Here is a 110,896-nt window from a genome sequence, read left to right on the forward strand (position 1 = left end):
ACCTGAACAAGGTCCGCAACATCGGCATCATGGCGCACATCGATGCCGGCAAGACGACGACCACCGAGCGCATCCTGTACTACACCGGTATCAGCTACAAGATCGGTGAGGTGCACGACGGTGCCGCCACGATGGACTGGATGGAGCAGGAGCAGGAGCGGGGTATCACCATCACCTCGGCTGCCACCACAACGTTCTGGAAAGACCATCAGATCAACCTGATCGACACCCCCGGCCACGTCGACTTCACCGTCGAGGTGGAGCGCAGCCTGCGCGTGCTCGACGGCGCCGTTGCCGTGTTCGACGGCAAAGAGGGCGTCGAGCCGCAGTCCGAGCAGGTATGGCGGCAGGCCGACAAGTACGAAGTCCCGCGCATCTGCTTCGTCAACAAAATGGACAAGATCGGCGCTGACTTCTACTTTTCCGTGAGGACCATGGAGGAGCGCCTCGGCGCCAACGTCATTCCGGTCCAGCTGCCCATCGGCGCGGAGAGCGAGTTCGAGGGCATCGTCGACCTGGTTGAGATGAACGCCAAGGTGTGGCGCGGCGAGACGAAGCTCGGCGAGACCTACGACACCATCGAGATCCCGGCGGATCTGCAGGAGAAGGCCGACGAGTACCGCACGAAGCTGCTCGAAGCGGTCGCCGAGACCGACGAGGCGCTGCTGGAGAAGTATTTCGGCGGCGAGGAGCTGACGGTCGAGGAGATCAAGGGTGCCCTGCGCAAGCTGACGATCACCTCTGAGGCGTATCCGGTTCTGTGCGGCAGCGCATTCAAGAACAAGGGCGTTCAGCCGATGCTCGACGCGGTGATCGATTACCTGCCCTCGCCGCTGGACGTGCCGGCGGCCACCGGTCATGCGCCCGGCAAGGAGGACGAGCTCATCGTCCGCAACCCGTCGACGGACGAGCCGTTCTCGGCGCTGGCATTCAAGGTCGCCACGCACCCGTTCTTCGGCAAGCTGACCTATGTCCGGGTGTACTCCGGCAAGGTCGACTCCGGTTCGCAGGTCATCAACGCCACCAAGGGCAAGAAGGAACGGCTGGGCAAGCTGTTCCAGATGCACTCCAACAAGGAGAACCCGGTCGAGTATGCGTCGGCCGGTCACATCTACGCGGTGATCGGGCTGAAGGACACCACCACCGGTGACACCCTCAGCGACCCGAACCAGCAGGTGGTGCTGGAGTCGATGACGTTCCCCGATCCGGTGATCGAGGTGGCCATCGAGCCCAAGACCAAGAGCGACCAGGAGAAGCTGTCGCTGTCGATCCAGAAGCTCGCCGAAGAGGATCCGACCTTCAAGGTGCACCAGGACGTCGAGACCGGCCAGACCGTCATCGGCGGTATGGGCGAGCTGCACCTCGACATCCTGGTCGACCGGATGAAGCGCGAATTCAAGGTCGAGGCCAACGTCGGCAAGCCGCAGGTGGCCTACAAGGAGACCATCAAGCGCAAGGTCGACAAGGTCGAGTTCACCCACAAGAAGCAGACGGGTGGCTCCGGCCAGTTCGCCAAGGTCCTCATCTCCATCGAGCCGTTCAGCGGCGAGGACGGTGCGACCTACGAGTTCGAGAACAAGGTCACCGGTGGACGCATCCCGCGCGAGTACATCCCGTCGGTGGATGCCGGTGCGCAGGACGCCATGCAGTACGGCGTGCTGGCCGGCTATCCGCTGGTGAACCTGAAGGTCACTCTGCTCGACGGGCAGTACCACGACGTCGACTCGTCTGAGATGGCGTTCAAGATCGCCGGCTCACAGGCACTGAAAAAGGCTGCGGGACAAGCGCAGCCGATCATCCTGGAGCCGATCATGGCCGTCGAGGTCACCACGCCCGAGGACTACATGGGTGAAGTGATCGGCGACCTGAACTCCCGCCGTGGCCAGATCCAGGCCATGGAGGAGCGCAGCGGTGCCCGCGTCGTCAGGGCGCATGTGCCGCTGTCGGAGATGTTCGGCTACGTCGGCGACCTTCGGTCGAAGACCCAGGGCCGGGCGAACTACTCCATGGTTTTCGATTCCTACGCTGAAGTTCCGGCGCAGGTGTCGAAGGAGATCATCGCGAAGGCGACGGGTCAGTGAGAATCGAGGGCCGCCAGGCCCGAGGCTCGGAGCTGATCCGGAGTCGAGCAATGTACTCAGCGAAGGCGACGGGTCAGTGAGAATCGAGGGCCGCCAGGCCCGAGGCTCGGAGCTGATCCGGAGTCGAGCAATGTACTCAGCGAAGGCGACGGGTCAGTGAGAATCGAGGGCCGCCAGGCCCGAGGCTCGGAGCTGATCCGGAGTCGAGCAATGTGCTCAGCGAAGGCGACGGGTCAATGAGAATCGACCTGTTGGCGCCGCGGCGAACAACAACTGCAAAGATCAACACTGCTTTACACGAAGCACCAACAAAGTCCAGGAGGACATAGAAGTGGCGAAGGCGAAGTTCGAGCGGACGAAGCCGCACGTCAACATCGGGACCATCGGTCACGTTGACCACGGCAAGACCACGCTGACTGCGGCTATTACGAAGGTTCTGCACGACAAGTTCCCCGACTTGAACGAGGCGTCGGCCTTCGACCAGATCGACAACGCGCCCGAAGAGAAGGCGCGTGGTATCACGATCAACATCTCCCACGTGGAATACCAGACCAACAAGCGTCACTACGCACACGTCGACGCCCCCGGCCACGCGGACTACATCAAGAACATGATCACCGGCGCGGCCCAGATGGACGGTGCGATCCTCGTGGTCGCGGCGACCGACGGCCCGATGCCCCAGACGCGTGAGCACGTACTGCTCGCCCGTCAGGTCGGCGTGCCCTACATCCTGGTGGCGCTGAACAAGGCCGACATGGTCGACGACGAGGAGCTCATCGAGCTCGTCGAGATGGAGGTCCGCGAACTGCTGGCCGCCCAGGAGTTCGACGAGGACGCCCCGGTCATCAAGGTGTCGGCGCTGAAGGCACTCGAGGGTGACGAGAAGTGGATCAAGTCCGTCGAAGAGTTGATGGACGCGGTCGACGAGTCGATTCCCGACCCGGTCCGCGAGACCGACAAGCCGTTCCTGATGCCCGTCGAGGACGTTTTCACGATCACTGGTCGTGGCACTGTCGTCACCGGCCGTGTCGAGCGTGGCGTGATCAACGTCAACGAGGAAGTCGAGATCGTCGGCATCCGTCCGGACACCACCAAGACGACCGTCACCGGCGTCGAGATGTTCCGCAAGCTGCTCGACCAGGGCCAGGCAGGCGACAACGTCGGTCTGCTGGTTCGTGGCGTGAAGCGTGAGGACGTCGAGCGCGGCCAGGTTGTCGTGAAGCCCGGCACCACCACGCCGCACACCGAGTTCGAGGGCAGCGTCTACATCCTGTCCAAGGACGAGGGCGGCAGGCACACGCCGTTCTTCAACAACTACCGTCCGCAGTTCTACTTCCGCACCACCGACGTGACCGGTGTGGTGACGCTGCCGGAGGGCACCGAAATGGTGATGCCCGGCGACAACACCGACATCTCGGTGAAGCTGATCCAGCCCGTCGCCATGGACGAGGGTTTGCGCTTCGCGATTCGCGAGGGCGGCCGTACCGTCGGCGCAGGCCGGGTCACCAAGATCGTCAAGTGACCGTCTGACCTAGTACGCAGAAGTGGCGCTCACCCGAAAGGGTGGGCGCCACTTTGCATTTGGAGTCAACTTCAGTCACGCCGGCGTTCCGGCGCCAAAGTGCGATTATCGCACGCCATTTCGCCGCTGCCTCTCGGAAACCGGCGGAGCCGCCCCCTGATTCAGCACCGCACACTGCGGCCTACGCGGCGCCGCGTCCCTCCACGCGCCAAGTGTCTTGATGCGACCTTGATGCGACGAAAAACTTGTTTGCTCACCCGAAAATCCGTCAGCTCAAACACAAAAACCTGAACGCTACCTGAGTGGCGACGGTCAAAAATGGGAGTAGCACACTACCAGACATGTTACGAGCTAATTACGAAAACGACGACTATGTCTAGATGAGACAAAATTGACGTTCGTGTCTAACATAGCCGACTGACGCACTCGCTAATAACAGCACCCCTCCAATTCAATCCTGTCAGAGCCTGACATACATGATAATCGCAGGTCAAGGGCGTCATTTACGTTGCGTTTTGTTAACCGGACCGCGTTTGCCGACCTCCGACCACGATTTTAGCTAATTCCGCACATACCGAAGCGTAAATTACTTCGTGTGATCCTTGACACACCACCTAGCAAAGCTCTAGTGTCTCGTTTCGCAACTTATCAAATTCACAGCTTCATCCGAGAGGTGGGACGAGGATGAGCGAGAACACAGGTGCAGTCGGTCCACCGACCGCACAAAGACCCAGGACGCACGGATCGTCGCCCGGACAGCCGATGGTCGCCCGCGTGCTAGCAGCAGGGGGTGCAGCCCTCTGCATCGGATTTCTTGCCGAAATGAATACGCCGGATGCCGATGCGCTGGCGATCCTGCTTCCGTCGGGTAACGGCAACGCGACTCAAATCAACATCCTCGAAGGCAATGTCTTCAATCCGCAATTCGGTGCCGGCGGGAACTCGAGCATCACCCAGACCATCGGAAACATCATCTTCGGGCAGGGCAACCACAGCTCGTCGCAGGGCTCTTCCGGCGGTGGAATCTTCGGGCCGATCGCCCTTGGCGGGGCGAGCGGCAACGGAAATGTCACCCAGATCAACATTCTGTCCTTCAACATCATCAACCCGCAGCTCAGCCTCAACGGGACCAACAACAGCCACAACACGACGATCAGCAATGTCGCGGTGGGCAACGGAAACTTCAGCAACAACAACTCGTCGGCGTCAGGCGGGTCGTCGATGATCGGGGGGGCGGTCGGCAACGGCAACACGCGGCAGCTCGCCCTGTTTTCGGGGAACATCTTCAATCCGCAGTTCTCGTTCTTCGGCGACAACATCAGCAACAACACCGCGATCAGCAACGTTTCGTTGTTCAACGGCAACTTCAGCAACAACTCGTCGACGGGCGATGGCGGTGCCGGATCCGGCTTTCTCGGCGCGCTGTTGGGCAACGGCAACACCAATCAAACCGCGGCAGGCGTCTCCAACATCATCAACCCGCAGTTCTCCTTCCTCGGCAAGAACTGGAGCAACAACAACGCCACCACCAACCTCTCGGGCGGTAACGGCAACTTCAGCAACAACCAGGGATCGACGAGCGGCAACAACGGGACCGTCGGCGGTGCGAACGGCAACGGCAACACAGCCCAGACCGCCTATTCCGCCGGCAACAACATCAACGAGCAGTTGCGTCTAGGCACCTGGTTCCCAGGGATGCCACTTCCCGCACCCCCGCCGGATGCCGTCAACTCGGGTGACGTCGTAGCCCAGGGCACCAACGCGACAAACACATGGCTACCCGGCGTCTCGGTCAACGTACCGGCGCCCGTCGATGAACTGATCCTCCAGGGGAACACCGTCGTCGGGGGCACGAATGCCAGTGTCGCCGGTGCCAACACCTCGAGCACGGCGGGCAACACCAATCGTCCTCGTCCGCTCAGGAACATCGTGAGCCAGGTCAGGGGCGCGGTCGAACGCGCGGCAGACGGTGTCAACAACGCGCTCGGGATAGCCAAGCCCGCGACGAGCGGGAGCCAAACCACGAATCAGCCGGCGAGCAGTGATGCGCCGAGCAATGACAGCCCGAGTGGAGGGTGATGCGCTACTCGAAAAACCCGGGGTGGGAACGGGACTGCAGCAGACTTCGGTAGCCGATCACACCGATCTTATTCAACGCCAACACATCTGACATCTAGCGGGACAAGTCAATATAGAAAAAGGAGCTCAAGAAAATGGGTAAGCATCGTCAAGCACGCGTCGCGAAGCTGAATCGCGCACTGGCGATCGGCGCCGTGGCGGGGGCAACAGCAATCGGGTTCGGTGCCCTTTCGTCTGTGAATGCGCCTGAGGCACACGCCGACTGGTGGGCGCTGATTGCGGGACCGGGCAGCGGCAACGCCAGTGGCAACGAGGGCGTCGGTTACGGAAACGCCAACGGCAACCTGAACGACAACAACCTGTTCATCGGGGGCCAGAACGGCAACGGCAACACGACCCAGACGACGTGGGGTTCTGGCAACAACATGAACACCCAGACGAACCTGTTCAGCCCGGTCACCGGCGGCTCGGCCACCAACACCGGCAATGTGACAGCCACCGGCGGCGACAGCACCGCGACGTCGACGCACACGGTCACTGGCAACGGCAACTTGACGGGAAATGTGCTGGGCCAGAACACGTCCACGTCGACTTCCGGAAACCTCGGTGGCGCGTTGGCCAACGGGGGAAGCAACACGAATAGCAACAGCCAGACGCAGACCGCGAACCCCACTAACACCGCAAACGGAACTGCCGACAGCAGCACTAACGGTAGCTGCAACGCCGGGCTTGGCTGCGACAACGGAGGCGGAACCGCCACAGGCACCGGAGGAGACCAGTCCAATTCGAACCTCAACACGGCAGACAACACTCAAACAACGGGCAATACCGAAACGACCGCGACCAACCAGCAGATCTCAGGTGCCAATTCCAGTGCCAATAACAATTCGAACACACTCAACCAGACCGGTGGCAACTACACCGTGAGTGGGTCCGCCACCAGCGGCACCGGCGGTTCGGCCAACGGAAGCATCAGCAACTCGAACACGGTCGGCGGCAACATTTCCCACAACACGTCGAACACGAACACGTCGTCGGGCAACGGCAACAACAGCACAAACAGCACCGGCAGTGGCAGCGACAGCACCAACCACAACGGCGGTGGCAACACCAACAACTGACCAGCTCCAAATCCGGAAACCCATCAACAGAGGAGTTCAGACAAAATGGGTACTCATCGCAACTCGCACAGCGCGAAGTTGAATCGCACGATCGTCTTCAGTGTCGCCGCCGGCGCAACAGCCATCGGGTTGGGTGCGTTGTCCGCCATGACCGCGCCTATTGCACAAGCCGATTGGTTCGGCGGGGCGAGCGGGCTCGGCAGCGGCAACGTCAGCGGCAACGACCTTTTGGACGACAACGGCAACGGCAACGGCAACGACAACTACAATAACAACAACCAGTTCATGGGTGGCGTACACGGCAACGGCAACGTGAACCAAACCACGTGGGCCTCGGGCAACACCATCAACAACCAGTTGGGCGTGGGGTTCCTCAACCCAGTGGGCGGCGGCATCGCGATCAACGCGGGCGCGACGGCCTCAATCGGCGGCTTCAGCACGGCGATCTCCGCACCGGTGACCGCCCTCAACGGCACCAACATCGGCGGGACACTGGCGCTCAACGCGGCAACCTCGGCGTCCGCCAATCTCGGTGCGGCGGTGGGTCTGGGTCTGGGCGGCTCGAACGTCGGCCTCCAGGCGCCGGTGGCAGCGCCCATCAATGCGGGCGCCGCCGTAGCGCTGAGCGTGGATGTCATGGTCCAATGCGCAGCCCTCGGTGTCTGTCTCAACGGAGGTGGAAGTGCCAACGCCACTACTGGCGCCCAAACCAACACCGGCCCGCTGAACGTTGCTTCGCAGACCCAGAGCCAGGGGACCGTTACTGTGACCGCAACGAACTCACAGGTGTCGAGCTCAGCGGCGAACTCCAACGGCAACATCACGCAGACGAACCAGGTCGCAGGCAACACCACCGTCAGCGCCGGCGCGGCGAGCGGCACTGCGGGTAGCGCCAACACCAAGGTCAGCACGACGGCGACAGCCGGCGGCAACGTTGCGCAGAGCCCGTCGTCGAGCAACACGCAGTCGGGCAGCGGCAGGAACAGTGCCAACACCAGCGGCAACAACACCGACACCAACAACACCAACGGCGGCGGCAACACCACCAACCGCAACAACGGCGACTGACGGCCCTCGAAACCACAATCCAAAGGACAAAGGAGCTTAAGAAAATGGGTACTCATCGCAAGTCAGCGAAGCGCAATCGCACGGTCGCCGTCGGTGCTGTCGCTATCGGGTTCGGTGCGTTGGCCGCCATCACGGCGCCCGCCGCACAGGCCGATTGGTTCGGGTTGCTGAACGGCCCGCTCGGCGGGAATGGCAGCGGTAACGGCACGTTGTCCGGCAACGGCAACGACAACGGCAACGGCAACTACAACAGCAACATCCAGTATCTGGGCGGAGTGCACGGCAACGGCAACACCACCCAGTCGACCTGGGCCTCAGGGAACAGCATCAACAACCAGCTGACCCTGGGGGTTTTCAACCCGGTGATCGGCGGCATCTCGGCCAACCTGGGCGCGACAGCGGGCGTGGGCGGCTTCAGCACCGCGATCGCGCTGCCGGTCACCGTGGGCAACGGCAGCAATGTGGGATTGACGGCCGGCCTCAACCCGGCGACCTCGATCTCCGCCAACGTGGGTGCAGGGGCGGCGCTGGGTGTCGGCGGTTTCAATATCGGCGTCCAGACACCGATAGCGGCTCCAGTCAATATCGGCCTCGCTGGAGCGGTATCGGCAGCTATCTGCGGCCTTTGTGACGCGGTTATCGATGTCGACAATGGCGACGGCGATGCAACTGCTACAACGGGAACTCAAACCAACGGGACGCTCAATCAAGTGGGCCAGCAGCAAACAACGGGCGCGACTAACGTCGGTGCGGCCAATACCCAGACGTCGAGCTCGGCCGCGAACTCCATCGGCAACATCACGCAAACCAACCAACAATCCGGTAATACCACGGTGACAGCCGGTGCCACGAGCGGCACCGCGGGTTCAGCCAACGCTCGCACCACGACGAACGGCGTTGCTGGCCAGAACGTCGCTCAGAGCCCGTCGAGGACGAACGACTCGATGGACGCCGGCACCAACAGCACCAACCATGTCGGCAACGACGGCAGCAACAACAACAACAACGATGGCGGGAACACCACCAACGACAACTAACCGGTTAGAAGGACGGAACGGCGCTCACCCCCCACCGGGTGAGCGCCGTTTCTTATTGTGCTCTTCAATAGTTCGCTAGTCCATGGTCAGAACCATGCGGAACCGCGCGGCCCCGCTCATCATCTTGTCGTAGGCGGCCTGCGCCTCGGACAGCGGCATCGTCTCGATCATCGGCCGGACACCGGTGAGCGTCGAAAAGCGCAGGGTGTCCTCGGAGTCCTGAGATGTCCCGGAGGCGTGGCCCTGAACCGACGTCGACCCAGGAATGATGGCGACCGGTGGCACCTGGATCGCCTCTGGCGAAACACCGACGACGACGAGCTGTCCACGCGCCTTGAGGCCGCCGAGGGTAGGTGACATGGCGTTTGGTGCGGTGATCGTGGCGAGGACGACCGTTGCGCCGCCCAGTCTTTTCAGCTCCGCCGCGACGTCACACGCCTTGGAGTCGAGATAATGATGTGCGCCAAGCCCTTTCGCCAGGGGCTCCTTATCGGTACCCCGCGCGATAGCGACGACTTCCATGCCCATCTTGGCGGCGAACTGAATGCCGAGGTGCCCAAGGCCGCCGACCCCGAGGATGGCGACCAGATCGCCGGGCCGTGCGACGGATTCGCGCAGCGCGTTGAAGGTCGTGATGCCCGCGCACAGCAGTGGCCCCGCTTCGACGTCGGGCAGATCATCCGGGATCCTGGCGACGGCCTCGGCGGGCGCGATCATGTACTCCGCGTAGCCGCCGTCGTATGCGATCCCGGGCACCTGCCCGTTGTCGCACGAGATGAAATCACCTCTGCGGCAGGGCTCACAGGTGAAATCGCAGCCGCCGAACCAACCCACACCGACGCGATCTCCGGCGTTCCAAACGGTGACACCTTCACCGACGCGGTCGACAACGCCGGCCACTTCGTGACCGGGAGCCCGCGGGAACGAGTTGCCCATCGCGCCCATCACCGTCATCGAGTCGGAATGGCAGACGCCGCAGGCGTGCACCTTGACGCGGACTTGTCCAGGGCCCGGCTGGGGAATTTCGACGTCGACTATTTCGAATTTCTCATTCGCCGCAGGGACGCGGACGATCCTCATCGTTGGCACGCCGGGGACATTACTCGCTGGTGCGGGACGTGTGATCGTCGTCAACCACACCCCGGCGGGCAGAAGCGCGGCAGCCCGTGCACCGAGGATTACGTTGATCTCGCGGCCCTTCAGACAAGCGGTATTCGCGACGGTGCCGGCGACGACGAGAACGCTGTAGAGCGTATTGCGGAACAGCGACGTGTCGACCAACGGCCACGACGCGCTAACCTCGTACCCGCTGCCCGGATTCTTGATGCTTTTGTAACGCGTGAGACCTATGTGGCGATAAACAGCGCGTATATCGTCTTTGTGCAGGTCGGGTTGGGGGTTTTATGTTTCGTCGGATGAATGTTGCGGCGTGTGCGGTCGCTGTGGCTGGAAGTGCTCTGGTCGGATTCGCGTCCGGTACCGCAAACGCGGCGCCCGGATGTCCCGACGTGCACTGGATGGGTGCCGCCGGGTCAGGAGAGCGCACCCCATACGAGGTCGGCCAGAACGAAGGCATGGGCGCGATCGTCTACCAGTCGTACCAAGCTCTCTCTTCGCAGCTGGCGCAAGAGGGCCGCACCATTACGGCTGAGGCCGTCAACTATCCGGCCGAGGATGTGCCCGACGACGCCGGCGTCGGCGACTGGCTCGAATATATGGGCAGCGTGGACGCGGGAACGGCCGCGCTGGGCGCGCAATACGCAGACTTCACAGCCCGCTGCCCCGAGTCCAAGGTGGTGCTCGCCGGCTACTCGCAAGGGGCGATGGTCGTGCACCGGAACCTGGTGACCATCGGTGCCAATCCGAACATGGCCGCCGCGCTTCTGATCGCCGACGGGGACCGACACCCGGATGACACCACGGTGAACATCGGCACGGCTTCGACGGATCCGGAGAAGACCGGCGGCGCCGCGCAGGACTGGCCGATCCTCGCGCATGCCCCCGCGATTCTGCCCGCGAACATCGGCGTCCGGACGATCAGCGTCTGCGACGCAGGCGACGCGGTCTGTGACTACGATCCGGAAGTGGAAGAAGCATCGCCGGCGGCGGTCGCCATTCACACCAGCTACACCACCGCCGACAGCGACGGGCAGTTGTGGACCTTCATGGTCAAGCAACTGCTGGGGTCGTCGTCAGAGACGCCCGCCCCGCAGGCGCCAGAGGGTGCTACGAGCCTGTCCTAACTCGGCGTCAAGGACGTCTTTTGGCGTTAATCTGACACGCAAACCGCGTCAAGCGAGGAGCGTGGCAGATGGTGTGGCGTTACATCAAAGCTCAGTTGATGGTGCTGCTGTGCGGCGGTCTCGTTGGTCCGATCTTTCTGGCCGTGTATTTCGCCACCGGCCAGGATTCACTGCTGAAGTGGATGTTCTACGTCGGCCTGCTCGTGACGGCCGCCGACGTCCTGATCGCGTTGGCCATCGCCAACTTCGGTGCGAAGTCGGCGGCCAAGACGCAGGCGCTCGAACAGAGCGGCGTGCTCGCACTGGCGCAGATCACGGGTATGGGCGAGACGGGTACCCGCATCAATGATCAACCCGTGGTGAAGCTGCAACTTCATATAGAAGGACCCGGTTTCGCGCCGTTCAGCGCACAGGACCGCGTCATCGCCAGCGTCACGAGGTTGGGCAATCTGACCTCTCGCAAGCTGGTCACACTGGTCAACCCAGCGACCCAGGAATTTCAAATCGACTGGGAGCGTAGCGCATTGATCAACGGGCTGGTACCGGCGACCTTCACCGTCGCCGAGGACAACAGGACCTACGACCTCAGCGGTCAGACCGGCGCGCTGATGGAGATCCTGCAGATCCTCAAGGCAAACGGCATCGGCATGAACAACATGATCGATCTGCGGTCCAACCCGGTCGCGCGTCAACAGGTTCAATCCGTCGTCCGGCGTGCCGCAGCGCAGCAGGCACCCGCCGGACACGCCTCGGCCCAAGCCGCGGGCACGCCGCCGCAGCAGTATCCGTCGATGCCGACGGAGCCGTCGACCTCACAGCGGCTGCAGGAACTGGAGACCCTGCGCGCGACCGGAGCCATTTCCGAGGAGGAGTACACCGCCAAGCGGGCGCAGATTCTTTCCGATCTGTAATTCGCCGGTTACGTGTCTTCACGCCCGCCGAGGCCGCGCTCTTCGGGGTGATCGTCCTCCGGCGCGGTCCTGGGTGTGGTGTTCTTGGCAACAGGGCGATCGAGGTCTAGTGGCACACGGCCCGAGAGGAACTCAGGTGACGAATCCGTCCGCCGAGTACGGCGTTCACTCCGAGGTCGGCAAGCTGCGCAAGGTACTGGTGTGCTCGCCGGGCCTGGCGCATGAACGGCTCACTCCGACCAACTGCGACGACCTGCTGTTCGACGATGTCCTGTGGGTGCAGAAATCGCGCCGCGACCATTTCGACTTCATGGACAAGATGCGCGATCGGGGCGTGGAAGTCGTTGAGCTACACGACGTGCTGACCGAAACGATGGAGATCGACAACGCGAAGGCGTGGCTGCTGGATCGCAAGATCGTCGCCAACGAGGTCGGTCTAGGGTTGGTCGACGACACCCGAGGATTCCTGGACTCGTTGCAGCCGCGTCGCCTCGCCGAACTGTTGATCGGCGGCATGTCGACGCGTGACCTGCCTGCAGGCATTCAGTCCGGCTATCGGACCCTTGCTCGCGAAGACACCGGGGTCACCGAATACCTGATGCCCCCGTTGCCGAACACGCTCTACACCCGCGACACCACCTGCTGGATCTACGGCGGCCTCACTTTCAACCCGCTGTTCTGGCCGGCGCGACACGACGAAACGTTGTTGATGAAGGCCATCTATGAGTTCCACCCCGACTACGTCGGATCGACGGTGTGGTGGGGTGACCCTGAGAAGTCGTGGGGGCTAGCCACTTTGGAGGGTGGCGATGTATTGATACCCGGCAACGGGGTGGTGCTGATCGGCATGAGTGAACGATCCTCGCGTCAGGCCATCACCCAGGTTGCGGCGGAGCTGTTCGCGCGGGGCGCTGCGGAGAAGGTGATCGTCGCCGGTATGCCGAAGTTGCGGGCGGCGATGCATCTGGACACCGTGTTCACCTTCGCCGATCGTGATGTCGTCACGATCTATCCCGAGATCGTCGACAGCATCGCACCGTTCACGCTGGTGCCGGGTGACAACGGCATCGGCCTCGACGTCATAGACGAGACCAAGCCGTTCGTCGAGGTGGTTGCGGCTGCGATGGGACTCCCGCAGCTACGAGTGGTCGAAACCGGTGGCACGAAGTACGACTATGAGCGTCAGCAGTGGGACAGCGGCAACAACCTCGTCGCCATCGAGCCGGGCGTGGTGGTCGCCTATGACCGCAACACGCACACGAACTCGCTGCTACGCAAGTCCGGGATAGAAGTCATCACCATCGTCGGCGCCGAGCTCGGCCGCGGCAGGGGCGGCGGTCACTGCATGACCTGCCCGCTGATCCGCGACCCGGTCTAGAACACGTTCTATTTCTGCTGTTAACCTGATCCGCGAGCGTGGCGCAGTTGCAGGTCAGACGCGGCATGTCGGTGCGCAGACTCCCGCTGCACGCGGGGACCCAGCACGCTCGCGGGAGAAGGGCAGGCCAGATGGCTAGCGACAAACCGCTCGAAGGTCGAGTGGCGTTCATAACCGGGGCCGCACGCGGCCAGGGCCGGGCCCACGCGATCCGGTTGGCCGACGACGGCGCCGACATCCTCGCGATCGACGTCTGCCGCCCTGTCTCCGACACCATCACCTACCCTTTGGGCAGCTCGGAGGAACTGGCCGAGACGGTGCGGGCCGTGGAGGCCACCGGCCGCAAGGTGCTCGCCCGCGAGGTCGACATCCGCGACCTGGCTGCGCTGCAGAAGGTGGTGGCCGACGGCATCGAGCAGTTCGGCCGGTTGGACATCGTGGTGGCCAATGCGGGCGTGTTGAGCTGGGGTCGCATGCATGAGATGTCCGAAGAGCAGTGGGACACCGTCATCGACATCAACCTGAACGGCAGCTGGCGCACGATCCGCGCGGCCGCCCCGGCGATGATCGAAGCGGGCAACGGCGGCTCCATCGTCATCGTCAGCTCATCGGCCGGTCTGAAGGCGACGCCTGGGAACGGACACTATTCGGCCTCCAAGCACGGGCTCGTCGCGCTGACCAATGCGTTGGCGATCGAGTTGGGGGAGTTCGGTATTCGCGTCAACTCCATTCATCCGTACTCGATCGAGACGCCGATGGTGGAGAAGGAAGCGATGATGGAGCTCTTCGCCAAGTTCCCGCAGTACGTGCACAGTTTCTCGCCGATGCCCTACCGCCCGGTGAACCATCAGGGCAAGAGGGGCCTGCAGGAATTCATGATGCCCGAAGAGGTTTCCGACGTGGTCGCGTGGCTGGCGAGTGACGGGTCGGCGACGATCTCGGGTAGCCAGATCGCCGTCGACCGCGGCACCGCGAAGTACTGAGGCCGGCTAGCGAGCCTCCGCCAGCACCTCGGCGAAACGATCGATGGCCCAGTCGATCTCATCTGCGGTGATCACCAGAGGTGGCGCCAACCGAAGGGTCGAACCGTGGGTGTCCTTGACGAGCACACCGCGCTCGGCGAGCCTCATGCTGATCAGCTTCCCTGTGCCGAGCGACGGGTCGATGTCGACGCCCGCCCACAAGCCCATCCCGCGCACACCCAGAACACCGTTGCCGGTCAGCCCGCGCAGGCGGGAGTGCAACCGTTGTCCGAGTTCGGCTGAGCGGGCCTGGAATTCGCCGCGCCGCAGGATCTCCACGACCGTGGTGCCGATCGCCGCTGCCAGTGGGTTGCCGCCGAACGTCGAGCCGTGCTCGCCCGGGTGCAGCACCGAGAGGATGTCGCGATTCGCGACGACCGCGGACACCGGCACCACGCCACCGCCGAGCGCCTTGCCGAGCAGATACATGTCGGGCACGACGCCCCAGTGGTCACACGCGAACGTCCGTCCGGTGCGGGCGAGACCGGACTGGATCTCGTCGGCGATCATCAGCACATTGCGATCAGTGCATACGGCTCGCACCCGCGGAAGGTAGTCGTCGGGTGGAACGATGATGCCTGCCTCACCCTGTATGGGTTCGATGAGCACGGCGACGGTGTCGTCGTCGATCGCGGCGGCCAGGGCTCCGGCGTCGCCGAACGGCACCTTACGGAAGCCGGGCGTGTAGGGACCGAAGCCGCGGCGTGCGGTGTCGTCATCGGAGAAGCTGATGATCGTCGTCGTGCGGCCGTGGAAGTTGTTCTGCGCCACCACGATGTTGCTCTGGCCTGCCGGTACACCCTTGACGTCGGTGCCCCACTTGCGGGCCACTTTGATACCGCTTTCGACCGCCTCGGCGCCACTGTTCATCGGCAGCACCGTGTCCTTGCCGCAGAGCTCGGCGAGTGCCTGGCAGAACGGCCCGAGGCGGTCGGAGTGGAACGCGCGGCTGACGAGCGTCACGGTGTCGATTTGGGCATGGGCGGTGGCGACGATCTCCGGGTTGCGGTGCCCGAAGTTCACCGCCGAGTATGCGGCCAGGCAGTCCAGGTAACGCCGGCCTTCGATGTCGGTGATCCAGGCGCCCTCGGCGCTGGCCGCGACCACAGGCAACGGCGAGTAGTTGTGCGCCGCGTATCGGTCATCGACGGCTATCGCATCGGTCGTTCGCGTCACAGCGTCAAGGATGGTCACGAGTACACCTCCAGCGTGCAGCATTTGATGGAACCGCCGCCCTTCAACAGCTCCGACAGATCGACACCGATCGATATGAATCCGGCATCCGAGAGTTGCCCGGCGAAACCGGTGGCGGCAGCCGGGTGGACGACGTGCAAGCCGTCGGAGACGGCGTTGAGTCCGAGCACGAAGGCGTCGGCGGTGGCTACCTCGATGGCATCGGGAAAGAGTTCGAGCAACCGCCTGCGCGACTCGTTGCTGAAGGCCGGTGGGTAGTAGGCGATGGTGGTGTCGTCGAGCACCGCCAGGGCGGTGTCGAGGTGGTAGAAGCGTGGGTCGACGAGTTCAAGGCTGGCCAGGGGCATGCCGACCGCGGCGGCGACTTCGGCGTGCGCGCGGGAGTCGGTGCGAAAACCGTAACCCGCCAACACGATCGAGCCTGCGACGAGTAGATCGCCCTGGCCCTCGTTGACGTAACGAGTCTCGACGGGATCGAAGCCGTGCCGGATCATCCATTCGGCGTAGGCGGCGGCCTCGCCGGCGCGTTCGGGGTAGGCGAAGTTGGCCACGACGGCCTTGCCGTTGACGAGCAGGCCGCCGTTGGCGGCATAGACCATGTCGGGTAGTCCGGCGACGGGTTCGACCTCTTCGACGGTGTGGCCCATCTCTTTGTACGTCTGCCGCAGGTTCTCCCACTGGTTCATCACAAGATGGGTGTCCACCGGGGTCGAGGTGTCCATCCACGGGTTGATCGCGTACTCGACGGCGAAGAAGGTCGGCGGAGTCATGGCGTAGTGGCGGGTACGGGCGGATCGCTGCTCACGTGTCTGATCGGCGCTGACGCGCCTGCGTGTTGCGGCGATGTCGGATACCGGAGCCGTCTCGGCGGCGACATCAGAAATCGTCATGATCAGAACGATATTGGGTGCTGATTTTGCAATCAATCGTCGTCCATTGCGTATATACCAGCGATCTGTTGTGCAAAAATAGAACCTGTAGCTGTTTATTGCGTGGAGGTGAGTGTGGATCGGTTGGACGAGACCGACGAGCGGATTCTGGCCGAGCTGGCCCAGGATGCGAGGGCGACCTATGCCGATATCGGCCTGCGGGTGAACCTGTCCGCTCCTGCGGTCAAGCGTCGCGTCGACCGCATGCTCGACAGCGGCGTGATCCGCGGTTTCACCACGGTCATCGACCGAAACGCGTTGGGCTGGAACACCGAGGCCTACGTGCAAGTATTCCGGCACGGCACTGTCGCTCCTGACGAGCTACGGAAGGCGTGGGTGGACATCCCCGAAGTGGTCAGCGCCGCCACCGTCACGGGCACTGCCGACGCCATCCTGCATGTGCTGGCCCGTGATATGCGGCATCTGGAAGAAGCGCTGGAGCGGATCCGCTCGGCCGCCGACGTCGAACGCAGCGAAAGCATCGTGGTGCTGACGAACATCATCGACCGGGTGCGGAGCTGAGCCTTCAACTGCAGGGTGGCGCACATAAGCTCGAGGCCATCGTGTAGAAAACCCCACGTGGGCACATCCGCGGGCATCGTCATCGTCGGAGGCGGGCTGGCCGCCGCCAGGACCGCCGAACAATTGCGCCGGTCGGAGTACGGGGGTGCCGTCACGATCGTCAGCGATGAGGGCCATCTGCCTTACGACCGGCCGCCCCTGTCGAAGGAAGTGCTGCGCGCCGAGATGGACGACGTCACTCTCAAGCCCGCGGAGTTCTACGAGGAGAACGACATCACCGTGCGCCTCGGCAACGGCGTCCGCTCGGTGGACCCCGCCGCGCAGACGGTGACGCTGGCCGACGGCAGCGAGCTCGCCTACGACGAGCTGGTCATCGCGACCGGACTCGTGCCGAGGACCATCCCGTCCTTCCCGGATCTGGAAGGCATTCGGGTGCTGCGCTCACTCGACGAGAGCATCGCTCTTCGCGAACATGCGGGCTCGGCCAGCCGGGCAGTCGTTGTCGGCGCCGGATTCATCGGCTGCGAGGTTGCGGCGAGCCTGCGTGGTATGGGTGTGAATGTCGTTCTGGTGGAACCGCAGCCGACGCCGCTTGCGTCGGTCCTCGGCGAGCGGATCGGCGCCTTGGTCACCCGCCTGCACGAGGCCGAAGGCGTCGACGTGCGCTGCGGGGTCGGAGTGAACGAGGTGCGCGGCACCGACCGCGTGGAGAAGGTGGTGCTGTCGGACGGCACCGAGTTCGACGCTGACCTGGTCGTTGTCGGGATCGGTTCGAAGCCGGCCGTCGACTGGTTGGAGGGCAGCGGTATCGAGCTGGACAACGGCGTGGTCTGCGACGATGTCGGCCGCACCGCGACCCCTCACGTGTGGGCGATCGGCGACGTCGCATCGTGGCGACACCCAGTGGGTCATCAAGTGCGCGTTGAGCATTGGAGTAATGTCGCCGACCAGGCGCGCGTCCTGGTGCCTGCGATGCTGGGCAGGGCGATCCCGGCGACGGTCTCGGTGCCCTATTTCTGGAGCGACCAGTACGACGTCAAGATCCAATGCCTCGGGGAACCGCAGGCCGACGACACCGTGCACGTCGTCGAGGACGACGGTAGGAAGTTCCTGGCGTTCTACGAACGTGACGGCGTTGTCGCCGGGGTGGTCGGCGGCGGGATGCCCGGCAAGGTCATGAAGGTGCGGACCAAGATCGCAAACGGCGCCCCGATCGCCGACGTGCTCCCTTCCTAGCGGTTTCGGCGCGGTGATCGACGCTCAGAGTCGATCAGCGCGCCGAAATCGCAACTAGACCTCGCCTAGGTAGAAGCGGCTGCCCTGATCGTCGGTGCACAGCGCCGACTTGCCGTAGGCCTGCTGAGACGGCTCGTTGATGACGGTGCCCCCTGCCTCACGAACCCGGGCCACCGCGGCGTCGATGTCGTCGACGGTCCACATGGGCACGGTCACGTGTTGCGCGCTGCCGCCCGCGACACCGGCCATGGGGTGCGTCTGCTGCACCTGCCAGCCGTCGTCGATCCGGCCCGGCTCGAAGGTCCAGAACAGCACCCGGCTGTAGAACGCCTTGAACGCCGCCGAGTCGGGCACTTGGTAGGTGATGTACGAAAGCTCGCCTGCGCCAGACCCATTGAGCGCGGGACGCGGCTGTCCCGGGTTCGGCTGGAAGACACCGAACGAGGCACCTTGGGAATCGGTGGCACCGCTCAGCGTGCCGAAGTCGAATCGCTCCAGCTCGTCGACTGTCCCGCCGCCGTCGACGATCGCCTGCCGTGCGCCGCCGAGGTCGGTCACGGCATAGCAGCAGAACAGCGTCGGCGGGCCGTCCACCGAGTACAGCCCGATGCGTTCGGTGGTGTTGGTCACCTGGTGGGTTTCCGGGTCGTAATTCCAGCCGAGCACGTGGCCGTAGAAGGCGGCCGCGCGATCGGCGTCGGGCGTCCACACCGAGACGTAGCCGACGTCGCCGTGCTGAATTTGGATCGGCGCACCGGTGACGGGTCCGGTGAGCATCCAGCGATGCCCGAACGGGTCGATGATCGTCGCATTGCGTGAGCCGTAGTTCTCGTATGGTTCGCGCTGCACGACGGCATTGCGCTCCCGTGCCCGCTCGAGGGTCGCGTCGGTGTCGCTCACGTGCAGCATGAGGCTTACCGAACTTGCCTGCGGGTCGGGCGCTTTCAAGCCGAGCTCGGGATACTCATCGGCAAGGTAGAGCACGCCGTCGCCGATCTGCAGCTCGGCGTGGCCGACGCGGCCGTCATCCATCTCATACATCTCGCCGACCAGTGAAGCGCCGAACGTGTCGGTGTACCAGGCGATCGCTTCGCGCGCATCGGCGACGGACAGATAGGGCAGCGCGGCGGGCCGCGGGACCTCGTGTTCGGTTGTGGGTTGGTTGAGTTCTGCCAGGGCGGTGTCGGTGCCGCTCATATCGACTTCTCCTGTTCGATTCGGAAGGGAAAGCGCCGATTCCAGGCGAGCGCGCAGTCGTTGCGCGAACGCCCGGTCGGGCTGGACCGGAAGGTCGTCGCCGTGCAGCACGGTCAGCGGATCGTGGCTGTTGTACCTGCTGCTCCTCGCGTCCGCGTCGTTCACGACATCCCTCCTTCCGGTACCGGGTAGTGCGATCTGAAGGCACGGCGGGCCCGCACCAGAAGAGCTTCTGTCGCGTGCACGGTCCGGCCGATCAGCTCGGCGCATTCACCCACGCTGCAGTCGTCCATGTAGCGCAGGGCGAGCACAGTGCGGTGCTGGTCGGGCAGTTTGGCCATCACGGCCTCGGCGACTATCCGGTCCAGCTGGGTGTCCCACTCGTCGGCCGGCTCGACCGGTTCGGGGAGTTCGGCCACCGGAACGGTGAACCGATCTGACCGCCGCCGGTAGTGGTCGGCGAGCTTGTGGCGCGCCACGCCGATGAGCCAGGGCACCGTGATCGGCGGCGGATCGGCTTTCCGTGCGGCGTCCATCACCGCAAGGAAGGTCTCCGACGTCAGGTCTTCGGCCGCTCCGCGGTCACCGCAGCGTCGGACGAAATATCCGTACACCGTCGGCAGTGCCTCGTCGTACAGCGCCAGCAGCGCCCGCGGAGCGTCACCCGGCTCTGGTTCGGCGCTCACACCCTTATCGTCGCGTCGAACGGACATTCTCCGACGCCCCAATCGAAAAATTCTTCGACGGGTCTCAGCTCAGCGCGGCGAGACCCGCGCTCACCGTGTCGAAGGCGTCGTCAAGTGCCTGCCCGAGAGACACCGACTCGTCGGCCAGCCATTGTTCGTAGGCAGACAGCGCGACCCCGAGCACCGTCCACGCCACGGTCTGCGGCACGAGGTCGCCGGCTGCGACGCCCAGCCGTCTCGCCACGAACGCCGCGACCACGTCGCGCCAGCCGGCGTACATGGTCATCGAATACGCCTGCAGTTCGGCCGTCTGCAGGATGACCCGCATTCGTTGCCGGTGCCTGGCCGTCTCGGCAGCGTCAAAAGTGTTGAACGCCAACAACGCCGTTCGCAACGCATCGCCGATCGGCACACGGGGATCGAGCTCGGCGAGTTGAACACGCATGCGCTCGAGGTGTGCGTCGAAGTCGCCCCAGGGCAGTGCGCTCTTGGACGGGTAGTAGCGGAAGAGCGTGCGACGCGCGATGCCCGCCGCGTGCGCGACGTCATCGACGCTCACCTCGTCGAAGCCTCGCGCCACGAAGAGATCAATGGCGACATTGCTCAGGTGATCGGTGGTCGTGGAGCGACGCCGACCCACGCGATGCTCGGAGTTCGATCGCATGACCACCCTGCTCTTCCATTCTGGCACTCGATGCCATATTCTTGCGATCTCGATCACATTTGTCGAGACCCGGTTACAGAAAGGCGTGAAGCATGGAGCCGCAGCAGCAGGAGAACAACGAGGCCGAGCTCGTCACCGAGACGCTGGTCGAAGAGGTCTCGATCGACGGGATGTGCGGGGTCTACTGACCATGACGTTCGACCCGAACGCCAGTTGGCGGCTGCACCACCAGGTGGCGGTGCGGCCTGAGCCGTTCGGCGCGCTGCTGTATCACTTCGGCACGCGCAAGCTGTCGTTCCTGAAAAACCGGACCATCGTCGAGGTGATCAACTCGCTGGGCGATCACCCCGACGTCAGGTCTGCCTGTCGCGCGGCCGGCGTCGACGACGCGCAGCAGGGTCCGTATCTGCATGCCCTCGGTGTGCTGGCCGAGTCGAAGATGCTCGTAACGGGAGAGAACACATGACCTCAGTTCAGCCTGTGCCACGGCTGGTCGAGCAGTTCGAGCATGGCCTCGACGCGCCGATCTGCCTGACCTGGGAGCTGACCTACGCGTGCAATCTTGCGTGCGTGCACTGTCTGTCGTCGTCGGGTAAGCGTGATCCGCGGGAGCTGTCCACCCAGCAGTGCAAGGACATCATCGACGAACTCGAGCGCATGCAGGTGTTCTATGTGAACATCGGCGGCGGCGAGCCCACTGTGCGGCCGGACTTCTGGGAGCTCGTCGACTACGCCACCGCACATCGTGTCGGGGTGAAGTTCTCGACCAACGGCGTGCGCATCACCAGCGAGGTCGCGGCCAAGCTCGCCGCCAGCGACTACGTCGATGTGCAGATATCGCTCGACGGCGCCACCGCCGAGGTCAACGACGCCGTGCGCGGCGAAGGCTCGTTCGCGATGGCGATCCGAGCATTGGAGAATCTCGCCGACGCCGGTTTCAAGGACGCCAAGATCTCAGTGGTCGTGACGCGCCACAACGTCGATCAACTTGACGAATTCGCTGCTCTGGCAGCGCGTTACGGGGCAACTCTGCGCATCACGCGGCTCAGGCCTTCCGGCCGTGGTGCAGACGTCTGGGACGAATTGCATCCGACCCCGCAACAGCAGGTTCAGCTCTACGACTGGCTGGTCGAGCGTGGCGACCGTGTGCTCACCGGTGACTCCTTCTTCCACCTGTCCGGGCTTGGTGCGCCTGGCGCACTCGCCGGGCTCAACCTGTGCGGCGCCGGTCGCGTGGTCTGCCTCATCGACCCTGTCGGCGACGTATACGCCTGCCCGTTCGCCATCCACGACCGGTTCCTGGCTGGAAACATCCTGTCCGACGGCGGCTTTGACAGTGTCTGGAAGAACGCGCCGCTGTTCCGCGAGCTGCGGGAGCCGCAGTCGGCCGGCGCCTGCGGGAGCTGTGGACATTACGACAGCTGCCGCGGCGGTTGCATGGCCGCAAAGTTCTTCACCGGCCTTCCGCTCGACGGCCCCGACCCCGAATGCGTTGAGGGTTGGGGAGTTCCGGCACTCGAAAAAGAGCGGGTCAAGCCGAAGCCCAGTGGCGACCATTCCCGAGGAACCAAGCAGGGGCCGATTCCGCTGGTTCTGACGACCAAACCACGCCGGCTGAATGTCGCCGCCGGAGCGGCTCCGTCCCGCCTGTGTAACGAAAGTCCGGTCTGAGTCATGGCACGAGACAAGTGGTTCGAGACGGTGGCGTTCGCCCAGCAGCGGGCGAAGAAGAGGCTGCCGAAGTCCGTCTACAGTGCGCTACTCGCCGCCAGTGAGAAGGGCATCACAGTCGCCGACAATGTCGACGCGTTCGGCGAGCTGGGGTTCGCGCCGCATGTCGTCGGCGCCATCGAGAAGCGCGATCTGGCGACGACCGTTATGGGGCAGGAGATTTCGCTGCCTGTGCTGATCTCGCCGACGGGTGTGCAGGCAGTCCATCCGGACGGCGAGGTCGCCGTCGCCCGCGCTGCGGCCGCCAGGGGCACGGCGATGGGTCTGTCCTCGTTCGCCAGCAAACCGATCGAGGAGGTTGTCGCCGCCAACCCGAAGACGTTCTTCCAGGTGTACTGGCTCGGCGGCAGAGACGCGATCGCCGCCCGGGTGGAACGCGCCAGGGCGGCCGGTGCCGTCGGCTTGATCGCCACGACGGACTGGAGCTTCGCGCACGGCCGTGACTGGGGCAGCCCGAAGATTCCCGAACACATGAATCTGCGCACCACCGTGCGTATGCTTCCCGAGGGCCTCACCCGGCCCGGCTGGCTTCTGCAATGGGCCAAGACCATGCGCCCGCCGGATCTGCGGGTGCCGAACCAGGCATCGCTCGGCGAACCGGGGCCACCCTTCTTCGCCGCCTACGGCGAGTGGATGGCCACGCCCCCGCCGACCTGGGAGGACATCGCCTGGCTGCGTGAGCTGTGGGGCGGGCCGTTCATGCTCAAGGGCGTGATGCGCGTCGATGACGCGAAACGCGCAGTGGAGTCCGGTGTTTCGGCGATATCGGTGTCGAATCACGGCGGTAACAATCTGGACGGAACACCGGCGTCGATCCGGGCCCTTGGACCTATCGCGGACGCGGTTGGCGATCAGATCGAGGTGCTGCTCGACGGCGGCGTGCGTCGCGGCAGCGACGTGGTCAAGGCGCTGGCGCTCGGAGCGAAGGCGGTCATGATCGGGCGCGCGTATCTCTGGGGGCTGGCGGCCGAGGGTCAGGCAGGCGTCGAGAACGTGCTCGACGTCCTCCGCGGTGGTATCGACTCGGCGATGATGGGACTCGGCCGCGCTTCGGTGCACGACCTCGTTGAGGGCGACGTCGTCGTACCGCCGGGCTTCATCCGGGCGCTCGGGGTGCCGTCCGAACCTGGCGCCTGACGATCCAACTCCGCTACCAGCGATATTGCGTGTAAAACCCGCGTGGCAGGGGAGGCCGACCTGATTAGCGGGCAGCCCCCGCGGCAAATTAACGGAAAACAAAATCTACGCATGCGCCAACAACCTGCGCACAGCAGGTGAATTCGTCCTACCATCGGCTCGTGGCTTTCCCCAGCGAGCTAGGGAACTCAACGTCGAGGCAGCTGCACGGCACTTCACCCACGTTGATTATCCCGGTAGGTTCTACCGAACAGCATGGACCGCACCTGCCGCTGGACACTGATACCCGGATCGCCGCAGCAGTCGCACGCGAGGCAGCTGAACGCCTGGCGGGCGCCGATCATGATTCCGGATGGACGATTGCACCACCGATCAACTACGGCGCCAGCGGCGAACACGAGAGCTTTCCCGGCACGGTGTCCATCGGCACCTCGGCGTTGCGGCTGTTGCTGGTGGAGTTCGGCAGGTCGGCAGCCGGCTGGGCGGGGCGGCTGGTGTTCGTCAACGGGCACGGGGGAAACGTCGAGGCCATGACCGCTGCGACGGCATTGCTGAGGTACGAGGGACGCGACGTCGCGTGGTGCTCATGTGGCGTGCCGAACTCCGATGCCCACGCCGGACACACCGAAACATCTGTATTGCTACATATTTCGCCGGAGGCTGTGCGGCTCGATGAGCTGGTCACCGGGAATCGGGCACCGCTGGCCGAACTGCTGCCCGCGATGCGCAACGGGGGGATGGCTGCGGTGAGTGAGCTGGGCGTTCTAGGGGATCCCACGACGGCCACCGCGGCCGAAGGTGAACGCTTGTTCGCCGAGATGGTCGACGGGTGCGTCAGGCGGATAGCGCGCTGGAAGCCGGACCGTGACGGGATGCTCACGTGAGCCACCCGCGGCTGCCCGACGGGTTCGCCGTACAGGTCGATCGCCGAGTCAAGGTGCTCGGGGAGGGCTCGGCGCTGCTCGGGGGTTCCCCCACCCGGCTGCTGCGGCTGGCGCCCGCCGCGCAGACCATGCTCAACGGTGGTCGGCTCGAGGTGCACGACGCGCTGAGCGCGCAGGTCGCGCGTACGCTCCTCGACGCGACAGTTGCGCATCCCAGGCCCGCCAGCGGTCCCTCCCATCGCGACGTCACCGTCGTAATCCCAGTGCGCAACAACATATCCGGTGTACATCGGCTGGCGCCTACATTGCGCGGCATGCGGGTGGTGGTGGTCGACGACGGATCGGCGACGCCTATCCAGCACGCCGACTTCAACGGCATGCACTGTGACGTCCGCGTGTTGCGCCATCCCCGCAGCAGGGGCCCTGCGGCCGCGCGGAACACCGGCTTGGCCGTGTGCACCACCGACTTCGTCGCATTCCTCGACTCGGACGTAGTGCCGCGGCGCGGATGGCTCGAGGCGCTGCTCGGCCACTTCTGCGACCCGGCGGTGGCCTTGGTGGCACCGCGCATCGTCAACCTTGCGCAGCCGGACAACTTGGTGGCGCGGTACGAGGCGGTCCGCTCATCGCTGGACCTCGGCCAGCGCGAGGCTCCGGTGGTTCCCTACGGCACTGTCGCCTACGTGCCGAGTGCAGCGATCATCTGTAGGCGATCGGTTCTGACGCAGGTCGGCGGATTCGACGAGACGCTGAAATCCGGCGAGGACGTCGACCTGTGCTGGCGGTTCGTCGAGGCAGGCGCCCGGTTGCGCTACGAACCCATCGCCATGGTGGCTCACGAGCACCGTACGCAGTTGCGAGAGTGGTTCGCGCGCAGAGCTTTCTACGGCGAATCGGCCGCCCCACTGTCGGTTCGCCACCCCGGTAAGACCGCACCGCTGGTGATCTCCGGATGGACGTTGTTGGTGTGGATCCTGCTGACGATGGGGTCGCCGATCGGGTACCTGGCGTCCATGGTGGTCGCGACGATCACTGGGCGCAGGATCGCCAACTCGCTCGGCACCGTCGACACCGAACCCAAGGAAGTCGCGGTCGTCGCCGCCCATGGCCTCTGGTCGGGGGCCCTGCAGCTGGCCGCGGCGATCTGTCGGCACTATTGGCCCATCGCCCTGATCCTCGCGGTGTTGTCCCGCCGCTGTAGGAATGTGGTGCTGATCGCCGCGATCATCGACGGTGTCGCGGACTGGGTCAAGCGTCGCGGCAACGCCGACGACGACACGAAGCCGGTCGGCCTTGTCAGCTACCTGCTGCTGAAGCGACTCGACGACATCGCCTACGGAACCGGGCTGTGGACCGGCGTAGTGCGTGAACGTCATGTCGGCGCCCTCAAGCCGCAGATCCGGACCTGAAGCCGCGTTGCACAGCGACGTATTGATAGTCGGCGCCGGTAGTGCCGGATCGGTCTTAACAGAACGTCTTTCGCGTGATGTGGGCTGTCGGATCACGGTCGTGGAGGCCGGTCCGGCACCGTCTGATCCCAAAGTCAGCAGCCAGATCACCGATGCGGTTCGAATGCCGATCGGCGCAGCCAGCTCGGTGGTGCGGCACTATGCGTCGACGCTGACCGATCAGCCCGCTCGGACGGGCCACATCATGCGCGGTGCGGTCGTCGGCGGGTCTGGGGCCGTCAACGGTGGTTACTTCTGTCGGGCGCTTCCGGAGGACTTCGACAGGTGGGCTGTTGCCGGCTGGTCCTGGGCTGATGTGCTGCCGCACTTCCTGTCGATCGAGAATGATCTCGACTTCGTCGGGCCGCTGCACGGCTCTTCTGGTCCGATAATCGTGCGTCGAGTATCTGAATTCGACGGTTGCACCAGGGCCTTCGTAAATGCGGCTGCCGAACTGGGATATCCGTGGGTAGCCGATCTCAATGGTGTGGGTGCCGGCGATCCGCTTCCGGTGGGAATCGGTGCCGTACCGCTGAACATCAACGGAGGAATCAGGGTCGGTCCCGGCGGCGCGTTCCTGCAGCCTGCGCTCGCCCGCCCCAACGTAACGCTGATCGCCGATACCCGGGTCGTGCGTATCCGGTTCGAACAACAGCGCGCGGTCGGTGTGGAATGTACGGATTCGGACGGCGACAAGATGCTCTCGGCAGATCGAATTGTATTGTCTGCCGGTGCGATCGGGTCGGCACAGCTGCTGATGGTTTCCGGTGTGGGACCTGAGGACGCGCTCACCGCCGCGGGGATCCCTGTCGTTTCAAAGGCGCCGGTGGGGGAGCGCACGAGCGACCATCCCGAATGGGTGCTGCCGGTGGACTGGACGCCGAGCCACGATCTTCCCCCTGTCGAGGCGATACTGACCACGCCGAACGGGCTGGAGATTCGCCCCTACACCCGGGGCTTCGGAGCCATGGTGGGACGCCTGGGCGCCGAAGACCCGGCGGATCGCCCGCACATCGGTGTCGCGCTGATGCGGCCCAGGTCAAGGGGCAGGCTGCGAGTGGTGTCGGACGACCCGGCGGTGACCCCGGTCATCGAGCACCGATACGACAGCGATCCGCACGATGTCGCGATGCTGAGCGCGGGTGCTGAGTTGGCCCGTGAACTAGCCTCCAGCTCAACGAAAGTCGGCCAGGCAGCCTGGTCCACGTCGCAGCATCTGTGTGCGACCGCGCCGATGGGCCCCGACGAAGATGACACAGCGGTCGTCGACGAGCGGTGCCGGGTGCGCGGCGCCGACCGGTTATGGGTCGTTGACGGGTCGGTCCTGCCGACCGTCACCGGCCGCGGTCCCCACGCCACGATCGTGATGCTCGGGCATCGCGCCGCCGAGTTCATCGACGCCTGACGCGCGTCCCGCCAGCCGTCGCACGATCCGTAGCTGCTTGCCGTCGCGGCCCGGTGCCCATACCGCGATGAACGCGGCGGCGGCAAGCACCACACAGCTCAGCACGATCAGTGAGGTGTGCATCGCGCGAGTGAAGGCGTCGTTTGCCGCTTGTGCCAGCTGCGCCCCCTGTGGGCCCATCCGCTCGGCGACAGCCAGTGAGTGGGCCAGGGAGTCGAGCGCAGCTTCGCGGATCTGTGCGGGGAACGCGGCGAGTGCAGGCGCCAGCTGGTTGTGGAATTGTGCCGCCAGGACCGATCCTGCGATCGCAATACCCAGTGCGGCACCGACTTCCCGCGTGGTGTCGTTGACTGCGGACGCCACGCCCTGCTTCTCGTTCGGAACGGCGTGCATGATCGCAGTCGTCGTCGGTGCCGTACACAACCCGATCCCCACCGCCGTGATAAGCAGTGGCCAGGCGAGGCCCAGGTACGAGGAGTCAGCCGTCAGAGTGCACAGGCACAACAGGCCGACGGCGATAAAGGTGAGGCCGACGGACACCGTTGTTCGCAGGCCGATCTTGGGCAGGTAGAGGTGCATCGTCGCGCTCAACAAAAGGATCGGCAACGCAAGCGGGGAGAGCGCGAATGCGGTCTGCAGCGGGGTGTAGCCCATCACGAGCTGCATGTACTGCATCTGGACGAAGAAGAAGCCGAAGTTGGCGAGGAACAGGAACGTGATGCCCACCGAGCCGGTCGCGAAGTCGGGACGATTGAACAGCCGAACGTCCAGCAGCGGATGGCGCTGTCGTAGTTCAACGGCCACGAACGCGGCGGTGAGTGCGATGCCTGCAGCCATGCAGGCCACGACGAGCGGATGAGTCCAACCGCGAATTGGAGCTTCGACGACACCGAACACGAAAATTGCTACCGCGCCACCGATCAACGCAGCGCCGACCCAGTCCACGGACGTGGCCATTTCGTCGCGAGACGATGCGACGGTGCAGGTGAGGATGAACATCACGACGCTCGCCGCAGTGAACGCCCAGAAGATCGATTGCCACGAGAAGAACTGCAGAAGCACTCCGCTGCCGAGGAAGCCGATCACGGCCCCGGAACCGCAGACGCCTGCCCATATTCCGACGGCCTTATTGCGTTCGGATTTCGGATAGGCAGCAGTCAGCAGCGACAGGGTGGCAGGCATGATCAGCGCAGCGCCCGCTCCCGCGACTGAGCGGGCGATGATGATCTCGAGGGGGCTGTCGAAGACGATCGGAGCAAACGACGCCATTGCGAATATGCCCAAGCCGGCGAGCAGCGCGCCGCGCCGGCCGTATCGGTCGCCGAGAGCTCCTGCGGGTAGCAACAGGCATGCCAGAACCAGTGTGTAGCCGTCGACAATCCACGTAAGCTGCCCCTGAGTTGCACTGGTCTCCAACGCAATATCAGGAAGGGCGGCGTTCAGCGCGACCATCGAGGTGATGACCATCAGTACATCCATGCAGGCGACAGCCAGCAGCCACAGTCGCGCACGCGTCGACAGATCGGTGAGGCGTGCGTCGTCCTGTGCCGAGGACCGGACGGAGGTGTCGACCATAGTCGTCGCCCACTTTCGATCGATAACTTTTGAGACTAACAGTCTTGTAGGGAGACCGACAGTCTTCATACCCTCGCGGACGCGGGCCAAACCATGACCGGCGGGCGCGTCGACCCACGACCTGCGCGATCGCGGGCCCGGTTACTCGACGCAGCGACTGCGTTGCTCCGGTCTGGAGGCCCGAGCGCGGTGACCGTCGATGCGGTCACCCGTGCCGCCAACGTAGCGAGGGCAACGCTCTATCGCCATTTCCCTAGCGGAAATGACCTGGTGGCAGCGGCTTTTCACGCACTGATCCCGCCTGCGCCGACGCCACCCGCTGAAGGGTCCTTGCGGGACCGGTTGATCGCCCTGGTTCAAGCGCAAGCCGAGTTGATCGCTGAGGCGCCGGTCACCCTGACCGCGATGTCGTGGCTGACGCTCGGCGGCGACCTGGAGAGGTTGCCCGGTGCACCACACCGTAGTGCGCGCGACAGCCCGGAGGTGCAGACACTTCGAGAGCGCGTCGCCGAACAGTACGCCGCACCGTTCGAGGCGATACTAAGCAGCCCGCAGGCCGTCGCCGAACTGGGCGACGTGGATCGCACCAAAGCGGCGGCATTGTTGCTCGGCCCAATCGCTTTGGGCAAGCTGTCAACTTTGCCGGATTTCGACTATCGCGAGATCTCGGTGTCAGCAGTGGACGGTTTCCTGGCCACCCACCGTAAGAGCACAGGCCTCAGCGCAGCGAGTAGCGAATAGGCAGGTGCTTGAGCCCGCCGACGAACGTCGTCGCCGTCAGTTCGGGCTCGCCCGCCAGTTCGATGGACTCGAGCCGCGGCACCAATTCGGTGAACAGGCTGTTCATCTCCATCCGCGCGAGCGCGGCGCCGAGGCAGAAGTGCACGCCGTATCCGAACGCCACGTGCTTGTTGGGGTCGCGGCCTACGTCGAACCGGAACGGGTCGGCGAAGACGTCCTCGTCGCGGTTCCCCGAAACATAAGCAAGGTAGACGGATTCACCCTTGGCGATGGGTACCCCGCGGACCGTGGTGTCCTCGGCTGCGGTGCGCATGAACTCCTTGACCGGAGTGGCCCAGCGGATCATCTCCTCGACCGCGGTCGGCATCAGATCCATGTTGTCGCGCAACCGTGCCAGCTCACCGGGATTCTGGATGAGTGCGTGCAGACCGCCTGAGATCGCGTCCTTGGTGGTGTCGTGACCGGCGCTGGCGACGATCACGTAGTAGGAGAGCGTGTCCATATCCGACATCAGCTCGCCGTCGACGCGGCCGTTGGCAATGGCGGAGGCCAGGTCCTCGGTCGGCTTCTCCCGGCGCGAAGCGGTCAACGCTGCGAAGTAGTTGAAGAAGTCGGCGAGCACGGCGAGGAGATCTTCGGTGCTGTCGCCTCGGCGGTGCTCCTCGTCATCACCTCCGAACATCTCCTGCGTCAGCTTCATCATGCGCGGGAAGTCGTCTTCGGGCAGGCCGAGAAGTGAAAGGATCACGTAGAGAGGGAAGTTGACGGCGATTGCCTCGACGAAGTCACACTCCGGGCCGATGTCGCGCATGGTGTCGACGTAGCGCTTGGCGAGTTCGTCCACGCGCACCTTGAGGGCTCGCATCGCCTTGGGTCGGAACCAGTCCGCGCCGATGGCCCGAACCTTGCGGTGGTGCGGATCGTCCATGTGGATGAGCGTGCGGATGCCCATCCCGGCCTCTTGTTGTTGCTTGAGCACGTCGTCGGTCTCTGCGGTGGCCAGCAGCGGGCGCGGCTCCGAAAGGAACAAGTCGTTCGCCCGCTCGATGGCCATGATGTCCTCGTGCTTGGTGATCGCCCAGAACGGCCGGTACGGCGGATTGTCGACCCAGGCCACCGGATTGTTCGCCCGCAGCTCGGCGAGCGCGGCGTGCAACCGGTCGTCGTTGGCGTATGCCGTCGGGTCGGCCAGTACCTTGGCAGCCTCGTCCATCGTGCGCGGGCTCATGGATCTCCTGGAAAGTGGGTTACGTGAACTTGACGGGTGTCAAGTTCCCAGTCTAAGGGATCGTCACACCCCTGATCCAGGGTTTCGGCTGAAAGCCTGCGTAGTGTCAGTTTCGTGCAGCCAGGGACGGCTCGAAGCCTGCGAGTGGTCCTGCTCGTCGTGATGGCGACGGTGCTGGTGGTCGCGCTCGGACGGCTCGTCGGGGCGTCGCCGCGAGCAGCCGTTCCCGCGATCCTCGAGCCGCCGTCGCCGGTTGTCCCGACGCCGCCCGCGCCGCAGACGGATACCTCGCTGGTGAGAACGGCCGCGGGCACCGTCCGCGGTGTCGTCGAAGCCGATCACCGGTTCTTCGCCGGCATACCTTATGCCGCAGCGCCTGTCGGTCCGCTGCGCTTCCGGCCACCCGCGCCTGTGCGGGCCTGGACGGGAATCCGCGATGCCACCGAACCCGGTCCGCGGTGCATCCAGGATCCCGGCGCCGACCCGGAGTTCGGCAAGCAGAGCGACGAAGACTGCCTGAGTCTCAATATTTGGACCCCGGAGATGACCGGCACGCCGCGTCCCGTCATGATCTGGATCCACGGCGGTTCGTTCACCGGCGGCAGCGGCAAGATCTACGACGGCAGATGGCTGGTTTCGCGCGACGTCATCGTCGTCACCATCAACTACCGGCTGGGAACACTCGGGTTTCTGGCGGATCCGTCGCTCGGCCCGCCCGGTGATGTGGGGAACTACGGGCTCCAGGATCAACAAGCCGCGCTGCGCTGGGTCAAGGACAACATCGCCAACTTCGGCGGCGACCCCTTGAAGGTCACCGTCGCCGGTGAATCTGCGGGCGGCATGTCGGTGTGTGACCACCTCGTCGCACCGGCCTCGAAGGGATTGTTCGCCGCCGCCATCATTCAGAGTGCCCCGTGCGGTGCACAGGCGGATCTGGCGACGGCGGAACAGCGCAGTGTCGAGTACGCGGCGAAGGCGGGATGCGACGACAGAAAAACGGCGGGTGACTGCCTGCGGTCGCTGCCGGTGGACAAGTTGCGAAAACCCGTGATGTTCTTCGGCATCGGTGAAGACACGCTTCCCGGCCCGGTCACCCGAAGCGCGGTCCTGCCGAGCGATCCGGTCACCGCGATGGCGAAGAACGACGCGGCGCGCGTGCCAATTCTGATCGGCACGAACCGCGACGAATTCACTCTGTTCGTCGCGCTGCAGTATCTCCGACTGGGCAAGCCCTACACCGCCGAACAGTATCCGCAGCTGCTGCGAGACACGTTCGGCGACAACGCTGCTGCTGTCGGCGACCGGTATCCGCCCACCAACTACGGCGGCATGGTGGCGTCGGCGTACTCGGCGGCCGTCACTGACGGGGTGTTCTCGTGTGTCGCCGAGCGGATGAGCGACGACCTCGCCAGGGTCGGGCCGGTCTACGCCTACGAATTCAACGACCGCGACGCGCCGGCGCCGGAAGCGATGCGCACGTTGCCGTTTCCCGTCGGGGCGAGCCATTCACTGGAGCTCCGGTTCCTCTTCGAGGTCGGCGGCGCGGAGCCGATGGACCCCGCACAGCAGGCATTGTCCGATCAAATGCTGGATTACTGGAGCCGGTTCGTCACCGAAGGGGCGCCAGAGGCCGTCGGCCAACCGCGTTGGCCCGCGCTCGGCGCCGACACCGCGGCACAACAGTGGATGTCGCTGCAGCCCGACGGCAGCCGAACCGTCACCACCTTCGATGAGAGCCACCAGTGCCCGTTCTGGGCGAACCTGCCCAGATAATTCGACTCGCGCCGAGATCGACGTTTTGCAGCGATCTACTCGCACTATCCCGCCCGAACGTTGGTTTGGGCGTCAGTAGGCGGGCGTGACCCAGCAGGTGATGTCGGCATGCACGACCTCGGTGCCCGCCTTGTCGGTCACGCTGACCGGAACAGTCAGCTCGAGGCCCTCGGTGATCGCCGAGAAGTCCGGCGGCTCGATACGGGCGGTCGCCCGCAGCGACGACGTCGCTTTCTCCAGGTACTGCACCGTCATCGCCTTGGGAATCCAGCGGTGGCTGGTCGGCACCGTGGCCTCCATCAACATGCCCATCGCGATCTCCGCGGCGTTGCACGAGGCGATCGCGTGCACGGTGCGCAGATGGTTGTAGACGAAGAACCACTTGGGCACCGTTACCTCGGCCAGTCCCGGCTCCATCCGGACCACGTGCGGGACGATCGAGGCAAAGTAAGGCACCCGCACCATCGCCGCGGTCGAGAACAGCCGGGTGCCGCCGGGACGGCCTGCGAGGCGTTTCCACATCTGATAGGTGGTGGTCTGAGCGGCCATGGCGACCTACCTTACTCTCGAGTAAGAAAGCTCAGCGGCTACCGTGTGAACAGGGTCGCCTGCCTGCGCGGCAGTCCCAGGGCCAGGGATTTGGAGCAGCCCGCGCGATAAGGCATACTGGTCGGGTTGCTCTGAGCCGGGTTCGCGCCTGGCCGGGCACACAACCGGCGCCCAAACGGGCGCATCCGGTGCCAACTTCGACAATGGCGGATTTCCGTCGAGGCGGAGTATGCGTGCGGGCGACACACCCGACCGCGGGGGCCGGTGTACATAGACAGGTAAACAGCGGCGGCAGTACCAGCGCTGACAAAGCGCGGCCGAAGTACGAAGCAGGAGCGAGGTAGGAGAAGCGTGGCGGGACAAAAGATCCGCATCAGGCTCAAGGCCTACGACCACGAGGCGATTGACGCCTCTGCGCGCAAGATCGTTGAGACGGTCACCCGTACCGGCGCCAGCGTCGTTGGTCCAGTGCCGCTGCCGACCGAGAAGAACGTGTATTGCGTCATCCGGTCCCCGCACAAGTACAAGGACTCGCGGGAGCACTTCGAGATGCGTACGCACAAGCGGCTGATCGACATCCTCGACCCGACGCCGAAGACCGTTGACGCTCTCATGCGCATCGATCTGCCGGCGAGCGTCGACGTCAACATCCAGTAGGAGACCCGAAACAAATGGCTAGAAAAGGCATTTTGGGCACCAAGATGGGTATGACGCAGGTGTTCGACGAGAACAACAAAGTCGTGCCGGTCACGGTCGTCAAGGCAGGCCCGAACGTCGTGACGCGCATCCGCACCCCGGAGCGCGACGGCTACAGCGCAGTTCAGTTGGCGTACGGCGAAATCAGCCCGCGCAAGGTGAACAAGCCCGTCACCGGGCAGTACAAGGCTTCGAACGTCAACCCGCGCAGGCACCTCGCCGAGCTGCGGCTCGACGATGAGACCGCTGCCGCCGAATTCGAGGTCGGCCAGGAGCTGACAGCCGAGATCTTCGCCGACGGAACCTATGTCGACGTGACGGGCACCTCCAAGGGCAAGGGCTTCGCGGGCACCATGAAGCGCCACGGCTTCAAGGGTCAGGGCGCCAGCCACGGTGCGCAGGCCGTGCACCGTCGCCCCGGCTCGATCGGTGGCTGTGCCACCCCGGGCCGCGTGTTCAAAGGCACCCGGATGTCGGGCCGGATGGGCAACGACCGCATCACCACGCAGAACCTGTTGGTGCACAAGGTCGATGCCGAAAACGGCGTGTTGCTGATCAAGGGCGCCATTCCCGGCCGCACCGGTGGCCTGGTGATGGTTCGGAGCGCGATCAAGCGAGGCGAGAAATAATGGCTACCAAATCTGTCAAGATCGACGTCCACACCCCGGCAGGCACGAAGGACGGATCCGTCGAGCTGCCCGCCGAGCTGTTCGACGTCGAGCCGAACATCGCGCTGATGCATCAGGTGGTTACGGCGCAACTCGCGGCGGCCCGCCAGGGCACCCACTCCACCAAGACCCGTGGCGACGTCCGCGGCGGTGGCCGGAAACCCTACCGGCAGAAGGGCACGGGTCGCGCCCGCCAGGGTTCGACGCGTGCGCCTCAGTTCACCGGCGGTGGCACGGTGCACGGCCCGAAGCCGCGCGACTACAGCGAGCGCACACCCAAGAAGATGATCCGTGCCGCGCTGCTCGGTGCGTTGTCCGACCGGGCCCGCAACGGCCGCATCCACGCGGTGACCGAACTGGTCGAGGGCCAGGCGCCGTCGACGAAGAGCGCCAAGGCGTTCCTGGCCACTCTGGTCGAGGGCAAGCAGGTGCTGATCGTCATCGGCCGCAGCGACGAAACCAGTGTCCTGAGCGTGCGCAATCTGCCGGGCGTTCATGTGCTTTCGCCGGATCAGCTCAACACCTATGACGTGCTGCATGCCGACGACGTGGTGTTCAGCGTCGAGGCGCTGGATTCCTACATCAGTGCGAGCACCAAGCAGGACAAGACCGAGGAGGTATCGGCCTGATGGCGACCGTCACCGATCCGCGCGACATCATCCTGTCGCCGGTCATCTCCGAGAAGTCCTACGGGCTGATCGAGGACAACGTCTACACGTTCATCGTTCATCCTGACTCGAACAAGACGCAGATCAAGATCGCGATCGAGAAGATCTTCAAGGTCAAGGTCTCGTCGGTGAACACCGCCAACCGCCAGGGCAAGCGTAAGCGCACCCGTGCCGGCTATGGCACGCGCAAGAGCACCAAGCGCGCCATCGTCACGCTCGCCGAGGGCAGCAAGCCCATCGATCTGTTCGGAGCGCCGGCCTAGCCGGCAGGGAGATTTAGAAGATGGCTATTCGCAAGTACAAGCCGACGACCCCCGGTCGCCGCGGTGCGAGCGTCTCCGATTTCGCCGAGATCACTCGCTCGACTCCGGAGAAGTCGCTCGTCAAGCCGCTGCACGGCAAAGGCGGGCGTAACGCGCACGGTCGAATCACCACCCGGCACAAGGGCGGTGGCCACAAGCGTGCGTATCGCGTGATCGACTTCCGTCGCCACGACAAGGACGGCGTCAACGCGAAGGTCGCTCACATCGAGTACGACCCGAACCGCACCGCCAACATCGCGCTGCTGCACTACCTCGATGGCGAGAAGCGCTACATCATCGCCCCCTCGGGCCTGAAGCAGGGACACATCGTCGAGTCCGGCGCCAACGCCGACATCAAGCCCGGAAACAACCTGCCGCTGCGCAACATCCCGGCCGGTACCGTCATCCACGCCGTCGAAATGCGGCCTGGCGGCGGCGCCAAGCTGGCCCGGTCCGCGGGCGCGGGCATCCAGCTGCTTGGTAAGGAAGGCACGTACGCCTCCCTGCGTATGCCCAGCGGTGAGATCCGTCGCGTCGACGTGCGCTGCCGCGCCACCGTCGGCGAGGTCGGCAACGCCGAGCAGGCGAACATCAACTGGGGTAAGGCCGGCCGTATGCGGTGGAAGGGCAAGCGCCCGACCGTCCGCGGTGTCGTGATGAACCCGGTCGACCACCCGCACGGCGGCGGTGAGGGCAAGACCTCCGGCGGCCGTCACCCGGTCAGCCCGTGGGGTAAGCCCGAGGGCCGTACCCGTAAGTCGCACAAGCCAAGCGACAAGCTCATCGTCAGACGCCGGCGTACCGGCAAGAAGCATCACCGGTAGAAGTAGCCAGGAGAAAGAACGATGCCACGCAGCCTGAAAAAAGGTCCGTTCGTCGACGACCATCTCCTCAAGAAGGTCGACGTCCAGAACGAGAAGAACAGCAAGCAGGTCATCAAGACCTGGTCTCGCCGGTCGACCATCATCCCCGACTTCATCGGGCACACCTTTGCGGTGCACGACGGCCGCAAGCACGTCCCGGTGTTCGTCACCGAGGCGATGGTCGGACACAAGCTCGGCGAGTTCGCACCCACCCGCACGTTCAAGGGTCACATCAAAGATGACCGGAAGGCCAAACGGCGATGACCTCTGTTGAGACCGAATACCCGACCGCGACGGCGAAGGCTCGCTTCGTCCGCGTCTCGGCGACCAAGGCGCGCCGGGTCATCGACCTGGTACGCGGCAAGTCGGTGTCCGAAGCGCTGGACATCCTGCGCTGGGCACCGCAGGCCGCCAGTGAGCCGGTCGCCAAGGTGATCGCGAGCGCGGCCGCCAACGCGCAGAACAACGAGGGACTCGATCCCTCCACGCTGGTTGTCGCCACCGTCTATGCCGATGAGGGTCCGACTGCCAAGCGCATCCGGCCGCGCGCGCAGGGACGTGCATTCCGAATCCGTAAGCGCACCAGTCACATCACGGTGATCGTGGAGAGCAGGGCGAGCCGGGAGGAGCGCGGTGGACGCGCCTCGGCCAGCAGCTCGCGCGCGCGTCGCGCGCAGGGCAGCAAGGCCGCCGCCGCGAAGAAGGCACCGGCCACCAAGGCGACCGCGGAGACGGCGACTGCCGAGAAGGCTCCTGCGAAGAAGGCTCCTGCCAAGTCACCCGAGGCGGCAGCGAAAAAGGCTTCCGGAGCCGCGAAGTCGGCGACATCGGGCAAAGCCAAGAAGTCCGCTGGATCCAAGGCTTCTGACGAAGCGAAGGAGGGCTCAGAGTAGTGGGCCAGAAGATCAATCCCCACGGCTTCCGGCTCGGTATCACCACCGACTGGAAGTCCCGGTGGTACGCCGACAAGCAGTACAAGGACTATGTCAAGGAAGACGTCGCGATCCGTCGACTGCTGGCCACCGGTCTGGAGCGGGCAGGCATCGCCGATGTGGAGATCGAACGCACCCGTGACCGGGTCCGCGTCGACATTCACACCGCCCGGCCGGGCATCGTCATCGGCCGCCGTGGCACCGAGGCCGACCGCATCCGCGCCGATCTGGAGAAGCTGACCGGCAAGCAGGTTCAGCTGAACATCCTCGAGGTGAAGAACCCTGAGTCGCAGGCGCAACTGGTGGCCCAGGGCGTGGCCGAGCAGCTGAGCAACCGCGTGGCGTTCCGTCGTGCGATGCGCAAGGCCATTCAGTCCGCGATGCGCCAACCCAACGTCAAGGGCATCCGCGTGCAGTGCTCGGGTCGCCTCGGCGGCGCAGAGATGAGCCGCTCGGAGTTCTACCGCGAGGGCCGCGTCCCGCTGCATACGCTGCGTGCCGATATCGACTACGGCCTGTACGAGGCGAAGACGACCTTCGGCCGCATCGGCGTAAAAGTCTGGATCTACAAGGGCGACATCGTCGGTGGCAAGCGGGAGCTGTCCGCCGCCGCCCCGGCAGGTGCCGATCGTCCGCGCCGCGAGCGTCCCTCGGGCACTCGCCCGCGTCGCAGTGGCGCATCGGGCACGACCGCGACGAGCACCGAGGCGGGTCGTGCCGCCTCCGGCGGCGACGCCGGTCCGGCGCAGTCGGGTACCGAACAGGCACCCGCTGTCGCGGAGGCGGCGGCAGGCACCGAGGCGGCCGCGGGCGCGGCAGCCGAGGCTCCGCCCTCGCAGACCACCGACACGACGGAGAGCTGAGTCATGTTGATTCCCCGTAAAGTCAAGCACCGCAAGCAACATCACCCGAGGCAGCGTGGCGTAGCCAGCGGTGGTACGTCGGTGAGCTTCGGTGACTACGGCATCCAGGCACTGGAGCACGCATACATCACCAACCGGCAGATCGAGTCCGCTCGTATCGCCATCAACCGGCACATCAAGCGTGGCGGCAAGGTGTGGATCAACATCTTCCCCGACCGCCCGCTGACCAAGAAGCCGGCCGAGACCCGTATGGGTTCTGGTAAGGGCTCGCCGGAATGGTGGGTGGCCAACGTCAAGCCCGGCCGCGTGCTGTTCGAGCTTAGCTATCCCGATGAGAAGACCGCTCGGGACGCACTCACCCGCGCGATTCACAAGCTGCCGATCAAGGCACGCATCGTTACCCGAGAGGAGCACTTCTGATGGCAGTGGGAGTGACGCCGGGCGAACTGCGCGAGCTGACCGACGACGAGTTGGCCGGCAAGCTGCGCGAGTCCAAGGAAGAGTTGTTCAACCTGCGCTTCCAGATGGCCACCGGCCAGCTGGCCAACAACCGCCGGCTGCGCATTGTGCGCCAGGAGATTGCGCGCGTGTACACCGTCCTGCGCGAACGTGAATTGGGTCTGGCTTCCGGGCCCGTTGGTGAGGAATCGTAATGGCAGACAAGGCAACCAAGACAGGCGAGGCGGGCTCGAAGCACACGCCGCGCACTGAGAAACCGCGCGGCCGCCGCAAGACCCGCATCGGCTACGTCGTCAGCGACAAGATGCAGAAGACGATCGTGGTCGAGATCGAGGACCGCAACCGCCATCCGCTCTACGGCAAGATCATCCGCACCACCACCAAGGTGAAGGCGCACGATGAGAACGGCATCGCAGGCATCGGCGACCGAGTTTCGCTGATGGAAACCCGCCCGCTGTCAGCCACGAAGCGCTGGCGGCTGGTCGAGATCCTCGAGAAGGCCAAGTAGCCCGAGCACAGGAGCCCCGGCTGCCGTCATCGGCGTCGGGGCCTCTTCTTTGCAACGGCCTCGCTACGCCATCGCACCCGCTATTCCGGGACGACGCTTCGCGAGAGCCTGCAGGAGTGATGAGTCTCGTTGCAGCACAGCGCCTTTGTGGCCGCGCAGGTGGCACGCCGAACCGGGTGCACGTGCTCTCGCGCCGCGCACCCGGGTCGACTGTCGTGCGGTGAGCTCAGGCCGCGTCGTTACCTGCGTCGCCGGTACCGGCGCTACCGGCGTCACCGGAGTCGTCGCTACCTGCGTCGCCGGAGTCGGCGCTGCCCGCGTCGCTCGAGTCGGTGCCAGTCGAGCTGTCACCGGTCGAGTCCGTTGTGCTGCCGTCGGTGGCTGCGCTGTCCTCGCCGGACGTCGCGGTGTCATCGGTGGCCGTCTCATTTGTGACCGTCGCGGTCTCGACCTCGTCGGTCTCCTCCGTCACAGTCGCCTCTTCTGTCGGCGCGGAAACTTCCTCGACGACTTCCTCCGCCACCGGAGTGGCTTCCTCCGGCGCTGCCTCGGGCACCGCCGCAGCCTCCTCGGCCACGCTCTCCTCGGCCGGTGCGGCCGAATCGACTGAGAGATCGAAGGTTTGCGCCGCAGCCCCATTCTCCAGGTCGGTGGCTCCGAAGGTCGTTGCTCCTGCCACAGCCGGCGCCGCCAGCGGAATGATGCCGCCCAACAGACCGCCCAACACCAGTGGCAACCCGCCCAACAGACCGGCCAACCCTAGGCCCAACCCAGTGAGAAGTGCTCCGAGCCCAAAAGTCACCGGGAACAAAAGGGGCGTCAAGCTAACAACCACTACCGCCAGGCCGGCGAAAACTGTCTGAAGCACGGGCACGACACCCTGTGCCAGCACCTGGGTCAGGCCGTCGAAGACTTCGCTCAGCACGGGCACCAGAGCGGCGAGCACTGGCGGCACACCAAATCTCAGCAGGTCGGTCAGGCCGTCGAGCAGTGAGTCGACCACCAGCGCCAAGCCCCCGAACAGGCCACCATTCACGAGGAGTAGATCGTTGAGCAGCTCGAAGACCTGTCCAGGATCCAGCCCAGCAAGCAGCGGGCCCAGCACAGCGAGGAGGTCCTCGTGGAACGACGCCAATTCGATGGGAGCGCTAGAGACAATCGAACTGGGAATTGAGATATCCGGCGGTGCGGTGACCGGAATGATCGGAGCGACAGCGATGGCGCTGGCACCGACTAGAGCTATGCCCATCGTCGTATATGGGCGGATTGTGGCTGCGTGCATGGTGCTCCCCCTCACAGGGTTCGTTTATCAGATCTGGGAGACTTACCCCACTCTTGGGAAACTAATCGGTATTCCTCAGGAAATTTTAAGTCGCGTCAATTAGATTCAACTGATCTATCCTCGCTGCTTTGACGGGCGAAGTAGCTGATCTAGATCGCTTCGTAGACAAGGCATCTCGGAATCGGCTTCTTTTTCAAGGTCATTTACACGTGAACAGCGCCTCGCATAATGCGCGCGTAAATGCAGTGCCTCGTGAACGCTTGGCTGCCCAGGCTTCGGTGGCCTTTCTTTGCCGCGGGGGGCCCCGTCCGGTGGCGACGATTCACAGATTCACTCAGGATCCGTTGACACCACGGCGAGCCAAACGCCGAATAACCGGTCACTCCAGGACATAGGGCGGGAGCTGTGCCGGCGGCCGCTCGAAAGCCCGATGAAGTGCCGCTTTGACGGAGGCGCTCGAGAGCAGTCAAGCCAACGTCCCTGAGTACCATCGAAATCATTAGGGGCGCGCCTGGAATGCTATGCGGTCGTAGCGATTTCGTTCGGTGCCGTCCTGGAGGCCAAGGAGGGCGCGTCGGTTGCCGTCAGCATCCCTGCGAGGTGGCGTACTAGCAGTCGTCGTGCTTGTGCTCGCGCCAGCTCCGCTCGAACGGCAGCCGCCACGCGTTGGGCGCGACCAGTTGGTGGATGGCGTTGGGGCCCCAGGTGCCCTGCGGGTAGGGCTTGGCCGGAGGCGGGTCGGACAGCAGGTACTCCGAACGCTCCCACAGCGACTCGATGCCCTCCGCCGTGGTGAACAGTGTGTGGTCGCCCCGCATCGCGTCGAGAATCAGGCGCTCGTATGCCTCGAGCACCTCGGTCGACGAGTCGATCTCCTGCGTCGAGAACTGCATCGACAACTTGTCGAGCTTCATGCCGGGGCCGGGCCGCTTACCGTAGAAGGACAGCGACACTTTGGAGTTGTCGGCCAGGTCGAAGGTCAGATGGTCGGGGCCTTGAGCGCCGACACCGGATCCGGCGGGGAACATGGATCGCGGCGCCTCCTTGAACGCGATCGAGATGATCCGCATACCCTCGGCCATCCGCTTGCCGGTGCGCAGATAGATCGGCACACCCGCCCACCGCCAGTTGTCGATGCCGACCTTCAACGCGATGAAGGTCTCGCTATCGGAATCTCTTGCCACACCCTCTAACTCGCGGTACCCGGTGAACTGTCCGCGTACCACGTCAGAACACTTCACCGGCAGCATGGAGCGGAACACCTTGTTCTTCTCCTCGCTGATCGCACGGGGCTCCAGGGCGGTCGGCGGCTCCATCACCACGAATGCCATCACTTGAAATAGGTGAGTGACCACCATGTCCTTGTAGGCACCGGTGCTCTCGTAGAAGTTGGCCCGCTCGTCCAACCCCAGCGTCTCCGGGATGTCGATCTGGATGTGGTCGATGAAGTTGCGATTCCAAATCGGCTCGAACAGGCCGTTGGCGAACCGGAAGGCCAGGATGTTCTGCGCGGCCTCCTTGCCGAGGAAGTGGTCGATGCGGAAGATCTGGTTCTCGTCGAAGGTCTCGTGGACGAAGTCGTTGAGTTCAACCGCGCTGGCCAGATCGGTGCCGAACGGCTTCTCCATGACCACCCGCGACCGTTCGACCAGCTTTGCGTCGCGCAGCATGGTGATCACCGCGCGCGCCGCCTTCGGCGGTACGGACAAATAGTGCAGGCGATGCACGTCGGGCCCGAGCCTCTCCTCGGCCTCCTCGACCGCGGCAGCCAATGCCTCGGGACCTGCGCTCTGTGCGACGTAGGTGACGGTCTCGGCGAACCGCTCCCACTCTTCCTTGGTGAGCTTGTGCGTTCCGAAGTCGTCGATCGCCGCCTTGGCCACCTCGAGGAACTCGTCGCGCGAGATATCCTCGAGCGAGGTGGCGACGATTTCGATGTGCGGCGCCAGATCGGATTGGTCCAAGTAGGCGAGGCCGGGGATCAACTTGCGTCTGGCGAGGTCACCCGTCGCACCGAACAACACGACGACGTGCGGGTGCACCGAGAACTCGTCATGCCGATGCGGGCGTGCGCCCAGGGCCGGGTAGGAAATGGTCTGCGCTTTACTTGTCGCCACGTTCGGCATATTTCCACCGCGGCGTTCTCCCTGCAGGACTACGTGGTCATTGGCCCCGCCGCCGGCAGAAAACACTGTTCAGAAGCGGTCCGAGCCGAGATAGCGCCGTCGCCAATTTCTCAGCAAACGAAGACTCACGCGGTGTAACGTCCGGGCGGTTGGGGACCACGCGGGACGTACCTACTCGGACGAGCCGGGCCATGGCAACCGAATTCAACGGAAAAATCGAGCTGGATGTCCGCGACTCCGAGCCCGACTGGGGACCGTACGCCGCCCCGACCGCGCCGAAGGACGCACCCAACGTCCTCTATCTCGTCTGGGACGACACGGGCATCGCCACGTGGGACTGCTTCGGCGGCCTTGTCGAGATGCCGACGATGAGCCGCATCGCCGAGCGCGGTGTGCGGCTGTCCCAGTTCCACACCACCGCGCTGTGCTCGCCGACTCGCGCCTCGCTGCTGACCGGGCGCAACGCCACCACCGTCGGCATGGCCACGATCGAGGAGTTCACCGATGGCTTCCCGAACTGCAACGGTCGCATCCCGGCGGAAACCGCGCTGCTGTCGGAGGTGCTGAACGAGCGGGGTTGGAACACCTACTGCATCGGCAAGTGGCATCTGACCCCGCTGGAGGAGTCGAATCTCGCTGCCACCCGGCGTCATTGGCCTCTGTCGCGGGGTTTCGAACGATTCTACGGTTTCATGGGCGGCGAGACCGACCAGTGGTATCCCGACCTGGTCTACGACAACCACCAAGTGTCGCCGCCTGCGACACCGGAGGAGGGCTATCACCTCTCGAAGGACCTGGCGGACAAGACGATCGAGTTCATCCGCGACGCGAAGGTCATCGCGCCCGACAAACCCTGGTTTTCCTACCTGTGCCCCGGCGCCGGGCACGCGCCGCACCATGTCTTCGACGAGTGGGTGGCCAGATACGCCGGCACGTTCGACATGGGCTACGAGCGCTACCGCGAAATCGTGCTGGAGAACCAGAAGAAGCTCGGCATCGTGCCGCAGGGCACGGAGTTGTCGCCGATCAACCCGTATCTCGATGTCAAGGGTCCCAACGGAGAACCGTGGCCGCCGCAGGACACCGTGCGGCCGTGGGATTCGCTGAACGACGAAGAGAAGCGTCTGTTCAGCCGAATGGCCGAGGTGTTCGCCGGCTTCCTGTCTTATACCGACGAGCAGATCGGTCGCATCCTCGACTATCTCGAGGAGTCGGATCAGTTGGACAACACGATCATCGTGGTGATCTCCGACAACGGAGCCAGCGGTGAGGGCGGCCCCAACGGGTCGGTGAACGAGGTCAAGTTCTTCAACGGCTACATCGACACCGTCGAAGAAAGCATGCGCTACATCGATCATCTCGGCGGCCCGGACACCTATCCGCACTATGCGATCGGCTGGGCGATGGCGTTCAACACGCCCTACAAGCTCTACAAGCGCTACGCCTCCCATGAGGGTGGAATCGCCGATTCCGCAATCATCAGTTGGCCCAGGGGAATCAAGGCACACGGTGAGGTGCGCGACAACTACGTCAACGTCAGCGACATCACACCGACGATTTATGACCTGCTGGGGATCACGCCGCCGGACGAGGTCGCCGGGATCCCGCAGAAGCCGCTCGACGGCGTGAGTTTCACAGCCGCTCTTGACGATTCGTCCGCCGACACCGGCAAGCACACGCAGTTCTACGCCATGCTGGGAACCCGGGGGATCTGGCACGACGGCTGGTTCGCCAACACCGTGCACGCGGCGACGCCTGCGGGATGGTCGCACTTCGACAGGGACCGCTGGGAGCTCTACCACATCGAGAAGGACCGCAGCCAGTGCCACGACCTGGCCGCCGACAATCCCGACAAGCTCGAGGAGATGACGAAGCTGTGGTTCACCGAGGCCGGTAAGTACAACGGTCTGCCGCTCGCCGACCTCAACATCTTGGAGACGATGATGCGGTACCGCCCCTATCTGACGGGGGAGCGGAAAAGCTTCACGTACTACCCGGGTGCGGCGGAGGTCGGAATGGGCGCCGCCGCCGAGCCGCGCGGCCAGTCGATCTCGGTGCTCGCGGAGGTCACCGTGGACACGACCGGTGCCGAAGGGGTGCTGTTCAAACAGGGCGGTGGCCATGGCGGGCATGTCTTGTTCATCCAGGACGGCCGCCTGCACTACGTCTACAACTTCATGGGCGACGAGGAGCAGACGGTGTCATCACCCGGTGCGGTGCCGCTGGGCAAGCACATCCTCGGCGTCAGCTACGCCCGTACCGGCACGGTCGAGAACAGCCACACGCCGCTCGGCGACGTCACGCTCTACGTCGACGGTGACGCCGTCGCGGCCCTGTCGAACGTGACGGCGCATCCAGGCACATTCGGGTTGGCCGGCGCCACGATCAGCGTCGGACGCAACACCGGCTCGGCGGTGTCAAGTACGTTCAAGGCTCCCTATGACTTCACCGGCGGAACCATCGCGCAGGTCCGCGTCGACCTATCGGGAGCGCCGTACGTCGACGTCGAGAAAGAACTCGCCATGGCCTTCGCCAGAGATTGATGATGCAGCCGTGAAGCGGTTTGGATGTACGACGCTCGTCCTGCTGGGCCTGATGGCACCTGTCCTGGCCGGCTGTGCCCGCACGGACGAGGGCGTTGCGATCCGTAACGAGGATCTCGCGACGCCCAGCAGCATGCGCCCGCAACCGACGCCCAGGCCGTCGACGGACAACGCGGGACCGCCGGCTCCGGGCATCCTCACCACCACCCGTGCGCCGATTCCTGCGGACTCCGTCACCTGCCCTGAGCCGGCCCGCGTCCCTCGGATGGATGTGGTGGTAGCCGACCCGAGCGCCCCCACGATCACGGTCGCACTCCCGGATGGCTGGACCGGCGCGCCGAATTCCGATGACGCGGTGAGGATATCGGGTCCGGACGGAATGTTGGCGACGGTGACGATCACGCAGACGAAGCTCGATCCCGCCGCAGCGTTCACCGAATACGCCGACAAGGCGATGGCGGTGTCCGCGGTGAGCAGTATCAGCGTGCTGCCCGCCGAACTCTGCGACTACAGCGGTCAGAAGCTGATGGGCGCATGGTCCGACACCCCCCAACAGTCGGTCGAGTTCCTTGACCGCATCGTGCACATCTGGACGAACACGAGCGACTACCTGGTCGCCGTTCACGTTCAGGCGCCCGCAGGCACGGACGGATTCGACGCCGCCTCCACGGTGCTCATCGAAGACTTCGCCGTCCGCCTACCCTGAAGCCATGCTCACCGAGCTCGTCCCATTGCCGGGCGGCACTTTCCGGATGGGGTCGACGAGGTTCTACCCCGAGGAGGCGCCGGCGCACACGGTGCAGGTGAGCGGCTTCGCGATCGAACGACACCCCGTGACCAACGCGCAGTACGCCGACTTCGTCGACGACACGGGCTATGTGACCGTCGCTGAACGCGATCTCGACCCGGCGTCGTACCCGGGAGCGAACCCGGACGACCTGGTGCCAGGCGGGCTGGTGTTCCGGCCCGCGTCAGGACCGGTGGATCTGCGGGACTGGCGGCAGTGGTGGGAGTGGAAGCCCGGCGCGTCGTGGCGACATCCGCTCGGTCCGGACAGCGGGATCGCCGACCGGCTGGCGCATCCGGTGGTGCAGGTCGCGTATCCCGACGCGGCCGCGTACGCGCAGTGGGCAGGCCGACGGCTGCCGACCGAGGCCGAATGGGAGTACGCGGCGCGTGGGGGCAGCGCCGAAACGTATCCGTGGGGTGAGGACGCGACACCTGCGGGTCGGTTGATGGCCAATACGTGGCAGGGACGCTTCCCCTATCAGAACGATGGCGCGATGGGGTGGACGGGGACCTCGCCGGTCGGAACGTTTCCGCCGAACGGATACCGCCTCGTCGACATGATCGGCAACGTGTGGGAGTGGACGACGACCCGGTTCGAGGGGCACCACCGGTTGGGCGAGTCGGCTCAAAGGTGTTGTCCCACAGTCGATCAGGCGGACCCGTCGGTGAGCCAGGCGCTCAAGGGTGGCTCGCATCTGTGCGCTCCTGAGTACTGCCACCGGTACCGGCCTTCGGCACGGTCGCCGCAGTCGCAGGACAGCGCGACAACCCACATCGGATTCCGTTGCGTGGCAGACGTTTAGCGTCAAGCGTTGATATCGCATACAGGGTCGTGCAGAGCCGAAATTCGGAGCCCTCAGCGCAATCTTGGCGGCGTCCAGCCGCATCGTTCGAAGGCGTTGTACGCGCGATGAAGGATGAAACGCCTGCTGTGCTCGGCGACCACCCGGATATCGACCCAGCCCTGGCTATCTATCAGTTCAGCTCGCCCGATGTCGTGCATATACTGACCGCGCACCTCGCTGTGGTGTGCGCCCTCGTAGTCGAATCCGACTCGCGGCTCGTCGTAACCCATGTCGATGAACGCTCGATTCGTCCCGTCGCTCACCATGACTTGAGTGCGTGGCGCCGGCAGCCCGTCATCAATGAGCATCAAACGTAAACGTGTCTCCTGAGGAGACTGCGCTCCAGCGTCCATCAGTGACAACGCGACTCGAGCGCGCGGTAGACCCCGAGCCCTCGGGTAGCGTTCGGCAACCAGGAACGCCCGATTTGCGTCGATACCTGTTGCCCGGGCGATCGCATCGAGATTGGCCACCGCGAGGTCTCGGGGAAGGTGGCGTGCAAGGTCGAAGGCCGTGCGTTCCGGACTGGTGACCGGCATACCGGCGACAGCGACCACATCCACCTCGTCGAGGCGCTCATTGCGCACGAGGATTCCTGGTGGCGGCCTGCCGCAGCGCCAGATCATTTCAATGGGTGTGTCCCGTCGGACCCAGAGCGCTCCGTGCATCGCGGCCGCGGCACGGCCCGCAATGACGGCGTTCCTGCCGGACCACAGCCAGGCGCCTACGGTTCGCTGGCCCAGCGATGGAACCATCTGCTTGGTGAGGTAGATGTCCGGCAAGATCGCTCGATAGTTCCAGCGCAGGCGAGCGCGGGTCAGGCCGCCGCTAGCCAAGGCGTCGCTTCCAACGAATACCTCGCTCATGCCGCAATGCTGTCCAGACGAGCTGACAGATTCGCTCGGGCCTGCGGAAATTGCTTAAAGGGCTGTGGATAACCTGCTACGGCAGCCGTACGCGCAATACCGGCGTGATGCCGATGGGGCGCCGATAGGGTCACCGCCGTGAGCGACATCAAGTATCGGGTGATTCTGTGGGGGCCTGGCTCGATCGGCAGCGAGCTGCTGACGGCGATCATCGATCATTGCGCCGACCTCGAACTCGTCGGCGTCAAGGTCTATTCGCAAGCCAAGAACGGCGTCGACGCCGGAACTCTCGTCGGCCGCGACCCGATCGGCGTCGCCGCGACTACTGACGACGATGCGATCCTCGCATTGGACGCCGACTGCGTGATCTACACACCGCGCATCGGCGACATCGACGAGGTGTGCAGACTATTGGCCAGCGGTAAGAACGTCGCCACCACGGTGTTCCTCTTCTATCCGCCGCGCCTGCCCGACGCTGAGCGCGAACGGCTCGAGGCGGCCTGCCGCGAGGGCAACAGCACGTTCCACTCCAGCGGCATCAATCCCGGCAACCTGTCGGGAGTCCTACCGCTGGCGTTATCCGGCATGAGTCGCACCATCGACAAGATCACGCTGCAAGAGCGCGCCGACATGACGCTCTACGACAGCACCGACATCAGCTTCGGAAACATGAAGTTCGGCGAACCGCTCGACGTCGTGAACCCCGACGTCGACGAGTACCTCCGCGATATGAAGTCGATGTTCGTCGAGCAGATCTGGTTTCTGGGGGACGCACTCAACGCGGGCCTCGACGAAGTCACCGTCGACATCGAGGCGCTACCCGCCGAACAGGACCACCAGATCTTCGACCGCCTGCTCAAGGCGGGAACCACCGCAGGTCAACGCTGGAACATGGTCGGGCGGCGCAACGGCGAACCGCGCATCGAGATCGAGACACTGTGGACCGTCGGCAACGAATACCCGGAGCATTGGCCCGCGCCCGAGCACGGCTGGACGCTGACCATCGAGGGTGACCCTTCGATGCGCGTGCACTTCCTCACTCTGGCGAGCTTCACGCGCAACGCGGGCATCGCCGAGCACGCCCAAGCCGCAAACATCGCCACCGGGATGCAGGTCCTCAACGCCGTGCCCGCGGTGTGCGACGCGCCTGCGGGGTTCGCCACCAACGGCACGCTGCCGCTGATCCGCAGCGCGACGGGCTTCAGGAGCTAGCGAGAGTGCGCGAAATGCCGCAGGTCAGCGGCGTGTCGGCGGGCAGTGCCCCAAGGTCGCGACCGAAGGGAAGGGCTGACCAGCGGCGATTTGGTTCTGCGCTGGTCGTCGCCTAGAATTCACTGGTTGCCTTGGGCAGACCTCGGCTCTCCGATATGGAAAGCCCTGCGTGCCCTTCGGAAACGCAAGACCACGTACGTCAGGTCGGTATCTGCCGTGCATACATAACCAGGTCTGAGGAGATCGAGTGATTCAGCAGGAATCGCGGGTGAAGGTCGCCGACAACACGGGCGCCAAGGAGATCTTGTGCATCCGCGTGCTCGGCGGCTCGGGGCGGCGCTACGCCGGCATCGGCGACATCATCGTGGCGACCGTCAAGGAAGCCATCCCCGGTGGCAACGTCAAGCGCGGCGAGGTCGTCAAGGCCGTCATCGTCCGCACCGTCAAGGAGCGCAGGCGCGCCGACGGCAGCTACATCAAGTTCGACGAGAACGCCGCGGTCATCATCAAGGCCGACAACGACCCGCGTGGTACCCGCATCTTCGGCCCCGTCGGCCGTGAACTGCGCGAGAAGCGCTTCATGAAGATCGTTTCGCTCGCCCCGGAGGTGTTGTAGATGAAGGTCCACAAGGGCGACACCGTGCTGGTTGTCTCCGGCAAGGACAAAGGCGCCAAAGGCAAGGTGCTGCAGGCATTTCCGACCCGCAACAAGGTGCTCGTCGAGGGCGTCAACCGCATCAAGAAGCACACCGCGGTTTCGCGCAACGAGCGCGGTGCGCAGTCGGGTGGGATCGTCACCCAGGAGGCGCCGATTCACGTGTCGAACGTGATGGTGGTCGACTCCGACGGCAAGCCGACGCGCATCTCGTACCGCAGAGACGACGAGACCGGCAAGAAGGTCCGTATCGCCAAGACCAACGGCAAGGACATCTGAGATGACTACCGCTGAGAAGACCCAGAAGACGCTGCCGCGTTTGAAGCAGCGCTACCGCGAGGAGATCCGCGACGCGCTGCAGAAGGAATTCGGCTACGCCAACGTCATGCAGATCCCCGGCGTGGTCAAGGTCGTCGTGAACATGGGCGTCGGCGACGCCGCCCGCGACGCCAAGCTCATCAACGGTGCGGTCAACGACCTGCAGCTGATCACCGGCCAGAAGCCCGAGGTGCGCAGGGCCACCAAGTCGATCGCGCAGTTCAAGCTCCGCGAAGGCATGCCGATCGGCGCGCGCGTCACGCTGCGCGGCGACCGGATGTGGGAGTTCCTTGACCGGCTGATCTCGATTTCGCTGCCGCGTATCCGCGACTTCCGCGGGCTCGGCCCCAAGCAGTTCGACGGCCGAGGCAACTACACCTTCGGGCTGACCGAGCAGTCGGTGTTCCACGAGATCGACGTGGACTCGATCGACCGGCCCCGCGGTATGGACATCACCGTCGTCACCACGGCGACGACCGACGACGAAGGACGAGCGCTTCTGCGGGCCCTCGGCTTTCCGTTCAAGGAGAACTGAGCAGATGGCAAAGAAGGCTCTGGTCAACAAGGCCAACAAGAAGCCCAAGTTCAAGGTGCGCGGCTACACGCGCTGCAACAGGTGCGGTCGTCCGCACGCGGTGTACCGCAAGTTCGGGCTCTGCCGCATCTGCCTGCGCGAGATGGCGCACGCGGGCGAGCTCCCAGGTGTCCAGAAATCCAGCTGGTAGCAGCCGAACAGACCACAATCCAATCTCCAATTAGTTGCGGCAGGCCCTGAAAGGGGAACCGCCGCGAGGAAGGTGAACCGGCTGTCATGACCATGACGGACCCGATCGCAGACTTCTTGACACGTCTGCGCAACGCCAATTCGGCGTACCACGATGAGGTGACGCTGCCCCACTCGAAGATCAAGGCGAACATCGCCGAGATCCTCAAGAGTGAGGGTTACATCACCGACTACCACACCGAGGATGCTCGAGTGGGCAAGTCGCTGGTCGTCGAACTGAAGTACGGCCCGAGCCGCGAGCGAAGCATCGCGGGACTGCGCCGGGTGTCCAAGCCCGGTCTGCGGGTGTACGCCAAATCCACCAATCTGCCGCGGGTGCTCGGCGGCCTCGGCGTGGCGATCATCTCCACGTCCTCGGGGCTGCTCACCGATCGCCAGGCAGCACGACAAGGCGTGGGCGGCGAAGTCCTCGCGTACGTGTGGTGAGGGGAGGAACTAGCTATGTCGCGCATTGGTAAGCAGCCGGTTGCGGTACCAAACGGAGTCGACGTGACGATCGACGGGCAGCACGTCTCGGTCAAGGGGCCCAAGGGCACCCTGGACCTCGCGGTCGCCGAGCCGATCAAGGTGGCCCGCGACGACGACGGCGCCATCGTGGTGACCCGCCCCGACGACGAGCGGCGCAACCGCTCGCTGCACGGGTTGTCGCGCACCCTGGTGGCCAACCTCGTCACCGGTGTCACGGACGGTTACACCATCAAGATGGAGATCTTCGGCGTCGGTTACCGCGTGGTGGCCAAGGGCAGCAACCTCGAGTTCGCCCTGGGTTACAGCCACCCGGTACTGATCACCGCCCCCGAGGGCGTCACGTTCGCGGTGGAGACGCCGACGAAGTTCTCGATCTCCGGTATCGACAAGCAGAAGGTCGGCCAGATCGCGGCCAACATCCGTCGCCTGCGGAAGAGCGACCCCTACAAGGGCAAGGGCATCCGCTACGAGGGTGAGCAGATCCGCCGCAAGGTCGGAAAGACAGGTAAGTAGCTATGGCTCAAGCGCAGAAAGAAACAGGCGCAAAGAAGGCAAGCGGGCAGAGTGTCTCGGCGACCCGTCGGACGTCGCGGGTGCGCAGGCACGCCCGGCTGCGCAAGAAGATCGAGGGCACGGCCGATCGGCCGCGTCTGGTGGTCAACCGCTCCGCTCGGCACATTCACGTGCAGCTGGTCAACGACCTCAACGGCACCACGCTTGCCGCGGCGTCGTCGATCGAAGCCGATGTGCGCGGAGTGGACGGCGACAAGAAGGCCCACAGCAAGCGGGTCGGTCAGCTCATCGCCGAGCGCGCCAAGGCCGCAGGCATCGAGACCGTCGTGTTCGACCGGGGTGGCTACACCTATGGCGGACGGCTGGCGGCGCTGGCCGATGCGGCTCGCGAAGGCGGGCTGAAGTTCTGATGACGAACGACCTGAAAATTATTGGAAGGATTGCCTAATGGCCGAGCAGGCAGCAGGAGCCGCCGGGCCTTCGACCTCGGACGGCAGGCCGCCGCGGGGTGACCGCGACGGCCGGGGTCGTCGTGACGATCGTGGTGGTCGCCGTGACCGCGACGGCGGCGAGAAGAGCAACTATCTCGAGCGTGTCGTCGCGATCAACCGCGTCTCCAAGGTGGTCAAGGGCGGTCGGCGCTTCAGCTTCACCGCGCTGGTCATCGTCGGCGACGGCCGCGGCATGGTCGGTGTCGGCTATGGCAAGGCCAAGGAAGTTCCGGCCGCGATCGCCAAGGGCGTCGAGGAGGCACGCAAGGGCTTCTTCCGCGTTCCGCTGATCGGTGGCACCATCACGCACCCGGTGCAGGGTGAGGCCGCAGCCGGTGTGGTCATGCTGCGCCCGGCCAGCCCCGGTACCGGTGTGATCGCCGGCGGCGCTGCCCGTGCGGTGCTCGAATGCGCTGGGGTTCGCGACATTCTGGCCAAGTCGCTGGGCAGTGACAACGCGATCAACGTGGTGCATGCCACCGTTGCCGCGCTGAAGTTGCTGCAGCGTCCCGAAGAGGTGGCCGCGCGTCGTGGCCTACCCATCGAGGATGTGGCGCCTCCCAGCATGCTGCGGGCGCGTCGTGAGGCCGATGCGGCAGCCGCAAGCGCCGGCGCCGCCGCACGTGGTGAAGGGTCGGCATAGCCATGGCAGAGCTGAAGATCACCCAGGTACGCAGCACCATTGGTGCCCGGTGGAGGCAGAAGGAAAGCTTGCGGTCGTTGGGATTGCGGAAGATCCGCCAGTCGGTCGTCCGCACGGACGACGAGCAGACCCGCGGCCTCATCAAGACGGTGCACCACCTCGTTCAGGTTGAAGAGGTATAGCAATGACGATCAAACTGCACGATCTGAAGCCGGCGCCCGGCTCGAAGACCGCGAAGACCCGCGTCGGTCGCGGCGAGGGCTCCAAGGGCAAGACCGCAGGCCGCGGTACGAAGGGCACGAAGGCGCGCAAGAACGTCCCCGCGACGTTCGAGGGTGGCCAGATGCCGATCCACATGCGGCTGCCCAAGCTCAAGGGCTTCCGTAACCGGTTCCGCACCGAATACGAGGTCGTCAACGTCGGCGATCTCAACAAGCTGTTCCCCAAGGGCGGCGACGTCGGTGTCGAGGAACTGGTGGCCGCGGGCGCAGTCCGGAAGAAGTCGCTGGTCAAGGTGCTCGGTGACGGCAAGCTGACCGTGAAGGTCAACGTGACCGCCCACAAGTTCAGCGGCAGCGCGAAGGAAAAGATCACGGCCGCAGGTGGTTCCGTAACCGAGGTCGCCTAACTTCCGCGAGAGAACGCAGAAGCCCCCGCACGCCCGGCGTGTCGGGGGCTCTCGCGTGAGGGGCGTCAGGGTGCGCCGGATTGGATCTCAGCGACTCTCGCGTCGGCCTCGGGCCCGCAGATCTTCTGCAGATTCACCGGGGGCGTAGCCAGTAGGGCGCCGACACGGTCCGTGAGGTCGGGAATGCGAGCGTAGAGGGCTGAGCCGGGGCAGGAAGTGTCACCACTGGCGTCTTTGTGGCCCGCCAGTCGATCGGCCGCGATACCGTATTGCTCTGCGGCCCAGGCGAAGGCGAGCGCGGCACCGTTGAGCTGCGCTTCGGTTATGTCCTCTTCGTCGAAATTCCCCTCGCAGACCACGAGGAAGTGTCGGGTGGGGTCGTAGCTCGTCGCGGTGTCGCCGACGAGGTTCGGATCCCGCAACTCGTAGATGTTCCCGTTGCGGTCGACGCTGAGGTGATAGGCGATGTCGATCCACCCGTGAGTGCCCTGGTGATACTGCTGGTGCTGTCGAAGTCGAGCGGGTGCGTTGGCATTGTCACCAAGGACGACCGCAGTGTGGTGGACAGTCATGAAGCTAGGAACGTGGGGTGTGCCGCCTGCTTGCGGCGGGGCGGCGCCCCACGCTGCTCGGCACAGCATCACGTTAGAAGCAGGCTGAACAGGGGCCAGCGGCGGTGCCGCTGGCGCCGGTGCTGGGCCCGCCAACGCGCTGGGGCCGGGGGCCGCCGGCCGAGCTGACCTCGGCGGCGGCCCTGAGCTCGGTCCCGCGGTCGGCTCGGTCGAACAGGCGCCGGCTGTCGCGACCGTGAGGCCAGCCGCCCCAGCCAGGCGCAGCAACCGACGGCGGCTGATCTCAGCCGAGCTGCTCGGCCGGTGCACCGGATATGCATCCACAACGGTCACCATACGTAACGGCCGTTCACGACTGCTTTTCCGGCGGGTCGCGAGTGGCCACTTGTGCTACGCCTTAAGCGCTGAACCTGCACATAAGTGGCCACTCGGCAGAAGTACTTACGTCACCCGCCGATCTCGGCAAGCGCCAGCAGTGCCAGCACAATCGTCGCCACCGCAAGGATGCCGTGTGCCACGACGACCGCTACGGGAAAAGATCGCTCCGGGGCGTCCTGCAGCGGGCTCCCGGGCGCCGCAGTCGGCTGCCCCGCGGTGGAGCCGACCCTGCGGGCCGACGCCCAGCGGGCCACCATCACGAACCCGAGGATCGCGACCGGAGCGAGTAGCGCCAGACCGATCCAGCCGATCGTGTGGTTATCGGTGATCACGTAGACGATCCACAGCACCAAGCCGACCGCTGCCAGGACGAAGTGCCCGAACACGACCGCCGGAGGCAGTCTGGACGCCGTCGATGCACGGTGGCCGCCGCCGCGGACCCATTTGGCGAGCATGAACGCACCGCCGCCCGCAGTGAGGATCCAGACGATGAGAGACGCGATAGCCATGGTCATTTCTCCTGTTCTCCGCTGTCATTCCGACTCCGATATCCGTCCGCCTGCACCGACTCAGCGGCGACTCTGACGCCGTAGCGGTAGGAGAGCATGCCGCCCAGATAGCCCGACAGTCCAAGTGCAGCAAGCGAAACGATCGAGGCCAACAGCGGTCCCCACCCGACGGCGGAGTCCTGTGGGTAGTCGGTGTTGTACCGCCACGCGACGTTTGCGACGTAAGCGGCCGTGATGACGAGGTTCAGCGTCATGTGAACCAGCCCCACCCCGAACGCCCTGGTCCCCGACGGGATCGCAATCAAGTCGAGGAGTCCGACCAGCGCGGCGGCCACCGCACCGATTGCGCCGATGCCGATCAGCCACTCGGACCCCTCCCTGAGAAACGCCGGGTCAGCGACGAGGAACGAACCGATGTCGAAGACCAAACTCGATACCCAGGCGCCGATCGGGATCGTGACGAGGATGGGATGGAACGGGTGCCCGTAGGGCCCCGCCAACAGTCGGCTCACGGGCTGTTTCGCTTGTTCCATGTGGGTGCTCATGACGCCCCTGGGGTCGCAGTTTTAGCTAATCAATATTGGACTTAATACGTGTCTGCAGTCAAGAGGCTGGTTCCACCCCGGGGCATTAGCGTTAATGTTTTCCTGTGGATGAGCATGCGACATCACGCGACGGCACCGCGATCGATGCGATCGCATCGTTGAGTGACGGCTTGAGGCGACGCCTCTACGAGTTCGCGCGGGCGGCGCACCGGCCGGTCAGCCGCGACGAGGCCGCATCGGCGGTCGGTATCTCCCGCAAGCTGGCCGCATTCCACTTGGACAGGCTCGTCGAGGTGGGCCTTCTGCGGTTCCGGTTCAAGGAGCCGAACGCGGCCAGGGGGCGTCCGCCGAAGGTCTACCTGGCATCTGATGTCGGGGTCGAGTTGAGCATTCCGGCGCGTCGTCACGAACTGCTTGCCGAGATCCTCGCGGGCGCTGTCCTCCTCGAGGATCGGCATGGCTCCGCACGGGCGGCCTCGACGCGCGTGGCTCACGCACGGGGACAGGCCGCGGCTGCGGAGATTCCGAATCGGGTGCGCCCCGGCCGGGTCGGCGCAGAACGCGGAATGACCTCCGCCCAGGAGGTGCTCACCGGCTGCGGCTTCGAGCCCTACCGAACGGGCTCGGGTTGTATGCGTCTGCGAAACTGCCCATTCCATCCGCTGGCCGGTGCCATGCCCGAGCTCGTGTGTTCGCTCAACCACGCGTTCGTCTCCGGCGTACTCGCCGGGCTGGGGGTGGAGACCGTCCACGCCGTTCTTGCTCCGTCGGCCGGCGAATGTTGCGTCGAATTGCGGTCAGGCGCGCGGCCGGCTGATGACCTCACGCCAGATGCGGGATGACCTCAGCCGCAAGACGTTCCATTTGCTCGCGGTTGCCCGCAACGGTCTTGCCGACCGGATTGAGCAGAATCATCTCCGCGCCCGCGTCCATGACCTCTCGCACTCCGCGCGCCACATCGTCGGGTGTGCCCGATACCGGAACATCCTCGATTCCCGGCATCGAGCCGTAGATGCGGTGCAGCCCCGCGGCGGCGTGTTCACGGGCGCGTGCGGCGTCGTCGTCGATCGTCAGGTAGACACGTTTACCGATCGTGAAATCGGCTGAGTCTTTGCCTTGCTCGTCCAATTCGCGGCGGACGGTCTTGACTGCCTCCGCGAACGTCGCTGTTGTCGACGAGCCCGCTCCCAAGAACGAGTCTGCGATCCGGACGCCGCGGGCAAGCGCTCTGGGTGCGGTGCCGCCGATCCACAACGGCGGGTGTGGGCGCTGCACCGGTTTGGGGTGGACCGGTAGCCCGTCGACGTCGCGGAAGCGGCCGTGGAACGTGACCGTCGGCTCATCGGACCACGCCGCCTTCATCAGCTCGATGCCCTCGGTGAAGTAACTGACGAACGTCCTTCTTTCCACTCCGAATGCCTCGAACGGCCTGCGCTTGCCACCGTGGCCGACGCCGACGTCGAGCCGGCCATGAGACAAGCGATCGACCGCGGTGATGGCCCACGCCAGCTGCAGCGGGTCATGCAGAGTGGTAATCAGCACCGCGACCCCGAGACGTATCCGAGAGGTACACGCCGCGGCGTAGGCGAGCATCTGCAGCGGGGCGATCTGCGGCGACTCACCGATGACCTGCTCCATCGTCCAGGCGCTCTCGAATCCGAGTTCCTCGGCTCTGGCGAGGTAGTCCTTGATGGCGGCATCGTCGAACCGGTCGTAATCCAGCTGGGGAATGGAGATCGCGAACCTCACGTGACCCACCGTAGGCCGTGTGGTCGGGTCGTCCGACCCATGACCACTGGTCGGTAGGCTCGGGTGATGTTCAGTTTTCTGCCCGGCATCCCCGGCGCCGACGACCTGCGATCACTCGCCCGCAAAGTCGATACCGCCCGCCACCACGGCGTACCCAACAATTGCGTGCTGGAGCTCGACCTGCTCACTGCGCCGCCGGAGACCTCCGGCTTCGACCCGATGGCGATCATCAGCGGGAGCAGGCCGCTGGTGTTGCGTGAGGCAGTCGCGGCCATCCATCGAGCCGCCGAGGACGATCGCATCGCGGGCCTCATCGCCCGTGTACAGATCCCGGCGGCCGCGGCGGGTCCAGTGCAGGAGCTGCGCGATGCGATAGTCGCGTTCAGCGACGTGAAGCCGTCGCTCGCGTGGGCCGAGACGTACCCCGGCACCCTGTCGTACTACCTGGCATCGGCATTCCGCGAAGTGTGGATGCAACCGTCCGGCACGGTCGGGCTCGTCGGCTTCGCAACCAGCGCGCTGTTCCTGCGCGACGCGCTCGACAAGGCCGGCATCGAGGCGCAGTTCGTCGCGCGCGGCGAATACAAGTCGGCGGCAAACCTTTTCACCCAGGATCGCTACACCGACGCCCACCGCGAGGCGGACAGCAGGCTGCTCGACAGCCTGCGCGGCCAGGTGTGGCAGGCGGTCGCCGATTCCCGGCACATCGACCCCGCCGCCGTCGACGAACTGGCCAACAAGGCGCCTCTGCTGCGCGATGATGCCGTCACCGGTCGGCTGGTCGACCGGATCGGGTTCCGCGACGAGGCCTATGCCCGCATGAGCGAACTCGTTGGCGCACCCGGTATCTCGTCGGAAACCGGCGATGCCGACAACGACCCCGACGCGCCTCCCCGGTTGTACTTGTCGCGCTATGCCAAGGCGACGGCCAACAAGCCCGCATCGCAGCTGCCGCCGATCCCCGGCCGCAAGCCCAAGCCGACCGTCGCCGTGGTCACCCTGCACGGCCCGATCGTCAGCGGTCGCGGTGGTCCGCAGGTCCTGCCGTTCGGCAACTCGAGCGCGGGAGGCGACACCATCGCCGCCGCACTGCGCGAGGCCGCGGCCGACGATTCCGTCAAGGCCATCGTGCTGCGGGTCGACAGCCCGGGCGGATCGGTGACCGGATCGGAAACCATCTGGCGCCAGGTGAATCGGATCCGCGAGGGCGGTACACCCGTCGTCGCGTCCATGGGTGCGGTTGCGGCATCCGGCGGCTACTACGTGTCGATGGGCGCCGACGCCATCGTCGCCAACGCGGGGACGATCACCGGCTCGATCGGTGTCGTGACCGGCAAGCTCGTCGCCCGGGAACTCAAGGATCGGCTCGGCGTCGGTTCCGACTCGGTGCGCACCAACGACAATGCCGACGCATGGTCGGTCGACAAACCGTTCACCGACGAACAGCGCGCACACGTCGAGGCGGAGGCCGACCTCTTCTACACCGACTTCATCGAACGCGTCGCGGAAGGCCGCAAACTCACCGTCGATGCCGTCGACTCCGTTGCCCGCGGCAGGGTGTGGACCGGTGCCGACGCGCTCGAGCGGGGCCTCGTCGACGAGCTCGGTGGGCTTCGCACGGCGATCAACAAGGCCAAGGTGCTCGCCGGGCACGACGAGGACGACGATGTCCGCATCGTCAACTTCCCCGGCTCGTCGTTCCTGGACTTCCTTCGCCCCAAAGAGTCCTCTCAGCCGGCCGCCGCGTCGCTGTCGGAGGCTGTCGCATCGCTGCTGGGCAGGTCGATCGTCGACGCCCTTAGCCAGGCTGAACGGTCGATGACCGGAGTCTCGGCGCTGTGGCTGGGGAATCACCGCTACTGACCGCCTGGCCGTCGTTTGCGTGCCCATGCAGCGGGGAATCTCCTCTCGCTTGTCAGGACCTGTGGATGGGCGGTGTGCGCGGGGAAACGCTGAGCTTCGCCCGTCGGGACTAGCGGCGCGGTTCACGCCACGTGCGCGGTGACGTGCCGTGCATGCGGCGGAAAATCCGGCTGAAGTAGCCCGGGTCGGGCATACCGACGCGACGTGCGATCTCCGAGATCGGCAATTCGGACTCGGCGAGCAACGCGCGTGCTTCGGCCATCCGGCGCTCTATGATCCACTCCTGCACCGTGCGTCCGGTGCGGCGGCGCACGACCGTGGTCAAGTGCCCTGGAGTCATCGAGACCTCCTGCGCCACGTCGCGGAGCGACAGCGCTTCGCTGTGGCGGCGTTCGATCACCGCGAACACGTCGGCGAGCAGCGGTTCGCCGCTACGCCGGAGATCGTCGACGACGTCGTCCGCCATCCGCGCGATATCGATGAGCAGCAAGGTCAGGTGCGCGAGGATTGCTTGCCGGTATCCGTCCCGCCGAGCGGCCAGTTCGTCTTCCATCGCTTCGATGGCGCCGTTCCACGCTGCGCGCCTGGCTGCAGGCAGTCTCAGTTCCAGCAGACCGCCGGAATGCCCGTGGAGGAACGGGAACAAAAAGGGGTGTGCGCGCCATGCCGCCCACGGTGGCAAGGTGTCCCCACCCACGGCGGCAGGGTCGAAGAACACCCCCACGCCATCGTGGGTGTGGACAACTCGATCAGGATGGAGCACCACACCTGCTGCAGCCACATAGACCAGCGCCGCCTCTGGTGCGTACCACAGGGCCGGAAATGTGTGGATATGACGACCGCGCTCCAGGACGTCGTCATCTCGTGCGCGCACCAGCAGAACCGGAGGTATGTCGACGCCGGTCGGGTACCGATAGGTCGGCACGCCGCCACGGTTTTGCACCAGCGGCGCCGCATCTGCCATGAAGCCGAAGATAGTCCAAGTCTCGCCGATGATCGACCGACTACGTTCCCCTTCTGAAGTTCACCATGGAACACATGACCGAACATCGTCCTGGTACAGCTCGGCGTGACTACCTACCCGCGGCCGGGCGCGATATCTTTCTTCCCGGTTACGACCTGCTGACCCGCCTGATGGGCATGAAGTCGGCCTACGAGACGCTCCTCGCACAGGCCGAATTGGCCGATGGGTTGCGCGTCCTGGAGATCGGTTGTGGCACAGGCAGCGTCACCGTCCATGCGAAAAAGTCCCACCCGGGCGCCGAATTGGTAGGCCTGGATCCGGACCCGCGCGCATTGGCACGCGCGCAACGCAAGGCGGAGGGCCTCAAGGGTATTCGATTCGAACACGGCTACTCCCAGCGACTGCCGTCGCCGCAGGAGAGTTCGATCGTGTCCTGTCGTCGATGATGCTGCACCACCTCGACGAAGAGACGAAGAGGGCGTCGGCTGCAGAGATTCTGCGCGTGCTACGGCCCGGCGGCAGCTTGCACATCGTCGACATCGGCGGACACATGACCTCTGCTGACGGATTCATGGCGCGACGCATGTTGCGCAGCAATCACGCTGCGGGCAACCTCGGCGACGCGATTCCGCGACTTCTGGCTGACGCCGGGTTCGACTGCAGCGAGACTGCCTCGCGGCGGCATCGCTTCGTCGGGCGACTGACGTTCTATCGCGCGATTCGTCCTGTCTCGTGACTGCGCGCGCGACCGCTGGAGTACGGCGAGCGACACTGAGAGACGAACGTTATTGACGCCAGGGTTTGGCCACCCTCCAGCGAGGGTATGTGGTGCACATCACTTATTGGAGGCATTCATGACTGTCACCGGCATCATCAGCGCAATCCTCATCGGATTGGTAATCGGCATTCTGGGCAGGCTTGTCGTCCCCGGCAAGCAGAACATTCCCATCTGGCTGACCATCGTGGTCGGCATCGTCGCGGCGTTCCTTGGTACGGCGCTGGCACGGGCGTTGGGCCTCCCGACCGCCACAAAAGGTATCGATTGGATCGAACTGCTGGTTCAGGTCGTCCTGGCGGCAGTCGGTGTCGCAATCGTGGCAGGGATATACGGACGGCGGAAGTCCGGTCTTACGAGACGTTGACGGACTTCCCACCAGAGCCCGGCTGGCAATGTCAGCCGGGCTCGTTTTATCGGTCCTTCGCCAACAACGGACCGAGTGGGCCCAGATCGATGTTGAGGTCCTCGGGGTCCAGCCCGAAATGCTCGCGCAGCTCGACCATCTTCTCTTCCAACAGCATCAGCGTGGTGCCGATGCGTTCGACTTGCTCATCGTCGAGATCGCCGTGGTCGACCCGCCGGATTGCCTGACGCTCCATCAGTTGGCGGAGCAGTTCGATCAGGGTCAGCACCAGGGTCGCCAGACCCCGTTCGACCGTCTCGGGATCGGCGGTGATGCGATGTCGCGGTGTGGCGACGTCGCGGTTCTCCACTTCTCGGTTCGCCTCGGTCATCGAGGTTGTTCCATTCCCATCTCATCCAGCAGCGTGCCGACCGAGGAGACCAGGGTGCGCAGCGAGATCACGACCAGGTCTACGTCTGCGATGGACAACGTGATGTCTCCACTGATCACGACTCCGCCAGCGAGCACGCGATCCAGGAGGTCGACGAGAGCGACCTCTCTATTGTTGTCCGCAGGCACCATCTCCGTCATGAATGGGCCGCCACATCTCCGGTAAACGAATAGGGCGGCCAGGGCCCGGTGATCTCGAGTTCGATTCCTGGGGTGTCTCTGTCGACGGCTGCCACGAGTGCGGAGAAGGCATCGATGTGGTCCGTATCGACCAGGTAGGTACCGTTGAGCACCGTCCAATCCTTTCGGTCGGACAGGCTCCGATCGGGGGCCGGTTTGCGCTTGCCGTCGACGGCATGGGTCAACAGCCTGCTGTGTATACGTTCGGCGTGTTCGGCGGCGATGCGAAATGCGTCGTCGTTCGCCGCCAATGCCCGTCGTCTGCGCATCAGATACGCCGTACCCGACATCTTCGCGCCCGAGGCTTGTTCGGCCGACTCATCCTGTCCGGCGAGGACTTCGGGGTCGGCAAAGGCTTTTACCCCTAGTTCGGCGCGACCGGTGACATGACGCAGGGCCGTGACGAAGTCACCATGCCGGGCTTGGAGCAACTGGCTCACCCGCTGGTCGTCGAGGTAGACCGTTGCCATGCGCATGGGCACCACGGGGCCGAATCGCGCGATTGCGGCGATCACCGCATCGTGCGCCCGCGCGGTCGCCGCCAACCAGTCGAGGTCCTCCAGATTGCGACGCAGGCCTTCTTCGCCGAACTCGTCGAGCCCGACCGTGCCGACGGCTGCGGTCAGCCCGGCGTCGGTCACCGCTCGGACGGGCTCGCCCGATACGCCGTGGAGCCCGGCGATGCGAGGTAGGGAGCCTTCGCTCTCCAGGACCGCGTACGCCCAGACACCCTCAGTCGACATCCTTGTTCCCCACGGCTTTGCGCCTCACCGCGCGTCGTTGGCCGTTGCCCGCCTCGAGCTCCTCGACCCGTTCCCGTAACCGCTCGTTCTCGAGTTGCAGTTTGGAACTCTTCCCGCTGAGCCAGGGATCGTTCTCCCACCAATCGATTCCGGCTTCCTTCGCCGTTTCCAGCGAGGCGATGACCAACCGGAGCTTGATCGTCAACAGCTCGATGTCGAGCAGATTCACCCGGATGTCACCGGCGATCACGATGCCCGTGTCCAGCACCCTCTCGAGAATGTCAGCGAGGTTCGTCGACTGCCCGGAAGCGGAGCCGCCCACTCGCTGCATCGGAGAGAAGTCGTCGCTGGGACTCAGTGTCACTGCGGACCGCCCCCATTCCCAGTCTGCCCGCGCATATAGCGACGAGTTCGTTGGTATGCCAACATCTCCCCGCTGGAGTCGAGCTCCACCTCATACAAAGCGAGGATGTCGGCCGACGACGGAATGCGCCGATCCTCGACCGTCTCCACCTCGATGATCCAGCCGCCTTCGTCGGTGGGAGTCGCCGAGGTCATGCGAACCGGCTCACCCTCTGTCATCTCCGTGATGTAGTCGCGAACCAGAGCCACGGCTTCGCGAGCCGTCAACGGCCCCTCGGGCTCACGGTCGCGCTGCGACTGTGAGCGGGTGCGTTGAGTCATGTCCCTCATCCCGTCTCGAGCGGAAACTGCCTAGGATTCGTCTTGCGTATCCATTTGTGCAGGAGCCACTCTGGTTTCCAAAATATCCTTCTGAGCCTCCCGCTCCTCTTCAGGCGATACGTCACCTCGCGCGCGCGCTTCCTCGAGTTCTTCCAGTTGCCGCCGTGTGTTGGCTGGGTTGTGAAGTTCCTGCTCGACTTGGCGCTGAATGACTTCGGCAAGCGACATCACGCCGTACACCGGCGCGAGCGGCAGCTTTGCGATGGCAGAGAAAAGCCCCATCGGTCAACCTCCCGGCTTAGCGGTGACAACGAAGTCGTATGCCGCCAGTGGACCGAGCAACCGCAGGCTGAGTAACTCGCCCCACTCCTCGTTCAGCCGATCCACGACATCTTCGAGGTCGGCCTGCCGGTCGACTTCAGCGAGCATCGCGAGGTTCACCGCGTCCCACTCGTGTGTCGGCTCTCGGGAATTCACCTGTTCGACAACACCATCAAGCTCCTCGGCGACCGCGTTGGTGCGCACCTGCCGCTGCTGCTCGAGCACGTTTGCGATGAGCTCACCGAGAGCCATCCGCGAGTTGCGCGAGGCGTCCTCCGGCTTGTCACGGATGTCGTCACGGAGCTGCGCCGCCTCGCTGTTCTCAGACAGCAGCTGTGAGAGAAAGGCCTTCTCGTCGAAACGGGCCTTGATGATGTATTCCGCGTGGCCTTCGAGAGCGTTGAGCGCTTCAGCGAACTCATCATGATGGTCGCGCAGGAGCTCCTGGGCCACCGATTCCTCGTCGGTCATCACGGCACCGAACCGCAGCGGGAGCACTGGTGCGACCCGGGCGGTGCCGTCCAGCAGCCGAGCGTGAGCCTCGAGGTCCTCCGGTCGGCCCAGTGGGTCTCGCGTGGAAATCGAACTCACGAGCGCACCGACATCTCCTGCCCGGATGATGTCGACCTTGGCCGGCGGCTCGCCCACTCCCTTCGCGTTCTTCTGCACCTCGACATCCGCCGGGACCACGCCGTAAACGTAGATGCCGGTGTCATTCTTCGTGCTTTTCGACCGGCTCTTACTGCGTTGTGAGGAAGTCATCTGTCCTCCCGTCGGCTGCGGACCCGTGTCGCTTTCTTGCGTTGCGGCTGTTCCGGATTGAGGATGTCGCCCAGTTTCTCCCCGGCGGCATCGAGCACGCCCTGGGTCTTGCTCTTGGCGGCACCAGATGTCACGTCGTCCACTAATTCCGGCAGGCCGGCCTTCGGATCCTCCTTGCCGATGTCGAGCCGGTTCACGGCGTCGGCGAATCGCATGTAGGTATCGACGCTCGCCACCACGACCCGCGCGTCGATGGTCAGCAATTCGATTCCCACGAGCGAGACACGAACGTAGGCGTCAATGACCAAACCCTTATCCAAGATCGTGTCGACGACGTCGGCCAGGCTGCTCGAACTCGGACCACCGGCGGGTCCACCGCCGCCGCTTGCCGGTTGTATCGCGGTGGTCATGATCGGCCACCCGACTTCGTTGCGGTCCGGCGGCGGGTGCCCGTGCGACTCGAACCGCTTCGGCCAGAAGTGGATCGTGCAGCGCTTCGACTCGATCCTGACCCGCTCGACTTGCGGGCCGATGCGGTGCCGCTGGACTTGCGCGCCGGTTTGGTCGCGCTGGACTTGCGCGCCGGTTTGGTCGCGCTGGACTTGCGGGCCGATGCGGTCCCGCTGGACTTACGGGCCGATGCGGTTGAAGTCGCCTTGCGACCGGATCCGCTGGAGCTACGGGTTGAAGCGCGCCCGTTCGGGCTACGACTCGAAGCGGTTGCCCCCGACTTGCGACGAGAAGTTGCGCCGCTCGACTTGCGGCCGGAGTCCGATCGATCAGCCGTGCGACGTTGGCGGCCCCTTCGCTGCTTGCCGTTCGACGACGGTTGGTCCTCATCGTCGCCCTCGTCGTCCTCGATGTCCTCGTCGGATGACTGTTCCACGACGTCTCCGTCGCGAATCTCGCCCTCCCAGCCCTCTACCTCATCGGGATGGAGCAATGTGTCCGTCATCAACTGGCGCTGAAAGTGCTTCAGCTCCAAGCGGACACGTCGGCCTTGCGCCCGCCACAGGTTGCCGGTCTTCTCGAACAGCCCTTGCGGGTGGTACTCGAGGACCACCACGACGCGAGTGAGGTTGGGCGCCAGTTCGTGGAACGTTACGGCTCCGTCGATGTAGCCCTTGTCCCCCTTCGACCGCCACACGACCCGTTCATTGGGTACCTGCTCGGTGATGGTCGACTCCCAACTGCGGTGTGACAGGAAGATCTGAGCCTTCCACCGCAACTTCTCGTCGGACACCTGCTCGACCTGTTCGAGCTTTTTCATGTACTTCGGCCATTCGGCGAACTGCGTCCACTGCCGATACGTGAGGTCGACAGGCGCCCCGACATCAATGTGCTCGATGATGTTGGTGACCTTGTCCTTCTTGCCGCCCTTGTCTTTGCCCTTCCCGCCCAACAGCGACCCGGCGGCGTCCTTCACCGATCCGGCGGCGTCCTTCACCTTGTCGCCGACGTTGCCGGCGCCTTTCTTGACCATCGACTTGACCGGCGAGGATACGTCCTCCACGCCGGTGACCGCCTCGAGCAGGCCCTTACCGCCACCGTTCTCCGCATAGTCGGACAGACGGTCGGTCGCACTTCCCACGCGGCCCGACATCGAGGACATTGCCCGGTCGGTCACCGTTCCTGCGAGCTGCTGTAGAGCACTCTGCAAGCCTCCCGTTGGCGATGCGCTCTGCGCTGACTTGCTGGCGCGACCGGCTTGTCGTTTGGCTCCGCTGACCGCTTGTGTCATCGCTCTCACCGTCCTCGTCGTGTCGTCGAGCGCGCCGCAGTCCGCTTCGTGGCCCGTGTCGATTTCCTCGGTGTGCTCGATTTCCTTGGTGCGCTCACTCGCCGGGCGGCGCGCCGCCGCGTCACCGGAGGCTCCGGTTCCTCCTCGGGCTCGTCGTCCAGGTCCTCGTCCTCATCCAGGTCCTGCGCTTCGTCGACATCCTCGTCGTCGATATCCGCTTCGTCTGCCTCGTCGACATCCTCGTCGTCGGCCTCGTCGGCCTCGTCCTCGAAGTCTTCGTCGACTTCCTCGACGTCCAGAGGTTCTTCGTCTTCGTCTGCTTCGTCCGCCTCGTCATAGGCGTCGTCTTCGTCGTAGTCGTCCGCAGAACGCTTCCGCCGCCGCTTGCCGCCCAGCAGCCCTCCCACATCGTCGAGGGTGTCGTCGACATCGACCGCTGACGTCACGCCTTGCAGTCGGTCGTTGAGTGATTCGATCTGGCTGGTCGCTGCCGAGAGCGCCGCAGCCCTGCCGGCGTTGAGCAGCTCACCGCGCAGTTGTTCGGTCAACTGGGTCACATCGGCGTTCGCACCGAGCGATTTCAGGCCCTGACCGACGAGCGCAGTGGGACTGGTGGGGAACTTTCCGGTGATGCCGGCCGCCGCCAGCATCAGCGCCAACCGCATTTTCTTCGTACGGCCCAGCATGTATCCGGCGCCTACCGCAAGCGCTACTTTTCCTCCGTTTGACATTTTGGCTTCCTTTCTGCCCGTTGCACCCGTGTAGTTCAGCGGGTCGAGGCCTGAGAATCCGTTGTTAGATCCCCGCCTCTAATACGCATATCGGCGGGCTACCCACTCGTCCATTAATTGAACCAGGAGCGATTTAAGGGTCATATAAACCGAGGCACGGCCAGCCCATGATGAATTCATCCGATCTAGAAGGAGTTCGCTAATCAAGGCAGGACAAACGGTTGGGCACGGCATACATGCGATCTGACGATTGCTAGAGTGCGCTCCGCAGGAAGGAGCGCTTAAACCTACGGCGTGGTAGCTAAACTCGTTGCCCTGTTTAATTAATCTCGTCTTTGAGGAAGTCTCAAATGATGGAAGATAATGTTCAAGATCGTTTGAGGTTAGATATTGCGCACGAACGAAGAATTTATCTTTGCAGTCGGAATGGCCGGTTTGCATCCTCTCTGCTTTCTCCCTCCATTGCTGCCATGATCTTGTCCGCCGGCGTCCCCATAGGCCTTGGCCCACAATTTCCACAGCGGCACGTGATGGCCGGGTCGCTGCTTTGGATTTAACGGGCAATATCCTCACCGTCAATTCCTGCGCGGGATAGATGTCGGTGAGGCGGTCGAACCAACCACCTTCGGCTCGACGGAGTCCACGACGAATTCAGCTGTGTCACAAGTAATTAGAGCTGAAGTCCCAGATGTCTGACGGCACCGCAGGGCCTGGCGGGCGGATCGATGCCTTCGTCGCTTGGTGCGTCGACCGGTCGTTTGCAGCGCCCACGAGACTGTTGCCGGCCCAAGAGTTCTGACGGGATCGACCAAATGTGATCGAGGCCACATTCGCACTCGAAGAACGTTCTGGAACCGGTTGCGAAACTTTGCGGAGCGTCCGGGTCGGCGAACTCCTTGCCTGCTCGACCTAAGCTCGTGGCCTGCGTCGACGCGCTATCTGCACCGCGACGATTAATAGCTCATTGGGTAAATTGTCCCGAGCCTGCTGCGTGTCGGATGCCTGGGTGGAACGTGTTCTCATCGGCAAACCAGACCACCACACAAGGGTGCTGAGTGCTGTGCAGACGGTTGCCGTACGGGCCTGCAGATGTTTTGACGCTGACGTCAATGGAAACCCATTGTGGCAGAGGCTCACACAAGTGAAGCCCACATACAGAGGGAGCGCGAGATGGGCAACGTCGACAAGGCCAAGAACGTCACGCAGAAGGTCTCTGGCAAGGCCAAGCAGACCGCTGGGCGCGCAACCGGCAACCAGCGCATGGAAGACGAGGGCAGCGCCGACCAAGCGAAGGCGGGGGCCAAGCAACGAGGCGAGAAGGCGAAGGACGTCTTCCGCAAGTAGCGTCGAACAGTTTCGAGCAGGCGACGGCCGCGTACTCGCGGCCGTCGTCGCTGTCAGGCGATCTGCTTGCGCATCTTTCGGGCGGCCTTGCGGGTTTGTTTGGTGGTGTCGCCCAGCGCGTCCGATGCCGAGCTCCTGAGCTTGCGGTCCCTCTTCTTCGCGGCCTTGCCGAGCTCATTGACCGGATGCGCCAGCGCACGAGGAAGCATCAGCTGCATGGCATGGCGGTAAAGACGCCCGGCAGTTTTCAGCAGCGGGATGCCCACTGGAAGCAGGATGACGGTGACGCAGAGAACCACACCGACAAGCCCAAGAAGGGAAGCGACGATCCACAGTCCCGCGCCGCCAACTCCACGTAGCAGACGCATGATTGGCCTCCTTCGTCAGGAGAGATGCATCAGGTCGCCGGACAGACCGAGCAGACGCCGCCCCAGTTTCATCACCGGTATCCCAAGTGGAATCAGCAGGATGGTCAGGCACAGCACAAGGCCCACGACCCAGACCAACGAGGCGACGATTCCCAGGACAACACCGGCCACTGCGCCGAGGATGCCCAACGCCACACCGAGCAGACCGTTCAACGCTCGCATGATGACCTCCTTTTCATAAGAGGGAAATACCCCGCACAGAAGATAATTAACCCGTTCGTCAGACGCTTGGGATCTTTTCTGTTGGTTGGGTATACGCCGACAATGACGTGCAACGCCTTCGTCTTGGGCGGGGGCGGCGTGTTGGGAGCCGCCGAGGTCGGAATGGCGCGTGCGCTGTTGGAGGCCGGAGTGCGGCCAGACCTGATTTGCGGCACCTCCGTCGGTGCGATCAACGGCGCGGCCCTCGCCGCCGATCCCACCCCTCAAGGGGCGCAGCGGCTGTTGACGATGTGGCGCGAACTCGGTGGCGGCGGCGTGCTCGACGGGTCGTTGGTCAGTGGGATCGGTCGCCTCGTGTCGCATCGAACCGCGTTGCACGGCAACGCGAAGCTGCGACACGTGTTGCACGACGGCTTGCCGGTGAAAAGGTTCGAGGATCTCGCCGTCCCGTTCGAGTGTGTTGCTGCCAGCATCGAACGCGCCCGCGAAAAATGGTTCAGCAGCGGAGATCTGGTTGAACCGGTGCTGGCGTCCTGTGCGCTGCCCGGCGTCTTCCCGCCGGTGCGGATCGGTGGGGAGCACTATTACGACGGCGGCCTTGTCAACAGCATCCCGCTGGACCGGGCAGTGACGGGTGGCGCGGACACCATTTGGGTTTTACACGTCGGACGCGTGGAAGAAGACCTTGCCGCACCACGGTTCCTGTGGGAGGTCGGGTTCGTCGCATTCGAGATCTCGCGGAGGCATCGATTCTTCAGTGATCTCGAACGGGTGAGCTCGCAGGTGACCGTTCATGTACTTCCGACAGGGTTGCCGCGGCGTCCCTCCTCGACGTGGTCGAACTTGCGATACCGCGATGCGCGCCGTATCGCCGGACGCGCTGAACTGGCGTATTGCGCCACCCTCGAATATCTCGAGGCACAACGATGACCGCATTGCGCCGGGCGATCACCATGCCGCTGATGGCCATTGTGATGGTGTCCTTGCTTGCGCTTGGTCCGGTGTTGCTGCTCGGGTCAGGTGTGGTCGCGATCGCGGTGCGATCAAGTCGACCCCCGCGCACCGTCGCCTTGACGATGGCGTACGCATTGATTGAATTGCGCGCAATGACGCAGGTGCTGCGCGGGAACCGTGATTGCGACCAGATGGTGCACGATTTCTTGGTTTCCGCTGAGGTCGCCGTCCGCCGGATCCTAGACGTGGAGGTCGTCCTCGAGCCGGGCTCGGCCACGCCGGACGCGACGCCGCGCGACGTGCCGCTGATCGTTCTGTCCCGACATTGCGGCCCCGGGGACAGCGTCCTCGTCGCCTGGTTGTTGGCCATCCGGTACAGGATGCAGTTGAGGGTGGTGCTCAAGGCGGTTCTTCGGTGTGAGCCTCTACTCGATCTGGCCGGCGATTGGGGTTGCCTGTGCTTCCTCGCAAGGGGTGATCGGGCACGCACACAGATTCGTCTACTGGCGGAATCCCTGACGGGCGGCCAGGCGATGCTGTTGTTTCCGGAGGGCGCCAACTTCAGTTGGCCGCGATGGCGCGACGCGATTCACAGACTGCGATCGACCGGCAACCTGCGGGCGGCGGGCAGAGCCCTGAGGCAGTCCCACACACTGCCGCCGCGCAGTGGCGGCGCTGCGGCTGCGGTAGCAGGCGCGCCGAACGCCAACTTGCTCGTGCTGACTCACAACGGCTTCTGTGCCGACGGCCGCGCCCGCCCTTGGTGGCAACTTCCAGTTCACCGGCAACTGCTTGTTCGCACCGTCGTGGTGCCGGCCATTGAGGTGCCACCGCCGCAGGAACTGGCACGCTGGCTGGATCGCACCTGGACTCGGGTCGATACCTGGGTCGCCGCGCACGCCGAGCAGCCGTGAACGTCGTGGGCGTTGTTAGGAGTCAGCGTTTGATGGCTGTCACGTAGCTGAAGTCGGTGAAGAAGCCCAGCGCGTCGTCCTCCGGGAACTCGAAACGGTTGGCGGCGTAGGCATCCTGCATACCTTGCGCCGAAACGTCCCAGCCGTGGCCGGTGAGAAAGTCCAGAACATCACTGCGCTCGCCGTGGTAGATGAGATCGCCCATCTCGAAGTCGTGCCCGTATGTCTTCAGCCGGTCGGTGATCTCCTTGGCCCGACCATCGGAGAACATGGACACGTCCGGAATGTGTTCGGTGGCGACTCGGCTGCCCGCCGCGCTGAGCTCGGTGATCCTGTCGAACAGCAGGTCTTGCGCCTCGGGCGGCAGATAGATCAACAGGCCCTCGGCCCTCCACGCGGTCGGCCGGCCGGGGTCGAACCCGTTGTCCAGCAATGCCTTCGGCCAGTCCTCACGCAGATCGATGGCGACGGTGCGTCGATCCGCCGTCGGATGTGCGCCCAAGTCGGCCAGGGTGCGCGATTTGAACTCGATCACCTCCGGCTGATCGACCTCGTAGAGGACGGTCCCGTCCGGCCACGGCAGCCGGTAGGCGCGCGCGTCCAGCCCTGACGCCAGAATGACCGCCTGCCGCACGCCTGCGTCGACGGCATCGGTGAACAGCCCGTCGAAGTGCCGGGTGCGTACCGCCATACCTTCGGCGGCGCGTCGCCGGTTGAACCGGGGATCGACGTCCTCGAAGTCGAATTCGCCGTCGAGGGCGCGGCTGAAGAAGTCGAGCCCGACGGCGCGCACCAACGGCTCGGCGTACGGATCGTCGATCAGGCCCTCGCGGTCGGCCAGCACCCGCTGCGCGGCCACCATGGTGGCGGTGGCGCCGACGCTGGACGCCAGGTCCCACGAGTCGTTGTCAGTGCGGGCCATGGTGCTCCTCTACAGAATCGCCGTGAGGTATCCGGAGTCGCCGATGAGGTCGAGGAAGGCAACCGCCCGCGACGCCGCGACCGCGGTCGCGGTGGCGCCCACGCTCGAGGCGAGACCCCAGCTGTCGTTGTCTGTCCGTGCCATTGACGTCCTACTGTCGTGTTGCGGTGATGGCGAGCGAGCCCCGCATAGGTGCGAGCCCTTCGTCGTCAGGGAAGTGTCGTCCGTACTCGGCGAACATCTCGGCCCTGTTGCGGGCACTCACCTGCCAGCCGTGATCGGTCAGGTAGTCGACGACGGGACGGCGCTCGCCCGGATAGAACAGCTCCGCGAGGTTCAGGTCGAACCCGTGTTTGCGCCACCGCTCCCGGAAGGCTTCCGCCCGCTGACCGATGCTGGCGCCCGCATCCGGGTGATATTCGGTGGCGAGCCGGCTGCCCGGCGCCGAGAGGGCCGTGATGTCGTCGAAGAGGCGGTCCTGAGCATCCGGCGGCAGGTAGACCAGCAGCCCCTCAGCTGACCATGCCGTGGGCTTGTCATCGTCGAAACCGTTGCGGCGCAGTGCGTCAGGCCAGTCCTCACGCAGATCGATTCTCACCGCGCGGCGGGTCGCCGTCGGCTCGGCGCCGATCGACGCCATCGTCGAGTCCTTGAACTCGATCACCTTGGGCTGGTCGATTTCGTAGACGACGGTGCCCGTGGGCCACCGCAGCCGGTACGCGCGGGCATCAAGGCCGGCGGCCAGGATCACAGCCTGGTCTATGCCCGACTCCGTCGCGTCGAGGAAGAAGTCGTCGAAGAAACGGGTCCGCACCGCCATCACGGTGGTGATGAGCCGGGTGGCGCCGTCGTCGTCGGCGGCGCTGAACTCACCGTCGAGCATCCGGTCGAAGAAGTCCAGGCCGACCGCCCGAACCAGCGGCTCCGCGAATGGATCGTCGATGAGCGCGTCGGGTTCCCTGCTGGCCATCGCGCGCGCCGCGGCGACCATGGTGGCGGTGGCGCCGACGCTGGACGCGATGTCCCAGCTGTCTGCCTCGGCCCTCGTCATGGCTTTGGGCCTTTTCGCTCACCACCGCCGAAGGTGCCGCTGACATAGCGCATCTCCGCGAACATCGTGTCGCTGTCGAACGGCGGGTATCCGTGCTCGGTCAACAGGTCGTTGATGTTGCTGCCGTTCATCGTCCAGCCGTGCTCCGCCAGGTACGCCGCGGGCTCGCTGCGGTCACCAAGGTAGACAAGGTTGGCCCAGTCGAGGCCGTAGCCGTGTTCGCGCCACCGCATTGCGGACTGCTCCATCTTCTCCTTCGCCTCGTCGACGTCAGAGTGATCTATGGGCGGTGCGCTCTCGGTGGCCAGCCGGCTCCCGGGGGCACTCAGCTCGGTGATGGTGTCAAGCAGCTTGTCCTGGGCCTCGGGCGGCAGGTATCCCAGCAATCCCTCGGCGCTCCACGCCGTCGGCGTCGCGGGGTCGAACCCCGCCGCCGTCAATGCCGAAGGCCAGTCGAACCGAAGGTCGACCGCCACCACGCGGCGCTCGGCGGTGGGCTCGGCGCCGATGTCGGCGAGCGCCCGCGTCTTGAAGGCGATGACCTCGGGCTGGTCCACCTCGAACACCACCGTGCCCGCAGGCCACTGCAGCCGGTATGCCTGCGAATCGAGGCCCGACGCCAGGATCACGGCCTGTCGGATGCCCGCGGCCGTCGCGTCGAGGAAGAAGTCGTCGAAGAACTTCGTCCGGACGGCCATGTTGTCGACCATTCGGTCAAGGCCCGCGTTCTTGTCGTCGTCGATGTCGAACGCCGACGGGTCGAGCTCGCCGGTGGCGAGCCGGGTGAAAACGTCGACGCCGACGGCGCGTACCAGCGGTTCGGCATAGGGGTCGCTGATCAACGCGCCATCGATCCTGGTCACCATCGCCCGCGCCGCGGCCACCATCGTCGCGGTCGCCCCTACGCTCGAGGCCAGATCCCAGCTGTCGTCGTCGGTCCGAGCCATGTGAGAAACCCCTGTCCGTCGATTACTTAGCTGATCTAACGAGCCGCCAGCGACTGTACGCCTCGAATCGCCAAAGGTCGTCTGACCTCAGTGCCAGCCACCAGCGGATGCGGGATCGACACCGGCCAACTGTTACTCTCGTAGACTGCGCGACTTCGCAGGCTGGGTGCCTGCCGAGGCTCGCCAACTGACTTGACCACGCTGGTACGGACCAGCCCATTTAGCACGCCGCGATAAGAGCCCGGCTGCGCAGGAGGAAGAGTGCTTTCGGCTTTCATCTCATCGCTGCGAACGGCTGACCTCCGGCGCAAGATCCTTTTCACGCTTGCGATCCTGATCCTGTACCGGATCGGCGCGTCGATCCCGTCGCCGGGTGTCAACTACCCCAACGTCCAGAAGTGCATCACGCAACTCAGCGGCGGCGACTCGGCGCAGATCTACTCCCTGATCAACCTGTTCTCCGGCGGCGCGCTGCTGCAGCTGGCGGTTTTCGCGATCGGCATCATGCCTTACATCACCGCGAGCATCATCGTGCAGCTGCTCGGCGTGGTGATCCCGCGCTTCGAGGAGCTGCGAAAAGAGGGTCAGGCGGGGCAGGCCAAGCTCACCCAGTACACCCGCTACCTGTCGATCGCTCTGGCGTTGCTCCAGTCCACCAGCATCGTGGCGCTGGCCGCCAACGGCGGACTGCTACAGGGCTGCTCCCTCGACATCATCCAGGACTCGTCCATCTTCACCCTCGCCGTCATCGTCATCGTGATGACCGCGGGCGCGGCGCTGGTGATGTGGATGGGCGAGCTGATCCAGGAGCGCGGCATCGGCAACGGCATGTCGCTGCTGATCTTCGCCAGCATCGCGGCCCGCATCCCCTCTGAGGGCAAGAACATCCTCGACAGCCGCGGCCCGGTCGTCTTCACGGCGGTATGCGTCGCCGCGCTGATCATCATCGTCGGCGTCGTCTTCGTCGAGCAGGGCCAGCGCCGCATCCCGGTTCAGTACGCCAAGCGCATGGTCGGACGCAAGATGTACGGCGGCACCTCGACGTATCTGCCGCTGAAGGTCAACCAGGCCGGCGTCATCCCGGTGATCTTCGGGTCCTCGCTCATCTACATCCCGCACTTGATCACCCAGCTGATCCAGAGCGGGAAGACCACCCCGGGTACAGGCTGGTGGGAAAAATTCGTGGCGAACCACCTGACCAACCCGTCGAGCCCGTCCTACATCGCCATCTATTTCGGCCTGATCGTCTTCTTCACCTACTTCTACGTGTCGGTGCAGTTCAACGTCGACGAGCGCGCTGACGAGATGAAGAAGTACGGCGGCTTCATCCCCGGCATCCGGCCCGGCAAGCCGACCGCCGACTACCTGCGCTTCGTGCTCAACCGGATCACCCTTCCCGGTTCGATCTACCTGGGCGTCATCGCCGTTCTGCCGAACCTGTTCCTCGAGATCGGCAACACCGGCGGTGTCCAGAACATACCGTTCGGCGGCACGGCGGTTCTGATCATGGTTGGCGTCGGGTTGGATACGGTCAAGCAGATCGAGAGCCAGCTGATGCAACGCAACTACGAAGGGTTCCTGAAGTGAGGGTGGTACTGCTCGGGCCGCCGGGGGCGGGCAAAGGGACGCAGGCTCAGAAGCTGTCCGAGAAGCTCGGCATCCCGCAGATCTCCACAGGCGACCTCTTCCGCGAGAACATCAGCTCCGGCACCCCGTTGGGCCTGGAGGCCAAGCGCTACCTGGACGCAGGCGACCTCGTGCCCTCAGAGCTGACCAACAAGCTGGTCGAGGACCGCATCGAGCAGCCGGACGCCGTCGACGGCTTCATCCTCGACGGCTACCCGCGCTCGGTCGAGCAGGCACAGGCCCTCGACGACATGCTCAAGAACCACGACACCAAGCTCGACGCCGTGCTGGAGTTCTCGGTCTCCGAGGAGGAGCTCTTCACACGGCTCCAGGCCCGCGGTCGCGCCGACGACACCGAAGAGGTCATCCACAACCGGATGAAGGTGTACGCCGACGAGACCAGGCCGCTGCTCGAGTACTACAGCCGCAACAACCTGCAGACCGTCGACGCGGTCGGCGGGCTCGACGAGGTCTTCGCCCGCGCGCTGCGCGCTCTGGGCAAGTAGGAAGATGGTCACCCTGCCGGGGCTGCGAACCCGCAAGGTGGTCGAGCCCCGCACACCCGGTGAGCTCGACGCGATGGCAGTGGCCGGCTCGGTGGTCGCGTCCGCGCTGAAGGCGGTGCACGAGGCCGCGGCGCCCGGTGTGTCCACCCTCGAGCTCGACACGATCGCCGAATCGGTGATCCGCCACGCCGGCGGCACCCCGTCCTTCCTCGGATATCACGGCTTCCCCGCCACCATCTGCTCGTCGGTGAACAACCGCGTCGTGCACGGCATCCCTTCGGCCGACGAGGCACTGGCGGACGGTGACCTGGTGTCCATCGACTGCGGCGCGATCGTCGACGGCTGGCACGGCGACTCGGCCATCACCTTCGGAGTCGGGCACTTGATCCCGGTCGACGAGGCGCTGTCGGCAGCCACCAGAGAGTCGATGGAGGCGGGAATCGCGGCGATGGTGCCCGGCAACCGCCTCACCGACGTCTCGCACGCCATCGAGAACGGCACCAGGGCCGCGGAGCAGCGCTACGACCGCAGATTCGGCATCGTCGCCGGGTACGGCGGCCACGGCATCGGCCGACGCATGCACATGGATCCCTTCCTGCCCAACGAGGGCCAGCCCGGCCGCGGGCCCTACCTGGTTGCCGGCTCGGTGCTGGCCATCGAACCGATGCTGACCCTCGGCACCACCAAGACGGTGGAGCTGGACGACGGGTGGACTGTCGTCACCGCTGACGGGACCCGCGCCGCCCACTGGGAACACACCGTGGCGGTCACCGATGACGGGCCTCGCATCCTGACCCGTTAGATCGGCGGATTTTCTTCGCTGTTTGGTCAAAACCTGTGAACCGGATCGACCTCGGCCTCGTAATAACGAGGGAGGTGGTGAATGGACGATCCCGAGGTCGCCTTGATGCGTCTGCTCTATCAGGAGCACGGCGCAGCCCTGTGGCGCTATGCCGTGCGGCTCACCGCGGATCCGGCCCGAGCAGAGGATGTGGTGCAGGAAACGTTGCTGCGAGCATGGCAGCATCCAGAAGTCACAGACGGCGACCGGTCGGCGAGGGCCTGGCTGTTCACCGTCGCCCGAAATATGATCATCGACGAGCGGCGCAGCGCGCGGTTTCGCAGCGAGTCCGGAACCCCGGACATCGAGAAAACCCACGATCGCGCCGGCCCTGATGAGGTGGATTCCGCCTTGGACCGAATGTTGTTGAGCGGCGCCCTGGCACAGCTGTCTCCAGACCACCGGGCGGTGATCAAGCGGTCGTACTACCAGGGCTGGACGACCGCACAGATCGCCGCCGACCTAGACGTTGCCGAAGGCACCGTGAAATCGAGGTTGCATTACGCCGTTCGGGCGTTGCGCCTCACTCTGCAGGAAATGGGGGTGACCCGATGACGCAACCAGTAAAGCGCGACGACGATTTGCACGGCGATGACCCGTACGCGATGTGGGACGCGGCCTACGTCCTTGGCTCGCTGTCGGGGGCGCAGCGGCAGGAGTTCGAGGCACACCTCGCCACCTGCCCCCGGTGCAGCACTGCCGTCGCGGAACTGAGCGGCATCCCGGCCTTGTTGGCACAGCTGACCGCCGAGGAAGTGCAAGCGCTCGACGATCCCGCGACCAAAGAACCGCCGCTTCGTCCCGAAGTGCTCGACACGTTACTGGCCAAGGTGGAGTGGCGACGCCGCCGCACCCGCAGGATCAGTGTCATCACGCTGGCCGCCGCCGCTGCGGTGCTGGCCGTCGCGCTCGTGATCGGAATCCTTCCCGGCATTCGCGGGCAGGGCGGTGACGATGGGCCGATGGCTTCGGAAGTGACGATGAGCAAGGTCGCGCAAACGCCGATCAATGCCACGGTCACCTTGACCGGCTTCGGCTGGGGCACCCGGGTGGACATGGTCTGCACCTACGGCGACTATGCCAGCCGAGGCGAGGCGACCACAGAGAATCTGTCGATGGTTCTGTTGAACCACAACGGAACGCAGAGCGAAGTCGCCACCTGGGTCGGTGTTAACGGTGCTACGGCGTTGCCGAGCGGCAATACAACGATGCAAAAAGATCAGATCAAATCCGTTCAGCTTGTCGACACGGATACCAGAGCGGTGCTGTTGCAATCAGACCTGTGAGTCGGTCACTGGTTGAACCGGGGCCACGCACGGGTCGTGTCATTTGCAGGTGCGAAAGCAGGTGAATGAATGGCCAGAACAGATCGGGTCGTTGACCATATCGTCGGCTATCTGGCGGCGACTGGAGTGGAGTACATCTTCGGCGTCGACGGCGCCAACATCGAAGATCTGTATGACGCCGCGCACTTTCACGACGGTGTGACCCCGATCCTGGCCAAGCACGAATTCTCCGCGGCCACCATGGCCGACGGCTACAGCCGCAGCGGTGCGGGCCTTGGCGTCGTCGTCGCAACGTCCGGCGGCGGCTGCCTGAATACCGTTGCCGGACTTGGTGAGGCACTGGCCAGTCGCGTGCCGGTGCTGGCGTTGATCGGCCAGCCACCGATGACCCTCGACGGCCGTGGCGCCTTCCAGGACACCAGCGGCCGAAACGGCGCCCTCGACGGTGAGGCGCTGTTCTCAGCCGTGTCGGTGTTCTGCCGGCGGGTCACCGCCCCCGAGGACATCGCCAGCGTTCTGCCCGAAGCCATTGTGGCCGCCAAGCGTGGTGGACCGGCAGTGCTGCTGCTGCCGAAAGACATTCAGCAGTCCACCCTCGACTTCGCCGGCTCGGTCAACGGAAGAACCAATGGGCTGCCGATCGCCACCCATCTCGGCGACCCGCAAGTCGTCGCGCGGGCGCTACGGAATGCCGACGGGCCGATCACGATCATCGCGGGCGAGCAAGTGGCGCGCGACGATGCGCGCGCCGAACTCGCGGTGCTGCGATCGATGCTGCGCGCGCGAGTCGCAACCGTCCCCGACGCCAAAGACGTCGCGGGCACACCGGGCCTCGGATCGTCGTCAGCTCTCGGAGTGACCGGCGTGATGGGTCATCCCGGCGTCGCATCGGCGATCTCCGACAGCGCGATCTGCCTGCTGGTGGGCACCCGGCTGAACGTGACCGCACGGGCCGGTTTGGATGAGGCGTTGACATCGGTGCCGACCTACTCGATCGGAGCCGCGGCGCCGTTCGTGCCGTCCACGCACATCCATACCGAAGACCTGCGCGGATCCCTGAAGTTACTGGCTCAGGCGCTGAACAGCGACTGCAGGCCAACAGGTGTCCGCGTGCCGGACAGCGTGGCGAAAAGCGAGCTGGCGCCGCCGCAGCACGACGGGCCAGGCGTGCGCTACCGGCGGGCGATGGCCGTGCTGGACGCGGGCCTGCCCGACGGGGTCGACATCGTGGTCGACGCGGGCAACATCGGCGCGGCGGCGATCCACTACCTACCCGTTCGCAGGGACGGCCGATTCATCGTCGCGCTGGGCATGGGCGGCATGGGTTACAGCTTCGGCGCCTCGCTGGGCATTGCGTTCGGGCGTGCGATGAGCGCTCGCGCGAAGAGCCAAGGGGCCAGTCGCCGCACCGTGGTGCTCGCCGGTGACGGGTCGTTCTACATGCACGGCATGGAGATTCACACCGCTGTGCAGTACGGGCTTCCGGTGACCTTCCTGCTGTTCGACAACCACGCGCACGCGATGTGCGTGACTCGCGAGCAACTGTTCTATGACGACGCGTACAGCTACAACCGGTTCGGTCCGAGCCGCCTCGGAGCGGGGCTGGCGACGATGTTCCCCGGGCTGTCGTCCGTCGACGTCGACACGATCGATGAGCTGCCCGCCGCATTGCAGACCGCCCTCGAGGTCGACGGACCGTCCGTCATCGCCGTCGAGTGTTCGGCAGACGAAATTCCCCCATTTGCAGCCTTTCTCGACAAGGCAGCCGTGAAGAATCCCGTAATCGCAGAGGAGAGCAGTACCCATGTCGTTGCCCGCGCTTGATGACATCACCGCCCACCGTGGCACAGCAGAGCCACTCGACGGGGTCCTTCGCGTCGAGACGGCTCCGAGGGAGAAGGCCACCCCGATCATCATGAACATGATGCGGTCGGTCTACCCCCACGACGAGGTGTTCGGAACCTACTGCACCGTCAACGATTACGTGGACTGTCCGCCTGACGAGCTGTTCGACTACATGGCCGACACCCGGTGTCTGGAGGAGTGGACGTACAGCCTGCGCGGATTCGCCCCGACGGAGGAACCGGGGCTGTGGGTCGCATACGACAAGCTCGGCGGCGACAAGGGTAGCCCGATCTTCACGCGCACGGTGGCCAACAAGGAGTCCCGCACAGTCGATTACCACTGCGCGTGGGACCAGGGCAAGCACCTGTGGATGATCTACCTGATGCGCATCGTCGACGCGCAGGTGGTGTTCGACAAGCCGGGTTCGGTTGTGCTCTGGACGAACTGCCACCACCCCTTCTATGACAAGAACCCCTACCCGGAAACCGCACCGCCGCAACGTCCGGTGTGGGTCGGCGACTTCTGGGACATGTTCGGGCCCGGTCACCTGCTGGAGCTGAAGAACCTGAAGGCAATCGCAGAATACCGACACCGCAATGGCCTGCCGGTCACGCCGGCCTGGATGAAGTGAGGACCGACCGATGACTGCAGCGCACACGTGGGCCCACACCCGAAGGGTAGGGGAGAGCGAAATGGCTGTCAGCCTGCTCGATATCTCGACCTACCTGCCGGGGGAGCCGGTCAGCGCCGACTACTACGCCGGCCATGCCGGGACCGATGAACTCCGCGAGAACGTGATGTTCCGCGCGCCGAAGTTCCGCCACCACGTGGCCGAGGACGAGACGGCCATCGACATGGTGGAGCGCGCCGCGGCGGGGGTCATCGAACGTCACGGCCGCGACGTCATCGAGAACGTCGACATCCTGATCACCCACGTTCAGCTGCCGGACATGCCGTTCTACGGCAGCGGCGGCGGAATGGCGGACCGGCTTGGAATGAAGCCGAACTGGGTTCTCGATCTGCACAACGGAGGTTGCGCGGCATTCGTCCTCGGCATGAACGTCGCTCGGTCGCTGATCGAGTCGGGCCAGGGTGAGACTGCGCTGATCGCCGTCGCGCAGAATGCGGCGGGCACCATCTTCGACCAGAAGTCCATCCGGTCCAAGGCGCAGGCGTCCGTACCCGGTGACGGGGCCGCGGTCGGCCTGCTCGCCAAGTCGGACAAGTCGCCGATCCTCGATATCGAATGCCGTACCTACGGTGAGTTCGCCGGTGACATGACCATCGCCGTCGACCCGGCGCGCAAGTGGTGGGAAGCGGGTCCGGGGGAAGGTTGCATCGGTTTCACCGAAAGCAAGATCACCAAGGTGCTCGCACGCGGCAACCGCCAGGTCCCTGAGGTCTCTTACGCGGTCTGCGACCGAATCGGGATCAAGCCGAAGGATATCGACCTGCTGGTGACCAACCAGCCCAACCGGGCGTTCCTGCGCAACTGGCGCGACGCGCTTGAACTGCCCAAATCGAGACACATCGATACTTTTGAACAGTGCGGCAACCTGTTCGCGGCAGGCATCCCGATCAACTTCGAGCGGGCCATCTCCGACGGCCAACTGAAGAAGGGCGACGTGGCGCTGATGGCGGCGTTCGCGCACGCCGGCGACTTCGCGGGCGCCGCTGCGATCAGATGGGGCGGACGGGACTGATGAGCACCCCGAGGGAGGACCTCACGGAGGCCGTCTCGGCGCTGCCGAGCGCGGTGAACCCGTTGGCGCTGTCGCTCAACGAGAATCCGTTCCCGCCCCTGCCCGGAGTGCGGTCGGCGCTGACCGAATCGGTTGATGTGGCCAACCGCTATCCGGAGTTCCTGCCCGAGAAGCTGCGTGCGCTGATCGCGGCACACGTCGGGGTCAGTGAAGGCCAGGTCGTCATCGGTGCCGGCGCGACCGGGGTGATCATGCAGGTGCTGAGTGCGGTGACCAGCCCGGGCGACCGGATGGTGATGACGTCGCCGACCTTCGACGGCTATCCGATCTTCGCGCAGATGGCCCGGCTGGCGTCGGTCACCGTGGCGCTGGACGAGCACGGCCACCACGACCTGGATGCCATGGCCGAGGCGGCGCAGCACGCGCGCGTCGTCGTCGTCTGTCGTCCGCACAATCCGACCGGCACCATCGAACCGGCCGCCGACATCGAACTGTTCCTGCAGCGGGTGCCGTCGGACACCGTGGTCCTGCTCGATGAGGCGTACGTCGAGTTTCTCGCGCCTGAGCATCGCCTCGATGCCCTTTCGCTGGTCGAGCGGTTTCCCAATGTTGTGGTGCTGCGAACCTTTTCAAAGGCGTACGGGCTGGCCGGACTGCGCATCGGATACGGCTTCTGCGCGCCTGATCTGGCGAGGCGGCTGTGGACCATGCAGTTGCCCTTCGGGGTCGGCATCACCGCGCTGGTCGCGGTCGCGGCGTCCTACGATGCAGAAAGTCAACTGCAGCAACGCATTCGAATGATCGCCTCAGAGCGGCGCTATCTTCGGATGCGACTGCATGCGATGGGTGTGTACAGCACCGACGGCCACGCCAACTTCGTGTATCTACCCGCCAACAGCAGGCCGTGGCGCCAGTTCTTCGAGAACACCGGCCTGCAGATCCGTAACTACGCAGACGGCGGCGTGCGGATCACAGTGGGCAGTCGGCAGTCCACCAGAGCGGTGCTCAGCGCCTTGGCGCCGTTCACGACGCACTGAGAATCCGCCTTTCCGCGTACGGGCTGCGGTATGAAGAGGTGTGGCCTCAGAAGCGTCTGCGGACCCGCAGAGGCGTGACCCCATCGAACTGGCGCGCGACAACTGGGAGCGTGCGGGGTGGGGCGGCGTCGCGAACGGGATGGTCGCGGTCACGTCGGTGATGCGGGCCCACCAGATTCTGCTGGCCCGCGTGGAGAACGCGTTGCGTCCGTATGACCTGAGCTTCGCGCGCTACGAGTTGCTCCGACTGCTGGCGTTCAGCCGCAACGGCGCGCTGCCGATCACCAAGGCGTCCGACCGACTGCAGGTCCACGTCACCAGCGTCACCCACGCGATCCGTCGGCTGGAGGCCAACGGGTTGGTGAAGCGGCTACCGCACCCCACCGACGGCCGCACCACGCTGGTGCAGATCACCGACCTCGGGCGCTCGACCGTCGAGGACGCGACCGTCACGCTCAACAAGGATGTCTTCGCCGACATCGGCATCACCGATGACGAGTCGCGGGCGCTGGCGGCATCGATCGAGACATTGCGCCGCAATGCGGGCGACTTCTGAAGCGATCAGACTGTTCGTGTCGTGCGTGGCGAGTGTGTGCTCGGATTCTCGCCACGTGTGAGTGGAGGGACATGCTCGATCGCACCGGCGACACGCGCGAGGCCGGCGCTCACCGTTCGGCTTGCGCGTTGAGGCATACCCGTCATCCCGCGTTGCCTACGGTCGAGGAAATCACGGCTGCGGTCAAGAAGAGTCAGCGGCGCCGCAGCGGCAACATTTCCCGGGGGCCGACGGGCAACGACAGGGTGAGGTCGCGTGGGAGCAGTCCGCCGGACGGCCTCCCAAGCCCAACCCAGCATCACCAACGTGCGCTGCGACACCGCATCCTGAAGCATCGGCAGCAGCCGGTCCTCCTCGTCGCGCACGTCCTCGCGCATCAACGTCACGATCCGGTGCCACAGCTCGTCGCCGCGGGTGCTGTCGGTATCGGCTTCCTCCAACTCGGTGAACAGTTCGTTGATCTCCTGGTGTTCGCGCTCGATGGTCAGCGTCAACTCCGCGCCTTCGGGAACCCAGCGCCGGATCGCCGGCCACAGCACCGATTCCTCGGCGAATGCGTGCGGGAAAACCAGCCTGCACAACTGCGTGAGGTTCTCTCGGCGAGCCGACCCACGGGACGAGTCGACAATCTCGATCAGCTGGTTCAACTGGATGTGGTCGCGTTTCTGGCGCGTCAGAACGCTGTTCGGGCCCCCGAGCTGTCCGACGTCCTGCTTGGCAAGTGATGGCATGGTGTTCCCTCCTGCGCCATGCAATGCCCACGGTGTGCCGTGTTAAACTCCGCCGGTTCATTTAATCGGGCACGCCGGGCAGCGGGATCGTCGCGGTCACCGCGGTGCCCACGCCGGGACGCGAGCGGATGTTCAGCCGTCCGCCGACGATCTCGGCGCGTTCGGCCATCGACAGCAGGCCGTAGCCGCCCATCTCGTCGCCGCCGAGCGGATGCTCGAACGTGTCGAAACCGACGCCGTCATCCACGATTTCGAGCCGCGCGGTGTCTCCGTCGTCGACGGCGAACGTCAACCTGGCCGTCGAAGCGCCCGCATGTTTGACGACGTTCTGCAGGCACTCCTGCGCGATGCGGTAGAGCGCGAGCTCGATGTGATCGGGCAGCCGCGTCTCGGTGAGCTCGACCTTGACGTCGATCTGCCCGATGGAGCGGGCCAGGCTGGCCAGCCCGCCCGCCAGACCCAGATCATCGAGCACCGGCGGCCGCAGGCCGCTGATGGCTGCGCGCGCCTCCTGCAGTGTCAGGTCGACCAGTTCCCGTGCCATGCCCAGCTGTTCGGCCATCGCCGCGTGATCGGTTTCCGCTGCGCGTGTCGCCGCGTCGAGGCGGTACGACAACGTGATCAACCGCTGCGATATGCCATCGTGGATGTCGCCTGCCAGCCGCCGCCGTTCGAGCTCTTGGGCTTCGATGACCTGCTCGACGAAGTTCTCGTGTGCGCGTTCGCGAACCACGAGCTGGCGGTGCAGCCGCGCCTGATGCATGGCGCCTGCGATCAGCTGTCCGATCACCAACAGCAATTCAACGTCGCGCGGCGTGAATTCTCTGCGGTCGACGGTGTGCACGTTGAGCACTCCGACCAAACCGCCGGGATCGGTCTCCATCGGCACCGACACCATCGACGTGAAGTCGGATCCGCGTAGCGACTGAAACGGCAGATATCGCGGATCGGACTCCTTGTCGTGGGTGATGACGACGGGCTCGCGGTTACTGGCCACCCAACCCGATACGCCGGATCCCAACGGGAGGCGGATCTTTCCGATCTCCTGGTCGAACGGCGGTGTCGCGCCCGCCAGTGTCAACGAGCGGTCACTGTCGTCGAGCACATGGACGAAGCAGACGTCGGTCGCGGTGGCCGCGGTGATCATCCTGGCTGCCGCGGCGGCGAGGGGCTCGACGCCGGGGCCGCTCGACGCAGCCTGGATCAGCTCGCGCAGCAGCGCGAGCTCACGATCGGCGTCGACGAGATCGCGTACGGCGTGGGGGCGCAGCGGACCTCCACCGACGGGGCTCATTGGAAGATCCCTTCGCGTAGCGCGGTCGCGACGGCACCGGTGCGATCGCTGACACCCAGCTTGCGGTAGATCGATCGCAGATGCGTTTTCACCGTCTCGTCGCCGATCACCAGCTTGCCGGCGATGCCGCGGTTGGACAGGCCGTTGACGACGCAGGAGAGGATTTCGCTTTCCCGCTGGGTGAGGCCCTGGCGTGCCCCCGGCCAGAACTCGTCGCGCTGCATTCTGGCCGCGGTGTCGGCGGCCCTAGCCGCCATACCCGGATCGATGGCGGTCGCGCCGCCGTGGACGAACTCGAGCTGACGAACGAGTTCGTCGCTGCTGATGCTTTTCAGCAGGTAGCCCGACGCGCCGACGCGCAGCGCCTGGAAGAGGTATTGCTCGTCGTCGTAGACCGACAGCATGACGACTTTGCGATCCGACCGGCGCGCGCGAAGCGTTTGGCACAGGTCGAGGCCACTGGACCCCTGCATGCGGACATCGGAGAGCACGATGTCGGGGTCGAGGTCGTCGACCACGCTCAGCGCCCGCTCGGCACCGATGGCCTGCCCCACCACCGCCACCCGGTCGGTGAAGGCAGCGAGCATCGCCTTGAGACCCTCGATGACCATCTCGTGGTCGTCCACGAGGACGATTCGCACTGGTCCGGAGGCGAGCGGGCTGTCGGACGCCATGGCAACACCTTAGGTGTGGCTTCGGCTGCGGTCCCGCAACTTGGCCTGCCCAATCCCCCGAATGGGGGAGGCCGGAAACATGTGCTCTGGGCCACTCTTGTCGACGTGCCTATGACACAGGAGAAGACGTGGCGTGCCGGTCGGTTCTGGTGGGACTGCAATTCACCGGTTGGCACCGAGGTAACCCAGCTCCGCGCATTGGTCTTCGACCTCGACGCGCTTGCCGACGTCGAATGCGACGGCCACCGGCTGGCCTATAACGCCGCCTTCGCCGAGCACGGGCTGAACTTCCAATGGTCCGTTGCGAGGTATCGGCAGCTGTTGGCGCTGACCGACGAGCGGCAGCGAATCTCGGCCGAGCTGCGCAAGCGCAGCGTCTCCACCGAGTCCGATGTGCTGACAAAGCTGCTTGCCGACGACATCTACACGACCAAGTCGATGATGCTCGACGAGATGATTCTCGACGCGGATCTGACTCCGCGGCCTGGACTTGTCGACCTCGTTGTGGAGGCGTTCACCGCCGGAGTGGTTGTGGCTGTCGTCGCTGGTGGCCAGCGCAGCTGGGTGGAGCCGCTGGTGCGGCAGCTGGTCGGCGACGGTGTCGTCGAGACCGTCGTGACCGCCGACGACGTCAAGAAGCAGATGCCCGATTGCGAGGCGTTCCGAACCGCGCTGTGGGAACTCGGAGTTCCCGCGGAGAACGCGCTGGCGATCACGGGTTCGGCTGCCGGGCTGCGGGCCGCGACCGCGTCCGGTCTGGCGTCGGTGGTCATCACCGGTGACGGCGCACCGGAGATCCCCGCCGCGTTGGCGGTGCGGCCTGACTACGCCGGTAGCGAGCCGGTTCGGATCGCGGATTGCCAGCGGCTGCATCGTCGCTGGTTCGTTGACCATAAGCAGGCTGACGCCGCCTAGGTCTCACTTTGCCGATCAGTGCGGCAACGCTGACCAAGGCGTATGCGAACGGCGGCGGAGGTGCGATCGGCGATTGCAGCTTCACCGACTTCGGTGCGGCCTTCATTCGCGATGAGGCTTACGACGTCGACGACTACGGGCCCGACTTCGTCGGCCTGGTGTTCGGCAGGAAAGCCGTGACGACGCCGCCATCAGGACCCGGTGCGCCGGGCGGGCAAGGCGAGCAGAAGACGGCGCCGCCGGTGAAATGCGGGCCGAACGACGAGCAAGCCGAGGTTCCAGCCGGCCAGCAGTGCACGCCGAAGGCTGCAGTGCATGCCCGCCCGGCGGACCGCAGCAGTCTGTTCCGGCCGGTCAGAAGTGCCCGCCGCCTACGAACGCCGTCAGGGTGTCCTTCGATCGCGGCTTCGGATCGTGGACCGAAACGTGAAGAACAACGCGGGCATTGGCGGTAGCTGCACCTATACGGCGACCAGCCAAAACGGCCTGCCGGGGGTTGACAGGGCCTTCGACATCGCGCCCAACGGGACGGAGTCCTTCTCGGTGCTGGCTCCGGTTGGCAAGTATGACGTCCTGACCAAGTGCACGGGGACCTATGACGGTGCCCAGGTCGAGTTCGGGCGCGACGCGCAGACGGTGCCCTGATCGACTGATTCGACGAAACGAACGCCACGGTCCGGCTTGCTCGGACCGTGGCTTCGTTATGAGTGAGTGAAAACTCAGGTGCCGCGCAGCAGTTCGATCACCGCGCTGAAGTCCTTGTCGGCGTGATCGGCGTTGTACTTGGCGTAGATCTCGGCGGCGTGGGTTCCCAGCGGCGCCGACGAGCCGGTCGAGTTCACCGCGTCCATCGCCAGGCCGAGGTCCTTGTTCATCAGTGCGGTCGCAAAACCCGGCTTGAAGTCGTTGTTGGCAGGCGACGTCGGAACCGGTCCAGGCACAGGGCAGTTCGTGTGCACCGCCCAGCAGTTGCTGGTCGCGCCGGTGATCACGTCGAACAGCGACTGCGCCGACAGTCCGAGCTTCTCGGCCAGCACGAAGGCTTCGCCGATGGCGATCTGCTGCACCGCGAGCACCATGTTGTTGCACAGCTTGGCGCTCTGGCCGTTACCCGAGCCGCCGCAGTGAATGATCTTGCCGGCCAACGGCTCCAAGACCGGTCGGGCCCGCTCGACGGCCTCGTCCTCGCCACCGACCATGAACGCCAGCGTTCCTGCCGTCGCGCCTTTCACCCCGCCTGAAACGGGGGCGTCGAGTTGCGCGAAGCCGCGGTCGGTGGCCTGCTTGTGGATCTCGCGCGCATCGTCGACCGAGATGGTCGAGGTGTCGATGAACAGCGCGCCTGCCTTGGCGGCGGGCAACACCTCGTTGTAGCAGGACTTGACGATCGCGCCGCTGGGCAGCGAGGTGATGACGACGTCGGCGTCGGCCACCGCCGCCGCTCCAGTGTCGAAGACCTTGGCGCCCTTGTCTTCTGTTGCCGCCTTCAACGCGGGAACCGGGTCGAATGCGTTGACGGTCTGGCCGGCCGCGACGAGGTTTGCGGCCATCGGCCCGCCCATGTTGCCCAGTCCAAGGAACGCAATGTTCATGCCTCTGCCTCGACCTTTCTAAGACGCGCGGACACGGGCGGCTTCGGCCCGACCGATGACCACACGCATGATTTCGTTGGTTCCCTCGAGGATTCGATGTACCCGCAGGTCGCGGACGATCTTCTCGAGACCGTACTCATTCAGATACCCGTAACCGCCGTGCAATTGCAGTGCCTGATCGGCGACGTCGAAGCAGGTGTCGGTGACGTACCGCTTCGCCATCGCGCACAACTCGACCTTGTCGGGATGGTCGGCGTCGAGCGCGGTTGCGGCCCGCCACAGGAGCGTTCGCGACGTCTCCAGGGCGGTGGCCATGTCGGCGAGCTTGAACCGGATGGTCGGCTCGTCGAGCAGCGCTCCGCCGAACGCCTGCCGGTCGGCCAGGTAGCCGACCGCCTTGTCGAACGCGGCCTGGGCCCCGCCGAGTGAACACGCCGCGATGTTGATCCGGCCGCCGTTGAGCCCGTTCATCGCGATGGAGAAGCCGGTGCCCTCACCGTCGGCACCGCCGAGCATCGATTCGGCGGGTACGCGCGCGCCTTCGAAGATGACCTGTGCGGTGGGCTGAGCGTTCCAACCCATCTTCTCCTCGTCGGCACCGAAGCTGAGGCCGGGAGTGCCTTTTTCGACGATGAAAGCCGAGATGCCGCGAGGGCCTTCACCTCCGGTGCGGGCCATGACGATGTAGACGTCGGAAGTGCCCGCTCCCGAGATGAACTGCTTCACACCGTCGAGTACGTAGAAATCGCCGTCTCGAACGGCCTTCGTGCGTAGCGCACTGGCGTCGGATCCCGCACCGGGTTCGGTGAGGCAGTAACTCGCGATGGCCTCCATCGACGCGAGTTTGGGCACCCAGGACTTGCGTTGTTCGTGCGTGCCGTACGTGTCGACCATCCACGCGCACATGTTGTGGATGGACAGGAACGCGGCGACCGTGGGATCGGCGGCGGCCAACTGCTCGAAGATGCGCACGGCATCGATGCGGCGCAGGCCGCTGCCGCCGGCGTCTTCCCCGCAGTAGATCGCCGCCATCCCCAGCTCGGCAGCCTCACGCAGTTCGTCGACTGGAAAGTGGTGTGTCTTGTCCCACTCCAGCGCATTTGGGGCAAGACGCTTTTCGGCGAACGCCGCCGCCGTCTCGGCGATGACGCGTTCGTCGTCGTCCAGGCCGAAGAACTGCATGTAGCTCTCTACTTCATCGTGGGGATGACGAACTCGGCACCATCCTTGATGCCCGACGGCCACCGCTCGGTGATCGTCTTGACCTTGGTGTAGAAGATGACCGACGCGGGCCCGTGCTGGTTGAGGTCGCCGAAGCCGGACCGCTTCCAGCCGCCGAACGTGTGGTAGGCGACCGGCACCGGGATCGGCACGTTGACGCCGACCATGCCGACCTGCACCCGGGACACGAAGTCACGCGCGGCATCGCCGTCGCGGGTGAAGATCGCGACGCCGTTGCCGTATTCATGCTCGGTGGGCAGTCGGAGAGCCTCTTCGTAGTCGTGGGCGCGCACGATGCACAGCACAGGCCCGAAGATCTCATCGGTGTAGATCGACATGTCGGTGGTGACGTGGTCGAACAGCGTGGGTCCGATGAAGTAACCCTTCGACAGGTCGGCCTCGTCGAAAGTCAGCTCGTCGCTGGCGCGTTCGCGCCCGTCGACGACCGCTTCGGCACCGGCCTCGATGCCTTGGGCGATGTAGTCCTTCACTCGCTTGAGCGCGGCTTCGGTGACCAGCGGGCCGTAATCGGCCTTGGGGTCGAGGCTGTGGCCGACGCGCAGCTGATTGACGCGTTCGACGAGCCTGGCGCGCAACCGATTTGCGGTTTCCTCGCCGACCGGTACCGCGACGCTGATCGCCATGCAGCGCTCACCGGCGCTGCCGTAGCCGGCGCCGATGAGGGCGTCGACGGCCTGGTCCAGATCGGCGTCGGGCATCACGATCATGTGGTTCTTGGCGCCACCGAAGCACTGTGAGCGCTTGCCGTTGGCCGCCGCGGTCGAGTAGATGTAATGCGCGATATCGGAGCTCCCGACGAAGCCGACGGCCTGGATATCGGGGTGGTTGAGGATGGCGTCGACGGCTTCCTTGTCGCCGTGCACGACCTGGAACACTCCCGGAGGCAGGCCGGCTTCGAGGAACAGTTCGGCCAGCCGCACCGGCACGGACGGGTCGCGCTCCGACGGCTTGAGGATGAAGGCGTTGCCGCACGCCAGCGCCGGGCCTGCCTTCCACAGCGGGATCATCGCGGGGAAGTTGAAGGGGGTGATGCCCGCGACGACCCCGAGCGGTTGCCGGATCGAATAGACGTCGATGCCGGAGCCGGCGCCCTCGGTGAACTCACCCTTCAACAGATGTGGGATGCCGATCGCGAACTCGATGACCTCGATGCCTCGCTGGATGTCGCCCTTGGAGTCGGCGACCGTCTTGCCGTGCTCGAGCGAGAGCAGTTCGGCCAGTTCCTCGACGTTGGCGTTGACCAGATCGATGAACTTCATCATCACGCGGGCCCGGCGCTGCGGGTTCCACGCGGCCCATTCCCTCTGGGCTTCGACGGCCTTGGCCACTGCAGCGTCGACGTCGGCGGCGGAGGCCATCATGACCTCGGCCTGCACTTCGCCGGTGCTCGGGTTCATCACGTCGGCGGTTCGGGTCGACGACAGGTTGCTGCGCTGTCCGTCGATGAAATGTGGAATCTGTGTGGTCATGACCATGCCCCTTGCTGGAAGATACTTGGACATCCTAGTAATGGTCCGGCGGCGCTGGCAAGACGCCTGATGACGCTTCAGCGGCGCCGGACCACCCAACCCAATACTGCCGCTGACTGACGGCCTCGACAATTAACTTCTGACGCAATCAGGGTCAAACGACGGTTCAGTTATCAATATGAATGTCTGTTCCGTACGGTGGCGGCTATGGGCGTTACCAGTGCGTATTTGACCGCCGTCGTCGCAGGTGCCATGACGGCCGGAATCGGGGCGGCGAATGTCTTGGCGGTACCGCCCGATGTGGCCGAACCGGCGCAGTCGACGGCGAGAGACGTCGACCTGTCTGCTTACTTCCTCATCCCGATCATCGATTTCGATGAGACGGTCGGCCCGCTGAGACTAGTCCGGGAAATCGCTATCGAGGCAGGTACCAACCCGCTACTGCTCGGCATCATTCAGCAGGGCGGCAACTCCTACAACCTGCCCGGGCTGAACACGCTGGTGAACTCGACGTCGCATCCCCGCGTGCAGGCAGAGCAGGGACCCGACTACCTCGACTTCGCGTTCCTCTCCGACCGGACAGAATCCGCCGGGTGGAGTCTCCTCGGTGACGTCGTAACAAGCGAGGCCGAGGTCAACGGCTCCAGAAACGTCCACTTCAGGCCGCTGCTCGGTGGCGCAGAAGGCATCGGTGCCCGCCTGTACGGCACTCTCGATGAAACTGCCACCGGCGAACCGATCACTCGTTCTTTGTCGGTGCTGGGCAGCGGCTTCGAAACCGAGTCCAACAGACGAACCGGTGTGTTCGACGGTGCGCTCTCCGTCATACCGTTCAACGGATTCAAGGCCGTCGGCGACGGAACCTTGGTCGAAGGCGACAACACGACGACGGCCAACCTGGGATCGCTTCAGTTCGGCGCCGGCAGCAGCGGGGCTCTAGGCGGCAACGCCGGCCTCTGCCTGGGCTCAGCGAAGGGGACTAACGGCTGTGGGACTGACACAGCTTTCGCGGGTCTCAACGCGCCAATCAACTTGGGACTGGGCACGGGCGGTTCATCGACGAATCTCTTCAGTGTCAATTTTCCCGAGAACAACCTGGCGGTCGCCCTTGGTAGCGGTAGCTTCTCCGTGGAGGGCCAACTCGGCGGCACCGTTTCGGTCGGCGGCCTCGAGTTCGGACGACCGATCGACATCGATTTCCAGATTCCGCGTGCATCTTCGCTGATGTCCTCGACCAGCAGCAGTCAGCAGCAGAATGTGCGGAATTCGTTCGTGGCCGTCCCAGGAAAGACCGGCTCCGACAACGGTACCTCTTCCACGGGTCGGCATGCCGCCCGTGATGTGGTGAACTCGACTGTCGCGGGCGTAAGGACCGCAGTGAAGACCGCAGTGTCGAACGTAACGCAGTCGAAGCCCCGGCACGCCAAGCCGGACGCCGGAACTGAGGACTGACATACGGCTGCCTCGACAACCCATCGCCGTTGGCACTCGAGCCGACATCAGATGTTCAGAGTGCGAGTATCCGGACCGTTTCGGCCCGCATGTCGACCTTGCGAACCTTTCCCGTCACCGTCATCGGGAACTCATCGACGATTCGGACGTAGCGCGGGATCTTGAAGTGGGCGAGCTTGCCGAACGAGAACGCGCGCACAGCATCGGCGTCCAGCGGCGGCCTGCCCGACCGCATCTTGATCCATGCACAGATTTCCTCGCCGTACTTGTCGTCGGGCACGCCGATCACCTGCACATCATCTATATCGGGATGAGTGTGCAGAAAATCCTCGATCTCACGTGGGTACACGTTCTCGCCGCCGCGGATGACCATGTCCTTGATGCGCCCGACAATCACGCAATATCCGTCGTCGCGCATGACAGCCAGGTCGCCAGTGTGCATCCAACCGTCGTCGTCGATTGCCTCACGCGTCCGGTCGTCGTCACACCAGTAGCCCAGCATCACGGAGTAACCCCTGGTGCAGAACTCGCCGGGCTCACCGCGTTCGACCGTCCTACCGGTGCCGGGATCGACGATCTTGATCTCGACATGTGGGTGAGCCCGTCCGACCGTCGCGGTCCGCCGCTGCAGGTCGTCGTCGATGAGCGTCTGGCAAGACACCGGTGAGGTCTCGGTCATGCCGTAGGCGATCGCGACCTCGGTCATGTTGAGCTCGTCTATACAGCGCTTCATGACCTCCATCGGGCAGGTCGCGCCTGCCATGATCCCTGTGCGTAACGACGACAGATCGCGATCAGCGAGATCGTGCCGGCCCAACATCGCGACGAACATTGTCGGGACACCGTAAACAGCTGTGCAGCGCTCTTTTTCGATGGCGCGCAGGGTCGCTGCCGGATCGAAACCCGCAGCTGGAATAACCATAGTCGCGCCGTGAGTTGTGCAGCCCAGGTTGCCCATCACCATGCCGAAGCAGTGATAGAACGGCACCGGAATGCACAGCCGCTCGCCGGGACGGAGATTGATGAGCTCGGTGACGAAGAATCCGTTGTTCAAGATGTTGCGGTGCGAGAGCGTGGCCCCCTTGGGCGAACCCGTTGTGCCCGAGGTGTACTGGATGTTGATCGCATCCGACGGTTCGAGTCCTGTCATCCGGGACCGCAACTCGTCGTCTGACACCTGCTCGGAGCGTTGACGCAGCCGTGCCCAGTCGTCTGTGTCCAGGAAGACCACCTCGGTCAGCTCGGGCACCTGGGTGCGCACCTCGTCGACGATCCTGCGGTAATCGAATGTCTTGATACTCGTCGCCGATACCAACATCCGGACCCCGGAATGCCGCAGCACGTAGGCGAGCTCATGGCTCCGGTACGCCGGATTCACCGTCACCAGGATCGCGCCGACCTTCGCCGTCGCGAACTGCAAGACCGTCCACTCCGGGCAGTTCGGCGCCCAGATTCCGACACGATCGGACTTCTTGACACCGCTGGCTATCAAAGCCCTTGCGATGAGATCGATTTCGTCGTTGAGCTCGGTGTAGGTCCAGCGCCGCCCACTAGGAACATCGACCAACGCCATGGCGCCGGGGTGAGCCGCCACCGTGCGCTCGAAGTTGACCCCGATGGTCTCGTCCAGCAGCGGTGTGTCGTCGGGACCCGCCGCGTAGGACCGCGCAGTGCCGTGTTCGTCGCGAAGGCGTGCCTTGAGCACCTTTCCGCCGGCGTTGCGAGGCAAGGCATCGACAAGCGCGAGCCGGCGCGGACGCTTGTAGGGCGCGAGGTGTGCACGACTGTGTGACTCGATCTCGGTTTCCGTCGGTGGATCGGCGGGGTCGTATGGCACCACCACCGCCAGCGGGGTTTCGACCCACTGGGAATCGGGGACGCCGATGACCGCCACCTCGGCGACCTTGGGATGTGCGGCGAGCACGTTCTCCACCTCCGCGCAGTAGATGTTCTCGCCGCCGGAGACGATCATGTCCTTCTTCCGGTCGACCACGTAGATATAGCCCTCTGCGTCCTGCCTGACGAGGTCGCCGGAATGGAACCAGCCACCACGAAAGGCCTCAGCGGTGTCGTCGGGCCTGTTCCAGTATTCCCTCATCACCAACGGACCGAGGTATACGATCTCGCCGACCTCACCCCGCGGAACGTCGTTCATCTCGTCGTCGACGACGCGGATGTCGACGTTGAGCATCGGAGTGCCCACCGAGCCGATCTTTTCGATCGAGTCCTCACCGCGTAGCAGGCAGGTGATGGGACTGCACTCGGTCTGTCCGAACGCGGCGACGATCTCGGCGCCGGGAAAAGAATCGATCATGGTGCGTAACAACGTTGTCGAGGCTGGAGCGGCCCCCCACCAGACACGGCGCAACCGGGTCAGGTCGTGTGCGGCCAGATCCGGCATCGCGCAGATCGCCTGCCATCCCGTCGGCACCATCCAACACGACGTGACCCCCTCGTCGACGATCGTGGTGAGGGTGGCGGCCGGGTCGAAACCGCCCGATCGTGGAATTACGACTTTGCCGCCGGTGAGGAACATCGGCAGCATCCCGGACACACCCGCGGTGTGGAACAGCGGCGCGACCGCCATCCAGCAGTCATCGTCGGCGCGGTGACCGAGGGTGCCGATCGAGCTGAACGCATGTAGATAGAGGTTGCGGTGCGTGATCACCGCGCCCTTGGGAAAACCTGTCGTCCCCGACGTGTACATGATGAACGCGGGTGCGTCGTCGGCGACCCCGATGTCAACAGGGGAGCCATCGGCGTCTTTGATGATCTCGTCCAGGTCCCCGTCGATGGTAATGACGGTGTGGACTGCCGGTGCGCCCGTAAGGGCCTGTGTCACAACGGGTGCCAGCGTTGCGTCGACGATGACCGCGGCCGAACCACTGTCCGCCAGCAGATACGCGATCTCGTCGGCCACGAGCCGGAAGTTGACTGGCACCGCGATGGCGCCCAGTCGCAGCACCGCCAGCCAGGACTCGACGAGCTCGATGCTGTTGAGCCCTAGCACTGCCACCCGATCGCCGCGGCGGACCCCGCGCGCGTCGAGTGCATTCGCCAAGCGGGTCGCGCGGTCGTCGAGCTGCCGAAATGTGCAGCGCCTCCGCGGGTCGACGAAAGCCACCGTGTCGGGCCGGACCCGGGCGTGCCGGGTGAGTACGTCGCTGAGGGTGATGCCCGTAGAAGCTGACGCGGTCGCAGCAACGGGGGCGGCTGGCGTGGACATCGTTCGCTCCTGTGACTAGAGGCCTGCCCGGTCGGCGACAAGCGCCCGGTTTTGTGCGCTGCCGCCGAACAGTGCCGCGGCCGTGTGGGCCCGGCGGAAGTAGAGGTGCAGATCGTGCTCCCAGGTGAAGGCGATCCCGCCGTGGATCTGAATCGCCGAGCCCGCGCACTGCACGAAGGTGTCCGCGGCCTGTGCCTTTGCCATCGGCCCGTTGGTCTTCAGCTCGGGCACGTTGTCGGCACGCATCGCCGCGTACATGACCATCGCGCGGGTGGCGTCGATCTCGATCATCATGTCGGCGCAGGTGTGCTTGACCGCCTGGAACGAGCCGATCGGTCGATCGAACTGATGTCGGCTCTTGGCGTAGTCAACCGCGAGTGCGAGACACGCCTCGGCGCCGCCAAGCATCTCGGCGGCGAGCAGAATCCGGGATACATCGAGCACCCGCTCGAAGTCATCCGCTGTTCCTGCAGTCAATGCCTCGGCGGGCGCCTGTGCAAACGTCAGCTTGGCAACGGGGCGAGTGCTGTCGAATGACGGCAGACTCACCACGGTGACGCCGGGAGCATCGGTCGACACGACGTGCGGAATGACAGCTGCGCCGCTTCGGGCCGGCACGATGACCAGGTCCGCGACGGAACCGTGCAGCACAGGAGAGGACTCCCCGGCCAGGACGCTCTGTCCGCCAACGGTTTCGACCCGGACGGTCGGTGCGGATGCGGCCTCAGGGCAGGCTGCCGCCAGCGACCCGATCCGTTTTCCGCAGAGCAGGTCGGGCAGCAGACGAGATCTTTGTTCCTCGTCTCCCATTCGCAGCACCGCTTCGACCGCCATTGTCGTGCCCAACAGCGGAACGGGGCTGAGCGCGCGGCCGAGCTCCTCCGAGGCGATCGTAGCGACGACGAGGGATTCGCCTGTCCCGCCATAGAGGGTTGCGACGTGCAGGCCAGGCACGTCGAGGTCGCGGCACAGCCGTTGCCACAACGGTGAGTCGTTGCCGCCACAGGCAGCGACTTCGCGTACCCGGGTAGCAGAGGATTGATCAAGGAGGAAGCGGCGCAACGATTCTCGGAATGCGTCGTGCTCGGTGCCGTACTGGAAGTCCATGTCAGCTGTCCGCGCCAGGTAGCGCGAACGCGGCGGTGCGGTCGACCGGGCGGGGTTCCTTCGGAAGCCCGAGCAGTCGTTCGCCGATCACATTGCGCTGAATTTGGGAACTGCCCGCATAGATCGTTGCCGCGCGCGCGTAAAGCAGCTCGTCGACCCAACAGGCGGCAGAGTTCGGAGTGCCTGCCTCGGGCACCATCAGTGCCTCACCGTTGCCCGGACCTTGCGGGCCGAGCACGTCGACCCCGAGTAGTTCGACCGCGAGCTCGGTGTAGCGCCTGAAGTACTCACTCCAGATGACCTTGCCGATCGCGGCGTCGGCGCCCGGCTGCCTCCCGTTCAGTTTTGATGTCAAGGCGCGGTAGCCGCGAAAGCGCATGATCGCAACGCGCGAATGACACCACGCCAGCGCATCGCGGATGCGCGGGTCGGTGTGCGCACCCCGCTCACGCGCGAGTGCGCACAACCGCGCCAGGTCGCGGCCGAAGTCGATGGCCGCAGTGGTGATTTGAGAACCTCGTTCGAACGCCAGCAAGGTCATCGCCGTCGACCACCCGTCGCCTGGCTGCCCGACGATATTGACCGCAGCCGTGCGCGCATCGGTGAAGAAGACCTCGCTGAACGAAGCGTGTCCGGCCGCATTGACGATCGGCCGCACCTCGACGCCTGGTTGCTTCATCGGAACCAACAGAAACGACAGACCCTTGTGTTTGGGCGCGGACGAGTCCGTGCGGGCCAACACGAAGATCCAATTCGCGGTCGGCCCCGCCGACGTCCAGATCTTCTGGCCGTTGATGACCCATTCGTCGCCATCGAGTAGAGCCCTGGTGTGCACGCTCGCCAGGTCCGAACCCGCTTCGGGCTCTGAAAAGCCTTGGCACCAGCGGTCCTCCCCGCTGAGGATGCGGGGAAGGAAGTGTCTCTTCTGTTTTTCGGAACCGAGCACGATCAGGGTGTTGCCGAGCAGCTCTATTCCGAGCAGGTCATTCTCTGCGCCCAGCGGCGCGCCCGCGCGAGCGAATTCCTCGGCCAGAACCACCTGCTCGAGCGCGGACAGCCCCCCACCTCCGTATTGCTTTGGCCAGGACACGGCCACCAGGCCGCAGTCCGCGAGAGTTCGCCGCCACCGCGTTGTGAACGCCACTCGCTCGTCGGCCGGGAGTGCACCGGCGCCGGACCAGCCTTCCGGTAGATGCTCGGCCAGAAACGCGCGGATCCTGTCGCGGAATGCCTCGGCTTCGGGCGGATAGTCGACATCCACTGCAGTTTCGGCCCTTCCGATCAGGGGTGTTCTCTGGACGCGGGCAAGATCTCGGGGGAGAGCCGCCAGTCTTCGAGGCCGTTCTCGACGGTGCCGTACGACAGCGCGCCCCCGGTCACCTCAGCCCAGTGCGCGTGGTTGAGTTGGTGGATCTTGAAGCACGCATCGAGTGCCGTGGAGAAACCCATCGCGTCGACGGTTTGGTTCACCGATTCCTTGATCAGCAGCGCGGTGATCGTCGGCAGCTTGGCAATTCGGCGCGCGAACTCGACGGTGCGATCGAACAGTTCATCGTCGGGAAAGACCTTGCTCACCATGCCTAGGGCGTGGGCTTCGTCGGCGTCAAGGGAATCGCCGGTGAAAAGTAACTCTTTCGCCTTTCGCGGCCCGAATTCCCATGGATGCCCGAAGTACTCGACCCCACACATCCCGAGGCGGGTGCCGACGACGTCGGCGAACACCGTGCCTTTGCCAGCAACGATGAGGTCGCAACACCACGCGAGCATCAGCCCCGCCGATAGGACCATCCCGTGCACTTCGGCGACGGTGACCTTGCGCAGATTGCGCCACCGCCGGGTGTTCTCGAAGAAGTAGTGCCACTCCTGCCTGTTGCGCGACTCCACTCCGCCCAACGTTCCGCCGTTGCATTTATAGGTGGCGTGCTGATCCGGACCCGGAGTGCGTTCGCGCACGTCATCGGTTGAGCCGAGATCGTGTCCCGCGGAGAACGACGGGCCCTCGGCACGGAGTATGACCACCCGGACCGTGTCGTCTGCTTCGGCTAGCTCGAAAGCCGAGCCCAACTCGACAAGCATGCCGCGGTTCTGAGCGTTGCGCTGCTTCGGGCGGTCGAGCGTGATCAGGGCGATACGTCCCTCGTCGATGACGTCGTACCCAAGGAACTCGAAACGCCGAACATGAGGACTCTCTGTCAGGGGTGCTGAAGGCCGCACGGACTGTTGGGTGGCGTTGTCCTCGCACAAATCGCCGGTCATGGCCGCTCCTTCCTGCGCCGCGGACGCGCTGACCTCAGGAGGTTACGTGCCACGGCGACTAAATGTCCATAGCCGATACGGCTCCCTGAAAAGAAACCAGCGCTAAAGAGCGAAGAAAACTGGCACTTGCGCCCGCTGATGTATATTGCTAGTACTGTGTTGTACGTCGCAGTCAGCGATCAGGAAGTGCCTCGCGCTGATTGGTTCCCACGGTTGCGATCGTGTACGGCCATTACAGAGAGGGTTGACGATGGAGATCGGGATATTTCTGATGCCGGCGCATCCGCCGGAGCGGAGTCTGTTCGACGCGACGCAGTGGGATCTCGACATCATCGAGCTGGCCGACCAGCTGGGGTATGTGGAGGCCTGGGTAGGGGAGCACTTCACCGTGCCGTGGGAGCCGATCTGCGCGCCCGACCTGCTCTTGGCCCAAGCGCTGTTGCGTACGAAGTCGATCAAGCTCGCCCCCGGTGCACACCTCCTGCCGTACCACCACCCGGTCGAACTCGCCCATCGCGTGGCCTATTTCGACCACCTCGCCCAGGGCCGATTCATGCTGGGGGTCGGCGCCAGTGGTATCCCGGGCGACTGGGCACTGTTCGACGTGGACGGGCAAAACGGTGAGCACCGCGAGATGACCCGCGAAGCGCTCGAGGTCATGCTTCGCGTCTGGACCGAAGACGGTCCGTGGGAACATCGCGGAAAGTACTGGAACGCCAACGGTATTGCGCCGATGTTCGACGGATTGATGAGGCGGCACATCAAGCCCTTCCAGAAGCCGCACCCACCAATCGGCGTCACCGGGTTCAGTGCGGGCTCCGAAACACTCAAGCTTGCAGGCGAGCGGGGCTACCTGCCGATGAGTCTCGATCTCAACACCGAGTACGTCGCCAGCCACTGGGATGCCGTGCTAGAGGGCGCCGCGCGAAGCGGACGCACGCCCGACAGGCGCGATTGGCGACTGGTGCGTGAGGTCATGGTGGCCGAAACCGACGAGCAGGCATTCCGTTACGCCGTTGACGGCATGATGGGCCGAAACATGCGTGAGTACGTGCTGCCCACGTTCAAGATGTTCGGCATGACGAAGTTCTACAAGCACAATCCCCTCGTCCCCGACGACGACGTCACGCCCGAATATCTTGCCGAGAACACCTTCGTGGTCGGGTCCGTGGAAACGGTGGTGGACAAACTGGAGGCCACCTATGACCAGGTCGGCGGATTCGGCCACCTGCTGGTATTGGGATTCGACTACAGCGAGAACCCCGGCCCGTGGAAGGAGTCCATGCGACTGCTGGCGGAGGAGGTCATGCCGAGGCTCAACGCGCGCATCGCGAATAAGCCCATGGCCGCGATCGTCTAGTCGGCGCACCGGAAAGGGACCACGCTGTGGAGACTCGTCAGGTCAGCGTTCGATATTCGGACGGGACACAGAAGGCGATGACGGTGCGGCCAGATCAATCGATCCTGGAGGCTGCGGAGGAACACGGCGTCGCCATCGTCAACGAATGTCAGAGCGGCATCTGCGGGACGTGTGTGGCCACGTGCGCGTTAGGCGACTACGAAATGGGTCGCACCGAAGGTCTGTCCGATGTGGAGCGGGAATCGCGAAAGATTCTGACGTGTCAAACCTTTCCGACGTCGGATTGCCGAATCGAGGTCCAGTATCCGGTCGACGACAACGCGGCACTGTTGGTAACCGGAGGCGGAGTGGTTACTGGGGTGCAGCGGATATCGGCGACGACCGCCATCCTCTCGGTGTCGGCGCAGGATATGCCGACCCTGACGTACAAGGCGGGGCAGTTCGCCCAGGTGCAGGTACCCGGCACCGATTCATGGCGGAACTACTCCTACGCGCATCCCGCCGACGGCCGCAATGAACTCGAATTCATCGTGCGCCTGCTGCCGGATGGTGTGATGTCGGATTACCTGCGCAATCGCGCAAAACCCGGCGATCGCATCGCGTTGCGGTGTAGCAAGGGCAACTTCTTCCTGCGTCCGATCGTGCGTCCGGTGATCCTGATGGCAGGCGGCACCGGATTGTCGGCGATTCTTGCAATGGCCGAGAGCCTGAGCCCTGACATCGCGCAACCGGTCCGCCTGCTCTACGGAGTCACCACGGCCGCCGACCTTTGCAAGCTCGACGAGCTGGAGGCGGTAAAGCGATGGGTGCCTGGTCTGGACGTGCAGGTCATCGTCGCGCGCCCGGATGCGAGCTGGGACGGAAAGGTGGGAGTCGTCACCGACCTGCTCGATGAAGGAATGCTCTCGGCTGGTGATGCCGATGTCTACCTGTGCGGTCCGGCGGCCATGGTCGAAGCCACGCGAACCTGGTTGGACAACAACGATTTCCACCGTGTCGGTTTGTACTACGAGAAGTTCGTCCCAAGTGGGGCTGCGCGCAGGCGAACACCGCAGCGGGTGGACTATGCCGACCTCGACATGGCCGATATCCGCAGGCGTGGCCGCGGGACCGCGGTGGTGATCGGAGGCAGCATCGCGGGTATCGCGGCGGCCAAGGTACTCCTCGAGACGTTCGACCGGGTCGTCGTGCTGGAGAAGGACGGACCCCACCGCCGTCGGGAAGGCAGACCCGGCGCTGCACAGGGTTGGCACCTCCACCATCTGCTCACCGCTGGACAGATCGAATTAGAACGTATCTTTCCCGGGATCGTCGACGACATGGTTCGCGAGGGCGCGTTCAAGGTCGACATGGCAGCGCAATACCGGATCCGCCTTGGTGGTACGTGGAAGAAGCCAGGTACCAGTGACATACAGATCGTCTGCGCTGGACGTCCGCTGCTCGAATGGTGTGTCCGCCGACGCCTCGACGGCGAACAACGGATCAGCTTCCGCTACGAGTCGGAGGTGGCCGATCTGGTCTTCGAGCGCGGCGGCGAAACCGCCGTCGGCGTGGCCGTAGCACGTGATGGCGACGGGATCGAAGTGGTACCGGCCGAATTCGTCGTCGACGCCTCGGGAAAGAACACCCCGGTACCGCAAATCCTGGACCGCATCGGCATCGGAGCGCCCGAGGTCGAGCAGGACATCATCAATTGCTTCTATTCCACAATGCATCACCATGTTCCGCCCGAGCGACAGTGGCAGGACAAAGTGATGGTGATCTGCTACGCGTATCGGCCATACGAGGACACCTACGCCGCGCAGTACTACACCGACAATTCACGGACAATCCTGTCCACCTCGCTGGTCGCCTACAACTGTTATTCGCCCCCTCGCACTGCGCGGGAGTTCCGGGAATTCGCCGACCGCATGCCGTCCCCCGTTGTCGGCGAGAACATCGACGGCCTTGAGCCTGCGTCGCCGATCTACAACTTCCGCTACCCCAACATGCTCCGGCTGCGTTACGAGAAGAAGCGCAATCTTCCCCGGGCACTTCTGGCGGTGGGAGACGCATACACCAGCGCCGATCCCGTTTCCGGGCTGGGTATGACACTGGCACTGAAGGAAGTGCGCGAGATGCAGTTGCTGCTCGCGAAATACGGCGCGGGACAACCAGACTTGCCACGCCGTTACTACCGGTCAATCAGCAAGATGGCGGACACGGCCTGGTTCGTGATTCGCGAGCAGAACCTGCGCTTCGGGTGGATCAAGGATGTGGACAAGAAGCGTCCGTTCTATTTCCGCGCCCTGACCTGGTACATGGATCGCGTCATCGAACTCGTCCACGACGACCTCGACACCTATCGCGACTTCCTGGCGGTCGTTCATCTCGTCAAACCGCCGTCAGCGCTGATGAGGCCGAGCGTGGTCGCGCGCGTGCTCGGCAAGTGGGCGCGAACAACACTGTCCGGACAGAAGACACTCATTGCGAAGAACTACGAGAACCGCACCGTGCCGTCGAGGGAAATCCCTGACCGACTCGAGGAGATCGTCGACGACGAGGTGACGGCGAGCCGCATAGCCTGAGACTGGAAGGAATCAACCAGATGTCGCAGATTCACCGCATGCTCCACTGCCGTGGTACCAGGATCCACGCGGTGGAGGAGGGCGAGGGGCCTCTTGTCGTTCTGTTGCATGGCTTCCCGGAATCCTGGTATTCGTGGCGACACCAGCTGCCCGTGCTCGCCGCAGCGGGCTACCGCGCCGTGGCGATCGACCAGCGTGGATACGGACGCTCGTCGAAGTATCGTGTCCAGTCGGCCTATCGCATCAAAGAACTGATCGGAGATGTCCTCGGTGTGATCGACGCCTACGGCGAGGACAAGGCTATCGTCGTCGGTCACGATTGGGGCGCGCCCGTCGCCTGGACATTCGCCTGGTTGCATCCGGAGCGATGTGCGGGCGTTGCGGGTATCAGTGTTCCGTTCGCCGGTCGTGGCGTGATAGGCCTGCCGGGCAGCCCGTTCGGCGAGCGACGTCCGAACGACTACCACCGCGAGCTCGCCGGCGACGACAAGGTCTGGTACCAGGACTACTTCTCCGCCCAGGACGGCATCATCGCCGAGATCGAGGAGGACGTGCGCGGCTGGTTGCTCGGCCTGACGTACACGGTGTCCGGGGAGGGGATGATCGCGGCCACCCAGGCCGCCGTCGCCGCCGGAGTCGACCTGGAGTCGATGGATCCGATCGACGTGATCCGGGCGGGCCCATTGTGCATGCCCGTCGGGGCACGGTTGAAGGACGCCTTCATCTATCCCGAGCGCGCGCCCGACTGGTTCACCGATGCCGATGTCGACTTCTACACAGCGGAATTCGAGCGCTCCGGATTCGGTGGGCCGCTGAGCTTCTATCACAATCTCGACAACGACTGGCATGACCTGGCCGATCAAGAGGGTAAGCCGCTGACACCGCCCGCCGTGTTCATCGGGGGCCAGTACGACGTCGGCACCGCGTGGGGTGTCGAGGCGATCGAGCGCGCACACGAGGTGATGCCGAACTACTGCGGTACGCACATGATCGCCGATGTCGGACACTGGATTCAGCAGGAAGAGCCCAAGGAGACCAACCGGTTGCTCCTCGACTTCCTTCGCGGACTTCAGTAGAGATGCGGGCTGACATGGTGCAGATGGCTTCCCCTCGGGTCGACGAGGACGAGCTGCGACGGGTGTTCGGCTGCTTCCCGTCCGGCGTGATCGCCGTCTGCGCCGTCGTCGACGGCGAACCGGTCGGGATGGCGGCGAGTTCGTTCACCCCCGTTTCGGTGCTTCCGGCACTGGTCTCCATCTGCGTCCAGAACACCTCTACCACTTGGCCGCGACTGCGGGGGCGGCCGAGGCTGGGCGTCAGCGTGCTTGCCGACTGTCACGATGACGCATGTCTTGGCCTTTCGCGCAAGACGGGTAACCGGTTCGCCGGGGTGTCGTGGACGGAACAGCAAGGCGGGGCAGTGTTGGTCGACGACGCCAGCGCTTGGTTTGACTGCACACTGCACTCAGAGGTGAGCGCGGGCGACCACACCATCGTTCTGCTCGAAATCTGCCGCCTGGGTGGTGATCCCGACACCCCACCGCTGGTTTTCCACGGCAGTCGGTTCCGTCGACTCGCCGGCGTATGCGTGCCAGGAGAGCGTCGATGAGAACAACCGACATCCGTGTACGACGGGCGATTGCGGCGGTGACGGCGGGGCGTCCCGTTGTGGTCACCGACGACACCTCGGACGACAACGACGGACATCTAGTTTTCGCGGCTGAAGCCGCAACGCCGAAGCTGCTCGCGTTCACCGTTCGGCACACCTCGGGATATGTGCGTGTCGCGTTGCCCGGCAGCGAATGCGAACGCTTGAACCTCCCGCCAGTGAGTCACGCGCGCGCGGACTACCGCGTCTCGGTCGACTGGCGTGGGGTGGGGACGGGTATCTCGGCAACCGATCGCGCGTTGACCATCGCGCGACTTGTGGCACCGGGGTCTGAAGCCTCGCACTTCCGGCGGCCGGGTCACGTCGTGCCGCAACAGGCTGCCGACCAGGGCGTGCTGGAGCGCTCGGGAGTCGCCGAGGCGGCCGTCGACCTTGCCCGCCTCGGTGGGCGGCGGGCGGCAGCCGGACTCTGCGAGATCGTCTCCCGAAAGAATCGTTCGGCAATGGCGCATGGAGCGGAGTTGCTTGATTTCGCCGATGAATACGGATTGCAGGTCGTGACCATCGCAGAACTCGCGGCCTATCGGCGGCGCACCGAGCCGCAGGTCATCCGGGTGGCGGAGACCGTCATGCCGATCAGGGGCGGGAACGCACGTGTCATCGGATACCGCGGGCTGACCGACAACGCCGAGCATCTGGCGGTGATCGTCGGCGCCGCAGGCGCGGATATGCCGGTGTTACTGCACGTACACCTCGAGTGCCTCACCGGCGACGTGTTCGGTGGACTGGCGTGTCGGTGCGGCAGGGAACTCGACAGTGCGCTTGCGCTGATGGCGGCACAAGGTGGCGGCGTGATCGTCTACCTGCGTCCCAGCGGGCCGCTGCGCGGCTGCGGCCTGGAGACTGGCGCGCAGAGCGCGAGTCCCGATCACGGGCCGGAAACCGTCGCATGGATCCTGCGTGACCTCGGGGTGAGCCCGGTCAGCCTCTCCGACGACACCTCGGACCTCGGTCTGGTGATGTTCGGCGCGATACTCGACCCGAACTGGCGCATGGAGCAGCGAGAGACGGCATTCGCATCTGCGGTGTAAGGCGTTGTGGCGCAAACCATTCACAAAGACGAAGGGGAGGCGGCTCGTGACGCACCCAGACCTGGACGGTAAGGCTGCCATCGTTACAGGCGCCGGGGCGGGCATCGGCCTTGCGATTGCACAGCGATTGGCCGCCGAGGGCGCCAAGGTGCTCTGCGCGGACATTGACGGCGCGGCCGCCGACGCTGCTGCGGCAGCGATCGGTGCCGGCGCTGTCAGTCACCGGGCGGACGTCAGCGACGAAGGACAGGTGATCGCCATGGTCGACGCTTGCGTTGGTGCCTTCGGCGGTGTCGACAAGCTCGTCGCGAATGCGGGCGTCGTGCACTTCGCGTCCATCACCGAGACGACCGTAGAAGACTTCGACCGGGTGGTCGCGATCAACCTGCGCGGTGCGTGGCTGTGCACCAAGCATGTGGCGCCGAAGATGGTCGAGCGCGGCGGCGGGGCCATCGTCAACATGTCCTCACTTGCGGGTCATGTGGCGGCGGCGGGCACGGTCGCCTACGGGACGTCGAAGGCGGGGATCATCCACCTGAGCCGTGTCACCGCCGCCGAATTCCGTTCCGCCAACATTCGTTGCAACGCACTACTGCCCGCGTTCGTCGAGACACCGATGCAGCAGGCCGCGATCACGATGTTCGACGGTGTACTGGGCGAGGGAGGCGGCCGCACGATGGTCGACCGACTTCAGGGTCGGATGGCGGATCCTGCCGAGATGGCGGCCGTTGCGGCTTTCCTGCTGTCGGACGACGCCTCAATGGTGACCGGCACCACGCAGTTCGCCGACGGCGGGACCGTCTGTGCGCTGTGGTGAACGGCTCATGAGTATCGACAGCGCGATGGCGGTCATCTCATCGCCGACCCCGGCGTGTCGGGTGAGATGCCATGTCCGCGCGACATCTTCGATGAAGCTGAGCGCCGCGGCCACAAGCAGCCTCGCCTCGGCAACCGTGGTGGCCGGTACCAGCCTGCGGACGAGGTCTGTCCACTCGGCTTCGCGGTCGGCCTCGTTTCTCAGATAGCCGTCACGGACCTCGCTGGACGCGTGCGAAAGTTCGGTTATCGACACGGCGACGAGGTCCGGATCGTCAATGCTCAGGGCGACGTGCCCTCCGACGAGCCTGCCGAGTCGCTCTTTTTCGGTGCCGTTGGCTCGTAGCGCGCGTACGCATTCAAGGCTTCGCCATTCGTCGAGCCGACGGACAAGGGCGTCGAGAATGGCCTGTTTGGACGAGAACGAGCGGTAAAGACCGGGGCCTGCGATTCCGGCGCCCTTGCCGATCTCGCTGGTGCTGACCGCAGGGTAACCTTGCGCGCGGAAAAGGCGTGCGCCACTGGCGAGCAGCGTCTCGTGTCGGGAGAACAACGCCGCTTCTCGGTTCAGTGTTGTGTCAACGGGTTCCAGGGAACGGAGGGCCGGAGTTCGTGCCGCTGCCATGCAAGCCCGGTACAGCAGGTCGGTGAGCTCGTCGCCCGGCAGCGTCATGTTGTGTCGCCCCAGGCTGGTGAGGGTGCTGGAAACCGCCCATGCCCGCAGCTCCGATTGCCGAGGGTCCAAGCCGGGTATCTCGAGCCGCACGGATTCGTCCATACCGGCGACGATCGCGTTGATCCTGCGCCGCACCTGCCCGCGGTCGACGTCGTTGAGGTAGCGTGCCTCCCGCTGCCACAGCACGGTCAGTGCCCGCGTCACCACGGCTGCAGCGATCAGATTAGGCAGCTCGTCACGAAGCGGCGGCACCGCAGAACCGGCCACGTTATCGCCGGGGCCACGGGCGTTCTGGTACTCGTCCTGTGCGGTGAGGATGGCCGCGGCCAGTAGTGCCTGCTTGTTCTCGTAGTGGCGATACAGGGCTCTCGCGGTGACCCCCGCCGCCTCCGCGATCTCCTCCAGTTTCACCGAATGGAAGCCACGTTCGATGAAGAGGCGAACGGCCTGCTCGAGAATCTGCTTCTTGCGATCCTTCGGTCTACGCTTGACCGCGGGTATGACGGGTTGCATCCTTTTAGGCCCCCTTCCCGATCATCGGCACGACACAGATCTTGCCAAACCCACGCGTCTCACAGCCTGAAGCCACTCTGCCGCTCGAAGTCGGCAAGGTCGAAATAGTCGCTGAACCGGGTGATCTCGCCCTTCTTCACCACGAACACTCCAGACACCGGTAGAACGACCTTGCGACCGTCTTTCATGGTGAAGTAGTCGACGCGCTCGGCAAGTACCAGGCCGGGCTCGGCGGCCAAGGTCACGATATCGAGTTCGGCTTGCTCGAATGCACCCAGGAAAGCCTCGAAGATCGCGCGGATACCGGCGATGCCCTCAATCGGCTTCACCGGCACATTGTGATAGACCGCGTCGTCGGCGAATGCGCTGCAGATTGTGTCGATGTCGCCTTCGACCCAGGCCCCGAGAAAGTCGCGCACCAGCTTCTCGCTGGCTTCCTTGGTGTCGGTCACGGTTAAGCCTCCTTTGACATTCCGCGTCTTTGCAATGCCTCGCGCGATCCGCAAGACTTGGTATCAACAAGATACATCATCTGGAAAAAATAGCCTCTTGCATTGCAATTTATCTGCTCTTGGTTGCACAAACTGCGTATCGGCGATAGACATACGCCGCGGCACTGAAACGTGGCGACATCGTGGTGACCGCTGCGCAGGTCACCTCCAAGCCCGTGCGTGCGATCGCCGGGTTCTTCGCGATGGCGCTGGACACGTTGGTCCTGATGGTCAAGCCACCGTTCGCGTGGCGCGAATACATCATTCAGACCTGGTTTGTGGCAAGGGGTATCTGTGCTGCCCGCGCTGATGTTGACGATGCCCTACTCGGTGTTGCCGGTTTTCAGGAACCGGGTTACTGCGACTGATCGCTCAGATGGGCCTTGGCACAGAAGCATTGGCGGTCGTGGGGGGGACGGTGGCGATCGTCCTGTGCGGTGAGGATCGCTGCGGCCACGCCTCCGCGATCTCCTCCAGTTCACCGAATGGAAGCCACGTTCGATGAAGAGGCGAACGGCCTCTGGCTCAGCCGGCCCCGGGCGTGGCGGCGAGCCGAACGTAGGCCGACGCCGCCTCTGCACGATTCGTCGCATGCAGCTTCCGGAGCACTCGCTTGACGTGAGACTTGACCGTGCCTGCCGAGATCACGAGTTCGTCGGCGATCTGCTGATTCGTGCGGCCGGCTGCCATCAACCGGAGAACCTCGATCTCACGACGGGTCAACATTGCCATGACTCGTGTCTGTACTTCGGCCAATGACCGTGCGGCAGGGCTACGTTCGACCGGCTCGATCTTGCGCAGGTTTAGATCCGCGTCCTGCAGCGCACGGGCGGCTGCGTCGGCAGAGGCCAATGCGCGACGGACCTCCGCATGTTGGCGGCGCATCCGTTCCTGCAGGACTGTGCGCTCGTAGGCATATCCGAAACCCTCGGCGAACGCCCACACCGTATCGCGGTCGATGTCGTCGACCTTACGGCCGGAATACAGCCGGTCGGCGTGCAGAAATCCGATGACCTTGCCAGTCGGCATCACCGGCGCCGCCACGTAGGAGTGGGTCATCGAGAAGTCGACGATTGGGCGGTTGACGCGGGCATCGTTGCGGGCGTCGCGCACGATCGCAGGCGCACGGCGCCGGATCATCTCCGTTTCGAGCAGCATGTGATCCAGCGGCGGCGCAACGGATTGCGCGAAGTGAACCATCTTCTCCGCGCCGTCGCGGTCCTCACCGAAATAGGCAGACTCCATGACCATTCGGCCTTCGTGCACGCGAAAGAGAACGGCGCGATCGAATCCGCATGACTGCACGAGTTCGCGCGGCGCCCGATCCACGATCATCGCGACGTCGTCGACTGCCCGCAATTTGCTCAGGCCCTCCTGCACCTGCAGCAGTGCGAAGGTGCGCCGCCTCGCGCCGTCCTCGATCAGCTCGCGCTCAAGCGATGACAGGTCCAGCATCGACTCGAGTGCATTGAGCGCGTCCTCGTTGCCTAGCGTTTCCAACGCGTTGCGCACGACGGTGATCTTGGCGTCGACCGCGTCGGCCACCACCGCCATCGGGTCGTCACTGGGAACGGCGCCAGAATCTGCGAATGCCTCTCGGTAGCGCCGGTGGGCGTCGGTCTCCCGGGCAGGACGCGACGCCCAACCCGGATGGTTGTCATCGGCCAATGCGCTTGACGACGGGGTGGCTGAGCCTTCGCTGAGTACTGTCACGATCCCACTGTTCTCCGGACGGTGCCGGGCGGGGTCGGGAATAGCAAATTCCCCTCATACGGGGGCGGGAGTGCCCCCTATCGGGGGATCGATTTGCTGCGCTGGTTGGCACAGGCTGGTCAACATGTCATCGACCATCACGTCGGCCCTCGATCAGTTGACGACTCCGCAGGGCATCGTCGACCCGTACCCGCACTACGACCAGCTTCGCGACCTTTCACCCGTTGCGGGATATCGGGACTGGCCGCCTGGCACTGTTCCGGGAGCCGACGAGCCCGTCACCGCGTGGGCCTTTTTCCGTTATGACCAGGTCTTCGCGGCCGCCCGTGACAGCGCGACGTTTTCGTCTCGGGATCCGCTCCAGGAGGCCTCGTCAGCACCCAGCCTGATGCTGGTCAACACCGATCCGCCCAAGCACGAAGTTGAGCGAAAGCTCGTCAACCAGGCGTTTTCCCCGCGTCGGGTCAAGCGGCTGCAGGGGTGGCTGAACGAGTTGATTCCGCGCCTGCTCGACGACCTCGGCGAGGGCGACGTGGAGGTCATGGGGTTCGCCGCCGAGATCCCCACGAGGGCCATGGTGCGCTTGTTGGGCCTGCCCGACGGCGACCACGTCCGATTCCGGCGGTGGGCCAACGCTTTCATGCTGTCCTCGTCGTTGACGCCAGAAGAGCGCATCGCGAGCAACGAGGAGATGGTGGCGACATTCGCGACGAGGCTCGCGGAGCACACCGCGCGGTTGGCCGAGCGCTCGTCGCGCTTTCCACCCGATCACGACGTCGACGACGCCGATGATCTCATCTCGGCATTGTTGCGGGCCGAAGTGGACGGGCAGCGGCTCACGCCGGAGGAGATCGTCCGGTTCTGTGTCACGCTGGTGGTCGCGGGAAGCGAGACGACGACATTTCTGATCGGCAATCTGCTCCACGCGATGGCGCGGGAAACCGATATCGCGGAGCGGGTTCGCGCAGACCGCACCCAGCTGAATGCTTTTGTCGAGGAGTCGCTTCGAATCGACGGGCCACCGCAACGCCTGTTTCGCATTGCCACCCGAGATGCCGAGGTCGGGGGAAAGGTGATCCGACAGGGCGATTGGGTGGCGTTGTTCTTCGGCTCGGCGAATCGGGACCCCGCGGTGTTCGAGGATCCGGGCCGGTTCGACATCGACCGGTCCAACCTTCGGCAAC

119 protein-coding genes and 3 pseudogenes (2 of these 122 only partly in view) are annotated in these 110,896 nt (G+C 64.7%); 75 read left to right on the forward strand and 47 right to left on the reverse strand.

The features are described from left to right. The 6 genes from fusA to C6A82_RS05000 form a co-directional block, all read left to right on the forward strand. Positions 1-2,081, forward strand: partial view of an elongation factor G gene (fusA, locus tag C6A82_RS04975; protein WP_105341463.1) — the 3' portion only. 25 nt of this gene lie to the left of the window's left edge; only the last 2,081 of its 2,106 coding nucleotides appear in the window; the start codon falls outside the window, past its left edge; the stop codon is at positions 2,079-2,081. Positions 2,082-2,412: 331 nt separating this feature from the next. Beyond that, positions 2,413-3,603 (forward strand): elongation factor Tu, encoded by a 1,191-nt coding sequence (gene tuf, locus C6A82_RS04980; protein WP_105344079.1) that lies wholly within the window; start codon positions 2,413-2,415, stop codon positions 3,601-3,603. 822 nt (positions 3,604-4,425) lie between these two features. After that, a complete protein-coding gene (locus C6A82_RS04985; protein WP_105344081.1) occupies positions 4,426-5,682 on the forward strand; it encodes a hypothetical protein in 1,257 nt (418 codons plus the stop codon). A gap of 134 nt (positions 5,683-5,816) precedes the next feature. Next, a complete protein-coding gene (locus tag C6A82_RS04990) occupies positions 5,817-6,803 on the forward strand; it encodes a hypothetical protein (protein WP_105344083.1) in 987 nt (328 codons plus the stop codon). A gap of 45 nt (positions 6,804-6,848) precedes the next feature. Continuing rightward, the gene (locus C6A82_RS04995; protein WP_105344085.1) at positions 6,849-7,871 is read left to right on the forward strand and encodes a hypothetical protein; all 1,023 of its coding nucleotides are present in this window, start codon (positions 6,849-6,851) and stop codon (positions 7,869-7,871) included. A gap of 119 nt (positions 7,872-7,990) precedes the next feature. Then, entirely contained in the window at positions 7,991-8,908 is a 918-nt protein-coding gene (locus C6A82_RS05000) for a hypothetical protein (protein WP_311101694.1), read from the forward strand. 75 nt (positions 8,909-8,983) lie between these two features. On the opposite strand, the gene C6A82_RS05005 is transcribed toward C6A82_RS05000, so the two are convergent. Next, positions 8,984-9,988 carry an alcohol dehydrogenase gene (locus tag C6A82_RS05005; RefSeq protein WP_199193693.1) on the reverse strand — a complete coding sequence of 335 codons (1,005 nt, stop codon included), beginning with the start codon at positions 9,986-9,988 and terminating at the stop codon, positions 8,984-8,986. 335 nt (positions 9,989-10,323) lie between these two features. Here C6A82_RS05005 and C6A82_RS05010 point away from each other — a divergent pair, with 335 nt between their 5' ends. From C6A82_RS05010 to C6A82_RS05025, 4 genes are all read left to right on the forward strand, one after another. Next, positions 10,324-11,151 (forward strand): cutinase family protein, encoded by an 828-nt coding sequence (locus C6A82_RS05010; RefSeq protein ID WP_233216869.1) that lies wholly within the window; start codon positions 10,324-10,326, stop codon positions 11,149-11,151. Between the two features lie 68 nt (positions 11,152-11,219). Then, positions 11,220-12,062 (forward strand): SHOCT domain-containing protein, encoded by an 843-nt coding sequence (locus tag C6A82_RS05015; protein ID WP_105344092.1) that lies wholly within the window; start codon positions 11,220-11,222, stop codon positions 12,060-12,062. 136 nt (positions 12,063-12,198) lie between these two features. Further along, positions 12,199-13,440, forward strand: a complete 1,242-nt coding sequence (locus tag C6A82_RS05020) for an arginine deiminase (RefSeq protein ID WP_105344094.1) — start codon at positions 12,199-12,201, stop codon at positions 13,438-13,440. Positions 13,441-13,571: 131 nt separating this feature from the next. After that, complete coding sequence (locus C6A82_RS05025) at positions 13,572-14,423, forward strand: mycofactocin-coupled SDR family oxidoreductase (protein WP_105344096.1); 852 nt, start codon at positions 13,572-13,574, stop codon at positions 14,421-14,423. A 6-nt stretch (positions 14,424-14,429) separates the two neighbouring features. On the opposite strand, the gene rocD is transcribed toward C6A82_RS05025, so the two are convergent. Continuing rightward, positions 14,430-15,680 (reverse strand): ornithine--oxo-acid transaminase, encoded by a 1,251-nt coding sequence (rocD, locus tag C6A82_RS05030; RefSeq protein WP_311101695.1) that lies wholly within the window; start codon positions 15,678-15,680, stop codon positions 14,430-14,432. Then, on the reverse strand, positions 15,653-16,546 hold the full coding sequence (gene ddaH / locus C6A82_RS05035; protein ID WP_105341722.1) for a dimethylargininase: 894 nt from the start codon (positions 16,544-16,546) through the stop codon (positions 15,653-15,655). Before ddaH ends, rocD begins: the two co-directional genes overlap by 28 nt. A 114-nt stretch (positions 16,547-16,660) precedes the next feature. On the opposite strand from ddaH, the gene C6A82_RS05040 reads away from it, so the two are divergent. Further along, a complete protein-coding gene (locus C6A82_RS05040; RefSeq protein WP_105341723.1) occupies positions 16,661-17,107 on the forward strand; it encodes an Lrp/AsnC family transcriptional regulator in 447 nt (148 codons plus the stop codon). Positions 17,108-17,122: 15 nt separating this feature from the next. Beyond that, the gene (locus tag C6A82_RS05045) at positions 17,123-18,343 is read left to right on the forward strand and encodes an NAD(P)/FAD-dependent oxidoreductase (protein ID WP_396836780.1); all 1,221 of its coding nucleotides are present in this window, start codon (positions 17,123-17,125) and stop codon (positions 18,341-18,343) included. A 54-nt stretch (positions 18,344-18,397) separates the two neighbouring features. Here C6A82_RS05045 and C6A82_RS05050 read toward each other — a convergent pair whose 3' ends face one another. From C6A82_RS05050 to mftR, 3 genes are all read right to left on the reverse strand, one after another. Continuing rightward, a complete protein-coding gene (locus tag C6A82_RS05050; protein ID WP_233216717.1) occupies positions 18,398-19,705 on the reverse strand; it encodes a VOC family protein in 1,308 nt (435 codons plus the stop codon). Then, on the reverse strand, positions 19,702-20,226 hold the full coding sequence (locus C6A82_RS05055; protein WP_311101696.1) for a sigma-70 family RNA polymerase sigma factor: 525 nt from the start codon (positions 20,224-20,226) through the stop codon (positions 19,702-19,704). Before C6A82_RS05055 ends, C6A82_RS05050 begins: the two co-directional genes overlap by 4 nt. 64 nt (positions 20,227-20,290) lie before the next feature. Further along, positions 20,291-20,890, reverse strand: coding sequence for a mycofactocin system transcriptional regulator (gene mftR / locus C6A82_RS05060; RefSeq protein ID WP_105346247.1), 600 nt, complete (start codon positions 20,888-20,890; stop codon positions 20,291-20,293). Between the two features lie 92 nt (positions 20,891-20,982). Here mftR and mftA point away from each other — a divergent pair, with 92 nt between their 5' ends. The 7 genes from mftA (at position 20,983) to mftG (ending at position 27,495) form a co-directional block, all read left to right on the forward strand. Further along, positions 20,983-21,078 carry a mycofactocin precursor MftA gene (mftA, locus tag C6A82_RS05065; protein WP_105346212.1) on the forward strand — a complete coding sequence of 32 codons (96 nt, stop codon included), beginning with the start codon at positions 20,983-20,985 and terminating at the stop codon, positions 21,076-21,078. 2 nt (positions 21,079-21,080) lie between these two features. After that, a complete protein-coding gene (gene mftB, locus C6A82_RS05070; RefSeq protein ID WP_105346213.1) occupies positions 21,081-21,356 on the forward strand; it encodes a mycofactocin biosynthesis chaperone MftB in 276 nt (91 codons plus the stop codon). Beyond that, the gene (gene mftC, locus C6A82_RS05075; protein WP_105346215.1) at positions 21,353-22,561 is read left to right on the forward strand and encodes a mycofactocin radical SAM maturase; all 1,209 of its coding nucleotides are present in this window, start codon (positions 21,353-21,355) and stop codon (positions 22,559-22,561) included. Before mftB ends, mftC begins: the two co-directional genes overlap by 4 nt. A gap of 3 nt (positions 22,562-22,564) precedes the next feature. Beyond that, the gene (mftD, locus tag C6A82_RS05080; RefSeq protein WP_105346217.1) at positions 22,565-23,758 is read left to right on the forward strand and encodes a pre-mycofactocin synthase MftD; all 1,194 of its coding nucleotides are present in this window, start codon (positions 22,565-22,567) and stop codon (positions 23,756-23,758) included. Positions 23,759-23,895: 137 nt separating this feature from the next. Then, on the forward strand, positions 23,896-24,642 hold the full coding sequence (gene mftE, locus C6A82_RS05085) for a mycofactocin biosynthesis peptidyl-dipeptidase MftE (protein ID WP_105346218.1): 747 nt from the start codon (positions 23,896-23,898) through the stop codon (positions 24,640-24,642). After that, positions 24,639-26,051: a mycofactocin biosynthesis glycosyltransferase MftF gene (gene mftF, locus C6A82_RS05090; RefSeq protein ID WP_105346220.1), complete on the forward strand. Its 1,413-nt coding sequence runs from the start codon at positions 24,639-24,641 to the stop codon at positions 26,049-26,051. Before mftE ends, mftF begins: the two co-directional genes overlap by 4 nt. Continuing rightward, positions 26,017-27,495 carry a mycofactocin system GMC family oxidoreductase MftG gene (gene mftG, locus C6A82_RS05095; RefSeq protein WP_105346248.1) on the forward strand — a complete coding sequence of 493 codons (1,479 nt, stop codon included), beginning with the start codon at positions 26,017-26,019 and terminating at the stop codon, positions 27,493-27,495. Before mftF ends, mftG begins: the two co-directional genes overlap by 35 nt. Here mftG and C6A82_RS05100 read toward each other — a convergent pair. Further along, positions 27,391-29,070 carry an MFS transporter gene (locus C6A82_RS05100; RefSeq protein WP_105346222.1) on the reverse strand — a complete coding sequence of 560 codons (1,680 nt, stop codon included), beginning with the start codon at positions 29,068-29,070 and terminating at the stop codon, positions 27,391-27,393. The two genes, mftG and C6A82_RS05100, sit on opposite strands and share 105 nt — an antisense overlap. A 93-nt stretch (positions 29,071-29,163) precedes the next feature. On the opposite strand from C6A82_RS05100, the gene C6A82_RS05105 reads away from it, so the two are divergent. Further along, positions 29,164-29,811, forward strand: a complete 648-nt coding sequence (locus C6A82_RS05105; protein ID WP_105346223.1) for a TetR/AcrR family transcriptional regulator — start codon at positions 29,164-29,166, stop codon at positions 29,809-29,811. On the opposite strand, the gene C6A82_RS05110 is transcribed toward C6A82_RS05105, so the two are convergent. Next, a complete protein-coding gene (locus C6A82_RS05110; RefSeq protein ID WP_105346225.1) occupies positions 29,789-31,039 on the reverse strand; it encodes a cytochrome P450 in 1,251 nt (416 codons plus the stop codon). The two genes, C6A82_RS05105 and C6A82_RS05110, sit on opposite strands and share 23 nt — an antisense overlap. A gap of 114 nt (positions 31,040-31,153) precedes the next feature. Between C6A82_RS05110 and C6A82_RS05115 the strand changes: the two genes are divergently transcribed. Continuing rightward, entirely contained in the window at positions 31,154-32,812 is a 1,659-nt protein-coding gene (locus tag C6A82_RS05115) for a carboxylesterase/lipase family protein (RefSeq protein WP_233216989.1), read from the forward strand. Between the two features lie 72 nt (positions 32,813-32,884). Here C6A82_RS05115 and C6A82_RS05120 read toward each other — a convergent pair whose 3' ends face one another. After that, positions 32,885-33,361: a hotdog fold domain-containing protein gene (locus C6A82_RS05120; RefSeq protein WP_105346227.1), complete on the reverse strand. Its 477-nt coding sequence runs from the start codon at positions 33,359-33,361 to the stop codon at positions 32,885-32,887. A gap of 351 nt (positions 33,362-33,712) precedes the next feature. Here C6A82_RS05120 and rpsJ point away from each other — a divergent pair, with 351 nt between their 5' ends. Genes rpsJ through rpsQ form a run of 11 tightly spaced genes read left to right on the forward strand, consistent with a single transcriptional unit; the run spans position 33,713 to position 39,320 of the window. Beyond that, positions 33,713-34,018, forward strand: a complete 306-nt coding sequence (gene rpsJ, locus C6A82_RS05125; protein WP_003883485.1) for a 30S ribosomal protein S10 — start codon at positions 33,713-33,715, stop codon at positions 34,016-34,018. Between the two features lie 14 nt (positions 34,019-34,032). Beyond that, positions 34,033-34,686, forward strand: coding sequence for a 50S ribosomal protein L3 (gene rplC / locus C6A82_RS05130; protein WP_105346229.1), 654 nt, complete (start codon positions 34,033-34,035; stop codon positions 34,684-34,686). After that, positions 34,686-35,354 carry a 50S ribosomal protein L4 gene (gene rplD, locus C6A82_RS05135; RefSeq protein ID WP_105346231.1) on the forward strand — a complete coding sequence of 223 codons (669 nt, stop codon included), beginning with the start codon at positions 34,686-34,688 and terminating at the stop codon, positions 35,352-35,354. The genes rplC and rplD overlap by 1 nt, the downstream gene beginning before the upstream one ends. Then, positions 35,354-35,656, forward strand: coding sequence for a 50S ribosomal protein L23 (gene rplW, locus C6A82_RS05140; RefSeq protein WP_105346232.1), 303 nt, complete (start codon positions 35,354-35,356; stop codon positions 35,654-35,656). Before rplD ends, rplW begins: the two co-directional genes overlap by 1 nt. Before the next feature lie 20 nt (positions 35,657-35,676). Then, the gene (rplB, locus tag C6A82_RS05145; protein WP_105346234.1) at positions 35,677-36,519 is read left to right on the forward strand and encodes a 50S ribosomal protein L2; all 843 of its coding nucleotides are present in this window, start codon (positions 35,677-35,679) and stop codon (positions 36,517-36,519) included. Between the two features lie 21 nt (positions 36,520-36,540). Continuing rightward, positions 36,541-36,822, forward strand: coding sequence for a 30S ribosomal protein S19 (gene rpsS, locus C6A82_RS05150; protein WP_025738376.1), 282 nt, complete (start codon positions 36,541-36,543; stop codon positions 36,820-36,822). Continuing rightward, positions 36,819-37,451 carry a 50S ribosomal protein L22 gene (gene rplV / locus C6A82_RS05155; protein WP_105346236.1) on the forward strand — a complete coding sequence of 211 codons (633 nt, stop codon included), beginning with the start codon at positions 36,819-36,821 and terminating at the stop codon, positions 37,449-37,451. Before rpsS ends, rplV begins: the two co-directional genes overlap by 4 nt. Then, positions 37,451-38,353, forward strand: a complete 903-nt coding sequence (gene rpsC, locus C6A82_RS05160; RefSeq protein ID WP_105346238.1) for a 30S ribosomal protein S3 — start codon at positions 37,451-37,453, stop codon at positions 38,351-38,353. The genes rplV and rpsC overlap by 1 nt, the downstream gene beginning before the upstream one ends. Positions 38,354-38,356: 3 nt before the next feature. Then, positions 38,357-38,773 (forward strand): 50S ribosomal protein L16, encoded by a 417-nt coding sequence (gene rplP / locus C6A82_RS05165; protein ID WP_105346239.1) that lies wholly within the window; start codon positions 38,357-38,359, stop codon positions 38,771-38,773. Further along, entirely contained in the window at positions 38,773-39,006 is a 234-nt protein-coding gene (rpmC, locus tag C6A82_RS05170) for a 50S ribosomal protein L29 (RefSeq protein ID WP_105346241.1), read from the forward strand. Before rplP ends, rpmC begins: the two co-directional genes overlap by 1 nt. Then, a complete protein-coding gene (gene rpsQ, locus C6A82_RS05175; RefSeq protein WP_105346243.1) occupies positions 39,006-39,320 on the forward strand; it encodes a 30S ribosomal protein S17 in 315 nt (104 codons plus the stop codon). Before rpmC ends, rpsQ begins: the two co-directional genes overlap by 1 nt. A gap of 226 nt (positions 39,321-39,546) precedes the next feature. Here the strand turns inward: rpsQ and C6A82_RS05180 are convergent, their stop codons facing one another. Both C6A82_RS05180 and zwf read right to left on the reverse strand, forming a co-directional pair. Further along, a complete protein-coding gene (locus C6A82_RS05180) occupies positions 39,547-40,602 on the reverse strand; it encodes a hypothetical protein (protein WP_142405982.1) in 1,056 nt (351 codons plus the stop codon). A 608-nt stretch (positions 40,603-41,210) separates the two neighbouring features. Next, on the reverse strand, positions 41,211-42,719 hold the full coding sequence (zwf, locus tag C6A82_RS05185) for a glucose-6-phosphate dehydrogenase (protein ID WP_105346252.1): 1,509 nt from the start codon (positions 42,717-42,719) through the stop codon (positions 41,211-41,213). A gap of 200 nt (positions 42,720-42,919) precedes the next feature. Between zwf and C6A82_RS05190 the strand changes: the two genes are divergently transcribed. From C6A82_RS05190 to C6A82_RS05200, 3 genes are read left to right on the forward strand one after another with little or no spacing between them, the layout of a single operon-like run. Beyond that, entirely contained in the window at positions 42,920-45,271 is a 2,352-nt protein-coding gene (locus C6A82_RS05190; RefSeq protein WP_311101697.1) for an arylsulfatase, read from the forward strand. 10 nt (positions 45,272-45,281) lie between these two features. Then, entirely contained in the window at positions 45,282-45,977 is a 696-nt protein-coding gene (locus tag C6A82_RS05195) for a hypothetical protein (RefSeq protein WP_105342891.1), read from the forward strand. 4 nt (positions 45,978-45,981) lie between these two features. Further along, on the forward strand, positions 45,982-46,863 hold the full coding sequence (locus C6A82_RS05200) for a formylglycine-generating enzyme family protein (RefSeq protein WP_105342892.1): 882 nt from the start codon (positions 45,982-45,984) through the stop codon (positions 46,861-46,863). Positions 46,864-46,916: 53 nt separating this feature from the next. On the opposite strand, the gene C6A82_RS05205 is transcribed toward C6A82_RS05200, so the two are convergent. Next, positions 46,917-47,771, reverse strand: coding sequence for a hypothetical protein (locus tag C6A82_RS05205; RefSeq protein ID WP_105342894.1), 855 nt, complete (start codon positions 47,769-47,771; stop codon positions 46,917-46,919). Between the two features lie 138 nt (positions 47,772-47,909). On the opposite strand from C6A82_RS05205, the gene C6A82_RS05210 reads away from it, so the two are divergent. The 11 genes from C6A82_RS05210 to rplO all read left to right on the forward strand — a co-directional run bounded on the left by C6A82_RS05210 (position 47,910) and on the right by rplO (position 53,483). Beyond that, a complete protein-coding gene (locus tag C6A82_RS05210; protein ID WP_105342896.1) occupies positions 47,910-48,983 on the forward strand; it encodes a dihydrodipicolinate reductase in 1,074 nt (357 codons plus the stop codon). Positions 48,984-49,230: 247 nt separating this feature from the next. Next, complete coding sequence (gene rplN, locus C6A82_RS05215) at positions 49,231-49,599, forward strand: 50S ribosomal protein L14 (RefSeq protein WP_105342897.1); 369 nt, start codon at positions 49,231-49,233, stop codon at positions 49,597-49,599. Further along, a complete protein-coding gene (gene rplX / locus C6A82_RS05220; RefSeq protein WP_105342899.1) occupies positions 49,600-49,917 on the forward strand; it encodes a 50S ribosomal protein L24 in 318 nt (105 codons plus the stop codon). It begins immediately after the preceding gene. Position 49,918: 1 nt separating this feature from the next. Next, positions 49,919-50,491 (forward strand): 50S ribosomal protein L5, encoded by a 573-nt coding sequence (rplE, locus tag C6A82_RS05225; protein ID WP_105342900.1) that lies wholly within the window; start codon positions 49,919-49,921, stop codon positions 50,489-50,491. A gap of 4 nt (positions 50,492-50,495) precedes the next feature. Continuing rightward, positions 50,496-50,681, forward strand: coding sequence for a type Z 30S ribosomal protein S14 (locus C6A82_RS05230; RefSeq protein WP_006245130.1), 186 nt, complete (start codon positions 50,496-50,498; stop codon positions 50,679-50,681). An 86-nt stretch (positions 50,682-50,767) separates the two neighbouring features. Continuing rightward, complete coding sequence (gene rpsH, locus C6A82_RS05235) at positions 50,768-51,166, forward strand: 30S ribosomal protein S8 (RefSeq protein WP_105342902.1); 399 nt, start codon at positions 50,768-50,770, stop codon at positions 51,164-51,166. A 15-nt stretch (positions 51,167-51,181) separates the two neighbouring features. Next, a complete protein-coding gene (gene rplF / locus C6A82_RS05240; RefSeq protein ID WP_105342904.1) occupies positions 51,182-51,721 on the forward strand; it encodes a 50S ribosomal protein L6 in 540 nt (179 codons plus the stop codon). 2 nt (positions 51,722-51,723) lie between these two features. Further along, positions 51,724-52,131, forward strand: a complete 408-nt coding sequence (gene rplR, locus C6A82_RS05245; RefSeq protein ID WP_105342905.1) for a 50S ribosomal protein L18 — start codon at positions 51,724-51,726, stop codon at positions 52,129-52,131. Positions 52,132-52,168: 37 nt separating this feature from the next. Beyond that, positions 52,169-52,855: a 30S ribosomal protein S5 gene (rpsE, locus tag C6A82_RS05250; protein ID WP_105342907.1), complete on the forward strand. Its 687-nt coding sequence runs from the start codon at positions 52,169-52,171 to the stop codon at positions 52,853-52,855. Between the two features lie 2 nt (positions 52,856-52,857). Beyond that, positions 52,858-53,037, forward strand: coding sequence for a 50S ribosomal protein L30 (rpmD, locus tag C6A82_RS05255; RefSeq protein ID WP_105342909.1), 180 nt, complete (start codon positions 52,858-52,860; stop codon positions 53,035-53,037). 2 nt (positions 53,038-53,039) lie between these two features. Beyond that, positions 53,040-53,483 carry a 50S ribosomal protein L15 gene (rplO, locus tag C6A82_RS05260; protein ID WP_105342911.1) on the forward strand — a complete coding sequence of 148 codons (444 nt, stop codon included), beginning with the start codon at positions 53,040-53,042 and terminating at the stop codon, positions 53,481-53,483. Between the two features lie 65 nt (positions 53,484-53,548). Here the strand turns inward: rplO and C6A82_RS05265 are convergent, their stop codons facing one another. From C6A82_RS05265 to C6A82_RS05275, 3 genes are all read right to left on the reverse strand, one after another. After that, positions 53,549-54,055: a peptidoglycan recognition family protein gene (locus C6A82_RS05265; RefSeq protein ID WP_105344954.1), complete on the reverse strand. Its 507-nt coding sequence runs from the start codon at positions 54,053-54,055 to the stop codon at positions 53,549-53,551. A 446-nt stretch (positions 54,056-54,501) separates the two neighbouring features. Next, on the reverse strand, positions 54,502-54,942 hold the full coding sequence (locus C6A82_RS05270; protein ID WP_105344956.1) for a hypothetical protein: 441 nt from the start codon (positions 54,940-54,942) through the stop codon (positions 54,502-54,504). A 2-nt stretch (positions 54,943-54,944) separates the two neighbouring features. Continuing rightward, complete coding sequence (locus C6A82_RS05275; protein ID WP_105344987.1) at positions 54,945-55,475, reverse strand: DUF2231 domain-containing protein; 531 nt, start codon at positions 55,473-55,475, stop codon at positions 54,945-54,947. 116 nt (positions 55,476-55,591) lie between these two features. On the opposite strand from C6A82_RS05275, the gene C6A82_RS05280 reads away from it, so the two are divergent. Further along, on the forward strand, positions 55,592-56,329 hold the full coding sequence (locus C6A82_RS05280) for a metalloregulator ArsR/SmtB family transcription factor (protein WP_105344958.1): 738 nt from the start codon (positions 55,592-55,594) through the stop codon (positions 56,327-56,329). Here the strand turns inward: C6A82_RS05280 and C6A82_RS05285 are convergent. After that, a complete protein-coding gene (locus C6A82_RS05285; RefSeq protein ID WP_105344959.1) occupies positions 56,310-57,236 on the reverse strand; it encodes an LLM class flavin-dependent oxidoreductase in 927 nt (308 codons plus the stop codon). The two genes, C6A82_RS05280 and C6A82_RS05285, sit on opposite strands and share 20 nt — an antisense overlap. Before the next feature lie 66 nt (positions 57,237-57,302). Here C6A82_RS05285 and sppA point away from each other — a divergent pair, with 66 nt between their 5' ends. Next, complete coding sequence (sppA, locus tag C6A82_RS05290; protein WP_105344961.1) at positions 57,303-59,099, forward strand: signal peptide peptidase SppA; 1,797 nt, start codon at positions 57,303-57,305, stop codon at positions 59,097-59,099. Between the two features lie 109 nt (positions 59,100-59,208). Here the strand turns inward: sppA and C6A82_RS05295 are convergent, their stop codons facing one another. Then, positions 59,209-60,063, reverse strand: coding sequence for an AraC family transcriptional regulator (locus C6A82_RS05295; RefSeq protein ID WP_105344963.1), 855 nt, complete (start codon positions 60,061-60,063; stop codon positions 59,209-59,211). A 176-nt stretch (positions 60,064-60,239) separates the two neighbouring features. On the opposite strand from C6A82_RS05295, the pseudogene C6A82_RS05300 reads away from it, so the two are divergent. Beyond that, positions 60,240-60,799, forward strand: a pseudogene (locus tag C6A82_RS05300) (class I SAM-dependent methyltransferase). Between the two features lie 118 nt (positions 60,800-60,917). Further along, entirely contained in the window at positions 60,918-61,205 is a 288-nt protein-coding gene (locus C6A82_RS05305) for a GlsB/YeaQ/YmgE family stress response membrane protein (RefSeq protein WP_105344964.1), read from the forward strand. Between the two features lie 46 nt (positions 61,206-61,251). On the opposite strand, the gene C6A82_RS05310 is transcribed toward C6A82_RS05305, so the two are convergent. The 10 genes from C6A82_RS05310 to C6A82_RS05355 are packed head-to-tail and all read right to left on the reverse strand — an operon-like array spanning position 61,252 to position 66,796. Next, positions 61,252-61,575 carry a gas vesicle protein K gene (locus C6A82_RS05310; RefSeq protein WP_105344966.1) on the reverse strand — a complete coding sequence of 108 codons (324 nt, stop codon included), beginning with the start codon at positions 61,573-61,575 and terminating at the stop codon, positions 61,252-61,254. Next, entirely contained in the window at positions 61,572-61,775 is a 204-nt protein-coding gene (locus C6A82_RS05315; RefSeq protein WP_105344968.1) for a gas vesicle protein, read from the reverse strand. The genes C6A82_RS05310 and C6A82_RS05315 overlap by 4 nt, the downstream gene beginning before the upstream one ends. Then, positions 61,772-62,557 carry a GvpL/GvpF family gas vesicle protein gene (locus C6A82_RS05320; RefSeq protein ID WP_105344970.1) on the reverse strand — a complete coding sequence of 262 codons (786 nt, stop codon included), beginning with the start codon at positions 62,555-62,557 and terminating at the stop codon, positions 61,772-61,774. The genes C6A82_RS05315 and C6A82_RS05320 overlap by 4 nt, the downstream gene beginning before the upstream one ends. Next, positions 62,547-62,888, reverse strand: coding sequence for a gas vesicle protein (locus C6A82_RS05325; RefSeq protein ID WP_105344989.1), 342 nt, complete (start codon positions 62,886-62,888; stop codon positions 62,547-62,549). The genes C6A82_RS05320 and C6A82_RS05325 overlap by 11 nt, the downstream gene beginning before the upstream one ends. Before the next feature lie 29 nt (positions 62,889-62,917). Then, positions 62,918-63,241, reverse strand: a complete 324-nt coding sequence (gene gvpO / locus C6A82_RS05330; protein WP_105344990.1) for a gas vesicle protein GvpO — start codon at positions 63,239-63,241, stop codon at positions 62,918-62,920. A 30-nt stretch (positions 63,242-63,271) separates the two neighbouring features. Beyond that, on the reverse strand, positions 63,272-63,523 hold the full coding sequence (locus C6A82_RS05335) for a gas vesicle protein GvpG (RefSeq protein WP_105344971.1): 252 nt from the start codon (positions 63,521-63,523) through the stop codon (positions 63,272-63,274). Positions 63,524-63,526: 3 nt separating this feature from the next. Then, entirely contained in the window at positions 63,527-64,324 is a 798-nt protein-coding gene (locus C6A82_RS05340) for a GvpL/GvpF family gas vesicle protein (RefSeq protein WP_105344973.1), read from the reverse strand. Then, positions 64,321-64,734 (reverse strand): gas vesicle protein GvpJ, encoded by a 414-nt coding sequence (gene gvpJ, locus C6A82_RS05345; RefSeq protein WP_105344974.1) that lies wholly within the window; start codon positions 64,732-64,734, stop codon positions 64,321-64,323. The genes C6A82_RS05340 and gvpJ overlap by 4 nt, the downstream gene beginning before the upstream one ends. After that, a complete protein-coding gene (locus C6A82_RS05350; RefSeq protein WP_105344976.1) occupies positions 64,731-66,065 on the reverse strand; it encodes an SRPBCC family protein in 1,335 nt (444 codons plus the stop codon). The genes gvpJ and C6A82_RS05350 overlap by 4 nt, the downstream gene beginning before the upstream one ends. 5 nt (positions 66,066-66,070) lie before the next feature. Beyond that, the gene (locus C6A82_RS05355; protein ID WP_158261630.1) at positions 66,071-66,796 is read right to left on the reverse strand and encodes a hypothetical protein; all 726 of its coding nucleotides are present in this window, start codon (positions 66,794-66,796) and stop codon (positions 66,071-66,073) included. A gap of 1,170 nt (positions 66,797-67,966) precedes the next feature. On the opposite strand from C6A82_RS05355, the gene C6A82_RS05360 reads away from it, so the two are divergent. Further along, positions 67,967-68,140 (forward strand): CsbD family protein, encoded by a 174-nt coding sequence (locus tag C6A82_RS05360; RefSeq protein ID WP_105344978.1) that lies wholly within the window; start codon positions 67,967-67,969, stop codon positions 68,138-68,140. 53 nt (positions 68,141-68,193) lie between these two features. Here the strand turns inward: C6A82_RS05360 and C6A82_RS05365 are convergent, their stop codons facing one another. Both C6A82_RS05365 and C6A82_RS05370 read right to left on the reverse strand, forming a co-directional pair. Next, positions 68,194-68,508: a hypothetical protein gene (locus C6A82_RS05365; RefSeq protein ID WP_105344980.1), complete on the reverse strand. Its 315-nt coding sequence runs from the start codon at positions 68,506-68,508 to the stop codon at positions 68,194-68,196. A gap of 15 nt (positions 68,509-68,523) precedes the next feature. Beyond that, positions 68,524-68,730 carry a hypothetical protein gene (locus C6A82_RS05370; protein WP_105344982.1) on the reverse strand — a complete coding sequence of 69 codons (207 nt, stop codon included), beginning with the start codon at positions 68,728-68,730 and terminating at the stop codon, positions 68,524-68,526. A gap of 102 nt (positions 68,731-68,832) precedes the next feature. On the opposite strand from C6A82_RS05370, the gene C6A82_RS05375 reads away from it, so the two are divergent. Both C6A82_RS05375 and C6A82_RS05380 read left to right on the forward strand, forming a co-directional pair. Beyond that, complete coding sequence (locus C6A82_RS05375; protein ID WP_105344983.1) at positions 68,833-69,660, forward strand: patatin-like phospholipase family protein; 828 nt, start codon at positions 68,833-68,835, stop codon at positions 69,658-69,660. Beyond that, entirely contained in the window at positions 69,657-70,598 is a 942-nt protein-coding gene (locus tag C6A82_RS05380; RefSeq protein ID WP_105344985.1) for a 1-acyl-sn-glycerol-3-phosphate acyltransferase, read from the forward strand. Before C6A82_RS05375 ends, C6A82_RS05380 begins: the two co-directional genes overlap by 4 nt. A gap of 22 nt (positions 70,599-70,620) precedes the next feature. On the opposite strand, the gene C6A82_RS05385 is transcribed toward C6A82_RS05380, so the two are convergent. The 4 genes from C6A82_RS05385 to C6A82_RS05400 are packed head-to-tail and all read right to left on the reverse strand — an operon-like array spanning position 70,621 to position 73,518. Then, complete coding sequence (locus C6A82_RS05385) at positions 70,621-71,520, reverse strand: class I SAM-dependent methyltransferase (RefSeq protein ID WP_311101698.1); 900 nt, start codon at positions 71,518-71,520, stop codon at positions 70,621-70,623. A 9-nt stretch (positions 71,521-71,529) separates the two neighbouring features. Beyond that, on the reverse strand, positions 71,530-71,664 hold the full coding sequence (locus C6A82_RS26915; protein WP_396836781.1) for a hypothetical protein: 135 nt from the start codon (positions 71,662-71,664) through the stop codon (positions 71,530-71,532). A gap of 7 nt (positions 71,665-71,671) precedes the next feature. Beyond that, positions 71,672-72,571, reverse strand: a complete 900-nt coding sequence (locus tag C6A82_RS05395) for a class I SAM-dependent methyltransferase (protein ID WP_105343545.1) — start codon at positions 72,569-72,571, stop codon at positions 71,672-71,674. Further along, positions 72,568-73,518 carry a class I SAM-dependent methyltransferase gene (locus C6A82_RS05400; RefSeq protein WP_105343547.1) on the reverse strand — a complete coding sequence of 317 codons (951 nt, stop codon included), beginning with the start codon at positions 73,516-73,518 and terminating at the stop codon, positions 72,568-72,570. Before C6A82_RS05400 ends, C6A82_RS05395 begins: the two co-directional genes overlap by 4 nt. A 261-nt stretch (positions 73,519-73,779) precedes the next feature. Between C6A82_RS05400 and secY the strand changes: the two genes are divergently transcribed. The 10 genes from secY to C6A82_RS05450 all read left to right on the forward strand — a co-directional run bounded on the left by secY (position 73,780) and on the right by C6A82_RS05450 (position 82,918). Next, positions 73,780-75,105, forward strand: coding sequence for a preprotein translocase subunit SecY (gene secY / locus C6A82_RS05405; protein WP_105343549.1), 1,326 nt, complete (start codon positions 73,780-73,782; stop codon positions 75,103-75,105). Beyond that, positions 75,102-75,650: an adenylate kinase gene (locus tag C6A82_RS05410; RefSeq protein WP_105343551.1), complete on the forward strand. Its 549-nt coding sequence runs from the start codon at positions 75,102-75,104 to the stop codon at positions 75,648-75,650. Before secY ends, C6A82_RS05410 begins: the two co-directional genes overlap by 4 nt. A 4-nt stretch (positions 75,651-75,654) precedes the next feature. Next, on the forward strand, positions 75,655-76,452 hold the full coding sequence (gene map / locus C6A82_RS05415; RefSeq protein ID WP_105343553.1) for a type I methionyl aminopeptidase: 798 nt from the start codon (positions 75,655-75,657) through the stop codon (positions 76,450-76,452). 81 nt (positions 76,453-76,533) lie between these two features. Further along, entirely contained in the window at positions 76,534-77,046 is a 513-nt protein-coding gene (locus C6A82_RS05420; protein ID WP_105343555.1) for a sigma-70 family RNA polymerase sigma factor, read from the forward strand. Next, entirely contained in the window at positions 77,043-77,777 is a 735-nt protein-coding gene (locus C6A82_RS05425) for an anti-sigma factor (protein WP_105343557.1), read from the forward strand. Before C6A82_RS05420 ends, C6A82_RS05425 begins: the two co-directional genes overlap by 4 nt. A gap of 69 nt (positions 77,778-77,846) precedes the next feature. After that, positions 77,847-79,601: a thiamine pyrophosphate-binding protein gene (locus C6A82_RS05430; RefSeq protein ID WP_105343559.1), complete on the forward strand. Its 1,755-nt coding sequence runs from the start codon at positions 77,847-77,849 to the stop codon at positions 79,599-79,601. Beyond that, positions 79,582-80,253 (forward strand): SRPBCC family protein, encoded by a 672-nt coding sequence (locus C6A82_RS05435; protein ID WP_105343561.1) that lies wholly within the window; start codon positions 79,582-79,584, stop codon positions 80,251-80,253. The genes C6A82_RS05430 and C6A82_RS05435 overlap by 20 nt, the downstream gene beginning before the upstream one ends. Positions 80,254-80,314: 61 nt before the next feature. Next, entirely contained in the window at positions 80,315-81,325 is a 1,011-nt protein-coding gene (locus tag C6A82_RS05440; protein ID WP_105343563.1) for a 3-oxoacyl-ACP synthase III family protein, read from the forward strand. Continuing rightward, on the forward strand, positions 81,325-82,362 hold the full coding sequence (locus tag C6A82_RS05445; protein ID WP_105343566.1) for a histidinol-phosphate transaminase: 1,038 nt from the start codon (positions 81,325-81,327) through the stop codon (positions 82,360-82,362). The genes C6A82_RS05440 and C6A82_RS05445 overlap by 1 nt, the downstream gene beginning before the upstream one ends. Positions 82,363-82,402: 40 nt before the next feature. Then, positions 82,403-82,918 carry a MarR family transcriptional regulator gene (locus C6A82_RS05450; protein WP_105343564.1) on the forward strand — a complete coding sequence of 172 codons (516 nt, stop codon included), beginning with the start codon at positions 82,403-82,405 and terminating at the stop codon, positions 82,916-82,918. A gap of 5 nt (positions 82,919-82,923) precedes the next feature. Here the strand turns inward: C6A82_RS05450 and C6A82_RS05455 are convergent, their stop codons facing one another. The 3 genes from C6A82_RS05455 to C6A82_RS05465 form a co-directional block, all read right to left on the reverse strand. Then, positions 82,924-83,649: a hemerythrin domain-containing protein gene (locus C6A82_RS05455; protein WP_311101699.1), complete on the reverse strand. Its 726-nt coding sequence runs from the start codon at positions 83,647-83,649 to the stop codon at positions 82,924-82,926. A 61-nt stretch (positions 83,650-83,710) separates the two neighbouring features. Continuing rightward, a complete protein-coding gene (locus tag C6A82_RS05460) occupies positions 83,711-84,943 on the reverse strand; it encodes a GAF domain-containing sensor histidine kinase (protein ID WP_105348505.1) in 1,233 nt (410 codons plus the stop codon). Further along, a complete protein-coding gene (locus tag C6A82_RS05465; protein WP_105348503.1) occupies positions 84,940-85,617 on the reverse strand; it encodes a response regulator transcription factor in 678 nt (225 codons plus the stop codon). Before C6A82_RS05465 ends, C6A82_RS05460 begins: the two co-directional genes overlap by 4 nt. Before the next feature lie 105 nt (positions 85,618-85,722). On the opposite strand from C6A82_RS05465, the gene C6A82_RS05470 reads away from it, so the two are divergent. Genes C6A82_RS05470 through C6A82_RS05480 form a run of 3 tightly spaced genes read left to right on the forward strand, consistent with a single transcriptional unit; the run spans position 85,723 to position 87,177 of the window. Then, positions 85,723-86,532, forward strand: a complete 810-nt coding sequence (locus tag C6A82_RS05470) for an HAD family hydrolase (RefSeq protein ID WP_105348502.1) — start codon at positions 85,723-85,725, stop codon at positions 86,530-86,532. Between the two features lie 8 nt (positions 86,533-86,540). Beyond that, on the forward strand, positions 86,541-86,987 hold the full coding sequence (locus tag C6A82_RS05475; RefSeq protein WP_105348500.1) for a hypothetical protein: 447 nt from the start codon (positions 86,541-86,543) through the stop codon (positions 86,985-86,987). Beyond that, positions 86,947-87,177: a hypothetical protein gene (locus tag C6A82_RS05480; protein ID WP_142406044.1), complete on the forward strand. Its 231-nt coding sequence runs from the start codon at positions 86,947-86,949 to the stop codon at positions 87,175-87,177. The genes C6A82_RS05475 and C6A82_RS05480 overlap by 41 nt, the downstream gene beginning before the upstream one ends. A gap of 74 nt (positions 87,178-87,251) precedes the next feature. On the opposite strand, the gene mmsB is transcribed toward C6A82_RS05480, so the two are convergent. The 3 genes from mmsB to C6A82_RS05495 are packed head-to-tail and all read right to left on the reverse strand — an operon-like array spanning position 87,252 to position 90,835. Continuing rightward, a complete protein-coding gene (gene mmsB / locus C6A82_RS05485) occupies positions 87,252-88,124 on the reverse strand; it encodes a 3-hydroxyisobutyrate dehydrogenase (protein ID WP_105348496.1) in 873 nt (290 codons plus the stop codon). Positions 88,125-88,142: 18 nt separating this feature from the next. Further along, complete coding sequence (locus C6A82_RS05490) at positions 88,143-89,306, reverse strand: acyl-CoA dehydrogenase family protein (RefSeq protein ID WP_105348495.1); 1,164 nt, start codon at positions 89,304-89,306, stop codon at positions 88,143-88,145. Positions 89,307-89,314: 8 nt separating this feature from the next. Beyond that, positions 89,315-90,835, reverse strand: a complete 1,521-nt coding sequence (locus tag C6A82_RS05495) for a CoA-acylating methylmalonate-semialdehyde dehydrogenase (RefSeq protein WP_105348513.1) — start codon at positions 90,833-90,835, stop codon at positions 89,315-89,317. A gap of 207 nt (positions 90,836-91,042) precedes the next feature. Between C6A82_RS05495 and C6A82_RS05500 the strand changes: the two genes are divergently transcribed. Next, complete coding sequence (locus C6A82_RS05500; RefSeq protein ID WP_105348493.1) at positions 91,043-92,287, forward strand: hypothetical protein; 1,245 nt, start codon at positions 91,043-91,045, stop codon at positions 92,285-92,287. A gap of 55 nt (positions 92,288-92,342) precedes the next feature. On the opposite strand, the gene C6A82_RS26920 is transcribed toward C6A82_RS05500, so the two are convergent. The 5 genes and pseudogenes from C6A82_RS26920 to C6A82_RS05520 all read right to left on the reverse strand — a co-directional run bounded on the left by C6A82_RS26920 (position 92,343) and on the right by C6A82_RS05520 (position 98,876). Continuing rightward, positions 92,343-93,992 (reverse strand): AMP-binding protein, encoded by a 1,650-nt coding sequence (locus C6A82_RS26920; RefSeq protein ID WP_233217139.1) that lies wholly within the window; start codon positions 93,990-93,992, stop codon positions 92,343-92,345. Beyond that, positions 93,972-95,513, reverse strand: a pseudogene (locus C6A82_RS26925) (long-chain-fatty-acid--CoA ligase); the annotation flags it as partial. The pseudogene C6A82_RS26925 and the gene C6A82_RS26920, both read right to left, overlap by 21 nt. Before the next feature lie 15 nt (positions 95,514-95,528). After that, positions 95,529-96,620, reverse strand: a complete 1,092-nt coding sequence (locus tag C6A82_RS05510; RefSeq protein WP_105348490.1) for an acyl-CoA dehydrogenase family protein — start codon at positions 96,618-96,620, stop codon at positions 95,529-95,531. A 1-nt stretch (position 96,621) separates the two neighbouring features. Next, positions 96,622-97,881 (reverse strand): acyl-CoA dehydrogenase, encoded by a 1,260-nt coding sequence (locus tag C6A82_RS05515; protein WP_105348488.1) that lies wholly within the window; start codon positions 97,879-97,881, stop codon positions 96,622-96,624. Between the two features lie 20 nt (positions 97,882-97,901). Further along, the gene (locus C6A82_RS05520) at positions 97,902-98,876 is read right to left on the reverse strand and encodes an enoyl-CoA hydratase (RefSeq protein ID WP_105348487.1); all 975 of its coding nucleotides are present in this window, start codon (positions 98,874-98,876) and stop codon (positions 97,902-97,904) included. A 250-nt stretch (positions 98,877-99,126) separates the two neighbouring features. Between C6A82_RS05520 and C6A82_RS05525 the strand changes: the two genes are divergently transcribed. The 6 genes from C6A82_RS05525 to C6A82_RS05550 are packed head-to-tail and all read left to right on the forward strand — an operon-like array spanning position 99,127 to position 106,320. Then, positions 99,127-100,236 carry an LLM class flavin-dependent oxidoreductase gene (locus tag C6A82_RS05525; RefSeq protein WP_105348485.1) on the forward strand — a complete coding sequence of 370 codons (1,110 nt, stop codon included), beginning with the start codon at positions 99,127-99,129 and terminating at the stop codon, positions 100,234-100,236. A 26-nt stretch (positions 100,237-100,262) separates the two neighbouring features. Continuing rightward, positions 100,263-102,803, forward strand: a complete 2,541-nt coding sequence (locus C6A82_RS05530) for an FAD-binding oxidoreductase (protein WP_105348483.1) — start codon at positions 100,263-100,265, stop codon at positions 102,801-102,803. Between the two features lie 20 nt (positions 102,804-102,823). Further along, the gene (locus C6A82_RS05535; protein WP_105348482.1) at positions 102,824-103,879 is read left to right on the forward strand and encodes an alpha/beta fold hydrolase; all 1,056 of its coding nucleotides are present in this window, start codon (positions 102,824-102,826) and stop codon (positions 103,877-103,879) included. Positions 103,880-103,881: 2 nt separating this feature from the next. Continuing rightward, a complete protein-coding gene (locus C6A82_RS05540; protein ID WP_105348480.1) occupies positions 103,882-104,412 on the forward strand; it encodes a flavin reductase family protein in 531 nt (176 codons plus the stop codon). After that, positions 104,409-105,503 carry a 3,4-dihydroxy-2-butanone-4-phosphate synthase gene (locus C6A82_RS05545; RefSeq protein WP_105348479.1) on the forward strand — a complete coding sequence of 365 codons (1,095 nt, stop codon included), beginning with the start codon at positions 104,409-104,411 and terminating at the stop codon, positions 105,501-105,503. The genes C6A82_RS05540 and C6A82_RS05545 overlap by 4 nt, the downstream gene beginning before the upstream one ends. A 46-nt stretch (positions 105,504-105,549) precedes the next feature. Continuing rightward, positions 105,550-106,320, forward strand: a complete 771-nt coding sequence (locus tag C6A82_RS05550) for a glucose 1-dehydrogenase (protein ID WP_105348477.1) — start codon at positions 105,550-105,552, stop codon at positions 106,318-106,320. Here the strand turns inward: C6A82_RS05550 and C6A82_RS05555 are convergent. Then, positions 106,261-107,508: a TetR/AcrR family transcriptional regulator gene (locus C6A82_RS05555; RefSeq protein ID WP_105348475.1), complete on the reverse strand. Its 1,248-nt coding sequence runs from the start codon at positions 107,506-107,508 to the stop codon at positions 106,261-106,263. The genes C6A82_RS05550 and C6A82_RS05555 overlap by 60 nt on opposite strands. A 59-nt stretch (positions 107,509-107,567) precedes the next feature. Next, positions 107,568-108,014, reverse strand: a complete 447-nt coding sequence (locus tag C6A82_RS05560; RefSeq protein WP_233217137.1) for a limonene-1,2-epoxide hydrolase family protein — start codon at positions 108,012-108,014, stop codon at positions 107,568-107,570. 188 nt (positions 108,015-108,202) lie between these two features. Between C6A82_RS05560 and C6A82_RS05565 the strand changes: the two are divergent. Next, positions 108,203-108,344 (forward strand): annotated as a pseudogene (locus C6A82_RS05565) (ABC transporter permease); the annotation flags it as partial. A gap of 180 nt (positions 108,345-108,524) precedes the next feature. Here C6A82_RS05565 and C6A82_RS05570 read toward each other — a convergent pair. After that, positions 108,525-109,712 (reverse strand): LuxR C-terminal-related transcriptional regulator, encoded by a 1,188-nt coding sequence (locus C6A82_RS05570; RefSeq protein WP_233217136.1) that lies wholly within the window; start codon positions 109,710-109,712, stop codon positions 108,525-108,527. A gap of 124 nt (positions 109,713-109,836) precedes the next feature. Here C6A82_RS05570 and C6A82_RS05575 point away from each other — a divergent pair, with 124 nt between their 5' ends. Further along, a protein-coding gene (locus C6A82_RS05575) for a cytochrome P450 (protein ID WP_105348471.1) crosses the window boundary here: on the forward strand, positions 109,837-110,896 show its 5' portion. 188 nt of this gene lie beyond the right edge of the window; only the first 1,060 of its 1,248 coding nucleotides appear in the window; the start codon lies at positions 109,837-109,839; its stop codon lies beyond the right edge, outside the window.

It is taken from the genome of Mycobacterium sp. ITM-2016-00318 (assembly GCF_002968285.2).
In the GTDB taxonomy this organism is placed as follows: Bacteria; Actinomycetota; Actinomycetes; order Mycobacteriales; family Mycobacteriaceae; genus Mycobacterium.

Excerpts from the sequence above, each read along its gene's own strand:
- C6A82_RS04985 (WP_105344081.1), top strand. The coding sequence starts at position 4,426 with ATGAATACGCCGGATGCCGATGCGCTGGCGATCCTGCTTCCGTCGGGT.
- C6A82_RS04990 (WP_105344083.1), top strand. The coding sequence starts at position 5,817 with ATGGGTAAGCATCGTCAAGCACGCGTCGCGAAGCTGAATCGCGCACTG.
- C6A82_RS04995 (WP_105344085.1), top strand. The coding sequence starts at position 6,849 with ATGGGTACTCATCGCAACTCGCACAGCGCGAAGTTGAATCGCACGATC.
- C6A82_RS05005 (WP_199193693.1), bottom strand. The coding sequence starts at position 9,988 with ATGAGGATCGTCCGCGTCCCTGCGGCGAATGAGAAATTCGAAATAGTC.
- C6A82_RS05010 (WP_233216869.1), top strand. The coding sequence starts at position 10,324 with ATGAATGTTGCGGCGTGTGCGGTCGCTGTGGCTGGAAGTGCTCTGGTC.
- C6A82_RS05015 (WP_105344092.1), top strand. The coding sequence starts at position 11,220 with ATGGTGTGGCGTTACATCAAAGCTCAGTTGATGGTGCTGCTGTGCGGC.
- C6A82_RS05025 (WP_105344096.1), top strand. The coding sequence starts at position 13,572 with ATGGCTAGCGACAAACCGCTCGAAGGTCGAGTGGCGTTCATAACCGGG.
- rocD (WP_311101695.1), bottom strand. The coding sequence starts at position 15,680 with ATGCTGCACGCTGGAGGTGTACTCGTGACCATCCTTGACGCTGTGACG.
- ddaH (WP_105341722.1), bottom strand. The coding sequence starts at position 16,546 with ATGACGATTTCTGATGTCGCCGCCGAGACGGCTCCGGTATCCGACATC.
- mftR (WP_105346247.1), bottom strand. The coding sequence starts at position 20,890 with ATGCGATCGAACTCCGAGCATCGCGTGGGTCGGCGTCGCTCCACGACC.
- mftA (WP_105346212.1), top strand. The coding sequence starts at position 20,983 with ATGGAGCCGCAGCAGCAGGAGAACAACGAGGCCGAGCTCGTCACCGAG.
- mftB (WP_105346213.1), top strand. The coding sequence starts at position 21,081 with ATGACGTTCGACCCGAACGCCAGTTGGCGGCTGCACCACCAGGTGGCG.
- mftC (WP_105346215.1), top strand. The coding sequence starts at position 21,353 with ATGACCTCAGTTCAGCCTGTGCCACGGCTGGTCGAGCAGTTCGAGCAT.
- mftD (WP_105346217.1), top strand. The coding sequence starts at position 22,565 with ATGGCACGAGACAAGTGGTTCGAGACGGTGGCGTTCGCCCAGCAGCGG.
- mftG (WP_105346248.1), top strand. The coding sequence starts at position 26,017 with ATGTCGGCGCCCTCAAGCCGCAGATCCGGACCTGAAGCCGCGTTGCAC.
- C6A82_RS05100 (WP_105346222.1), bottom strand. The coding sequence starts at position 29,070 with ATGGTCGACACCTCCGTCCGGTCCTCGGCACAGGACGACGCACGCCTC.
- C6A82_RS05105 (WP_105346223.1), top strand. The coding sequence starts at position 29,164 with ATGACCGGCGGGCGCGTCGACCCACGACCTGCGCGATCGCGGGCCCGG.
- C6A82_RS05110 (WP_105346225.1), bottom strand. The coding sequence starts at position 31,039 with ATGAGCCCGCGCACGATGGACGAGGCTGCCAAGGTACTGGCCGACCCG.
- C6A82_RS05120 (WP_105346227.1), bottom strand. The coding sequence starts at position 33,361 with ATGGCCGCTCAGACCACCACCTATCAGATGTGGAAACGCCTCGCAGGC.
- rplC (WP_105346229.1), top strand. The coding sequence starts at position 34,033 with ATGGCTAGAAAAGGCATTTTGGGCACCAAGATGGGTATGACGCAGGTG.
- rplD (WP_105346231.1), top strand. The coding sequence starts at position 34,686 with ATGGCTACCAAATCTGTCAAGATCGACGTCCACACCCCGGCAGGCACG.
- rplW (WP_105346232.1), top strand. The coding sequence starts at position 35,354 with ATGGCGACCGTCACCGATCCGCGCGACATCATCCTGTCGCCGGTCATC.
- rplB (WP_105346234.1), top strand. The coding sequence starts at position 35,677 with ATGGCTATTCGCAAGTACAAGCCGACGACCCCCGGTCGCCGCGGTGCG.
- rpsS (WP_025738376.1), top strand. The coding sequence starts at position 36,541 with ATGCCACGCAGCCTGAAAAAAGGTCCGTTCGTCGACGACCATCTCCTC.
- rplV (WP_105346236.1), top strand. The coding sequence starts at position 36,819 with ATGACCTCTGTTGAGACCGAATACCCGACCGCGACGGCGAAGGCTCGC.
- rplP (WP_105346239.1), top strand. The coding sequence starts at position 38,357 with ATGTTGATTCCCCGTAAAGTCAAGCACCGCAAGCAACATCACCCGAGG.
- rpmC (WP_105346241.1), top strand. The coding sequence starts at position 38,773 with ATGGCAGTGGGAGTGACGCCGGGCGAACTGCGCGAGCTGACCGACGAC.
- rpsQ (WP_105346243.1), top strand. The coding sequence starts at position 39,006 with ATGGCAGACAAGGCAACCAAGACAGGCGAGGCGGGCTCGAAGCACACG.
- C6A82_RS05180 (WP_142405982.1), bottom strand. The coding sequence starts at position 40,602 with ATGCACGCAGCCACAATCCGCCCATATACGACGATGGGCATAGCTCTA.
- C6A82_RS05190 (WP_311101697.1), top strand. The coding sequence starts at position 42,920 with ATGGCAACCGAATTCAACGGAAAAATCGAGCTGGATGTCCGCGACTCC.
- C6A82_RS05200 (WP_105342892.1), top strand. The coding sequence starts at position 45,982 with ATGCTCACCGAGCTCGTCCCATTGCCGGGCGGCACTTTCCGGATGGGG.
- C6A82_RS05205 (WP_105342894.1), bottom strand. The coding sequence starts at position 47,771 with ATGAGCGAGGTATTCGTTGGAAGCGACGCCTTGGCTAGCGGCGGCCTG.
- rplX (WP_105342899.1), top strand. The coding sequence starts at position 49,600 with ATGAAGGTCCACAAGGGCGACACCGTGCTGGTTGTCTCCGGCAAGGAC.
- rplE (WP_105342900.1), top strand. The coding sequence starts at position 49,919 with ATGACTACCGCTGAGAAGACCCAGAAGACGCTGCCGCGTTTGAAGCAG.
- C6A82_RS05230 (WP_006245130.1), top strand. The coding sequence starts at position 50,496 with ATGGCAAAGAAGGCTCTGGTCAACAAGGCCAACAAGAAGCCCAAGTTC.
- rpsH (WP_105342902.1), top strand. The coding sequence starts at position 50,768 with ATGACCATGACGGACCCGATCGCAGACTTCTTGACACGTCTGCGCAAC.
- rplF (WP_105342904.1), top strand. The coding sequence starts at position 51,182 with ATGTCGCGCATTGGTAAGCAGCCGGTTGCGGTACCAAACGGAGTCGAC.
- rplR (WP_105342905.1), top strand. The coding sequence starts at position 51,724 with ATGGCTCAAGCGCAGAAAGAAACAGGCGCAAAGAAGGCAAGCGGGCAG.
- rpsE (WP_105342907.1), top strand. The coding sequence starts at position 52,169 with ATGGCCGAGCAGGCAGCAGGAGCCGCCGGGCCTTCGACCTCGGACGGC.
- rpmD (WP_105342909.1), top strand. The coding sequence starts at position 52,858 with ATGGCAGAGCTGAAGATCACCCAGGTACGCAGCACCATTGGTGCCCGG.
- rplO (WP_105342911.1), top strand. The coding sequence starts at position 53,040 with ATGACGATCAAACTGCACGATCTGAAGCCGGCGCCCGGCTCGAAGACC.
- C6A82_RS05265 (WP_105344954.1), bottom strand. The coding sequence starts at position 54,055 with ATGACTGTCCACCACACTGCGGTCGTCCTTGGTGACAATGCCAACGCA.
- C6A82_RS05270 (WP_105344956.1), bottom strand. The coding sequence starts at position 54,942 with ATGGCTATCGCGTCTCTCATCGTCTGGATCCTCACTGCGGGCGGCGGT.
- C6A82_RS05275 (WP_105344987.1), bottom strand. The coding sequence starts at position 55,475 with ATGGAACAAGCGAAACAGCCCGTGAGCCGACTGTTGGCGGGGCCCTAC.
- sppA (WP_105344961.1), top strand. The coding sequence starts at position 57,303 with ATGTTCAGTTTTCTGCCCGGCATCCCCGGCGCCGACGACCTGCGATCA.
- C6A82_RS05295 (WP_105344963.1), bottom strand. The coding sequence starts at position 60,063 with ATGGCAGATGCGGCGCCGCTGGTGCAAAACCGTGGCGGCGTGCCGACC.
- C6A82_RS05305 (WP_105344964.1), top strand. The coding sequence starts at position 60,918 with ATGACTGTCACCGGCATCATCAGCGCAATCCTCATCGGATTGGTAATC.
- C6A82_RS05310 (WP_105344966.1), bottom strand. The coding sequence starts at position 61,575 with ATGACCGAGGCGAACCGAGAAGTGGAGAACCGCGACGTCGCCACACCG.
- C6A82_RS05315 (WP_105344968.1), bottom strand. The coding sequence starts at position 61,775 with ATGACGGAGATGGTGCCTGCGGACAACAATAGAGAGGTCGCTCTCGTC.
- C6A82_RS05320 (WP_105344970.1), bottom strand. The coding sequence starts at position 62,557 with ATGTCGACTGAGGGTGTCTGGGCGTACGCGGTCCTGGAGAGCGAAGGC.
- C6A82_RS05325 (WP_105344989.1), bottom strand. The coding sequence starts at position 62,888 with ATGCAGCGAGTGGGCGGCTCCGCTTCCGGGCAGTCGACGAACCTCGCT.
- gvpO (WP_105344990.1), bottom strand. The coding sequence starts at position 63,241 with ATGACTCAACGCACCCGCTCACAGTCGCAGCGCGACCGTGAGCCCGAG.
- C6A82_RS05335 (WP_105344971.1), bottom strand. The coding sequence starts at position 63,523 with ATGGGGCTTTTCTCTGCCATCGCAAAGCTGCCGCTCGCGCCGGTGTAC.
- C6A82_RS05340 (WP_105344973.1), bottom strand. The coding sequence starts at position 64,324 with ATGACTTCCTCACAACGCAGTAAGAGCCGGTCGAAAAGCACGAAGAAT.
- gvpJ (WP_105344974.1), bottom strand. The coding sequence starts at position 64,734 with ATGACCACCGCGATACAACCGGCAAGCGGCGGCGGTGGACCCGCCGGT.
- C6A82_RS05350 (WP_105344976.1), bottom strand. The coding sequence starts at position 66,065 with ATGACACAAGCGGTCAGCGGAGCCAAACGACAAGCCGGTCGCGCCAGC.
- C6A82_RS05355 (WP_158261630.1), bottom strand. The coding sequence starts at position 66,796 with ATGTCAAACGGAGGAAAAGTAGCGCTTGCGGTAGGCGCCGGATACATG.
- C6A82_RS05360 (WP_105344978.1), top strand. The coding sequence starts at position 67,967 with ATGGGCAACGTCGACAAGGCCAAGAACGTCACGCAGAAGGTCTCTGGC.
- C6A82_RS05365 (WP_105344980.1), bottom strand. The coding sequence starts at position 68,508 with ATGCGTCTGCTACGTGGAGTTGGCGGCGCGGGACTGTGGATCGTCGCT.
- C6A82_RS05370 (WP_105344982.1), bottom strand. The coding sequence starts at position 68,730 with ATGCGAGCGTTGAACGGTCTGCTCGGTGTGGCGTTGGGCATCCTCGGC.
- C6A82_RS05375 (WP_105344983.1), top strand. The coding sequence starts at position 68,833 with ATGACGTGCAACGCCTTCGTCTTGGGCGGGGGCGGCGTGTTGGGAGCC.
- C6A82_RS05380 (WP_105344985.1), top strand. The coding sequence starts at position 69,657 with ATGACCGCATTGCGCCGGGCGATCACCATGCCGCTGATGGCCATTGTG.
- C6A82_RS05385 (WP_311101698.1), bottom strand. The coding sequence starts at position 71,520 with ATGGCCCGCACTGACAACGACTCGTGGGACCTGGCGTCCAGCGTCGGC.
- C6A82_RS26915 (WP_396836781.1), bottom strand. The coding sequence starts at position 71,664 with ATGGCACGGACAGACAACGACAGCTGGGGTCTCGCCTCGAGCGTGGGC.
- C6A82_RS05395 (WP_105343545.1), bottom strand. The coding sequence starts at position 72,571 with ATGACGAGGGCCGAGGCAGACAGCTGGGACATCGCGTCCAGCGTCGGC.
- C6A82_RS05400 (WP_105343547.1), bottom strand. The coding sequence starts at position 73,518 with ATGGCTCGGACCGACGACGACAGCTGGGATCTGGCCTCGAGCGTAGGG.
- map (WP_105343553.1), top strand. The coding sequence starts at position 75,655 with ATGGTCACCCTGCCGGGGCTGCGAACCCGCAAGGTGGTCGAGCCCCGC.
- C6A82_RS05420 (WP_105343555.1), top strand. The coding sequence starts at position 76,534 with ATGGACGATCCCGAGGTCGCCTTGATGCGTCTGCTCTATCAGGAGCAC.
- C6A82_RS05425 (WP_105343557.1), top strand. The coding sequence starts at position 77,043 with ATGACGCAACCAGTAAAGCGCGACGACGATTTGCACGGCGATGACCCG.
- C6A82_RS05430 (WP_105343559.1), top strand. The coding sequence starts at position 77,847 with ATGGCCAGAACAGATCGGGTCGTTGACCATATCGTCGGCTATCTGGCG.
- C6A82_RS05435 (WP_105343561.1), top strand. The coding sequence starts at position 79,582 with ATGTCGTTGCCCGCGCTTGATGACATCACCGCCCACCGTGGCACAGCA.
- C6A82_RS05440 (WP_105343563.1), top strand. The coding sequence starts at position 80,315 with ATGGCTGTCAGCCTGCTCGATATCTCGACCTACCTGCCGGGGGAGCCG.
- C6A82_RS05445 (WP_105343566.1), top strand. The coding sequence starts at position 81,325 with ATGAGCACCCCGAGGGAGGACCTCACGGAGGCCGTCTCGGCGCTGCCG.
- C6A82_RS05455 (WP_311101699.1), bottom strand. The coding sequence starts at position 83,649 with ATGCCATCACTTGCCAAGCAGGACGTCGGACAGCTCGGGGGCCCGAAC.
- C6A82_RS05460 (WP_105348505.1), bottom strand. The coding sequence starts at position 84,943 with ATGAGCCCCGTCGGTGGAGGTCCGCTGCGCCCCCACGCCGTACGCGAT.
- C6A82_RS05465 (WP_105348503.1), bottom strand. The coding sequence starts at position 85,617 with ATGGCGTCCGACAGCCCGCTCGCCTCCGGACCAGTGCGAATCGTCCTC.
- mmsB (WP_105348496.1), bottom strand. The coding sequence starts at position 88,124 with ATGAACATTGCGTTCCTTGGACTGGGCAACATGGGCGGGCCGATGGCC.
- C6A82_RS05490 (WP_105348495.1), bottom strand. The coding sequence starts at position 89,306 with ATGCAGTTCTTCGGCCTGGACGACGACGAACGCGTCATCGCCGAGACG.
- C6A82_RS05495 (WP_105348513.1), bottom strand. The coding sequence starts at position 90,835 with ATGACCACACAGATTCCACATTTCATCGACGGACAGCGCAGCAACCTG.
- C6A82_RS05500 (WP_105348493.1), top strand. The coding sequence starts at position 91,043 with ATGGGCGTTACCAGTGCGTATTTGACCGCCGTCGTCGCAGGTGCCATG.
- C6A82_RS05510 (WP_105348490.1), bottom strand. The coding sequence starts at position 96,620 with ATGGACTTCCAGTACGGCACCGAGCACGACGCATTCCGAGAATCGTTG.
- C6A82_RS05520 (WP_105348487.1), bottom strand. The coding sequence starts at position 98,876 with ATGACCGGCGATTTGTGCGAGGACAACGCCACCCAACAGTCCGTGCGG.
- C6A82_RS05525 (WP_105348485.1), top strand. The coding sequence starts at position 99,127 with ATGGAGATCGGGATATTTCTGATGCCGGCGCATCCGCCGGAGCGGAGT.
- C6A82_RS05535 (WP_105348482.1), top strand. The coding sequence starts at position 102,824 with ATGTCGCAGATTCACCGCATGCTCCACTGCCGTGGTACCAGGATCCAC.
- C6A82_RS05540 (WP_105348480.1), top strand. The coding sequence starts at position 103,882 with ATGCGGGCTGACATGGTGCAGATGGCTTCCCCTCGGGTCGACGAGGAC.
- C6A82_RS05545 (WP_105348479.1), top strand. The coding sequence starts at position 104,409 with ATGAGAACAACCGACATCCGTGTACGACGGGCGATTGCGGCGGTGACG.
- C6A82_RS05555 (WP_105348475.1), bottom strand. The coding sequence starts at position 107,508 with ATGCAACCCGTCATACCCGCGGTCAAGCGTAGACCGAAGGATCGCAAG.